At 51.7% G+C, this 95,987-nt stretch carries 100 protein-coding genes, 5 tRNA genes and 7 pseudogenes; 51 read left to right on the plus strand and 61 right to left on the minus strand.

From position 1 onward, the window contains the following. Positions 1–282: 282 nt before the first annotated feature. From cheW to flhD, 6 genes are all read right to left on the minus strand, one after another. Positions 283–786 carry a chemotaxis protein CheW gene (cheW, locus tag AC07UY_RS18450; protein ID WP_203360892.1) on the minus strand — a complete coding sequence of 168 codons (504 nt, stop codon included), beginning with the start codon at positions 784–786 and terminating at the stop codon, positions 283–285. A gap of 22 nt (positions 787–808) precedes the next feature. After that, positions 809–2,839, minus strand: a complete 2,031-nt coding sequence (cheA, locus tag AC07UY_RS18455; RefSeq protein WP_494701718.1) for a chemotaxis protein CheA — start codon at positions 2,837–2,839, stop codon at positions 809–811. A gap of 4 nt (positions 2,840–2,843) precedes the next feature. Then, on the minus strand, positions 2,844–3,773 hold the full coding sequence (motB, locus tag AC07UY_RS18460) for a flagellar motor protein MotB (RefSeq protein WP_494701719.1): 930 nt from the start codon (positions 3,771–3,773) through the stop codon (positions 2,844–2,846). Then, positions 3,770–4,660, minus strand: a complete 891-nt coding sequence (gene motA / locus AC07UY_RS18465) for a flagellar motor stator protein MotA (protein WP_203360889.1) — start codon at positions 4,658–4,660, stop codon at positions 3,770–3,772. Before motA ends, motB begins: the two co-directional genes overlap by 4 nt. Before the next feature lie 124 nt (positions 4,661–4,784). Then, complete coding sequence (gene flhC / locus AC07UY_RS18470; protein WP_203361259.1) at positions 4,785–5,369, minus strand: flagellar transcriptional regulator FlhC; 585 nt, start codon at positions 5,367–5,369, stop codon at positions 4,785–4,787. Continuing rightward, a complete protein-coding gene (flhD, locus tag AC07UY_RS18475) occupies positions 5,366–5,716 on the minus strand; it encodes a flagellar transcriptional regulator FlhD (protein ID WP_494701720.1) in 351 nt (116 codons plus the stop codon). Before flhD ends, flhC begins: the two co-directional genes overlap by 4 nt. Positions 5,717–6,508: 792 nt before the next feature. Here flhD and uspC point away from each other — a divergent pair. Then, positions 6,509–6,937: a universal stress protein UspC gene (gene uspC, locus AC07UY_RS18480; protein ID WP_494701721.1), complete on the plus strand. Its 429-nt coding sequence runs from the start codon at positions 6,509–6,511 to the stop codon at positions 6,935–6,937. A gap of 17 nt (positions 6,938–6,954) precedes the next feature. On the opposite strand, the gene otsA is transcribed toward uspC, so the two are convergent. The 6 genes and pseudogenes from otsA to AC07UY_RS18510 form a co-directional block, all read right to left on the minus strand. After that, positions 6,955–8,373: an alpha,alpha-trehalose-phosphate synthase gene (otsA, locus tag AC07UY_RS18485; protein WP_494701722.1), complete on the minus strand. Its 1,419-nt coding sequence runs from the start codon at positions 8,371–8,373 to the stop codon at positions 6,955–6,957. After that, a complete protein-coding gene (gene otsB / locus AC07UY_RS18490; protein ID WP_494701723.1) occupies positions 8,348–9,151 on the minus strand; it encodes a trehalose-phosphatase in 804 nt (267 codons plus the stop codon). Before otsB ends, otsA begins: the two co-directional genes overlap by 26 nt. A gap of 164 nt (positions 9,152–9,315) precedes the next feature. After that, on the minus strand, positions 9,316–10,302 hold the full coding sequence (gene araH, locus AC07UY_RS18495) for an arabinose ABC transporter permease AraH (protein ID WP_203361258.1): 987 nt from the start codon (positions 10,300–10,302) through the stop codon (positions 9,316–9,318). 14 nt (positions 10,303–10,316) lie between these two features. Beyond that, complete coding sequence (gene araG / locus AC07UY_RS18500) at positions 10,317–11,831, minus strand: L-arabinose ABC transporter ATP-binding protein AraG (protein ID WP_494701724.1); 1,515 nt, start codon at positions 11,829–11,831, stop codon at positions 10,317–10,319. An 81-nt stretch (positions 11,832–11,912) separates the two neighbouring features. Beyond that, positions 11,913–12,902 (minus strand): arabinose ABC transporter substrate-binding protein AraF, encoded by a 990-nt coding sequence (araF, locus tag AC07UY_RS18505; protein WP_494661137.1) that lies wholly within the window; start codon positions 12,900–12,902, stop codon positions 11,913–11,915. A 376-nt stretch (positions 12,903–13,278) separates the two neighbouring features. Then, a pseudogene (locus tag AC07UY_RS18510) lies at positions 13,279–13,365 on the minus strand (DJ-1 family protein); the annotation flags it as partial. 544 nt (positions 13,366–13,909) lie between these two features. Between AC07UY_RS18510 and AC07UY_RS18515 the strand changes: the two are divergent. Continuing rightward, the gene (locus AC07UY_RS18515) at positions 13,910–14,413 is read left to right on the plus strand and encodes a non-heme ferritin-like protein (protein ID WP_494701725.1); all 504 of its coding nucleotides are present in this window, start codon (positions 13,910–13,912) and stop codon (positions 14,411–14,413) included. Between the two features lie 173 nt (positions 14,414–14,586). Here the strand turns inward: AC07UY_RS18515 and AC07UY_RS18520 are convergent, their stop codons facing one another. The 3 genes from AC07UY_RS18520 to AC07UY_RS18530 form a co-directional block, all read right to left on the minus strand. Next, the gene (locus tag AC07UY_RS18520) at positions 14,587–14,838 is read right to left on the minus strand and encodes a DUF2766 family protein (RefSeq protein WP_203360881.1); all 252 of its coding nucleotides are present in this window, start codon (positions 14,836–14,838) and stop codon (positions 14,587–14,589) included. Positions 14,839–14,952: 114 nt separating this feature from the next. Continuing rightward, a complete protein-coding gene (azuC, locus tag AC07UY_RS18525; protein WP_004136622.1) occupies positions 14,953–15,036 on the minus strand; it encodes a stress response protein AzuC in 84 nt (27 codons plus the stop codon). Positions 15,037–15,434: 398 nt separating this feature from the next. Next, positions 15,435–16,073: an RpiB/LacA/LacB family sugar-phosphate isomerase gene (locus tag AC07UY_RS18530; protein ID WP_494701726.1), complete on the minus strand. Its 639-nt coding sequence runs from the start codon at positions 16,071–16,073 to the stop codon at positions 15,435–15,437. A 270-nt stretch (positions 16,074–16,343) separates the two neighbouring features. Here AC07UY_RS18530 and AC07UY_RS18535 point away from each other — a divergent pair, with 270 nt between their 5' ends. Next, entirely contained in the window at positions 16,344–16,679 is a 336-nt protein-coding gene (locus tag AC07UY_RS18535) for a YecR-like family lipoprotein (RefSeq protein WP_203360879.1), read from the plus strand. Positions 16,680–16,881: 202 nt separating this feature from the next. Next, entirely contained in the window at positions 16,882–17,379 is a 498-nt protein-coding gene (ftnA, locus tag AC07UY_RS18540) for a non-heme ferritin (RefSeq protein WP_192612533.1), read from the plus strand. A gap of 46 nt (positions 17,380–17,425) precedes the next feature. Here ftnA and AC07UY_RS18545 read toward each other — a convergent pair whose 3' ends face one another. After that, complete coding sequence (locus AC07UY_RS18545; RefSeq protein WP_276294814.1) at positions 17,426–17,665, minus strand: YecH family metal-binding protein; 240 nt, start codon at positions 17,663–17,665, stop codon at positions 17,426–17,428. A gap of 228 nt (positions 17,666–17,893) precedes the next feature. On the opposite strand from AC07UY_RS18545, the gene tyrP reads away from it, so the two are divergent. Continuing rightward, positions 17,894–19,105, plus strand: a complete 1,212-nt coding sequence (gene tyrP / locus AC07UY_RS18550) for a tyrosine transporter TyrP (protein ID WP_494701727.1) — start codon at positions 17,894–17,896, stop codon at positions 19,103–19,105. A 56-nt stretch (positions 19,106–19,161) separates the two neighbouring features. On the opposite strand, the gene AC07UY_RS18555 is transcribed toward tyrP, so the two are convergent. Beyond that, positions 19,162–19,827 carry a YecA/YgfB family protein gene (locus AC07UY_RS18555; protein ID WP_494701728.1) on the minus strand — a complete coding sequence of 222 codons (666 nt, stop codon included), beginning with the start codon at positions 19,825–19,827 and terminating at the stop codon, positions 19,162–19,164. A gap of 511 nt (positions 19,828–20,338) precedes the next feature. On the opposite strand from AC07UY_RS18555, the gene AC07UY_RS18560 reads away from it, so the two are divergent. The 5 genes from AC07UY_RS18560 to AC07UY_RS18580 all read left to right on the plus strand — a co-directional run bounded on the left by AC07UY_RS18560 (position 20,339) and on the right by AC07UY_RS18580 (position 25,328). Next, positions 20,339–21,412, plus strand: coding sequence for a branched-chain amino acid ABC transporter substrate-binding protein (locus AC07UY_RS18560; RefSeq protein ID WP_494701760.1), 1,074 nt, complete (start codon positions 20,339–20,341; stop codon positions 21,410–21,412). A gap of 110 nt (positions 21,413–21,522) precedes the next feature. Further along, a complete protein-coding gene (locus tag AC07UY_RS18565; RefSeq protein WP_192612538.1) occupies positions 21,523–22,437 on the plus strand; it encodes an ABC transporter permease subunit in 915 nt (304 codons plus the stop codon). A gap of 19 nt (positions 22,438–22,456) precedes the next feature. Further along, positions 22,457–23,743 carry a high-affinity branched-chain amino acid ABC transporter permease LivM gene (livM, locus tag AC07UY_RS18570; RefSeq protein ID WP_494701761.1) on the plus strand — a complete coding sequence of 429 codons (1,287 nt, stop codon included), beginning with the start codon at positions 22,457–22,459 and terminating at the stop codon, positions 23,741–23,743. Continuing rightward, positions 23,740–24,615, plus strand: coding sequence for an ATP-binding cassette domain-containing protein (locus tag AC07UY_RS18575; protein WP_192612539.1), 876 nt, complete (start codon positions 23,740–23,742; stop codon positions 24,613–24,615). Before livM ends, AC07UY_RS18575 begins: the two co-directional genes overlap by 4 nt. Continuing rightward, the gene (locus AC07UY_RS18580; protein WP_203360873.1) at positions 24,612–25,328 is read left to right on the plus strand and encodes an ABC transporter ATP-binding protein; all 717 of its coding nucleotides are present in this window, start codon (positions 24,612–24,614) and stop codon (positions 25,326–25,328) included. Before AC07UY_RS18575 ends, AC07UY_RS18580 begins: the two co-directional genes overlap by 4 nt. 176 nt (positions 25,329–25,504) lie before the next feature. On the opposite strand, the gene AC07UY_RS18585 is transcribed toward AC07UY_RS18580, so the two are convergent. Genes AC07UY_RS18585 through AC07UY_RS18595 form a run of 3 tightly spaced genes read right to left on the minus strand, consistent with a single transcriptional unit; the run spans position 25,505 to position 28,615 of the window. After that, entirely contained in the window at positions 25,505–26,566 is a 1,062-nt protein-coding gene (locus AC07UY_RS18585; protein ID WP_494701729.1) for a mannonate dehydratase, read from the minus strand. Positions 26,567–26,594: 28 nt separating this feature from the next. Continuing rightward, on the minus strand, positions 26,595–27,893 hold the full coding sequence (locus AC07UY_RS18590) for an MFS transporter (protein WP_276294808.1): 1,299 nt from the start codon (positions 27,891–27,893) through the stop codon (positions 26,595–26,597). A 35-nt stretch (positions 27,894–27,928) separates the two neighbouring features. Continuing rightward, positions 27,929–28,615, minus strand: coding sequence for an RraA family protein (locus AC07UY_RS18595; protein WP_494701730.1), 687 nt, complete (start codon positions 28,613–28,615; stop codon positions 27,929–27,931). Between the two features lie 243 nt (positions 28,616–28,858). Here AC07UY_RS18595 and AC07UY_RS18600 point away from each other — a divergent pair, with 243 nt between their 5' ends. The 5 genes from AC07UY_RS18600 (at position 28,859) to AC07UY_RS18620 (ending at position 32,178) form a co-directional block, all read left to right on the plus strand. After that, positions 28,859–29,566, plus strand: a complete 708-nt coding sequence (locus AC07UY_RS18600; protein WP_238929214.1) for a FadR/GntR family transcriptional regulator — start codon at positions 28,859–28,861, stop codon at positions 29,564–29,566. Between the two features lie 231 nt (positions 29,567–29,797). Continuing rightward, on the plus strand, positions 29,798–30,136 hold the full coding sequence (locus AC07UY_RS18605; RefSeq protein WP_203360869.1) for a hypothetical protein: 339 nt from the start codon (positions 29,798–29,800) through the stop codon (positions 30,134–30,136). Continuing rightward, positions 30,136–30,579, plus strand: a complete 444-nt coding sequence (locus tag AC07UY_RS18610; protein ID WP_494661189.1) for a DUF2231 domain-containing protein — start codon at positions 30,136–30,138, stop codon at positions 30,577–30,579. The genes AC07UY_RS18605 and AC07UY_RS18610 overlap by 1 nt, the downstream gene beginning before the upstream one ends. A gap of 102 nt (positions 30,580–30,681) precedes the next feature. After that, positions 30,682–31,407: a ferredoxin--NADP reductase gene (locus AC07UY_RS18615; RefSeq protein ID WP_494661143.1), complete on the plus strand. Its 726-nt coding sequence runs from the start codon at positions 30,682–30,684 to the stop codon at positions 31,405–31,407. A 51-nt stretch (positions 31,408–31,458) separates the two neighbouring features. After that, a complete protein-coding gene (locus AC07UY_RS18620) occupies positions 31,459–32,178 on the plus strand; it encodes an RNA polymerase sigma factor (protein WP_494701731.1) in 720 nt (239 codons plus the stop codon). A 33-nt stretch (positions 32,179–32,211) separates the two neighbouring features. Here AC07UY_RS18620 and AC07UY_RS18625 read toward each other — a convergent pair whose 3' ends face one another. Together AC07UY_RS18625 and AC07UY_RS18630 are read right to left on the minus strand one after the other, a co-directional pair. After that, positions 32,212–32,697 carry an SRPBCC family protein gene (locus AC07UY_RS18625; protein WP_494701732.1) on the minus strand — a complete coding sequence of 162 codons (486 nt, stop codon included), beginning with the start codon at positions 32,695–32,697 and terminating at the stop codon, positions 32,212–32,214. Between the two features lie 15 nt (positions 32,698–32,712). Then, positions 32,713–33,384 (minus strand): LolA family protein, encoded by a 672-nt coding sequence (locus tag AC07UY_RS18630; protein ID WP_494661190.1) that lies wholly within the window; start codon positions 33,382–33,384, stop codon positions 32,713–32,715. A 174-nt stretch (positions 33,385–33,558) separates the two neighbouring features. Between AC07UY_RS18630 and AC07UY_RS18635 the strand changes: the two genes are divergently transcribed. Next, positions 33,559–33,954, plus strand: coding sequence for a hypothetical protein (locus tag AC07UY_RS18635; protein WP_494701733.1), 396 nt, complete (start codon positions 33,559–33,561; stop codon positions 33,952–33,954). 195 nt (positions 33,955–34,149) lie between these two features. Here the strand turns inward: AC07UY_RS18635 and AC07UY_RS18640 are convergent, their stop codons facing one another. The 5 genes from AC07UY_RS18640 to AC07UY_RS18660 form a co-directional block, all read right to left on the minus strand. Then, complete coding sequence (locus AC07UY_RS18640; protein ID WP_494661147.1) at positions 34,150–35,460, minus strand: MFS transporter; 1,311 nt, start codon at positions 35,458–35,460, stop codon at positions 34,150–34,152. Between the two features lie 60 nt (positions 35,461–35,520). After that, complete coding sequence (locus AC07UY_RS18645; RefSeq protein ID WP_494661148.1) at positions 35,521–36,513, minus strand: transketolase family protein; 993 nt, start codon at positions 36,511–36,513, stop codon at positions 35,521–35,523. 1 nt (position 36,514) lies between these two features. Further along, complete coding sequence (locus tag AC07UY_RS18650; RefSeq protein ID WP_203360861.1) at positions 36,515–37,402, minus strand: transketolase; 888 nt, start codon at positions 37,400–37,402, stop codon at positions 36,515–36,517. Between the two features lie 30 nt (positions 37,403–37,432). Next, positions 37,433–38,509, minus strand: a complete 1,077-nt coding sequence (locus tag AC07UY_RS18655) for a glycerol dehydrogenase (RefSeq protein WP_494661150.1) — start codon at positions 38,507–38,509, stop codon at positions 37,433–37,435. Between the two features lie 77 nt (positions 38,510–38,586). Continuing rightward, complete coding sequence (locus tag AC07UY_RS18660) at positions 38,587–39,414, minus strand: shikimate dehydrogenase family protein (protein ID WP_494701734.1); 828 nt, start codon at positions 39,412–39,414, stop codon at positions 38,587–38,589. A 135-nt stretch (positions 39,415–39,549) separates the two neighbouring features. On the opposite strand from AC07UY_RS18660, the gene AC07UY_RS18665 reads away from it, so the two are divergent. Further along, entirely contained in the window at positions 39,550–40,242 is a 693-nt protein-coding gene (locus AC07UY_RS18665) for a GntR family transcriptional regulator (protein WP_494701735.1), read from the plus strand. A gap of 250 nt (positions 40,243–40,492) precedes the next feature. Here AC07UY_RS18665 and AC07UY_RS18670 read toward each other — a convergent pair whose 3' ends face one another. Then, complete coding sequence (locus AC07UY_RS18670) at positions 40,493–41,404, minus strand: LysR family transcriptional regulator (RefSeq protein WP_203360857.1); 912 nt, start codon at positions 41,402–41,404, stop codon at positions 40,493–40,495. Positions 41,405–41,518: 114 nt separating this feature from the next. Here AC07UY_RS18670 and AC07UY_RS18675 point away from each other — a divergent pair, with 114 nt between their 5' ends. The 4 genes from AC07UY_RS18675 (at position 41,519) to AC07UY_RS18690 (ending at position 47,859) form a co-directional block, all read left to right on the plus strand. After that, on the plus strand, positions 41,519–42,667 hold the full coding sequence (locus AC07UY_RS18675; RefSeq protein ID WP_494661153.1) for a M20 family metallopeptidase: 1,149 nt from the start codon (positions 41,519–41,521) through the stop codon (positions 42,665–42,667). Then, positions 42,648–44,045: a YfcC family protein gene (locus tag AC07UY_RS18680; protein WP_494701736.1), complete on the plus strand. Its 1,398-nt coding sequence runs from the start codon at positions 42,648–42,650 to the stop codon at positions 44,043–44,045. Before AC07UY_RS18675 ends, AC07UY_RS18680 begins: the two co-directional genes overlap by 20 nt. Before the next feature lie 397 nt (positions 44,046–44,442). Then, a complete protein-coding gene (locus AC07UY_RS18685; protein ID WP_494701737.1) occupies positions 44,443–44,574 on the plus strand; it encodes a hypothetical protein in 132 nt (43 codons plus the stop codon). A 378-nt stretch (positions 44,575–44,952) separates the two neighbouring features. Next, on the plus strand, positions 44,953–47,859 hold the full coding sequence (locus tag AC07UY_RS18690) for a C1 family peptidase (RefSeq protein ID WP_494701738.1): 2,907 nt from the start codon (positions 44,953–44,955) through the stop codon (positions 47,857–47,859). Between the two features lie 164 nt (positions 47,860–48,023). Here AC07UY_RS18690 and AC07UY_RS18695 read toward each other — a convergent pair. The 6 genes from AC07UY_RS18695 to uvrY all read right to left on the minus strand — a co-directional run bounded on the left by AC07UY_RS18695 (position 48,024) and on the right by uvrY (position 51,566). Next, positions 48,024–48,110 (minus strand) — tRNA-Leu (locus AC07UY_RS18695). A gap of 12 nt (positions 48,111–48,122) precedes the next feature. After that, positions 48,123–48,196 (minus strand) — tRNA-Cys (locus AC07UY_RS18700). Between the two features lie 52 nt (positions 48,197–48,248). Then, a tRNA-Gly gene (locus tag AC07UY_RS18705) sits at positions 48,249–48,324 on the minus strand. Between the two features lie 151 nt (positions 48,325–48,475). After that, the gene (pgsA, locus tag AC07UY_RS18710; RefSeq protein WP_192612565.1) at positions 48,476–49,024 is read right to left on the minus strand and encodes a CDP-diacylglycerol--glycerol-3-phosphate 3-phosphatidyltransferase; all 549 of its coding nucleotides are present in this window, start codon (positions 49,022–49,024) and stop codon (positions 48,476–48,478) included. A 56-nt stretch (positions 49,025–49,080) separates the two neighbouring features. Next, positions 49,081–50,913 (minus strand): excinuclease ABC subunit UvrC, encoded by a 1,833-nt coding sequence (gene uvrC / locus AC07UY_RS18715; protein WP_494701739.1) that lies wholly within the window; start codon positions 50,911–50,913, stop codon positions 49,081–49,083. Beyond that, entirely contained in the window at positions 50,910–51,566 is a 657-nt protein-coding gene (uvrY, locus tag AC07UY_RS18720) for a UvrY/SirA/GacA family response regulator transcription factor (RefSeq protein WP_203360851.1), read from the minus strand. Before uvrY ends, uvrC begins: the two co-directional genes overlap by 4 nt. 355 nt (positions 51,567–51,921) lie before the next feature. Here uvrY and yecU point away from each other — a divergent pair. Next, positions 51,922–52,041 (plus strand): annotated as a pseudogene (gene yecU, locus AC07UY_RS18725) (protein YecU); the annotation flags it as partial. Beyond that, positions 52,028–52,252, plus strand: coding sequence for a DUF2594 family protein (locus AC07UY_RS18730; RefSeq protein ID WP_203360850.1), 225 nt, complete (start codon positions 52,028–52,030; stop codon positions 52,250–52,252). The pseudogene yecU and the gene AC07UY_RS18730, both read left to right, overlap by 14 nt. A gap of 61 nt (positions 52,253–52,313) precedes the next feature. Here the strand turns inward: AC07UY_RS18730 and sdiA are convergent, their stop codons facing one another. The 8 genes from sdiA to AC07UY_RS18770 all read right to left on the minus strand — a co-directional run bounded on the left by sdiA (position 52,314) and on the right by AC07UY_RS18770 (position 59,748). Next, the gene (sdiA, locus tag AC07UY_RS18735) at positions 52,314–53,036 is read right to left on the minus strand and encodes a quorum-sensing transcriptional regulator SdiA (protein ID WP_494701740.1); all 723 of its coding nucleotides are present in this window, start codon (positions 53,034–53,036) and stop codon (positions 52,314–52,316) included. A gap of 234 nt (positions 53,037–53,270) precedes the next feature. Continuing rightward, positions 53,271–54,023 (minus strand): L-cystine ABC transporter ATP-binding protein TcyN, encoded by a 753-nt coding sequence (gene tcyN / locus AC07UY_RS18740; RefSeq protein ID WP_203360848.1) that lies wholly within the window; start codon positions 54,021–54,023, stop codon positions 53,271–53,273. After that, positions 54,020–54,688: a cystine ABC transporter permease gene (gene tcyL / locus AC07UY_RS18745; RefSeq protein WP_192612571.1), complete on the minus strand. Its 669-nt coding sequence runs from the start codon at positions 54,686–54,688 to the stop codon at positions 54,020–54,022. The genes tcyN and tcyL overlap by 4 nt, the downstream gene beginning before the upstream one ends. A gap of 21 nt (positions 54,689–54,709) precedes the next feature. Continuing rightward, positions 54,710–55,696, minus strand: a complete 987-nt coding sequence (gene dcyD, locus AC07UY_RS18750; RefSeq protein ID WP_203360847.1) for a D-cysteine desulfhydrase — start codon at positions 55,694–55,696, stop codon at positions 54,710–54,712. 110 nt (positions 55,697–55,806) lie between these two features. Next, positions 55,807–56,607 carry a cystine ABC transporter substrate-binding protein gene (tcyJ, locus tag AC07UY_RS18755; protein WP_494701741.1) on the minus strand — a complete coding sequence of 267 codons (801 nt, stop codon included), beginning with the start codon at positions 56,605–56,607 and terminating at the stop codon, positions 55,807–55,809. A gap of 87 nt (positions 56,608–56,694) precedes the next feature. Further along, complete coding sequence (gene fliZ, locus AC07UY_RS18760; protein WP_203360846.1) at positions 56,695–57,246, minus strand: flagella biosynthesis regulatory protein FliZ; 552 nt, start codon at positions 57,244–57,246, stop codon at positions 56,695–56,697. Between the two features lie 59 nt (positions 57,247–57,305). After that, complete coding sequence (locus tag AC07UY_RS18765) at positions 57,306–58,025, minus strand: RNA polymerase sigma factor FliA (protein WP_192612575.1); 720 nt, start codon at positions 58,023–58,025, stop codon at positions 57,306–57,308. Between the two features lie 163 nt (positions 58,026–58,188). Then, positions 58,189–59,748, minus strand: coding sequence for a flagellin N-terminal helical domain-containing protein (locus tag AC07UY_RS18770; RefSeq protein ID WP_494701742.1), 1,560 nt, complete (start codon positions 59,746–59,748; stop codon positions 58,189–58,191). A 260-nt stretch (positions 59,749–60,008) separates the two neighbouring features. Between AC07UY_RS18770 and fliD the strand changes: the two genes are divergently transcribed. The 4 genes from fliD (at position 60,009) to amyA (ending at position 63,765) form a co-directional block, all read left to right on the plus strand. Further along, positions 60,009–61,415 carry a flagellar filament capping protein FliD gene (gene fliD, locus AC07UY_RS18775; RefSeq protein ID WP_494701743.1) on the plus strand — a complete coding sequence of 469 codons (1,407 nt, stop codon included), beginning with the start codon at positions 60,009–60,011 and terminating at the stop codon, positions 61,413–61,415. Between the two features lie 15 nt (positions 61,416–61,430). Beyond that, positions 61,431–61,838: a flagellar export chaperone FliS gene (fliS, locus tag AC07UY_RS18780; protein ID WP_162383270.1), complete on the plus strand. Its 408-nt coding sequence runs from the start codon at positions 61,431–61,433 to the stop codon at positions 61,836–61,838. Then, entirely contained in the window at positions 61,838–62,209 is a 372-nt protein-coding gene (fliT, locus tag AC07UY_RS18785) for a flagella biosynthesis regulatory protein FliT (protein ID WP_203360843.1), read from the plus strand. The genes fliS and fliT overlap by 1 nt, the downstream gene beginning before the upstream one ends. A gap of 68 nt (positions 62,210–62,277) precedes the next feature. Continuing rightward, positions 62,278–63,765 (plus strand): alpha-amylase, encoded by a 1,488-nt coding sequence (gene amyA / locus AC07UY_RS18790; RefSeq protein WP_494701744.1) that lies wholly within the window; start codon positions 62,278–62,280, stop codon positions 63,763–63,765. A gap of 40 nt (positions 63,766–63,805) precedes the next feature. On the opposite strand, the gene yedD is transcribed toward amyA, so the two are convergent. Further along, positions 63,806–64,219 carry a lipoprotein YedD gene (yedD, locus tag AC07UY_RS18795; RefSeq protein WP_494701762.1) on the minus strand — a complete coding sequence of 138 codons (414 nt, stop codon included), beginning with the start codon at positions 64,217–64,219 and terminating at the stop codon, positions 63,806–63,808. 184 nt (positions 64,220–64,403) lie between these two features. Here yedD and yedE point away from each other — a divergent pair, with 184 nt between their 5' ends. Together yedE and yedF are read left to right on the plus strand one after the other, a co-directional pair. Beyond that, positions 64,404–65,609, plus strand: a complete 1,206-nt coding sequence (gene yedE / locus AC07UY_RS18800) for a selenium metabolism membrane protein YedE/FdhT (RefSeq protein WP_494701745.1) — start codon at positions 64,404–64,406, stop codon at positions 65,607–65,609. Then, positions 65,606–65,839 (plus strand): sulfurtransferase-like selenium metabolism protein YedF, encoded by a 234-nt coding sequence (gene yedF, locus AC07UY_RS18805; RefSeq protein ID WP_192612583.1) that lies wholly within the window; start codon positions 65,606–65,608, stop codon positions 65,837–65,839. The genes yedE and yedF overlap by 4 nt, the downstream gene beginning before the upstream one ends. Positions 65,840–65,886: 47 nt before the next feature. On the opposite strand, the gene AC07UY_RS18810 is transcribed toward yedF, so the two are convergent. From AC07UY_RS18810 to fliE, 3 genes are all read right to left on the minus strand, one after another. After that, positions 65,887–66,588: a methyltransferase family protein gene (locus AC07UY_RS18810; RefSeq protein WP_494701746.1), complete on the minus strand. Its 702-nt coding sequence runs from the start codon at positions 66,586–66,588 to the stop codon at positions 65,887–65,889. Further along, positions 66,585–67,307: a carboxy-S-adenosyl-L-methionine synthase CmoA gene (gene cmoA / locus AC07UY_RS18815; RefSeq protein ID WP_494701747.1), complete on the minus strand. Its 723-nt coding sequence runs from the start codon at positions 67,305–67,307 to the stop codon at positions 66,585–66,587. Before cmoA ends, AC07UY_RS18810 begins: the two co-directional genes overlap by 4 nt. 512 nt (positions 67,308–67,819) lie before the next feature. Beyond that, positions 67,820–68,134: a flagellar hook-basal body complex protein FliE gene (fliE, locus tag AC07UY_RS18820; protein ID WP_494661171.1), complete on the minus strand. Its 315-nt coding sequence runs from the start codon at positions 68,132–68,134 to the stop codon at positions 67,820–67,822. A gap of 216 nt (positions 68,135–68,350) precedes the next feature. Between fliE and fliF the strand changes: the two genes are divergently transcribed. The 14 genes and pseudogenes from fliF to rcsA all read left to right on the plus strand — a co-directional run bounded on the left by fliF (position 68,351) and on the right by rcsA (position 79,859). Continuing rightward, positions 68,351–70,024 (plus strand): flagellar basal-body MS-ring/collar protein FliF, encoded by a 1,674-nt coding sequence (gene fliF, locus AC07UY_RS18825; protein ID WP_494701748.1) that lies wholly within the window; start codon positions 68,351–68,353, stop codon positions 70,022–70,024. Then, entirely contained in the window at positions 70,017–71,015 is a 999-nt protein-coding gene (gene fliG, locus AC07UY_RS18830; RefSeq protein WP_494701749.1) for a flagellar motor switch protein FliG, read from the plus strand. Before fliF ends, fliG begins: the two co-directional genes overlap by 8 nt. After that, entirely contained in the window at positions 71,008–71,718 is a 711-nt protein-coding gene (gene fliH, locus AC07UY_RS18835; protein WP_203360834.1) for a flagellar assembly protein FliH, read from the plus strand. Before fliG ends, fliH begins: the two co-directional genes overlap by 8 nt. Next, the gene (fliI, locus tag AC07UY_RS18840) at positions 71,718–73,088 is read left to right on the plus strand and encodes a flagellar protein export ATPase FliI (protein WP_494661173.1); all 1,371 of its coding nucleotides are present in this window, start codon (positions 71,718–71,720) and stop codon (positions 73,086–73,088) included. Before fliH ends, fliI begins: the two co-directional genes overlap by 1 nt. A gap of 21 nt (positions 73,089–73,109) precedes the next feature. Then, positions 73,110–73,553: a flagellar export protein FliJ gene (gene fliJ / locus AC07UY_RS18845; protein WP_192612591.1), complete on the plus strand. Its 444-nt coding sequence runs from the start codon at positions 73,110–73,112 to the stop codon at positions 73,551–73,553. Beyond that, entirely contained in the window at positions 73,550–74,767 is a 1,218-nt protein-coding gene (gene fliK, locus AC07UY_RS18850) for a flagellar hook length control protein FliK (protein WP_494701750.1), read from the plus strand. The genes fliJ and fliK overlap by 4 nt, the downstream gene beginning before the upstream one ends. A gap of 104 nt (positions 74,768–74,871) precedes the next feature. After that, on the plus strand, positions 74,872–75,339 hold the full coding sequence (gene fliL / locus AC07UY_RS18855; protein WP_494701751.1) for a flagellar basal body-associated protein FliL: 468 nt from the start codon (positions 74,872–74,874) through the stop codon (positions 75,337–75,339). Between the two features lie 4 nt (positions 75,340–75,343). Next, positions 75,344–76,348: a flagellar motor switch protein FliM gene (gene fliM / locus AC07UY_RS18860; RefSeq protein WP_494661176.1), complete on the plus strand. Its 1,005-nt coding sequence runs from the start codon at positions 75,344–75,346 to the stop codon at positions 76,346–76,348. Continuing rightward, on the plus strand, positions 76,345–76,758 hold the full coding sequence (fliN, locus tag AC07UY_RS18865) for a flagellar motor switch protein FliN (RefSeq protein WP_192612595.1): 414 nt from the start codon (positions 76,345–76,347) through the stop codon (positions 76,756–76,758). Before fliM ends, fliN begins: the two co-directional genes overlap by 4 nt. Then, positions 76,758–77,135, plus strand: coding sequence for a flagellar biosynthetic protein FliO (gene fliO, locus AC07UY_RS18870; RefSeq protein ID WP_494661191.1), 378 nt, complete (start codon positions 76,758–76,760; stop codon positions 77,133–77,135). Before fliN ends, fliO begins: the two co-directional genes overlap by 1 nt. Further along, entirely contained in the window at positions 77,135–77,872 is a 738-nt protein-coding gene (fliP, locus tag AC07UY_RS18875; RefSeq protein ID WP_494701752.1) for a flagellar type III secretion system pore protein FliP, read from the plus strand. Before fliO ends, fliP begins: the two co-directional genes overlap by 1 nt. 8 nt (positions 77,873–77,880) lie before the next feature. Next, positions 77,881–78,150 carry a flagellar biosynthesis protein FliQ gene (gene fliQ, locus AC07UY_RS18880; RefSeq protein ID WP_162383191.1) on the plus strand — a complete coding sequence of 90 codons (270 nt, stop codon included), beginning with the start codon at positions 77,881–77,883 and terminating at the stop codon, positions 78,148–78,150. Between the two features lie 8 nt (positions 78,151–78,158). Further along, positions 78,159–78,935: pseudogene (gene fliR / locus AC07UY_RS18885) on the plus strand (flagellar biosynthetic protein FliR); the annotation flags it as partial. A 300-nt stretch (positions 78,936–79,235) separates the two neighbouring features. Further along, positions 79,236–79,859 (plus strand): transcriptional regulator RcsA, encoded by a 624-nt coding sequence (gene rcsA, locus AC07UY_RS18890; RefSeq protein ID WP_203360828.1) that lies wholly within the window; start codon positions 79,236–79,238, stop codon positions 79,857–79,859. 57 nt (positions 79,860–79,916) lie between these two features. Here the strand turns inward: rcsA and dsrB are convergent, their stop codons facing one another. Then, positions 79,917–80,105, minus strand: a complete 189-nt coding sequence (gene dsrB, locus AC07UY_RS18895) for a protein DsrB (protein WP_176167543.1) — start codon at positions 80,103–80,105, stop codon at positions 79,917–79,919. A gap of 129 nt (positions 80,106–80,234) precedes the next feature. Between dsrB and yodD the strand changes: the two genes are divergently transcribed. Both yodD and AC07UY_RS18905 read left to right on the plus strand, forming a co-directional pair. Further along, entirely contained in the window at positions 80,235–80,462 is a 228-nt protein-coding gene (yodD, locus tag AC07UY_RS18900) for a YodD family peroxide/acid resistance protein (RefSeq protein WP_494661178.1), read from the plus strand. A gap of 311 nt (positions 80,463–80,773) precedes the next feature. Further along, positions 80,774–81,589, plus strand: a complete 816-nt coding sequence (locus tag AC07UY_RS18905) for a mannosyl-3-phosphoglycerate phosphatase-related protein (RefSeq protein ID WP_494701753.1) — start codon at positions 80,774–80,776, stop codon at positions 81,587–81,589. Here AC07UY_RS18905 and dgcQ read toward each other — a convergent pair. The 3 genes from dgcQ to AC07UY_RS18920 form a co-directional block, all read right to left on the minus strand. Further along, entirely contained in the window at positions 81,568–83,280 is a 1,713-nt protein-coding gene (dgcQ, locus tag AC07UY_RS18910; protein WP_494661180.1) for a cellulose biosynthesis regulator diguanylate cyclase DgcQ, read from the minus strand. The genes AC07UY_RS18905 and dgcQ overlap by 22 nt on opposite strands. A 124-nt stretch (positions 83,281–83,404) precedes the next feature. Next, positions 83,405–83,587, minus strand: a complete 183-nt coding sequence (locus tag AC07UY_RS18915) for a YodC family protein (RefSeq protein WP_203360824.1) — start codon at positions 83,585–83,587, stop codon at positions 83,405–83,407. A gap of 76 nt (positions 83,588–83,663) precedes the next feature. Then, the gene (locus AC07UY_RS18920) at positions 83,664–84,581 is read right to left on the minus strand and encodes a DUF808 domain-containing protein (RefSeq protein WP_494701763.1); all 918 of its coding nucleotides are present in this window, start codon (positions 84,579–84,581) and stop codon (positions 83,664–83,666) included. Between the two features lie 171 nt (positions 84,582–84,752). Here AC07UY_RS18920 and yedA point away from each other — a divergent pair, with 171 nt between their 5' ends. Then, complete coding sequence (yedA, locus tag AC07UY_RS18925; protein ID WP_494701754.1) at positions 84,753–85,673, plus strand: drug/metabolite exporter YedA; 921 nt, start codon at positions 84,753–84,755, stop codon at positions 85,671–85,673. On the opposite strand, the gene AC07UY_RS18930 is transcribed toward yedA, so the two are convergent. From AC07UY_RS18930 to drpB, 4 genes are all read right to left on the minus strand, one after another. Further along, a complete protein-coding gene (locus AC07UY_RS18930) occupies positions 85,665–86,132 on the minus strand; it encodes a very short patch repair endonuclease (RefSeq protein WP_494701755.1) in 468 nt (155 codons plus the stop codon). The two genes, yedA and AC07UY_RS18930, sit on opposite strands and share 9 nt — an antisense overlap. Then, the gene (locus AC07UY_RS18935; RefSeq protein ID WP_494701756.1) at positions 86,113–87,543 is read right to left on the minus strand and encodes a DNA cytosine methyltransferase; all 1,431 of its coding nucleotides are present in this window, start codon (positions 87,541–87,543) and stop codon (positions 86,113–86,115) included. The genes AC07UY_RS18930 and AC07UY_RS18935 overlap by 20 nt, the downstream gene beginning before the upstream one ends. A 76-nt stretch (positions 87,544–87,619) precedes the next feature. Beyond that, positions 87,620–88,312 carry a phosphohydrolase gene (locus AC07UY_RS18940; RefSeq protein ID WP_494701757.1) on the minus strand — a complete coding sequence of 231 codons (693 nt, stop codon included), beginning with the start codon at positions 88,310–88,312 and terminating at the stop codon, positions 87,620–87,622. Between the two features lie 29 nt (positions 88,313–88,341). Beyond that, positions 88,342–88,632 (minus strand): cell division protein DrpB, encoded by a 291-nt coding sequence (gene drpB, locus AC07UY_RS18945; protein WP_494661193.1) that lies wholly within the window; start codon positions 88,630–88,632, stop codon positions 88,342–88,344. A gap of 637 nt (positions 88,633–89,269) precedes the next feature. Between drpB and ompC the strand changes: the two genes are divergently transcribed. After that, on the plus strand, positions 89,270–90,448 hold the full coding sequence (gene ompC, locus AC07UY_RS18950; RefSeq protein WP_494661185.1) for a porin OmpC: 1,179 nt from the start codon (positions 89,270–89,272) through the stop codon (positions 90,446–90,448). Positions 90,449–90,653: 205 nt separating this feature from the next. Here ompC and AC07UY_RS18955 read toward each other — a convergent pair. After that, positions 90,654–90,956: pseudogene (locus AC07UY_RS18955) on the minus strand (DNA cytosine methyltransferase); the annotation flags it as partial. A gap of 112 nt (positions 90,957–91,068) precedes the next feature. Here AC07UY_RS18955 and AC07UY_RS18960 point away from each other — a divergent pair. Next, the gene (locus AC07UY_RS18960; protein WP_203360818.1) at positions 91,069–91,329 is read left to right on the plus strand and encodes a YdgH/BhsA/McbA-like domain containing protein; all 261 of its coding nucleotides are present in this window, start codon (positions 91,069–91,071) and stop codon (positions 91,327–91,329) included. 106 nt (positions 91,330–91,435) lie between these two features. On the opposite strand, the gene AC07UY_RS18965 is transcribed toward AC07UY_RS18960, so the two are convergent. Continuing rightward, positions 91,436–91,567 carry a hypothetical protein gene (locus tag AC07UY_RS18965; protein WP_301697522.1) on the minus strand — a complete coding sequence of 44 codons (132 nt, stop codon included), beginning with the start codon at positions 91,565–91,567 and terminating at the stop codon, positions 91,436–91,438. A gap of 86 nt (positions 91,568–91,653) precedes the next feature. Here AC07UY_RS18965 and AC07UY_RS18970 point away from each other — a divergent pair. Further along, positions 91,654–92,112: pseudogene (locus AC07UY_RS18970) on the plus strand (tyrosine-type recombinase/integrase); the annotation flags it as partial. Between the two features lie 66 nt (positions 92,113–92,178). Here the strand turns inward: AC07UY_RS18970 and AC07UY_RS18975 are convergent. Continuing rightward, positions 92,179–92,268 (minus strand) — tRNA-Ser (locus AC07UY_RS18975). Between the two features lie 93 nt (positions 92,269–92,361). Here AC07UY_RS18975 and mtfA point away from each other — a divergent pair. Both mtfA and AC07UY_RS18985 read left to right on the plus strand, forming a co-directional pair. Further along, positions 92,362–93,159, plus strand: coding sequence for a DgsA anti-repressor MtfA (gene mtfA, locus AC07UY_RS18980; RefSeq protein WP_494661186.1), 798 nt, complete (start codon positions 92,362–92,364; stop codon positions 93,157–93,159). Between the two features lie 100 nt (positions 93,160–93,259). Further along, positions 93,260–93,335, plus strand: a tRNA-Asn gene (locus AC07UY_RS18985). A 471-nt stretch (positions 93,336–93,806) separates the two neighbouring features. Here the strand turns inward: AC07UY_RS18985 and AC07UY_RS18990 are convergent. The 4 genes and pseudogenes from AC07UY_RS18990 to AC07UY_RS19005 all read right to left on the minus strand — a co-directional run. Then, positions 93,807–94,080: pseudogene (locus AC07UY_RS18990) on the minus strand (hypothetical protein). Between the two features lie 161 nt (positions 94,081–94,241). Then, the gene (locus AC07UY_RS18995; RefSeq protein WP_494701758.1) at positions 94,242–94,661 is read right to left on the minus strand and encodes an RHS domain-containing protein; all 420 of its coding nucleotides are present in this window, start codon (positions 94,659–94,661) and stop codon (positions 94,242–94,244) included. A gap of 179 nt (positions 94,662–94,840) precedes the next feature. Continuing rightward, a complete protein-coding gene (locus AC07UY_RS19000) occupies positions 94,841–95,326 on the minus strand; it encodes a hypothetical protein (RefSeq protein WP_494701759.1) in 486 nt (161 codons plus the stop codon). Continuing rightward, positions 95,323–95,921 (minus strand): annotated as a pseudogene (locus tag AC07UY_RS19005) (RHS repeat-associated core domain-containing protein); the annotation flags it as partial. The gene AC07UY_RS19000 and the pseudogene AC07UY_RS19005, both read right to left, overlap by 4 nt. Between the last annotated feature and the right edge of the window lie 66 nt (positions 95,922–95,987).

Consider the following 95,987-nt stretch of genomic DNA (forward strand, 5'->3'; position numbering starts at 1 on the left):
CAACGGTGGGTTGACACCCACCGAGATGGAAAGACAAAGAACCTCTGGCTGTGTCCAAATTAAGTAGACCACTTCACCCCGACCCGAAAGGCAGGCGGAATAAGGCGAATGTATCGCGAAGCGACGATTTTCCTTGCCGGGAGCCAGGGTTGCAAGGGAGGCGGCGGCGAGCCTCCCTTGCACGTTCACAGGTAGGGTGATTGCAGAGAAGCAGTGGACATAAGGTGAACGTCACCCTTCACCAGAGTGACAGGTTCTCGATAATTTCTTAACTGAGCAGCATTACGCCACGTGAGACGCCGCGATATCCAACAGCGCCATCTCCTCGCTATTCAACAATTTCTCGATATTCACCAGAATCAGCATACGGTCGTCCAGCGCCCCCAGCCCCGTCAGATATTCCGTCGACAAGGTCACGGCAAACTCCGGCGCCGGGCGAATTTGATCCGCCGTCAGCGATAACACATCAGACACGCCATCAACCACGATACCGACGACGCGTTGTCCCAGATTCAGGACAATCACCACCGTATTGTCGTTATATTCGACGTCGCCCTGGCTAAATTTCACACGCAGATCAACAATCGGCACAATAACGCCGCGCAGATTGGTCACCCCTTTGATAAACGATGGCGTGTTAGCGATGCGTGTCACCTGATCGTAGCCGCGAATTTCCTGCACTTTCAGAATGTCGATGCCGTACTCTTCGTCTCCCAGCGTAAAAACCAGGAACTCCTGGCCTGACGGCTCGCCGGCCAGTTTGGTTACGTTACTCATACCGGTCATATCTCTTTCCTTCCTCACTCAATCAGGCGGCGGTGATCGCCATACGTTGTTCGCGGTTTAAACCCTGTAGCGCAGAAACATCCACAATCAGTGCAACGCTGCCGTCGCCCAGAATGGTGGCGGCGGAAATGCCCGGCACTTTGCGGTAGTTGCTCTCCAGGTTTTTAACCACCACCTGGTGCTGGCCAATAAGCTGGTCGACCAGCAGCGCATAACGTCGTCCGGCGCTTTGCAGGATCACCACAATGCCCTGGGTCGCTTCTGTTTTCGCGCCAACCACATCGAACAGTTTCCACAGTTCCACCAGCGGTAAATATTCCCCGCGCACTTCCAGCACGCGTTCGCCGCCCGCCAGTGGATGCAAGTCTTCTTCGCGCGGCTGGAGCGACTCCATCACCGCATTCAGGGGTAAAATGAAGACTTCATTTGCCACACGAACCGACATGCCGTCGAGGATGGCCAGCGTCAGCGGCAGCAAAATGCGAATCGTGGTGCCGGAACCCTGTTTTGACTGGATCTCAACGTGGCCGCCCATCTCCTGGATGTTACGTTTCACCACGTCCATGCCGACACCCCGGCCAGACACGTCCGTCACCTGTTCCGCCGTCGAGAAACCCGGGGCAAAAATCAACATGCCGACTTCGTCATCGGTCATGTTTTCGTGGATCGCCATCCCTTGCGACATCGCTTTTGCCAGGATGCGTTCACGGTTAAGCCCCGCCCCATCGTCGGTCACTTCAATGCAGATATTCCCGCCCTGATGTTCCGCAGAAAGGATCAGATTCCCGACCGCACTTTTGCCGGATTCTGCGCGTTTTTCCGGTAACTCAATACCGTGGTCGAGACTGTTGCGCACCAGGTGCGTCAGGGGATCGATAATCCGTTCAATCAGGCTCTTGTCCAGTTCCGTCGAGCTACCGATCAGCGTCAGCTCAACCTGCTTGCCCAGCTTGCCTGCCAGATCGCGCACCAGGCGTGGGAAACGGCTGAAAACATACTCCATCGGCATCATACGAATCGACATGACCGACTCTTGCAGGTCGCGGGCGTTACGTTGTAACTGACCCATGCTGGTGATGAGATCGCCGTGATTCACCGGGTCAAGCTCGTTGGAGCGTTGCGCCAACATCGACTGGGTAATCACCAGTTCGCCCACCAGGTTGATCAGTTGATCCACCTTCTCAACCGCCACGCGAATACTGGTCGATTCACTGGCACGGGCCGGTTTTTCACGTTCCGCACGTGCGGGCTGTGGCTCGCGGGTCGCACTCTTCACCGCAGAAACGACCGCCGGACTCTGTGCTGGCGACACCTCGGCCACCGGTGACTCCTCGAGGCTGGCAGGCGTAACAGGCACCTGCTCAAACGCAATCTGGTCGGCTTCAATCACAAAGCAGAGCACCGCGATAATGTCATCTTCCGCAATGCCGCCATCCAGCGTCGCACTGAGGCTATCGGCCTCTTTAACGACATCCGTTAAGGTGGCCAGATTGCTCAGCTCTGCTTCCAGTAAATCGACTTCATTGGCTTTCAGGCGAGACAGCACAATGCGCAGTTGCGTCTCTTCGCTACTCTGCGGCGCTGCGGTCTCTTCCTGAATCGCCATACTGTCGACAACACTCAGTTTGGCGGCGCTCACTACGGCAGGTGCTGTTTCACCTTTTGCTTCAAGCGCTAACTGGCGTAACGCATTGCAGATGTATTCGAAGCTTGCGGTATCCGGCTGTTCAGAGCTTTTATAGGCGTCGAGCTGTTCCTGCATAATATCTTTCGTTTCCAAAAACAGGTTGATAATGTCGGTATTGAGCTGCATCTCACCGCGCCGGGCTTCATCCAGCAGGTTTTCCATTAAGTGGGTGGTTTCCTGCAAAACGGTAAAACCAAACGTGCCTGCGCCCCCTTTTATCGAATGCGCGGCACGAAAAATCGCATTCAGTTGCTCTGAATCCGGCGCCTCAGGCACCAAATCGAGCAGGTGCTGTTCCATGTCAGCCAACAATTCGTCAGCTTCATCAAAAAATGTCTGATAAAAATCGCTAATATCCATGCTCACGCTATCACCTCGAATTGGCTGGTGGCGATGTGGGAACGCTTGCCGACGGCACGGCCGCTGGCTGTTGTAAGACACTTACCGGCTCATTCTGGCTTTCAGCGTTTTCATGCAAAATGGCCTGCTCTGCCTGTCTATTGAGCACCAACAGGCTGATACGGCGGTTGATGGCGTCACCGGGACCGCGATCGCTCAGGCGCATCGTGGCCGCCATGCCGACCACCCGTAACACTTTCCCGTCATCCAGGCCGCCGCTAACCAACTCCCGGCGCGACGCATTGGCGCGGTCAGCAGACAGTTCCCAGTTGCTGTAGCCTTTTTCACCGTTGGCATAAGGGAAGTCATCGGTGTGACCAGAGAGGCTGACGCGATTTGGAATGCCGTTAAGCACGGGCGCGATGGCGCGCAGAATATCGCGCATATACGGTTCAACGTCGGCGCTACCGGTTTTAAACATTGGCCGATTCTGGCTGTCGATAATCTGAATGCGCAGCCCTTCCTGAACCAGATCAATCTTCAAATGCGGGCGTAACGCGCGCAGTTTAGGGTCCGATTCAATCAGCTGATCGAGATCGCCGCGCAACTTACTCAGACGGCTTTGCTCCATGCGTTTTTTCAGCTCATCAATGTTCGGCTGCTTGTTAACTTCCCCCTGTTGCTGGGTGTAGTCATCACCGCCGCCAGGAATGGCACTTTGACTGTTCGAGATTCGGTTGCCGCCCGTCACTGCCGTTGCCAGCGGGGTGCGAAAATATTCCGCAATCTGGATCAACTCTTTCGGGCTGGAGATGGAAATCAGCCACATGACCAGAAAAAACGCCATCATTGCGGTCATAAAGTCGGCATAGGCGATTTTCCACGAGCCATGCGCCCCACCGCCGTGTCCTTTATGTTTTCGTCGTTTTACGACGATGATGGGATGGGCCTGATTTTTCATGCTTCCTCGGTCGTCGTCTGCTGCGGGTTCGGGTTTCTCACCGCGCGCACATGCTCTTCCAGTTCAATAAAGGAAGGACGTTCACTGGAATAGAGCGTTTTACGGCCAAATTCGACGGCGATCGGCGGCGCATAACCGTTCAGGTTTGAGAGCAGAGTGACCTTCACGCACTGCATCATTTTGCTGGTTTCCGCACTCTTCTGGCGCAGGACGCTGGCCAGCGGTGAAATAAACCCATAAGCCAATAAGATCCCGAGGAATGTTCCCACCATTGCATGCGCAATCAGTGCGCCGAGTTCAGCGGCCGGACGGTCAGCGGAAGCCAGTGCATGCACCACCCCCATCACCGCCGCCACGATGCCAAACGCCGGTAATGAATCGCCGACTAATGCCAGACTGTTGGCCGGGACTTCTGACTCACTTTCGTGAGTCTCAATTTCTTCATCCATCAACGCTTCAATTTCGAAGGTATTCATATTGCCGCTGATGATCAGACGCAAATAATCTACAATAAAATCAAGCATTACCGCGTCGGCGAGAATGCGCGGATAGCTGGCGAAAATTTCACTTTCACCTGGATTTTCAATGTCCCGCTCCAGCGAGAACATCCCCTGCTGCCGCGACTTGGCCATCAGGCGATAGAGCAGCGCCAGTAAATCCATATACATTGCTTTCGTGTATTTCGAACGTCGAAACAGTAACGGGATCGCTTTCATCGTCCCTTTGATGGCTTTGCCGTTATTACCGACAATAAACGCCCCTATACCCGCGCCACCGATGATGACCAGTTCAGCTGGTTGATAGAGTGCCCCAAGGTGTCCGCCGGTCATCACATAACCGCCGAAAACTGTACCGATAACCACCAGGTATCCTAATAAGATAAGCACGACATCATCCTTCCGCTGTTGACTATGGCAGGATGCGCAGTCGGGGCATTAACGCGTACGCGAGACAAAAAAAAGCAGCGGTAATCGCTTACCGCTGCTGGAGTGTTTGTCCACACCGTATCGGTTAAACAGCCTGTTCGATCTGTTCATCCAGCAGTTGTGGAATAATATCGGCAGCATTACGGGAAAGTTTACGTCTTTTTACGGCGCGGGAAGGAGGCTGGCATAAACTGCAGGCAAAGCTGCCCGGAGGCTGGTGTGCGTGGGTGATAAAATTACCGTCACAGCAATTGCAGCGCGACAATTCAAGCAAACCACTTTCAACAAAACGCACAAGTGTCCAGGCACGGGTTAGCGCGAGCAGCGGCCCCTCTTCCGGTTGCGGGCACTGCTCCAGGTAAAGTCGATACGCTTTGATCACGGCATCCACGCCGCTGCATAACCCTGTTTTGAGCAAGAACTGCCAGGCGTTACAAAACATGGAAGCATGAATATTCTGCTCCCATGTCATAAACCAGTCGGTGGAAAACGGAAGCATCCCTTTTGGCGGAGGACTGCCGCGTAATTCTTTATACAGCTTGATGAGACGACCACGACTTAACTGTGTTTCGCTTTCCAGCATTTGCAAACGGGCGCCAAGCGTGATCAATTCCATGGCTAACTGGATATCGCGCGCTTCCTGAACAATGCTTTTTTCGCTCATCATCAGGCCCTTTTCTTACGCGTCGCATCTTCAGCCTGATTCACGTCGTTAAGCAGACGCGTCGACAGCATGATGCCGGTATGAATTTGCTGAAGATCGTCGACACGCGAATCCTGCGTCAGACGGGTGATCGTCTGGCAGCTGTCAAAGCGGAAATGACATACTAATTGATTTGTTTCGGCCAGCTTGACCATTTGCGGAAGCGTTAAAGTCCCCAGCGTGTTCGCCATCTCTTCACTGATACCCAGGCGGAACATCGCGGATGCTTTGTCCTGTACGATCAGACGCTGTGCGAGAAGAAAGTATGACAAATTGATGTCATAGATATGTTTCAGCAACTCGGATGTGTGCATTGTTCCCATCCAGAATAACCCATTTTATTTTTATGCGGTAAAACCGCACCCCGTGATGTTGCCGGGAATTCCCGGTAAAAAAATCAAAAAGGTCAAATGCATAGCAGTGTTCAGGTACAAACGCGCACTGGAAAGCACTCCCTCCAGGGAACACTCGCCATTTACACGTTTTAATCAATTCTTACAAATACCTAAGATTTTTCCTAATTCGACGCAACTCTACTCGCCACCACCGACACATACAACGGAGCGGGGCTGCGAATTTGAAAAATATGTGATCTACGTCACAAAATTACCCAAATACTTAACATAAACCCATCAGTTAAGCTTTTATTTTGTGTGTTTATTCACCAACTGAACACACTTTGTATTCCAGAGCTCCGACCAGACGTTCAATAAATAGACAAACGCCACTTGTTTCATAAAGTGAATGTCACTTTATGAAAATATAAAATAATTGGGTATGTTGTTTTATGAGGGGCAATATTTAATTCTAATAAAACAATAACTTAACTATTAAGATGAGTTAATTAATACCCCATAGTTACCATAGGTTATATGTTAATTTTTGTTACATTGCAATTAACATTTCATTTTCATACCCACAAAATTTAATTTAAATTACACAATAATGTCTTGCTGGTGATTTTTGTGACGATTTCAATCATAAGATTATCTAATGAATAATTATGATAACCCTCACACAATTGCCCTCTCAAAGCGTTGCAGTATTGGTTTAAACAGAGTAAAGCTGAACTACCACCTCATATTCTTGCAATTAAGGAGCGAGTTATGAGCTACACCCATATTCTTGTCGCCGTTGCCGTTACGCCAGAAAGCCGCCAACTTTTAGCCAAAGCCGTTTCCATCGCGCGCCCTGTAAACGCCCGCATTAGTTTGATTACTCTTGCCTCCGATCCTGAGATCTATAACCAGTTCGCTGCGCCGATGCTGGAGGATTTACGCGAGGTGATGCAGGAGGAGACACAGGATTTTCTTAATACACTCAGTCGCGACGCGGGTTATCCCATTGAGCAAACCTTTATCACTTATGGGGAGCTTAACGAACATATTCTGGATGTGTGCCGAAAACATGCGGTGGATTTGGTCATTTACGGAAATCATAACCACAGTTTCTTTTCGCGAGCCTCCTGCTCTGCGAAAAGTGTGGTCAGCGCCAGCCAGGTAGATGTTTTGTTGGTTCCGCTGGCGAAAGAATAAGCGCCGATGAGCGAATGTCAGGCCAGTTTGGGAAAGGTCGCGACTTTGTTCCTCTGCTGACTTTCGACGCTACGCGGCGCAACTTCCTTCAGGTCGTGAATAAAGCGTTCCTGCCAGTTATGGATATCATTTTTGATTATCACCGCCAGCATTTCCGCATGGCGCGAAATACGTTCGGCAAGGGGCATGGTTAATGCGCGATCCAACGCGGCGGCGACTTCATCCCGATCATACGGATTAACGATTAACGCGGATGTCAGTTCGTTGGCGGCACCGGCAAACTGTGAAAGCACCAGCACGCCGGGGTTGGCGGGGTCCTGCGCGGCAACATATTCCTTCGCCACCAGGTTCATGCCATCCCGTAGTGGCGTCACCAGCCCCACATCAGAGTAACGAAATACTTTCATCAGCAGCTTGCGATCAAAATGTTGGTTCAGATAGTAGAGCGGCGTCCAGCCCAGTTGACCGTATTTGCTGTTGATCCGCCCTGCTTCCGTCTCCAGTTGGTGGCGAATATCCTGGTAAGCCTGTACATCACCACGCGACGTCGGCGCAATTTGCGTATAGCGGATGTTACCGTGATGCTGAGGATAGTGCTCCAGCAGCGCTTCATAGGCCTGAAAACGCTCGGGCAACCCTTTGGAATAGTCCAGTCGCTCGACAGAAAAAATGTTCTGCACATTCTTCAGTTCCGCCTTCAACTGCGCCAGTTTTGGCGGCAGCGCACCTTTCGCCTGCTGAGCAATCTCTTCCGGCGCAATGCCAATCGGATACACGTCGGTACAAAATGCTTTGCCCCACGCCGTATGACGTCGACTGCGTGTGGTGACTCGGGTCTGACTCGCCAGACAGTCCAGAAATGCCAGTCGGTCGTTTTCGGTCTGGAATCCGAGTAAATCGAAATCACACATCTGCTCCAGCAGCGAATCGTGGGGTGGCAAGGCGTTAAAAATTTCAGGGGTCGGGAACGGAATATGCAGAAAAAAGCCAATACGGTTATTCACGCCACGCTGGCGCAATTCACTGGCAAACGGCAGCAAGTGATAGTCGTGAACCCAGATCATGTCGTCTTCGTTTAACAGCGGCAGCAGTTTGTCCGCCAGCAACGCATTGACCCGCAGATATCCCTCCCAGGCATTGCGCTGAAATTGCACTAAGTCCAGCCGGTAATGAAATGCCGGCCACAGAACAGCGTTAGAAAACTGGCAGTAATACTCTTCGTAATCCTGCTCGCTCAGATTAAAAGACGCCCAGGTCATATTCCCGCGCGTCACTTTTTTCAACGGCTTATCTTCGTCCCCCGTCTCCCCACTCCAGCCGAACCACAGCCCTCCAGTGGCTTTTAGAGCGCCCAGTACACCAACCGCCAGCCCGCCAGCACTGCCTTTATTATCGGGGGGAGCAATTCGATTAGATACTACGACTAAACGACTCATAGCCATCTCTCCTGTCACTCGCTGATTTTTGTTTTTGTTGTGGATTATGGATCTGTTCCAGCCAACGCCAGACGTCAGCCACGCTGGCTAAACGCCAGTTGGCCTGCGTCTCACCGCAACCGACTTTGATCGACATGCCGCCCGCCCGATTCACCGCCGAGAACCCCGCTTCATCAGTCAGATCGTCGCCTATAAACAAAGGAGTACGGCCTGCAAAGGGGGCCTCATGCATAAATGCGGCAATGGCTTCACCTTTGTCACTCCCCCGGGGTTTAATCTCCAGCACACATTTACCCGGTTGCAACGCTAACTGCGGCCAACGGGCGGTAACGCGCTTCGCCAGCATCAGTAACGCCGCTTCATGCTGCGGCGCCTGTCGGTAATGCAGCGCGAATGCCATGTTTTTGCTTTCCAGTTCAGCGCCAGGCAGGTTTTCCAGCGCCGCAGATAACTGGTTGTAGACGTCACGTTTTAACGCCTGTGGAAGCGTCACGATGTGGGTTTGACCATGGATATCACGGCGCTCGGCCCCGTGTACTCCGGCAAGCGGAAAACGAAAAGGAGTTGTCAGCGCGTCAAGTTCAACCATCGAACGCCCTGAAATCAATGCCAGTGCCCCCGCATTCTGCATGGCCAGGCGGTGTAGCATCTGGAGAATGGCGTCCGGTATCGTCACCTGATCGGGGTGCGGTCTGATCTCAGCCAGGGTTCCATCAAGGTCAAAAAACCAGGCATGGTTTGCAGATAATTCAGGGGATACGGTTAACAAGTCTGTCACCCTGTTCTCCTCCTTATCATGGTTTTTGGGAGGCGAAAAACGCCCCCATTAGCATGTAAGTATAGACAGTGTGACAATGCTCGCCATTTTGAAAGACAATCGCCAGCCTTATTAGGGGCTGACGATCAGGGGGGACTATACTGAAAAGTTGGCTGATAAAAACGTTACACAGTACGTTTCGCTTTTTGTTTGTAACGGTCGAAGATCACCGCGGCCAGCAGGATCAAGCCACGAACTACGTACTGCGCGAAAGGAGAAATATTCAGAAGGTTCATGGCATTTTCCACGGTCCCCAGAATCAACACCCCGGCCACCACATATGAGATTTTCCCGATGCCGCCTTTGAGGGAAACGCCCCCAAGTACACAGGCAGAAATCACAATCAGCTCATAACCAATCGAGGTCATCGGCTGGCCGCTGGTCATACGCGATGCCAGAATGATGCCCGCCGCAGCAGAAACCAACCCCGAGAGCACAAAGATGATGATTTTGGTGCGAACAACCGGAACCCCGGCCAGGCGCGCCGCCTCTTCATTACCGCCAATCGCCAGCGTATTACGGCCAAAGGTGGTTTTGTTCAGCAGCAGACCAAAGATTATCAGACAAGCGACCGTTAACCAGATCGGCGCAGGCAGCCCGAACCAGTTAGCATAGCCGAGGGTAAAGAAACGCTCGTCTTCAATACCGACCGCTTTCCCGTCAGAAATGATATAGGCCAGGCCGCGCACAATCTGCATCGTCGCAAGCGTGGTAATCAGGGCGTTGATCTTTAGGCGGGCAATCACGAAACCGTTCACCAGACCACACAGCACGCCGAGCAGCAGTCCTGCCGCCACGCCGATCCACAGGCTTTCGGTCATGTTGATGACCACAGCGGTCGTTACCCCGGCGCAGGCAATGACGGAGGCGACAGAGAGGTCGAAATCGCCGGATGCCAGACAGAACAACATCCCGCAGGCCACCATGCCTGACATGGAGATAGCCAGCCCCAGCCCCTTCATATTAATAAAGGAGGCAAAGTTTGGCACAAAAATAGCGCAGGCCAGGAACAGTACCGCGAACACAACCAACATTCCGTACTGATCCCAAATGCGACCAGGGTTAAACGGCGACTTAGGCGCGCCAGATCCCGATGTAGATACAGAAGACATCATACTCTCCTTACTCAGGCGACTGCCTGGCTGACTTTTGGCATAGCAAGGCTCAAAGCCTGCCGTTCATCCGCCTGTTCGTGAAGCAATTCACCGGCGATCTCACCTTCCCTCATCACCACAATACGGTCGGCGACGCCCAAAACCTCCGGCAAATCACTGGAGGCAAACAACACAGCAACGCCCCGCGCCGCCAGGGCGTAGATAACGTTATAGATTTCGTGTTTTGCGCCCACATCTATGCCGCGTGTTGGTTCATCAAGCAAAATGACTTTCATCTCTTCCGACAGCCAGCGACCCAGAATCGCCTTTTGCTGATTCCCGCCGGAGAGGTTCATGATCAGTTGCTCCGCCCCCGGTGTTTTAATGTTCAGTGAATGAATATGGTGGTCAGCGTTGGTCTCTTCCCAACTGTTGTTGATAAGGCACCCGCCCCGGACATGCTTACGACGCGCGCTGATGTTGATGTTGTCGCGTACAGAATGCACCGGGATGATCCCCTCGGCTTTACGGTCTTCCGGGCAGAGCATCATGCCTGCCGCAATGGCATTGGCTGGTTTGCGGATATCAATCGGTTTTTCATCGATATACACCTGACCTTCAGTGATACGCGTGCCGCCGAACAACCCTTTCATCAGCTCACTGCGTCCGGCGCCGACCAGGCCAAACAGCCCGACAATCTCACCGCTGCGCACCGACAAACTGATCGGTGTTTTTACACCGGGTGCTTTCACCTCATGCAGACGCAAACGCTCTGCGCCATAGGGCCTTGATTCCCAACCGTAAATATCGCCGAGATCGCGCCCCACCATCGCCTGAACTAACGCGTCGTGGTTCACCTGCTGCATGTCGGCAAATGTTTTGACATAGCGGCCATCTTTGAACACGGTAATGGCGTCGCTCAACGCGAAAATTTCTTCCATACGGTGCGAAACGTAGAGAATGATGCGGCCTTCTTTACGCAGTTCACGAATGACGCGGAATAAGTTCTCAATCTCTCTGGCTGAGAGTGAACTGGTCGGTTCATCAAAGGCGATAATTTTGGCATTACGCGCCAGCGCTTTGGCGATCTCCACCATCTGCCACTGCCCGATCGAGAGATATTTCAGCGGGGTATCAGGATCAATATCCATCCCCAGATGTTTTAGCTGCAGCCCAGCCTCATAATTAAGCAGCGAACGGTTTACAATTCCGCCTTTATGCGGCAATTGACCTAGATAGATATTCTCCGCGACGGTCATTTCCGGCACGAGATGTAATTCCTGGTAAATAATAGCGACACCGGCGTTCAATGCGGCAGTGGTGTCAGCAAAGGTGACCTCTTGCCCAAGAATCGCTAAAGAACCCGTGGTAGGCGCGTAATTACCGCTGAGAATTTTTAAGAGTGTTGATTTCCCGGCGCCATTTTCACCCATCAGCGCATGCACCTGACCGGCATAACAGTCAAAACTGATATCCGTTAGCGCTTTGACGCCAGGAAAGGTTTTTCCAATGCCGCGAAATGAGAGATACGGGGTAGATTGTTGCATAACGTCTCCGTGAATCTGGGTCGTTAGTCGTTAATCAAACCCTCTGCCGCCGCAGCGACAGAGGGTGTTTTCTACTGCCGATTACTTACCGCCTAACCCTTTTTTGGCCAGTTCTTCTTTGAAGTTGTCACGCGTAATCAACACTACATCAGTCACTTCAGTGAATTTTGGTGGTTCCGCGCCTTTGGTCACCCAGTTGTAGAGCATTTCGCTGGATTTATAGCCATGTACGTCCGGGCTTGGCAGCAACGAACCGAAGAAGCCGGTCGCTTGCGCCTTCGACAGTTCACTGACCGCGTCCACGCCGTTGATACCGATACCGATCACATCGGCAGCTTTAAAGCCCTGGCCTTCCGTCGCACGCACGCCGCCCAGTACGGTGTTGTCGTTCATACCGACAATCAGCCAGTGTTTCACTTCCGGATGCTGAACCAGCATGGAGTTCGCAGCATCAAATGCACCAGGGATGTCATTGGATTTCGTCGGCACCTGGTAGATCTGTTTTTCCGGGAAGCCAGCGGTTTTCAGCGCGTCCATTGAGCCACCGGTACGGCGACGCGCGGTATCCAGCTCGTTCGCCGTGATCGCCATTACCGCAGTCTCTTTCACATCCCAACCGCGTTTCTGCATCTCTTTGTACAGCTCTTCACCCTGACGCTCGCCAATTTTAGTCGCCGCCATCATGACCAGAGGAACGGTATCCATCGGCTTGCCTTTGGCGTTAACAAACTGGTCGTCCACCGCGATGACTTTCATGTCGTAACCGCGCGCCTTGGCAGCGATTGCCGAGCCGAGTTTCGGATCCGGTGTACAAATAACAAACCCTTTCGCGCCGCTGGCGGCCAGGCTGTCGATGGCATTCAGGGTCTTTTCGCCATCGGGGACGGCAATTTTAATCACTTCAAAACCCAAATCTTTTCCGGCTTTATCAGCAAATTTCCACTCCGTCTGGAACCAGGGTTCTTCTGGCTGTTTCACCAGAAAACCGAGCTTCATGGTTTCAGCAATAGCGGATTGTGACATAACGGCAGCCAGGCCAATAGCCGCCAGCGCTTTAGTGAATTTGTGCATGGTTAACTCCAGCTTTAGCGTTCTTTTATGTAGGGTAAAAACGAACGAGTTTTTGTAATTCAGACGAAAAACAAGGCATTACCATTTATATCAACGATTAATGCCAGTGCTGGAATAAGTTTTAGCGGGAAATTGATTCTCCATAGGAGAGCGGCATCACATCACAGAATTACAGTAATTGCGTGCATAAATTTAGCGGGAAATGACATAAGAAAATGGGAATTTGTCAGACAAATAAAAAGAGGTATAGCAGATTAGTCCATAACCCCAGCCAGCCAATCCTTGTTCCCGAATACGGGTGTATTCGGGAACGTTTTATTTACCCGCGATAGTAAATATGGTCCGCATGATCACGAACCGGAGCGTCGTCACCAGGTTAACGGGCGCTGAGCGTCAGTGCAAAATCAAATATATGGCCTAACCCTTTGCCGCTAATCAGATTGCCATCTTTAACGACCGGCGCAGAGCGGATCGGGAAAATCAAACAGCAGTGACGATAGAGTGATTGGCTTGACGTTTTCACGTTTCTAAAAATGATCTGGCACACACTTCAGCCCTGGTGGGAGACCTGCCAGTACAGCTTTATCTAATAACTGCCGAAACAGCCATAATGGATAATTATCATTGAACATATGATACCCGTTGGAACTATCTCACTCCGTCATTTAAAACAATGCTTCAAACATCTATCGATACTTTAATCAACGTTAAATCATGACGTTGCACTGACGAGACATAATTTCTAAAATTCCTGGTTCACAACCGATATTTAAGAAAAATATGTAAAAAACTTTAAACATTTCATTATAAGGATTTTCTTATATCCATACAGGCGGTATGCTTATTTCGATCATCAACGGAAATGACTACGTGATCACATAAAGGACCGGCAGAACGGATTTATTCTGCTAACAGTATCACTTGTGCGTAGATGTTAAGTGTGGCAGCAGCCTGCTGCGCTGATGCTGGTTACGCACAGCCCCTTTTCTGGAAATAAGGATATTGACATGGCTGCAGTAGAAATGGCTCACAAGCTCAACGCCCAGATGAATCTTGAGTTTTACGCATCCAATCTTTACCTTCGCCTGAGCGAGTGGTGTGCGGATAACAGCTTGACGGGCACAGCGATGTTTCTTCGCACTCAGGCGCAAAGTAACATCACCCAAATGATGCGCATGTTTAATTTTATGAAGAGCGCAGGCGCTAACCCCATCGTTAAAGCGATTGATATTCCAGGCGATGAGTTAACGTCACTTGAAGAGTTATTTCAGAAAACCCTCGACGATTATCAACAGCGCTCCAGCACCCTGTCGAGTTTAACCCGCGAAGCAAAAGCGTTGAATGACGACCTCACGCTTGATTTTCTCCACGACCTGAAAAAAGAACAGCTGCAGGATGGCGTGCTATTACAAACGATCTTCGATGAAGTTTGCAGCGCCAAACGCGCAGGTCTGTGCATGGCGCAAACCGACAAGCACTTACTCAACGTCGTCAACCATCAGCACCACTGATGGCGGTATAGCGTCTGATTAACGCCATACCCCCCAGTCTGGCCTGCAAGAACATCTACCGCAGGCCGGGCAACCGTCGCATTGCCGACTCCCCCGATGATTCAGAAACAATTACGCCCCCTGATGCAGGAGGCGTAATAAACATGCTTCAAAAATCTAATACATTGATTTATTTAGTGAGCTTCGCCCTGCGGCGTGAATTTCAGCTCGATCAAGGCGATAGCTTTCTGGATAGCGCGCATCGTCACGGGATCGGCTGCGGCAGGATGGCTTGAAAAATCGATGTTTTTCAGTTGGGTAGCCATTTTCTCGCGAACTTCGACGGGGGCGATCACGTCAAGAACGTCCAGAATTTGTTTGAGAACCAGTTGGCAGGCAACAACGTCAGAGACCAGTTCCTGATCGGCGTTCAGTGTTTGGGACATAGTGAGCTCCTTATAGAAAGGTCGTCATAGTACCTATTCAGGAACAGAAACGATAGCAGCGTAAACGCAGCAAAAATACAGGTATAAAAAAACCTGCCGTAGCAGGTTTTTTTATCAGAACATACCGCCTGGCGGTACATCTTTGAATGTTTTGCAATAATTTTCGAACATGCTTTTCAGAATTTTGCGCAGTTTCATAGCATTGCTCCGTTTGATTGTTGTTCAGGTTTATTGTCTACGAGCAATATAATATGACATCCGTCACAAAAATCAATATTTATGTGACGCAGATCACACATAAAAATGTGCAAATTCTTTCAATTATTATGTTTTTAGCATAAAAATCATAATGTTATCTCATTGCATGTTTTGGTAAATTTTTATAGATTTTTTTGATAAGAACCATCATCGACAGCAAAAGATGGGGTCTGGCAGGGTGCTTGCTACGCAGAAGTTAGAGTCAGCAATAGAGGAAGTGCGGAATCGAACAAAAACACATTACTGTCGCCCGGTCGCTCAACGCTGGCCGGGCTGACATGCGGCATCTTGCAGGCCGGTAAGCGTTGCGCTGTCCGGCCCTATGCCATCAAAGAACCTTACCCCAGAATTTCACGTACAAATGCTTCGATTGATTTGTCCTGACCATTTTCGAAAAGACACTGCTGGAAACGCGGACCCGACACAGCGGTTTTCACCAGCTCAGGATCGATAGCACGCAAGGTATCCAGATAGTTCTCTTTTACCACGGCCGCTTTCACCTGGTTCAGAATGCCTGCGTTGCGAACCTGCGGCTCTTTACGCTCCGGCGGGTAGCCTTCGCCATTACGACCCGTGAACGCTTTTTCAAAGATGAAGCGAACGTTCAGCTCGGCACCCCAGCCAAAACCTTTCGCGAAAGGTAGAGAAAGCGCATTGCCGTTGTTGATCTGGGCAAACAGAAACGCATCAGCCGGATCGATACAGTATCCGCAAATCACGCCCGGATGGATGTTCAGAGACATCAGCGCCCCTTGACCCGTGCCGCAGCCGGTCACGACAAAATCAACCGCTTTAGCATTGAGCAGAATACTGGCCATAATGCCAAGATGAATATAGGTCAGATGATGGTCATTCTCATCGCTCATGCCCACGTTAAAGACGGGAAATCCCTTCTCATCCGCAACGGCCTTGAGTTCGTTATGAATGATGGCATTTTTGCTTGCCTGGCTGTTTTCCATCATCAGTGCAATTTTCATACTGTATCTCCTGAATGCGTCGCGATAAATCCCGACGTGAGTCTGTGAAATTGACGCCACATTACTATGTGATGAATGTATTTTCAAATTTAATGAAAGATGGTTTTAAAAAACAAAAACAGGCTCACGTTTTATCTGCCTGTGGAGCATTTTTTGTACATTTCGCCCGGTCGTTGCCATTAAACATGGGTGATCCTCAGGCTATTCAAGCCATTGGACCGAGGGTGTATCAGGTAGGATAGCGTATCACCGAATTTTCAGAGCGATATCATGAAGAGCCTTTTTCTTGCCCTCTCGCTGTTAATGTTGGCGGGATGCACCATCACCCGACAAGCAAACGTCAGCGAAGCCAACGCAACCAGTGGGATTGTTCGCCTCACCTGGAATCAGGCGATGCTGCAAACGGCACGTACTGACGACTATGTCGCCAAAGGTACCGCCACGCGTGAATGTCAGCAAATGGGCTATGCGAACGCCGTCGGATTTGGCCAGCCTGTGTCTACCTGTAGTGTTTATGCGGGTTCTCTGTGTCTGAATACGAAAATAACCTTATCGTATCAGTGTCAGGGCGTGGCGATCCCCTCTACGACACCTGGCTATTATTAAACGTTGAGGTCAGTTTATTTATTAGTGACTGGCCTTTTATTATTTCAGCGTGTCTTTATTTTTAATTCAAGAGCGTTAATGCGTTTTATTCCCATTCGCATTTTTAATAATTGATTTTATTATTTTACCTTTTGCAAATAATTAAATAACAAATTATAGTGGCGCCACATCGACATATCATTAACATGTGTGGAGCAGAACAATGCTGAAAACAGAAATGATCGAAAAACTGAATGAACAGATGAACCTCGAGTTATATTCGTCTCTGCTCTATCAGCAAATGAGTGCGTGGTGCAGCTATAACAGCTTTGAAGGTGCCGCCGCGTTCCTGCGCCGTCACGCCCAGGAAGAGATGACGCATATGCAGCGTCTGTTCGATTATCTGACCGATACCGGTAGCCTACCGCGTATTAATACCGTCGCGTCTCCTTTCGCTGAATATGCGTCACTGGATGAACTGTTCCGTGTTACGTACGAACACGAGCAATTGATCACCCAGAAAATTAACGAACTGGCTCACGCGGCGATGACCAACCAGGATTATCCTACCTTTAACTTCCTGCAGTGGTACGTGGCTGAACAGCATGAAGAAGAGAAGTTATTTAAATCGGTCATTGATAAATTAACGCTGGCAGGTAAAAGCGGTGAAGGCCTTTACTTCATCGACAAAGAACTGTCGACGCTGGATACACAGAATTAATTTCGCTTCGGTGAAGCGGGTTTTCTGCCCACTTCACCGGACTCTTTTAATGACGGCAGATCTTGCTTTCGTGCGTCGTAAAACCGTCATCCTTCGCAATAAATTTCCCCTTCGCCGCCAGAAAAGCCACCAGCTCTGCCGCCGTCATCTCTGCTGCTGAACAGGTATGAAAACGTGCCTGCGCACCAAACCGCTTAACGATCGCTGCCTCAAGACTGGCATGGGTGTATTGCTCGCCTGACGCAATCATCATGTTAAGCACGTCGTGGCCGTGAATAGAATCCATACATCCTCCTCAATAAAGCACCTAGCCTAAGATGAAGCCGCATTATCTGCTTTGCGCTAACGCAGGTTTACATCCTTCGGCTACTGGCATGATGCGGGGCCAACCACACTTATAAAAACCGTAAAGAAAACTTCACACTCATTGTAACGACGATTTGACGAAAATCACGTAATGCCTTACCCTGCGCCGCAGATACCACTATTGATTATCTCTGGGACAGAGGAAAGCGTGAAGAATAGAACTCTGGGAAGTGTTTTTATCGTGGCGGGAACCACAATCGGTGCAGGTATGCTGGCCATGCCGCTGGCGGCAGCGGGTGTGGGTTTCAGCGTCACGCTGGCGTTATTGATTGGGCTGTGGGCGCTGATGTGTTACACCGCGCTGTTACTTCTCGAAGTGTATCAACATGTTCCGGCAGATACGGGGCTGGGTACGCTGGCAAAACGGTATCTGGGACGCTACGGTCAGTGGGTGACCGGGTTTAGCATGATGTTTTTAATGTATGCCCTGACAGCGGCCTACATTAGCGGCGCCGGTGAGTTGCTCGCCTCCAGTATCAACGACTGGACTGGCAGCGAAATGTCGCCCACCGCTGGCGTATTGCTGTTCACCTTTGTTGCCGGTGGAGTGGTCTGCGTTGGAACGTCGCTTGTCGATCTGTTCAACCGTTTTCTGTTCAGCGCCAAAATAATCTTCCTCGTGGTGATGCTGGCGCTGCTGATGCCGCACATTCACAAAATCAATCTTCTTACCCTGCCGCTGCAGCAAGGACTGGCGTGGTCCGCCATTCCGGTGATTTTTACCTCGTTTGGTTTTCACGGTAGCGTGCCCAGCATTGTCAGCTATATGGACGGCAATATTCGTAAATTACGCTGGGTGTTTATCACCGGCAGCGCAATTCCGCTGATCGCCTATATTTTCTGGCAGCTTGCGACCCTCGGCAGTATCGACTCCTCAACATTTATGGGGCTGCTGGCCGATCACGCCGGATTAAACGGTCTGCTTCAGGCGTTACGGGAAGTGGTCGCCTCACCTCACGTTGAGCTGGCGGTGCACCTGTTCGCCGATCTGGCGCTGGCGACCTCGTTCCTCGGCGTTGCGCTGGGATTATTTGATTACCAGGCGGATCTGTTCCAGCGTCGCAATACCGCTGGCGGACGCCTGCAAACTGGCGCAATTACCTTTTTGCCACCGCTGGCGTTTGCCCTCTTCTATCCGCGTGGATTTGTCATGGCGCTGGGCTATGCCGGTGTAGCGCTGGCGGTACTGGCGTTGCTGATCCCTTCTTTGCTGACATGGCAAAGCCGAAAGCATAACCCTCAGGCGGGATATCGCGTTAAAGGCGGTTCACTGGCGTTAGGTCTGGTGTTTCTTTGCGGGATCGTGGTGATCGGAGTTCAGTTCTCTATCGCGGCGGGACTGCTGCCCGAACCAGGTTGAGTGCAGAAGATGGCGCGTAAACTGCGGTTTAAGCGCCATCTGAACTTAACGTACTATTAATGCAGACAGCACTGCTTATACTTTTTGCCGCTGCCGCAAGGACAGGGATCGTTACGGCCGGGTTTGGCGTCCACTTTCACCGGTACCTGCAACGGAATTTCTTGCGGATGCGCCATCCACCAGGCGTGAAGATCCAGCGCCGCCATCCGGATAGCCTCTACGCTTTCTTCAAATGCCTCTGGCGTCATCTTCTCTACCACGGCAAAGTTCTCTTCCGTACCGTGCAACGCAATTGCCTCCAGCGCTGGTTTCAGCGAGTCTGGCAACGCTGACCAGTCAGAAAGCGCCACACCGCGCATATAGCCAAAGCACCACTCTTCGACAATCGTCAGCTCATGGCCTTCAATTTCGCGCAGGCCAAATAAAGGTTCAAACTGCTCCGGAAACTCGTTCAGCCTGTCGGCGGTATCAGCCATATGCTGGAACGCAAGATTCATAAAGCGCGTCATCTCTTTTTCCGATGACCAGCGCGGCACATATTGCGGCCCGCCCCATACTGCCACCAGCCACTGCTCCGGCTCAATCTCACGTGGAGAACTGAGTACCGCCGTCAGCAGACCATCCAGCTCTGACACATCCAGAATCGCGTGTTCGGTGTTGTACTTTGTCAGTACATCATCCAGCCACTCCAGTTCGCTTTCGTTCAATGGTCCCGTGTTCATAACGCTCATCCTCAGTGAAATACGCTTGCCAGGGCTCATCTTACAGGGTGGACGGGGATTTTTCTAAACAAAACGGGGAGATCAGAAGCCCTGCCTTCCTGAGCCTTGCGCATCGTTCAAGTGATCCTCTCCGCATTTTTGCACCGACAAGGTGCGCAGCCTGACTTTTCTGCAGCTATGTTTAAGATTCTGGACGGTTTGGATACCACGCATCCCAGTCTGCCACGTGAAGGCAACCACCTCCTTAGATAACGATTGACACTGACCTGATGAAATTGCGACGCCGTATTTCACATCGCATTGCTACGTCTGTCAGAAAACAATGTCGATATTTATCAACCTGGCGGAGTTTTTGCTTAAAAAAAGACAGCCGTACGCGGCCCGCTTGATAACGCAATAAATGACGAAGTTTATGATTTTCCCCGCGCCTCCCGGCGCCTGGTATTGAACAGTACTGAGGAATATCCAAATGTCTATTAAAATGATTAAGTTACCTCTGCAGATTGCCGTTATGGGTTGTTTAAGTACCGCATTTTATGCACAGGCAGATATCACGATTGGCGTGGCAGGGCCGTTTACCGGTCCCAATGCCACGTATGGGGCGCAATACTGGAAAGGAGCATCGCAGGCGGCGGCGGATATCAATGCGGCAGGCGGTATTAAAGGTGAGAAAATCGTGCTGGTGCAGGGCGACGATGCCTGCGAACCAAAGCAGGCCGTCGCGGTGGCAAACCGGCTGGTCGATGAATCCAAAGTCTCTGCCGTGGTCGGTCATTTCTGTTCGTCTTCCACTATGCCATCTTCCGAAGTTTATGATGAAGCGGGAGTATTGACGATAACCCCGGGGTCAACTAACCCACTGATTACCGAACGCGGAATGAAAGGCATGCTCCGCATGTGTGGTCGTGACGATCAGCAAGGCGTCACGGCGGCAAACTACATGCTGGACGTGCTGAAAGCGAAAAAGATCGCCATCATTCACGACAAAGATACCTACGGTCAGGGCTTAGCCGACGCGACGAAAGCCGCGCTGCAAAAACGGGGCACCAAAGAAGTTCTGTATGAGGGACTGTCGCGCGGTGAAAAAGATTTCAATGCCCTGGTGACCAAAATCGGCGCGCTGAAGCCAGACGTTGTCTACTTTGGCGGTTGCCATCCGGAAGCGGGTCCGTTGGTGCGTCAAATGCGGGAGCAAGGTGTACAGGCGAAATTCTTCTCCGGCGACTGTGTGGTGACGGAGGAGATGGTGACGGCTGCCGGTGGCGCGCAGTATACCAATGGCGTGTTGATGACCTTTGGTAAAGACCCTCGCACCATTGCGGAAGGCAAAGCGGTCATTGAGAAATTCCGCGCCAGCGGTTTTGAACCTGAAGGCTACACCCTGTACGCCTATGCCTCAATTCAGGCCCTTGCTGCTGCCTACGGCGCCGCAGGAAAAGACAACGCCAAAGCGGGCGAATGGCTGAAATCACACTCCGTTGACACGGTGATGGGTCCCAAATCCTGGGATGAGAAAGGCGATCTGAAAGTGTCTGATTACGTGGTCTATCAGTGGGATGACAAAGGTAAGTACCACCAACTCTAATACCGTCAGGTCGGTTCTGACTTCTCGCTCCCCTCTCGGGTGAGGCATTGCAACCCTGAAGGCAACCGGATTGTGCTAGCCGGTTGCCTTACCACTGGCGGGAATTTCAAATGGATGCTTTCTTCTTACAACAGATGATCAACGGTCTGACGTTGGGAGCGGTGTATGGCCTGATTGCCATCGGTTACACCATGGTCTACGGCATCATCGGCATGATCAATTTCGCGCATGGCGAAGTTTACATGATCTCCGCGTACCTCTGTGCCATTGGCCTGGGACTGCTCTCCTACTTTGGCATTCACTCTTTCCCCCTGCTGATTTTTGGCACCCTGATCTTCACCATCGTGATAACGGGGGTCTACGGCTGGGTCATCGAACGTATTGCCTATCGACCCCTGCGAAATTCAACCCGTCTGGCGCCACTCATCTCTGCCATCGGTATGTCACTCATTCTGCAAAACTATGTGCAAATCAGTCAGGGACCCAACCAGCAAGGCATCCCAACGCTGATGAGCGGCGTGCTGCGTTTCAATGTCGGCGACGGAATGGTGCAAATCACCTGGACCAAAATCTTTATTCTGCTGGCCGCGTTTGTCGGTATGGCGGTTTTGACCTGGGTTATCCAGTACACGCGACTGGGGCGAATTTGTCGCGCGACGCAGCAGGACAGGCGTATGGCCTCCATTCTGGGCATTAACACTGACCGGGTTATCTCGCTGGTGTTTGTGATGGGCGCATCAATGGCGGGGCTGGCGGGCGTTCTGGTGACCATGAACTACGGTACGTTTGACTTTTATGCTGGCTTTATCATCGGCATCAAGGCGTTTACGGCTGCGGTACTGGGCGGGATCGGTTCGCTTCCCGGCGCCATGCTTGGCGGCCTGCTGCTCGGTATAGCCGAGGCGCAATTCGCCGGGCTTGTGAATTCCGATTATAAGGACGTGTTCTCCTTTGCCTTATTGGTGGTGATCCTGATCTTCCGCCCGCAGGGGCTGTTGGGACGTCCAATGGTCGTGAAGGTGTGAGGGCAAAACGATGACAGAGATGACAGAGGCCGTCGTGAAATCAGAACTTGATCTTAAAAAATGCCTGCTCGACACCGTATTAGCCGGACTGTGCGCGCTGATTGTATTTGGCCCCATCGTGGGGATTGTTTTAAAAGGCTACAGTTTCACGCTTGCCCCCACCCGCGTGGCGTGGTTGGTTGCCGTGGTCATGGCTGGACGTTTTCTCGTCAGCCTGGCGCTGCAAACCCAGATCGGGCAGAAATTCGCCAGCCGGTTTGAAGGCGCTGACGACGGAGTGTACGTCCGCCCGGTGGGTTACGTCTCCCGTATGCGTTGGATAATTCCAGGGTTGATGCTGCTGGCTATCGCCTTCCCCTTTGTGGCGACCAAGTATCTGCTGACGGTGGCGATTCTGGGGCTGATCTACGTGCTGTTGGGACTGGGTCTGAACATTGTGGTCGGGCTCGCTGGATTGCTGGATTTGGGGTACGTGGCCTTTTACGCCATTGGCGCATATGGGCTGGCGCTGGGATATCAGTATCTGGGGCTTGGTTTTTGGGTCATGTTGCCCATTGGCGCTGTTATGGCGGCGCTGGCTGGCGCGCTACTGGGATTTCCGGTATTGCGAATGCACGGGGATTATCTGGCGATTGTCACGCTGGGATTTGGTGAAATTATCCGTCTGATCCTGAACAACTGGCTGAGTTTTACCGGTGGGCCGAATGGGGTGTCCGTACCTGCCCCCACGCTTTTTGGTCTGGAGTTTGGCCGACGGGCGAAAGACGGCGGCGTGCCGTTTCATGAGTTTTTCGGTCTGACGTATAACCCTAACCTGAAGTTTATTTTTATCTATACGGTCCTGGTTCTGGTGGTGTTGCTGGTGCTGTTCATCAAACATCGCTTAACCAAAATGCCGATTGGCCGCGCCTGGGAAGCCCTTCGCGAAGATGAGGTTGCCTGTCGCTCTCTGGGTTTAAACCATGTCTTAGTCAAACTGTCCGCCTTTATGATGGGAGCCTCGACGGCCGGGATTGCCGGTGTCTTTTTCGCAACCTATCAAGGGTTTGTTAATCCGACCTCGTTCACCTTCTTCGAGTCTGCGCTCATTCTTGCCATCGTCGTACTCGGCGGGATGGGCTCCACGCTTGGTGTCGTGCTGGCGGCCTTTGTTCTGACCGTTGCCCCTGAGTTACTCCGGGATTTTGCCGAATACCGGGTACTGCTGTTCGGCGTCTTAATGGTGTTAATGATGATCTGGCGTCCCCGTGGACTGGTCCGCACCAGCCGCGCCGGTTTCGCTATTCGCAAAGGGGTCGCGCCATGACTGACAGCATTTTACGCGTTGAAAATTTGATGATGCACTTTGGCGGAATAAAAGCGCTCAACGATGTCAATCTGGAGGTCGCCCGGGGTTCAATCACGGCGTTGATTGGTCCAAACGGTGCCGGAAAAACCACGGTGTTCAACTGCCTGACCGGATTTTATCAGGCCTCTGGCGGCGCGATTGTGTTTAATACCCGTGCCAAAACTACCGATGTGATTCAGGTATTAGGGCAAAAAATCCACGCCACTGATTTTTTCAATCCTGGCCGTCTGGCTTCACGCATCTACTACAAAATGTTCGGCGGTACGCATCTGGTCAACCGTGCAGGACTGGCGCGAACCTTCCAGAACATCCGCCTGTTTCGCGAAATGTCGGTGATCGAAAATCTGATGGTGGCCCAGCATATGCAGGCGAACCGCAACCTGATTGCCGGAATTTTTAACACACCGGCGTATCAAAAAGCCGAAAATCAGGCGCTCGACCGCGCCTTTTACTGGCTGGAGGTGGTGAACCTTGTGGATTGTGCAAACCGCCTGGCCGGCACCCTCTCCTATGGCCAGCAGCGCAGGCTGGAGATTGCTCGCGCCATGTGTACGGGCCCGGAGATGATTTGCCTCGACGAACCGGCAGCCGGACTCAACCCGGTGGAAACCGAGGCGCTCAGTAGTATTGTGCGTGTCCTGCGTGAACGGCATGGCGTTACCGTGTTGTTGATCGAACATGATATGAGCATGGTCATGGAGATTTCCGACCACGTTATCGTGCTTGATCACGGCGATGTGATTGCCCGGGGGGCACCCGCGGAGATCCAGCACAACGTCAGCGTGATTGCCGCCTATCTGGGGACAGATGAAGAGGAGCTTGCCGGATGAGTCAGCCATTGCTGGAGTTTCGCCATGTGGACGTTTTTTATGGCCCGATTCAGGCGCTGAAAGCGATTTCGCTAACGGTAAATGAAGGAGAAACCGTCTCGTTGATTGGCGCCAACGGTGCCGGAAAATCGACCCTGCTGATGTCCATTTTTGGGCAACCACGTATCGCGCGCGGGCAGATTTTTTACCGTAACGACGATATCAGCCACAAATCCACCCATTTTATTGCCACGAACGGGATAGCCCAGGTCCCGGAAGGACGGCGAATCTTCCCGGACATGACGGTCGAAGAGAATATCCTGATGGGGAGCATCCCTATCGGCAACCGATACCATAAAGAGGATAAAGAAAAGATGTATCACCTGTTTCCCATCCTTGAGGAGCGGCGCAATCAGCGCGCTATGACCCTCTCGGGAGGAGAGCAGCAGATGCTGGCTATTGCCCGCGCACTGATGAGTCGCCCCAAATTACTGCTGTTGGATGAACCGAGTCTGGGGTTAGCGCCGCTGGTGGTGAAACAAATTTTCCAGACGTTGCGCGAGTTAACACGGGCCGGGATGACGCTTTTTTTAGTCGAACAAAACGCAAACCACGCGCTTAAACTTTCGGATCGCGCGTATGTGATGGTCAATGGCGAAATTCGCCTTAGCGGCAGCGGTCAGGAACTGTTGGTCGACCCCGAAGTGCGAAAAGCCTATCTGGGCGGTGCATAGAGATTTCGAAGCGGAATAACCATCGTCGCTGTAAAAAATAGCCGCTGTAAAAAGCGGCTATTTTTTTATTAAAAAGGGTCTGACTGTACGACGCCTAAAAATTCATGTTTCCACGGTTTTATGTTGAATGTCAGTCATCCCCTCTTATCGACATTTTATTCTTTACGCAAAGGTCATCATAAAACTTGCATTAAGGCTTTCATGTATCCCATGGCGTAGGCCATTCCTGAATGCCATGGCGCAGGACAGGTCATTTGTGGCGAATGATCCGGAATTAAGACACCATCAAAGTTATTTTCTTTCAGTATCCGTAATACTTTCGCCATATCAATGTCACCTTCGTCGATAAAGGTTTCGTGATAGTGAGGAACTTTCCCTTTTACGTTACGGAAATGCATATACGCAATCGCGTCCTGACGAGAATACTGTTCTACCGCCTCGTAGACATCCCCCTCTGACATTTCGGCAATGGTGCCCAGACAAAACTCAAGCGCATTAGAGGAGCTGGGAACCAGATCCAGCAAATCTTGATAGAGATGCGGTTGGTTAACCAGTCTCGGTTGTCCACGCACGAATTCAAGCGGCGGATCATCTGGATGCGCGGCCAGCCTTACTCCAGCTTCTTCTGCCACCGGCACAATCTCTTTCAGGAATGCTTCCAGCCGCTGCCAGAGTTGCTCTTTAGTCACCGGTGCTCTTATACCCTCAGCATCTTCATCCACCACCATATTCCATGCCATGCTGGCAGGTAACGGACTTTCGGTCTGCTCGTTTACACCATTTAAACCCACTGTTTTTGCGCCACCGCGCGCCTTATTTTCCTGAATTCTTCCGGCGACGCCCGCCAGACTAAAGTTATAACCAAAAACAGGGATACCTGCAGCGCCGACATTACGGATGACTTGTTTCACGGTCTCGATTTGTTCTGCTTTCCGGGGACCGTCAAATAAGATGTCATCCCAGTGGCAAGGGTCGAAATTTTCAATTGCAAAAAAGGTTAAATCGTATTTTGCCATTCTGGCGCGAATATCTAACAATTCTTCTATTGTCCAGACATCTGCCTGCGCCGTACCCCAACCGCCGGTATCGCCGACCGGCTGATCGCTACGGGAAAAACGCGCATTCTGATGAAAATAATCAACCATATGAACGACAATATGCGTCGCACCACATTGTCTGGCAAAGGCGAAATGCTCGTCATCCAGCATGTGGCGGTACAGTCCAAAGCCTAATTTCATGTTCTGAATCTCCGGTGGAAAGAAATTATCATTCTTGTCTGATTACATCGGCAACATTTTCGCGCTGCATCGGAATGGGTTTAACAAAGACAGCCACGGCAAGTGCGCCAAGTACGGCAATACCCCCCGCAATAAAGAACGCCGCATTATAAGCCCCTGTCCATTGAATAATGTAACCCGTCACAATAGGTCCTAATATTCCGGCAATATTCGCCGTTGCATGAACCATACCTCCCACTGCCCCCATATTCTGGCGTGCGACGGTATCTTGCAAAATAGCCCAATACGTTGTTGCGGATAAATAGAGGAAGAAAATGCCGCATGCCATCAGGGATACTGCCCCTGCGGCACTGGATACATTTCCAACGCACATTACAAAAATCGCCGAAGCCCCCAGACACGTAACGAGCACTATTTTACGGGAAAACAGAGGACGCCCGGTTTTACGCAGTACGTAATCACACAGGAACCCGCCAGCCGCCATCCCGACAGAACCCAGCAGCCACGGAATAACACTCACAATACTCATGTCCTTCAGGCTGAGATGTTGTGAGTTTGACAAATAGCTTGGGAACCATGAGAGAAAGAAAAAGAGAATGTAGTTCAGGCCAAAAAATGCAAATGCCGTTGCCAGTATCGTAGGCTGCTTGATATAAAAAGAGAGCGGCATGGATACTTTTTCAGTCTCTTGATTATTGTCGCTTTGCTCCTGCTGTCCTTCCTGAATTAAGGCTAATTCCTCACGGCTGATGGTTTTGTGTTCTTCCGGCTTGTCCTTTGCGATTTTTATCCAAAACAGCAGCCAAACGATACCTAAACAGGCAATGGCAACAAACGCCATTCGCCAGCCGATAATCAGCACCAGCGAACCCATGATAGGTCCTGCCAGCGCGCCGCCAAGCGGGTTTCCGGCAGTGGCGACGCCGATGGCGCTGGCGACTTCACGGCGAGGGAACCAGTTACTGACGATTTTATTTAAGGTCGACGCAAACGGCCCTTCCCCGGCACCAAACAATACCCTGATGATGAGCATTGAGGTAAATCCGACAGCGACGCCAATCAAACCGCAGAAGAATGACCAAAAGGCCATACTGACTGCAAAGACCATTTTGGGTCCGAAACGGTCAGAAGCATAACCGCCAACAAAGTTAAAAAGCGCATAGCCGATAGAGAAACTACTAAAAATAATGCCTAATTCACCTGGCGTTAATTGCAAGTCGTTAGCAAACATGGGGGCTGCGATAGCAAAGGCAGAGCGATCCATGTAATTGATCGCCCCACCTAGCGAGAGTAGGAAAACAATACTCCAGCGTTTACTTTTGAGCATACTGATGTCCTCATATCATCAAGACTGAAGGGGATTTACATCACACCAAAGCGATTCCATGCTTCAACAGCACCCATGCCACCACGAATGGCATCGCGAACTTTGTTTTCCGTCACGCCTTTTTCTAACGCCAGACCAATAACCTCTTGTTCGACCCGCTTCGGGATCACCAGAACGCCCTCTTCATCTGCCACAATAAGATCGCCTGGCGTTATCATCACGCCATCAATCGTTACCGGAACCCCATAATCGAGAACTTTTCCGCGAACCTTCTGATCCTGAGAATAAGAACCCATGGAAAACACAGGGAAATTGAGCTCAAGGATCTCGTGCTTATCCCGTGAATAGCCGTTAAGAACCGCCCCTGCCGCGTTAAGGTGAGCAGCACGAGTCGACATCAATCCCCCCCATAATGCATACGTCGGGGACGAACCGCTGGCAATATACACCTCGTTTTCTTGCAGGCTGTCCAGCGCCTCAAACATCACGCCAAACGCTTTATCGCCGAGGGGGCCGTTGGAATGCGAACCGGGGAAAGTCGCGTAGTCCGCTTCCAGCACCGGCATTGCTCGCCCGGCGATGCGCATCTGTTTTTCCAGTGGCTGCAGGCGTGGATTGAGGAATTGATTCTGTAAGCCAATGGCGTCCATGACATCACCCAGCAGAGCGGTACTGAGATTATTCTTTATCTTTTCAAAAAATTGCCTTTCTTCTGAGTGCATAATTCATTCCTGTGTGGTTAAATTAAAACAACCTTACTGTCTACCTGTAGGACAGGTTAGCCAGGATTAAGTGATCAGAAAACACCCAAATCGCCATGATGTGACAGACTCAGCAAAAATTTACGCTGGCATGTTGTTGGTAATAGTGAAGATGAGTCGATAACATATGCAGAATTTCAGCCCGAACATCCTGTCCTGGATGGATACGGAACGACCGCTTACGAAGAGAGGGAGAGTTGTCGCATGAACATGAGTAAACCCATCATTGAGAAAAGCACGCTCTCCGAACAGGTCCGTAACTACATCCTCAATGTCATTACCACGCAAAAACTTGAACCCGGCGCCAGAGTGCCCAGTGAAAAACAGTTGACCGAAACGCTGGGGGTCAGTCGGGGTGTGGTGCGGGAGGCATTCCAGGCGTTGTCGATTCTTGGCATTCTGGACATCAGCAGCGGTAAATATCCGCGCGTGCAATCACTGAACTCTGCGGCGCTGGAAACGATTTTCAACTATTCGGTCGTGACGCAACAGATTTCAGCACGCCAGATACTTTCACTGCGCAGTACCCTTGAAGTTCACTGTGTCGTGCTGGCGGCGCAAAATGGTACTGAAGACGATTTTTCTCGCTTACGCGTGGAGATGGATAAGATAAGTGAAGTCTTCGGCGATCATCAGTCATTTATTTATCATGATGCACGCTTTCACATGATTTTAGCCGAGGCATCCGGCAACCCTCTCTACGCCCTGCTCTTGCAGGCACTTCGGGTCCCTCTGGAAAAATCGATCTCCGCAGGTCTGCATGCTCACGATACCCATGACCGTCGTCAGCAAATTATCGATGCACATCAGGCCATTCTGGAAAAAGTGTGCCAAAGAGATGCAGAAGGCGCGGCCCAGGCCATGCAAAAACATTTCTCCTCAGCGATTAACGCATTGATTATTGAAGAGTAATCCTGACTATCACGTTATGGCGTTCTGACAGCACAGTTCAGCCCGCCATACACGTGCTCACCACATCCTGTTTTCGGGAACGTCACCGCATCTCACACCATCTAATGGTAAGAAGTGAAGCAAATCTGTCTGCCTGACAGATGAAAAAACGATCCGTCAATACCGGAGAGATTGCCTTACGCCCCGGGCAATGACGAGCAGCACTACCCTCAGCTTCTCTGGAGAAAACACATGCTCAATTACGCCATCCTCGTTTTTGCCATCGGCGCTCTCGGCGGGCTGGTGCTGGCCGCACATGTACTGCGCAACAAATTCGCCCCCTGGTTTCTGTCGCTTTTACATGCCGGGTTAGGCGCGACAGGGTTGATTTTGCTGATCCTGATGCTTGCTCAGGGCAATGCGCCACAGCAGGTATTGATCGCCTTCATCTTGCTGCTGGCGGCTGCGTTGGGCGGGTTCTTTCTGGCTTCGTTCCATTTGCGCAAAAAGTTACCCCCGAAAGCCATTGTGGCCGTTCATGCCAGCGTTGCCGTCGTCGGCTTTCTCACGCTGGTTAGCGTGTTCCTGTGATGTCCCGTCATCCGCTGCACCCGGCGCTGGTCCATTTTCCCATCGCCTGCTGGTCACTGGCCGTTGCCGCCGATGTTGTCGGGCTGTGGTTTGGTGAGACGGCCTGGCGTTGGTCTGGCGGACTGCTCGCCGTTGGCTGTTTTATGGCGTTAATCGCCATGATTGCGGGCATGTTCGAGCTGTCTCATGTGCCAGAAGGTGCGCCGATGCGGATGGTCTGGTGGCACATGGGCCTGATGTGCGTTGCTTTCGCGCTGTTTTGTACCCGTCTGGTGACGGGCCTTGAGAATATGCGCCTGCAGGCGCCGGACACGCTATCTTTACTGTTAGATGCCGCAGGATTTATTTGCCTGATGGCAGGAGGCTGGCTTGGCGGAACGCTCGTCTATCATCATGGCGTAGGGCGTTCCCGTGACCAGAATCCTCCCCCATCCGTAAAATAATAATGAGGTCATTATCCCTAAGTTCGACGCTGACGTGCTACGAGACGGTGTTTTATTCAAGGTAAGAAAACACCGGCCTCAGTTTAATACCGGAGTTTCATCATGGCCGAGTATAACGTTCATCTGACTGCATGCCGCCAGATTGCCAAAGGCACGATGGCTTTCCACTTCGAAAAACCCGTCGGGTTCAGCCACAAACCGGGGCAAGCCATCAATCTCATTTTGCCGGGACATGAAACTGACACCCGGTCATCGGATACCCGCCACACCTTTTCCATTGTCACTGCGCCCGAGGAGGACGAACTGGTGGTCGCGACTCGCATCGGCGAGAGCGTTTTTAAACGTGCGTTGTGTGCCTTGCCCATTGGGACTGAAGTTCAGATCAATGGCCCTTTTGGATCATTCACCTTACCCAAAAATACAGAACGCACGGCTGTTCTCATCGCCGGGGGGATCGGGATCACCCCCTTCATGAGCATGTTGCGCCACGCAGCCCAACAGCAGACGTCGCAGCAATTGATCCTGCTGTATAGCAATCATCACCCCGAAGATGCGGCCTTTCTGGAGGAATTACAGCAGCTGGAGCAGCAGAATCAGCGATTTCAGTTAATGGCGACCATGACGGATATGGCGCATTCGACCCAATCCTGGGATGGCGCAACGCAGATCATCGACAGTGACTGGATAAAACGAGTTGTGGCAGGGCTGGATAACCCGGCCTTCTACGTTTCCGGCCCGCCCGCCCTGGTTGAGGCAATGTGTCAAACGCTCACGATGACTGGTATCGATGAGGACAGCGTGCGCAGTGAAACGTTTTACGGTTACTAACACGGTATCCACTGTCGCTGTGAAAAACAGGTTCCGCACACAGGAGACGCTATGCAGAATACACAACCTCTGTCCTCTGGACTGCCCTCGGCCCATCTCCCCGATGCTGATCTCGTCTCACAAGCCGCGTTGGGGGATGCGTCGGCATTTACGGAAATCATGCGCCACCATAACCGGCTCCTGTTTCGGACCGCGCGCAGCATTTTGAAGAACGATGCGGAGGCCGAAGATGCGCTTCAGGAGGCCTATCTGAGCGCCTGGCGCGCACTGAAGGGGTTTCGTTCTGAGGCCACGCTTTCAACCTGGCTGGTGCGTATTGTGGTGAATGAATCATTGGGACGTCTGAGGCGAAAAACCGCTTCCGTTATTCCCCTGGATGCTGCCATGAATGCCATTGACTCTGACATCCAGGCATCGTTAAGCGATAATCCTGAACATCACCCGGACTATGCCGTGATGCAAACCCAAATGCGCCAACTTCTGGAAGCCCGTATCGACTTGCTGCCCGAGGCTTTTCGTACGGTCTTCATGCTCCGGGCGGTTGAGGAACTGAGCGTGGAACAGATTTCTCACGCGCTGGATATCCCCGAAGCGACGGTACGAACCCGTTTCTTTCGCGCCCGCAGTCTGCTCCGTGAGGGGCTAGCCAGCCAAATGGATATCGCACTGAACGACACCTTCGCGTTTGATGGCGCACGGTGCGATCGGATCGTTGCGGGTGTGCTGGACAGAGCAAAAGCCGAAGGGCTCTCAAACCCAAAAACAGAGTAACGTGATGTCAAAAACGGGTAATACGAACGTGTATTACCCGTTGTCGACGCCATACATTTCGACATTTGTGCCTAATTTACGGGCCAGGCCCTTTGCGCCATTACGCATCACGGTATGGTGATTCCAGCGAAAAACAGGTGCCGCCAGAGGCGCGAGATAATTCATCCACCGGGTATTGGTTCGTATATTCCAGTCATACCTGACTATCGTTTCCATCCCATTATCTGAAATTGACCACACTCCGCGCCCTTCAACTTCACCACTGGCTTCCCCTTCCAGCAGATAAAAAGGGGTGATGTTCAGGACATGGATGTCGAAGGTTATTCGATAAGGTAAAGCCCCCTTCCAGGTGTAACGATGCAACGCCCCGATCCCCTGGATATCCCCTTTTTCGATTTCAGTGATCTGCTCCAGGCTTGCCCACCACTCAGGCCAGTGGTCAGGATGAGAGAGCACTTCCCATACCTCCTGTACAGAGGCTTCAACCCGCCAGGTGGTGGTAAACTGGTATTCAGCCATAAACCTAAACTCCCATTACGGTGTGAAAAAATCAGCGGGGAACTGAATGTTGATCACCATGGCATCCATCAGGACGGTTTCCAGCAGGCTTCCCTGCCGGTCGTAGCTGATGACTTTGGCCGGGAGTCCATGAGATTTATCTAACCAAATCTCATACCGATTAACGCCGTCGACACTCACACCTTTTGGTCCCGTCACGGACAGATGTAATGTGGCGCGTCCCGCCAGCGTCTCTTCACCGACAGTCACGGTTGTCCCATCGTTCTGTAACCGGCGAATATTGCTCAGCAAGACGCCGATGTCGGATTGATCCACCCGATGACCGTGATCGTCTTGTATCAATGAATCTGTCGGGGAAAGGTTCAACACCGGAAATGTCCCCAACCCAAAGGGCCATAACTTCACTTTACGGCTGACCGGGCTATAGATCAGAAGCGCGCCGGGGTGTGGCCGGGTGAAATCCATCCTCACAAATCCCGGTTTGCGATAGCTATAGCGAATGATTTTGCTTTCATCCTGAGGTGACGAGGAGCGCAACAGCACCTGATAAGAGTGAATATGCTGAAACTGTTGCTGGGAGAGGCCGATCGGATTAGTCGTCTTTTCGCTTTGCGAAAAAGCCGATGCCACAGCGACATTTTCCGCCGCAGGCGTCATACCGCTAAAGAGGAGTAATGTCGCACACATTACCGCCAAAGAGATGAAGTCGCTAATGATCGTCTCCGGCCTTAAGAGGGTCAGCAAACAGGAACCATCACCTGCTGTCATTTGTCAGTATAGTGCTTATTTGGACCGCCCAAACGGGTGTCGCGCCTGCAAAAAGCTATACTTTAGTAACCATACTTTATATGAGGATTAATCATGAAACTGCTACGGGCGTCTTCATCCATCGCCCTTGCGCTACTTCTGATGGCCTCCTCGTATGCCGCAGCCAGCGCCCTGCAGCACCAGGTCGACAGGGAACGAGAATTACGCATCGCGGTGATTGCCGGTAATAATCTAAACAGTTTCGGTGGGGACATCGGTTTTACGCTTAACGCACAAAACAGGAAGATCCGCCCCTTTGGTTCTCACCACGTCGTCATCGTTGATCCCGTCATCATTGATAGCTTTGGCATGCGCGGCGGAAATCCTGCCCGCGATGGCTTCATCGGCAACCCGGCACGCGATGGATTTATGAATAATCCTGCCCGAAACGGATTCAGGAATAATCCCGCCCGCGGAGGGTTCATGACAACTATGCCTATTCGCAGATGACCGCAACGTCGTGGTTTATTGTGTTGGTGAACAAAGGAGCTGCGCAGGGAATGTCAGCGTCTGATGACTATCTGGAAATGTCTTTTTATCGGATTGCTCAATACCATTATTTGAGTACTTTATGAGTGTCTCACTTGCCGGGGCATCGACAGTGCCCCGGCTCATGTTATCCACCGAAATCATACCTGCGACGGTTTATTCGATCTCTTCCATCGGGCGACCGGTGTTGTTTTTCCACATCAGAACCACGATGCAGGAAATAAGGCAGACGGCAATCAGATAGACGTTAAAGATCCACCCGATGCCACTTGAATACAACCATGTGCTGAGATAAGACGCGGTGCCACCAAAGATTGCGATACCCAGAGAGATGCAGATGCCAAACATCCGGGTCCGATACTGGGTCGGGATCTGTTCGGAAATCGCCGCCGGTTTGCTTCCGGTAATAAAGGCAATCAGCAGTAAACCACACGTCTGAGCGACAGCAAGCGTCCATGGCTCCGCCGACATGAGTTGCCAGAGCGGAAGCACCGTGGCTGCAATACCCACCAGCGAAATCAGGGTACACGTTTTACGTCCCCAGCGGTCAGACAACCAACCCGCAACGGGAAGGAACATGAGGTAAATGACCTGAGCAATACAGCTGACAACGAAGGCTTTATTCGCAGGCATCCCCTGAATACTGATGGCGTAAATAGCTGCCGATGAGACCCAGGTGTAGTAGGTTAAGGTCGCGCCAGCCTCGTACAGGAAAAGACGAAAACCGACTTTAAAGATTTTCGCTTTGCTCCATGGCGTAATCGTTGCCTGCTTTGATGCCGCACCGACATGTTCGCTTTCCATCATGTTACGACGGACCCACAATGCGAACAGTGCTAAAACACTGCCTGTCGCAAAGGGAATACGCCAACCCCATTCCTTCATCGCCTCATCCGGTAACCAGGATGTCAACAATGCGAGGTAGAGCGTCGCGATCAGCGCACCGCTACCGACGGCAAAAAAAACGCTGCTTGACCACAAACCACGGCGCGCGGGGGGAGCGATCTCAGCAATGTAGGCATAAGAGGTGGTCGTTTCGCCGCCATGCGCAAACCCCTGAACAAGTCGGGCTGCCAGTAGCGCCGCAGACGACCAGGCCCCCCACTGTTCATAAGAAGGAATTAATGCAATCGCAAGGCTCGCGCCCGCCATCAACATCATGGTGGTCAGGAGAACCCGGCGCCGGCCCAGTTTGTCAGCCAGATTGCCGAACACGATCCCCCCCAGAGGTCGGAACAAGAACCCCGCCGCAAACACCGCCAGGGTGCTGAGCAATGCCGACGTAGGGTTCGATTTATCGAACATCGCGGCGGCAATGTAGATGGATGCAACGGTGTAAACGGTCCAGTCGAACCATTCCAGCAGGTTGCCGACACCTGTTGCGAATAGCGACTTTTTCCGCAGGCTAAGGTGTGGTTTGGAAGCGATGTCTGACAGGCTCGATAATGTCTCAGTATTATTATTCATAGCGTTTTCCAGGATTATACGTGCGTTGGATAAATGCATGCTGAAGACCAGGACCTGGGATTACGCGGTCAGGAATTCCCGGGCAACATCCCGAATACCGGGGCCGTCGAGTTGGTAATGCGCGTACAGATGCGTGGGTGGCGCAATCAGACTGTATTCGTCATAGATACCATGGCGTCTGAGTTTCTTACCGACCCCCTCATCGCAGAGCACTTCTGCAACAGCGGCTCCTAAGCCGCCGAGAACGTTGTGCTCTTCAACGGTCATCAGCTTCTTGCTCCTGGCCGCGGCTTCCAGAATCGCGTCACGATCCAGAGGCTTAATACTCGCCATGTCGATAACCCCAACGGAATGCCCCATCGCGTTGAGTTCCCGTGCGGCTTCCAGTGCGCCATGAACAGTGATGCCGCAGGCAAATATCGTTAATTCTTCACCGATACTGTGGATAATTGCCTTACCGAACTGGAACGTAGTATCGCTGCTGTACACCACCGGATCCCGACCACGGCCAATGCGAAAGTAGATAGGCCGATCGTAATCCGCTGAGGCTCTGATAGCTGCTTCCAGTTGGGCGCCATCCGCAGGCGAGACAATCGACAGGTCGGCGATGGATCGCATCGTGCCAATATCCTCGGTCGCATGATGGGAAGTGCCGTAAAATCCAAGCGAGATACCGGTATGGTGGCCCACAAGACGCACCGGAAGCGCTGAATAGGCAATATCCATACGGATTTGCTCGCAACACAACAACCCGAGGAACGACGCAAACGTCGCCACCCAGGGAACCAGGCCGCAGCTTGCCATTCCCGCCGCCGCCGTCACCATGTTCTGCTCACTGATGCCGAAAGGGTAATACCGGTCAGGATACTCGCTCGCAAAACGGTTCAGGCCGTTCGAATACTGTAGGTCAGCAGAGCCTGCCACGACAGGATGGCCGTTTCTGACTAACTCCATTAATCCATTGGAAAGATGATCGAGTCCCGGATTGATCATGTTCAAACCACGGTACTGCCAGGAGTTCGGATTGAGAGGTGCGGTATTCGTCGTGGTCATTTCAGATCTCCTTAGATTCAATTTCAGCAATAGCGCGGGCAGCATCATCAGGGGCGAGATAGCCCAAATGCCATCCCGGTTCAGTTTCCATGTACGAAACGCCTTTCCCCTTCACCGTCCTGGCAATGATGCACACCGGTTGTTGACGTTTGCGGTCACATTTCACTTTACGCAGTACCGTGGTGAGGGCAGCGAGATCGTGACCATCAACCACATGCACTTCCCAGCCAAAGGCGCGCCACTTCTCATCCAGAGGTTCAACACCCAGAACATCATCCACTTTGCCGTCGAGCTGATAGCCGTTCCGGTCAATGATGGCGATCAGGCGATTGGCTTTGTGATGCGCTGCGCCCAGCGCCGCCTCCCACACCTGACCTTCCTGCATTTCGCCGTCGCCGAGCAGTGCGAAAACATCGAACTCCTCGTCCATATTGCGCTGTGCCAGACACATGCCCAGAGCGCCAGACAGCGCGTGACCAATAGAGCCGGAGGAGAAATCAATGCCTGGAACTTTACGCATGTCCGGGTGATCGCCCAATGGGCTGCCCAGCCGCGTATAGTCGTCAAGCCATTCGGTCGGGATGATGCCGAGATCCGCTAGAATGGGAAACTGCCCTACTGCCGCATGCCCCTTACCCATTAAAAATCGGTCACGTCCTCGCCATTTAGGTTCATCCGGACGGATCGTCATGACGTCGTAATAGAGCGCAGAGAAAATTTCGGCCGCTGAGAAAACAGAGGTGTAATGCCCCGTTTTTGCAATCTCAATCAGTCGAATTGTTTCGAGTCGAACAAAACGCGCCCGGTTGCGAAGAAAGGCCAGCTTTTCCGGGGTCGGTATATAATCAGTGGCTTGCCACTCTTCAAACCGGGATTGGGGTAGCGACATACAATATCCTCTTCGTGCGTTTGGCCAGGATTAGGTGTTTTCGAGGCATTGCATTGCCTCGGTCAGGTTGGTGCGATTTAGCGCGGGGCTAAAATTTCGGGCATGGGGTGCGCCGAGTGTCGGTGCCACGATCTGCTCAAGCAGTTCGGGAGTGACCGCGTTCACGCCAAGGTCAGCCAGACGAACGGGCAGTCCGAGTTGGGCATAAAAGGCGCGTAAATCGGCGATGAAAGCCTCGCTCCGATTTTCCGCCGTGAGTTGCACCATCAGTCCATAGGCAACCTGCAATCCGTGTGGTTGGCTGTTGGCATTGGCTATCGCAGAAAGACCACGGGTCATCGCGTGCGCCAAAGACAAACCGCCGCTCTCAAAGCCCAGACCGCTCATCAGAATGACGGCTTCGATAACACGTTCAAAGGCGGCGTCAGGCGTACCACTTCCCGCGACAGACAGTGCGGCGGCGGCATCTTCGCGCAGGATGTCGTAGCAACAACGCGCCAGCGCCAGCGCTGACAGTGCCGGACGCGCACCAAACATATTGATGCCATCCGCCTTCTGGCACTGTTCTGCTTCAAACCGTTTAGTCAGCGCATCAGCGATCCCGGCAATCAGGAACGAACGTGGCGCTTGCGCAAGCAACTGAGTATCCACCAGCACATACGCCGCACTACGAGGCAGATGCCCCACCTCGCTGAGTCGATGGTTTTCGTCGTAGATGACATAGTTTTTTGAACAGGGTGCATCATTCGACGCAACCGTCGGGATGGTGACCAGTGGCAATCCGAATGTGTGCGCCATGGCTTTTCCAGCATCAATGCACTTGCCACCGCCCATCCCTATCAGGCCATCTATCCGGTGAACGCTGGCTTCTGCGCGAAGCGCCACCAGTGCTGCATGGGTAACTTCGCCATCAAATCGAAGCCACTGCACCTCAACGTTGGCGCGGCGACAACTGGCCACCAGCCGTTCTCCGGCTATTTTCCAGACGGCACTGTCGGTAATCACCGCCAGCCGATTACCTACCCGCGCCAGATGTTCACCACTGCTATCCAGCAAACCGGGGCCCTGGATGTAACGACCAGGAGCACCAAAGATCAACGCATTCATACCCACTCTCCTTCACTGTTATTTGATGCATGATATATCTTGATTTTTGACGTGCTGAGGGCAATCAATAGAGACGATCAGCGCAGCGTGTCACCCCTACCTTTACCGATTGGCGGTTTTCCAAACAGGAAATCAGCAATCAGTGACAACTGCCCGACAATCATGTGAGAACCTTTGTGAATCACACATCCACGGCTCTGTGCCGCCTGAAGAAGTGGCGTGACATCAGGGTTCATGACGACCTCACCAACAAGGGTACCCGGCACCAGAGTTTCAGGATCGACAGGCAATGGGTCATCACTTTTCAGCCCAAGAGACGTCGCATTCACCACCAGGTCGTACCCCTGGCCATTTGCGTCGGCAACCCGGATCTCCCGCTGTGGAAACAGAGCACGAAGCTGATTAACGCGGGAATGTGCTCTCGCTTCGGTACGGTTGTGAATACCGAGCGTTGACACGCCCGCAGCGAGTAACGCCTGAGCAATACCGGTTGCCGCCCCACCCGCGCCGAGAAGCAACGCGTTGCGTCCTGCAAGGTGATGCCCCTGATTCCGCAAGCCGAGCACAAAACCCTCACCATCGAAAAACTGACCGGAGAAGGTTCCATCCGCGTTTCGCCGCGCAACGTTGCACACCTGAAGCAGTTCCGCTGCGCCACTGAGATCGTGACAAAGTTGCGCAACCGCCTCTTTGTGAGGGATCGTCACAATGACGCCCGCGACGTTCTCAACCTGCCGTAGCCCCTCCCACACTCGCGCTAACTCTGATGGCTGTACTTGCCAGGGGACGAGAACAGCGTCATGCCCCAATTGCTGAAGGAGCGGATTAAAGAACGTCGGAGTCCGCAAATGCCGGGCGGGATAAGCGAGATGCACTACCACGCGGGTGGTTCCACTGATATTCATCGTTGTATCCTTTTCAGTAACATTAATACATAATACATGATATATCTTAGTCATCACCAAACTGTAAAATCAATGTTGCAATACTGTGACGAACCTGACACGTTATGAGCGTCAGTCCCTGGAAGGAGGTGTTTCGTGTATCAACCGATTGAAAAAATAAATCTGAGTGAGCGCGTCTATGGACGCATTCGGTTGGCATTAATGGATGGGCAGTACCAGCCTGGAGAACGACTGAGAATATCTCAACTGGCCAGCGAATTTGCCGTTTCTATCACCCCCGTTCGGGAGGCCATTTTCCGGCTCGTCAGTGAACAGGCGCTGGAGATGAAGGCAGCAACCGCCATCTTTGTCCCAGAAATGACAGTGGAACAACTTAAAGAGATTCAACTGATACGCCATCTTCTGGAAGGTGAAGCCGCCGCCCTTGCGGCTGAGCGCATTACGCCGGCAGAACTGGACGCACTGGAAGAGTTGCAACAGCGTTTTCTCGAGGTATTTGTCAGCGATGCTAAAAAAGCCTCGATGCTTAACTGGGAATTTCATTTCAGGCTCATTAGCGCAGCCAGGATGCCCGTAATGCTTAAAACGCTCGAAAACATGTGGGTCAGTATGGGGCCAATTTTGCGGACGTTTCATATTGAGGTGCCGCAGCGCGATTTGGATCTGGAAACACACAAGCATCATGAAATCATCCAGGCACTCCGCGCGCATGATCCGAACAAGGCGAAGGCCGCACTGCAAGCGGACATCAGTTGGGGCTCCATCTTGATCGAATGGCTGGAAAACCGTGAACGTTGCAGAGAGGCTGAAGCAGGTATGCTTTCATAAAGACCTGCGGTACTGAATTAAAGCACCGTACTTAAGCAGTGATTGACCAGAGCAAACATGACGCTGCAACGAATCATTGAACTAAACGTATTACATTTAGGTAATCATTTAAAAGTGCCAGGGAAGGCTTTATAGAGGGGTGCAGGAATTACCCCGCCCGCGAAGGATTGATGGCAAATGCCCCATTCGCAGATAACCGCAACGTCGCGGTTTATTGTGTTGGTGAGCGTTATCCCCACCAATATGACCGTTAGGGTAACCCGGCAAAATAACTATTTAATAAACGCCACAGATAATTCGCTGCTGGCGTCATACGATGGTCATTAGAGCGCAACAAATGACACAGACTTTCACGAGCAATACGATGATCAATAGGGACAGCCACCAATTGCTCGCGAAATTGAATACTTTTCAATGTTTGCGGCGTCATAAATGCGACGCCTTGTCCGGTCTGGCATAAGGCGATCGCGCTGGTAAACAGATTACAACGGTATGCGGGCGTAAAAATAAGGCCTTCATTTTTAAAAATGGCGTTCAAATAACGCTGTATACCAAAATCTTCGCTCATGACAATTAAGCGGTGGCGCGTTAATTCTTCGGCGGTGACAGCAGGTAAAGCGGCGACAGGATGATCGGGCGGTACAATGGCGCAAATCGGCCCACGCCGAAAACTGTTACACTTCAAACCCGGTGGCGCGGACGGTCCAAAACTCACCGACATATCCACTTCCCCTTTAGCCAGTAGCGTAAGGGTGGTTTGCATATCGCCAGACTGAATGTTGACGAAGACCGCAGGATACGCCAGGGAAAATTCACTGATGACATGCCTGACCACCTCTTCCACCATGCCCTGACCGACGCGCAAGTTCACCGACCCACCGCGCATATGGCGCAAATCCTGCAACTGACGTTCGAGTTGTTTGCGCCGTTGCACCGTCAGCGCATAGTCTTCTGCCAGCAGTTTCCCGACATCCGTTAATACCACGTTGCGGCCACGCCGTTCGAGTAACGGCAGTTGTAACGTTCTTTCCAGTTCGGATAACTGACGGCTCACTACCGACGGATTAATGCCCAACGCATCGGCTGCACGTCGAATACCGCCATGTACGCCAACTTCATACAAATACCCGATGGATTTTTCTGGATAGGTGGAGAACGTCATATTTTTGGCTTATTCGTTGCTCACAGGGCAACAATAATAATCATCACTCCTCATTTTTTACAATACCAATTCTGCGCATACTGCCTGTGACAACCAAGACAGACGGAAAAAAACATGAAAAGAATAAAAACGTACCTGCAACAACACGCATCTGACATCCTGAATGATATTAAACGGTTAGTACTGGCAGAATCGCCATCACATGATAAAACGGCGGTTGATGCATGTGGCCGGGTGCTGGAGGACATTTTCCAGCAACGTTTAGGCGTGCAGGCGGAAATCGATGAACAAGTACACTACGGCAACCACCGCAAATTCACTCTCGGTAGCAATGGGCCGCAAACGACGCTGATAGGTCACTTCGATACGGTATGGGACAAGGGTGTTCTGTCTCTTCGGGAGGAAGACGGTAAATTATACGGGCCGGGTATTCTGGATATGAAATCCGGGCTGGTGCAGGCCATCTGGGCAGTGCGCGCGTTGCAACAGCTCAACTTGCTCGGACACCAACGTATCGTTTTCCTGTGTAACAGTGACGAAGAGCTGGGCAGCCCGAGTTCGCGTGAATGGATTGAAACACATGCGCGCGGTTCCGCGCAGGTGTTAGTCGTTGAACCAGCCGTCGCGGGCAGCGGCGCGCTTAAAGTCGCGCGAAAAGGCACGGGCCACTATGAAATAACTATCCACGGGCTGGCGGCACATGCCGGTAATAATCCAGAAGAAGGCGCCAGCGCAATACAAGAGATGGCGCAGCACATTCTCTACCTGAATAGCCTCAATGCGCCTGAGCGTGGCACTACCGTCAACGTAGGGATCGCCAACGGCGGCAGCCGCTTCAATGTGGTGGCCGATCGCGCGTATCTCGGTATAGATACCCGAGTCACTTCGCAGGAAGAAGCTGCGAGTATTCATGAAGCAATTTCTCAATTGCGCCCCTACGATCCGCGTATCACGCTGCAGGTCAGCGGTGGGCAGGGTCGTCCACCGATGCGCCATACGCCCGCATCACTCACGTTATTGACACGGGCGCAGCATGTGGCGGAAGCACTAGGCTTCACCGTGGCTGGCGAAAGCGTTGGCGGTGGCAGCGACGGCAATTTTACTGCCGCGCTCGGTTTACCCACGCTGGATGGCCTTGGTGCGACCGGTTCCGGAATTCATGCTAAGCATGAACATATCAACATCGCCGATGTGCCACTACGCGCGGCATTAGTGGCGGGGATCATTGCTGAAGGGGGAAATCATGACGCAATCCCACGTTGATTCTTACTCACCTCCGGTCTCCTTGCAGGATAAAGGGCAAAGTCCCTATCTGTTGCTGTTTATTATCCTGGTTCTCGCCGCCGTCGCGACCTGGATTATTCCCGCTGGCGTTTATGATTATGAAACGCGCGACGGTATCAAGTTTGCGGTGAAAGGCAGCCTGCATGCCGTTGCACAAAGTGGCGTCTATCCGCTGGAAATCTTCACAGCGATTGCCAAAGGCATGGTAAAACAAGCGTCGATTATTTTTCTGATTCTGTTTACGGGTGGCGTGCTAGCCGTTATCGAAAAAACCGGCGCCATCGCTACCGCGCTTAATTCTTTATCGCACAGCACGAAACTCAGCGACAAATGGCTCGTGTTGATTTTTGCCGCCATCTTTGGTCTTCTCGGTACCACTGGCGTCGTGGTGAATGCCGTGGTCGCGTTTGTGCCTATTGGGTTGTTGATCGCGCGTTCGATGGGATTACCGCCAATACTGGGGGCATCGTTGGTCTATCTGACCTGCGCGGCGGGCTTTAATGTGGCGATCCTCAATCCTGCGACGACAGGGCTCACACAACATCTGGCGCAGTTACCGCTCTTTTCCGGCATGCTGCTGCGTGGCATCACCTGCCTGTTATTTATCATTACCGCTGCCGCCTATTTGATCTGGTCAATTCGCCGTAGCCGACAGCAGGGTTCTGTGCGCCCCACTATGGATACTTCAGGCAATGAAGTGTTGAACGTTACGGGGCGCCATAAATGGATCTTAGCCATCACCGTGCTGGCACTGATTCTGTTTATAGCCGGTACGATACAATTCCATTGGGGCACCAATGAGATGTCGGCGATGTTTATCCTGCTGACGATAATCGTAGGACTCATTGGCCGCCTGTCCGGATCGGAAATTGCAAATACCTTTCTCGCGGGCTGTTCGAAGCTGGTAAAAGGCGCATTTATCGTCGGTATGGCCGCAGCTATCTCGCTGGTGTTGCAGCAAGGCAATGTGCTGGATCCGATTGTCGGGAGCTTATCCAATTTGCTGGAGCCGGTACCGATACATGCGGCGACCCTCGGGATGTTTATCAGCGCCGCGTTGATTCATTTTGGGATATCGTCGGGTTCCGGTGAATCAGCACTGTTGATCCCTATCTTCTCTCCCCTTGGCGATAACCTTGGTCTGACTCGTCAAGTGATGGTTCAGGCGGTATTGCTCGGTGAAGGTATCGTCAACTGTATGAACCCGACCTCCGGGGTTCTGATGGCCGTATTAGCCACTGCCGGTGTGCCTTATGGCAAATGGTTGCGTTTTGTGGCACCGGTGATCGCCATTTGGTTTGTCATTTGCGTCATCATGCTGCTGATTGGTGTGGCGATTAACTGGGGACCGTTTTAAACCGATAGCTGAGAGTCAGAAGCAGACAGTAAATACCCGGTAGCATCGTCTACCGGGGTATTGTCAGCATCACAGGCTAATGTGAAATGTCTGGATTATCCGTGGCGATTCGCTGTTGAGCGCCCAAATATAAAAATAATAGTCTTTTTATTTCGACATGCTATTAGCAATGCAAATCACGTATTAGGTGTTTATCATCACGGATATACTCACACCTGCAACTGTTTTATATTTTTAAACAATTCGCAAATACCGGCATCCAAACGCGCCGCCAGGTTCATCCATAATCAATATGGTTGATATTAAAATAATAAACCATACGCCACACTTACCTTTCAGACATTTTTTATCTATCAAAATGATTAACAACATTTGATTTTACTGAGAGGTAAAAAACATGACGGATAAATCAGATAACGCCGAACAACACAATTTACGCTTTGGTATTCCCCCGGTTAAATGGCTACTCACTAATATTCAACACCAGGACGCACGATTGGGACTGGTGATTTCGGTCTTTCTCCAATAGACGTTTCAACAACGCTTGAAAACCGTCACTGGAATATTCAGGGGGCCGCGCGCGGAGGTGAACGTACAGCCCAGGCGGTTGGAATCAATCAGGTACGTTATTTTCATAAAGAAGATGCGGAGCTCGCCAAACAATTAGCCACAGAGTACAACGCAACTGCGAAATGGCCAGGCTTCATTAAGCTGAGTGTCGCCTTTGTCGATGGATATACCTCCAGAGTTTCACCGGGTGTTCTTGAAGTCTGGACCAGCGTCAATTGACGTCAGCATTTAACGTCATTTGGCTGAAAGTGATGCGCTGCACTACAGTCGATATCAACATCACGGTTCCACGACGTTGATATCGACGCAACGTACTCACTTTATTGAGGGGAAAGTCATGGTTAAATTGCTGTTGCAAGGCTCATCCGGGCCTGAGGTTGTTCAACTCCGCAAGTGTCTGGCTGCGACATTGGGGGCGGATGCACAAATGTTCGACCTGCAGGCGAAGAATGACCAGTTTGATGAGACGCTAGTAGCAGCAGTACGCCACTGGCAGTCGAATATCGGTATCCTTGCCGATGGTATTGTTGGCCCCTACTGCCAGAGCCTGCTGGGTTTGATAACGCTCCCCTCCCTCGGGCTGCGGGCAGATGATGTGCAAAACTTGTTCCCGGCCACCAAGCCATCTAACGTGTTGCGGTATCTGCCGTACGTAGCAGCGGCGCTCGCCATTGAAGGACTCACGACAGCCCCGTTAATTCTCGCAGCGCTGGGGACCATCCGCGCGGAAACCGAAGGCTTCGTCCCTATTTCCGAATACCCCTCTCAGTTCAACACCACGCCAGGGTTACCGGCATTCAGCGCCTACGACGCAGGGACAAAACCAGGTAAGAGTCTTGGCAATACCAAACCGGGGGATGGCGCCAGGTTTCGCGGACGCGGTTTCGTGCAGCTCACCGGGCGCGGGAACTACGAAGAATACGCTCCACGCATCGGCGTGGACATCGCGACCTCCCCTGACCTCGCCAATGCGCCAGAAGTGGCGGCCGTATTGTTGGCCATGTTCCTCGCCGATCGCAAAAAGGAGTTAACGACCGCACTGACAGCCTCGCCACCGGACTACAGGAAGGCTCGCAGGCTGGTGAATGGCGGCTCGCATGGATTGGATCGTTTCAAAAGCGTTTTCACACTTGCCGCTGCCATGCCAGCCGTCATGCTAAACGCTGGCGAAACCAGGAAGGCGATGACAAGTAGCGAGCCTCCGAAAGCGGGCAAGCGCAAGAGCGCCACGGCGGCGATCCCCGTCTCCGCACTCGACTCAGGACCCGTACTCAATGCGTCAAAAGATCCGGTCGATCTACGCGATCGTACCTACACACCACCACCGGTGAGCTTACCGGATCTGTTTCCGAGCGATGCGGACATCGCAACGCGACTGACCGTCTACACGAAGGCAAAGCTGATCCTCGATCAGGGTCAGGAGGGAGCCTGTACGGGCTTTGGTCTGGCCTGTGTCGTGAATTATCTACGCTGGCGCAAAGCCGGTTTCCCAACGGCGCTCGATTCAGTGAGCCCCCGCATGCTTTACAACTTTGCCCGACGATACGACGAATATGCGGGTGAGGATTACGACGGCTCTAGCTGCCGTGGCGCGCTCAAAGGGTGGTTTCACCACGGTGTGTGTCTGGAGCCTGACTGGCCCTATCTGGCGCAGGAGAATGAGCCACCACAGTACGGCTATGCGGAGCGTGCAGCTAATACGACACTGGGTGTCTACTATCGCATAGACATCAAAAACATCACCGACATGCAGGCCGCCATCCATGAGGTCGGTGCGATATACGTTTCCGCATTCACGCACGAAGGCTGGCAGACTGTGCCGCAAGTGAAAAAACCCATCACGGGTCATGCCTCGCTTTCCGTCATCGACTTCAATGGCAAGCCCTCAAAAACCGATGGTCATGCCTTTGCACTGGTGGGTTTCAACCGCGAAGGCTTTATCGTGCAAAACTCCTGGGGAGAAAACTGGGGTTGCGGTGGTTTTGCGGTGTTGAGTTATGCCGACTGGCTGACCAATGCGATGGATGCCTGGGTTGCCGCGCTGGGCGTACCCGGCGTGGTGCCAGGGCAACTCGCCACTGGCAAGCGGTCTTCTGCCACGCTTGCAGGAACGGCCAATAAAACGCTGTGGTGGGATGAAACGACCGCTTACGAGCACAGCATCGTAATAGGCAACAATGGACGTGTGACTCGCTACCTCACACAAGACGAGATGACGCGCACGCTGATGTACCAGGGTTGCGTGTTGCCCGATCGCTGGTTCCGAACCCATAACACGGAAACTAAGCGTCTGGTTATCTATGCACATGGTGGGCTCAACGACGAAGCCGGTTCCATTGAGCGGGCGCGGGCGATGGGACGCTACTTCGTTGGCAACGACTGCTACCCGTTATTCCTCGTGTGGAAAACAGGGATTCTGGAATCTATTGGCGACATTTTCTCTGACCACTTCCGTCGTGAACCGTCGCGAGCGGGAGGCGTTCGCGAGGCGTTGACCGATGCCTCCGACATGCTACTTGAGCAGACCATAGGCAGGCCGGTCGCCAAACCCGTCTGGAGCGAAATGAAAGAGAACGCAGAATTTAGCTGCTTCTCAGGCCGCGCAGGCGACCTGCTGGTGACAGCACTGCAAACGCTTGCTGCGACCTGGGGCAACACCCTGGAACTCCACATCATCGGTCACTCGGCGGGCAGCATCATCCTCGGCCATTTCGTCGATCTGTTGTCGGCACGTGGTCTGGGCGAGCAACTTAAGTCTGTGCATCTCTATGCGCCAGCATGCACAGTGCAATTTGCCAACCGCCACTATGCACCGCATGCTTCGCTGATGAAACGTATGTATTTGCACCTTCTCTCCGATCGCAATGAGCGCGATGACAATGTGGCGGCAATTTATCGCAAGTCGCTACTCTACTTCGTTTCAAATGCCCTGGAAGGCGACCAGCGCACACCGCTGCTGGGAATGGGCAATATACGCGACAAAAACTACAAAGGCTGGGACGGTTCGTCGAGCACGGGCGAAGCACTGCGCAACTGGCACCGTGCAGTCTTTGAGGCTGGACTGGAAAGGAGCGGACGCACAAATGTCATTGAGGCTGACAAGGTGCCCACCGGTCCGAAAGTAATGATTGATGCTTCGCACGGCAGTTTCGACAACAATATCGAAGTGCTCAACCTGACACTGCAACGAATCGTTGAAAAGAGCAGCCTGAACATGCCCGTAGACGACCTGAGAGGCTTTTAACTGGCGCTCGCACCGAAACTTATTACATTAAGTTAATCATCCATATACAGGAATAATGGTGCCAGGGAAGGCTGCTGTGAAAAGGTGAATTTCAGGCACAAAAAAACCACCCGTAGGTGGTTTCACGACACTGCTTATTGCTTTGATTATACTTGTCTTTCCCATGGTGCCCGGAGCGAGACTTGAACTCGCACAGCGCGTACGCCGAGGGATTTTAAATCCCTTGTGTCTACCGATTCCACCATCCGGGCTCGGGAAGAAAGTGGAGGCGCGTTCCGGAGTCGAACCGGACTAGACGGATTTGCAATCCGCTACATAACCGCTTTGCTAACGCGCCAAATTCTTCAGGCTTTTCAGCCAGACACCCGCAATTGCCGATGTCTTTAAACTGGAGCGGGAAACGAGACTCGAACTCGCGACCCCGACCTTGGCAAGGTCGTGCTCTACCAACTGAGCTATTCCCGCATCACCAAGTAACTTTGTTAATCACTTGATTTTGTTATCGTCTGGCAATCTGTGCTGCCGTTCGATGCGTTGCATTCTACTTACCTGACGCACTGAGTCAACGATATTTTTCGTCACTCACGATCGTTTGCTGAAATTTGCGGCGAAACGATCACTGATCAAGCAAATCCCCGCGTGCAGCGCTCAAATACTGCAGCATCGACCACAGCGTCAGTATGGCTGCGACAAAGAATAACGCGATCCCGGCATACTCCACCCAAATGTTTGGACGCCATAATAACCATGCCAGTGCCGCCATTTGTGATGTTGTTTTGACTTTCCCGATCCAGGAGACGGCCACGCTGCTGCGTTTACCGAGTTCCGCCATCCATTCGCGCAATGCGGAAATAATGATTTCACGGGCGATCATCGTTGCGGCGGGTAATGTCACCCACCAGCTATGGTAGTGTTCTGTCACCAGGACCATTGCGATAGCGACCAGCACTTTATCTGCCACCGGGTCAAGAAACGCGCCAAAGCGGGTACTTTGATTCCAGCGACGCGCCAGATAACCATCAAACCAGTCAGTTACGGCTGCAATACAGAAGATGAGCGCACACACAAACGGTGCCCAACTGAATGGCAGATAAAACGCCAGTACAAAGAAGGGAATCAGTATGACGCGAAACAGCGTGAGCAATGTAGGAATATTAAATTGCATAGTGACGGGTAACTATCTGTTGTCAGAGAATTTACCCCTATGTTGCTACAGAGACCTCAATGTTTCAACGAGTAGAAGATCTTTTCTGCCAGACCTTGCGAAATACCCGGCACTTTTGCAATTTCCTCTACGCTGGCGTTACGTAATCCTTGCAAACCACCCATATATTTCAACAGCATTTGCCGACGTTTAGGGCCAACACCTTCGATGGTTTCCAGCGTGCTGGTGTTTTTGACTTTCGCCCGTTTTTTACGATGCCCGCCGATCGCATGGTCGTGAGACTCATCGCGAATATGCTGAATAACGTGTAACGCCGGAGAGTCAGAGGGCAAACTAAACCCCTCACCTTCCGGTTCGAAGAACAGCGTTTCCAGACCCGCCTTACGATCGGCGCCCTTCGCCACCCCGAGTAACAATGGATGCTGTTTGTCCCAGGGAACATCCAGTTCAGCAAAGACTGCTTTCGCCTGCCCAAGCTGCCCTTTTCCGCCATCTATCAGAATAACGTCCGGGATCTTACTTTCTTCAATCGCTTTGCCATAACGTCGACGCAGCACCTGATTCATCGCAGCATAATCATCGCCAGGCGTAATGCCGGTAATGTTGTAACGACGATATTCAGCACGCAGCGGCCCGTTGGCGTCAAAGACCACACAGGAGGCGACCGTCTGCTCGCCCATGGTGTGACTAATATCGAAACATTCCATGCGTTTTACCGCCGGCAGTTTCAACACTGTCGCCAGCGCCGTCAAACGCTGGGTAATGGTGGACTGCTGAGAAAGTTTTGTCGTCAGCGCTGTCGCGGCATTGGTACGCGCCAGCTTGAGATACCTTGCGCGATCGCCGCGCGGTTTCGTCTGCACATTGACCCGACGTCCGGCCAGTTCCGACAGAGAGTCCGCCAACAACGTTTTGTCACTCAGATTAAAATCCAGCAGGATTTCACCCGGCAGCGTTCGCATCTGACTGCCTTGCAGATAGAACTGCCCGACAAACGTCTCCACGACTTCGCCCATTTCGGTCCCGCCAGGTACTTTAGGGAAATAGCTGCGGCTGCCCAACACTTTGCCCTGGCGTATAAAGAGCACATGCAGGCAGGCCATTCCCGCGTCGAAAGCTACCCCGATAACATCAAGATCGTCGCCTGTATTCGACACAAACTGTTTTTCGGTGACACGACGCACAGCCTGTATTTGATCGCGAATGCGCGCGGCTTCTTCAAATTCCAGATTGCGGCTAGCGTTTTCCATCCGCGCGATCAGTTGGGTTAAAACCTGATCGTCTTTGCCGGATAAAAACAGACGGACATATTCGACCTGCTGGGCGTATTCTTCCTCGCTGACCAGGCCAGCCACGCAGGGACCAAGGCAACGTCCAATCTGATATTGCAGACAGGGGCGCGAGCGGTTGCGGTAAACGCTGTTTTCACACTGGCGAATCGGAAAGATTTTTTGCAGTAGCGCCAGTGTTTCACGCACGGCATAGCCGTTTGGGAACGGGCCGAAATACTCGCCTTTGGCATGTTTGGCGCCACGGTGCATCGCCAGACGCGGATGCGTATCGCCACTCAGAAAAATAAAGGGATAGGATTTGTCGTCACGCAACAGCACGTTATAGCGGGGCTGATACAACTTGATGTAGTTATGCTCAAGCAGTAACGCTTCGGTTTCCGTATGGGTGACCGTCACATCAATTTGCTGAATTTGCGCGACCAACGCTTCGGTCTTCCGCGAAGCAAGGTTGCTGCGGAAATAGCTGGAAAGCCGTTTTTTCAGGTCCTTCGCTTTACCGACATAAATAACCGTACCACCAGCATCATACATACGATAAACGCCGGGCTGGCTGGTAACGGTTTTTAAAAACGCTTTCGCGTCAAACTGAAGGCTCACTGACTTGTTAACGTCTCCGCATTACACAGGCCATGACGAATTGCCAGGTGAGTCAGCTCTACATCACCATGAATGTTTAGTTTACTGAACATTCGATAGCGATAACTGTTCACCGTTTTAGGACTGAGATTCAGCTGTTCTGAGATCTCATTCACCTTCTGGCCTTTGGTGATCATCAGCATAATCTGCAACTCGCGTTCAGACAAACTGGCAAACGGGGTTTCCGTTTTTTCCGGCTCGATCTGGCTAAGGGCCATCTGCTGTGCAATGTCGGAAGCAATATAACGTTGCCCGGAGAACACGGAACGAATCGCACTCACCACTTCCTGCGGAGCCGCACCTTTGCTCAGATACCCTGCTGCACCCGCCTGCATGACTTTGGCGGGCAACGGATTTTCCGTATGGACCGTCAACATGATCACTTTAATGTCAGCCGTTGAACGCGCAATTTTACGCGTCGCTTCAAGACCGCCAATTCCGGGCATGTTCATGTCCATCAACACGACGTCAGCGGTATTTGTGCGACACCATTTAACAGCATCCTCACCGCAACATGCTTCGCCGACGACTTTTATGCCCTTTATATCTTCCAGAATGCGTCGTATCCCTGCGCGCACCAGTTCGTGGTCATCAACAAGAAGAACGTTGATCAAAGGAATATCTCCAGAATAGGGATAACGCTACTGATAGTTACTCGGCCATATATTAGCGGGTTTTATCTCAACTTTGAAACGCAAAAAACACCGCCCCTTAGATTTTGTTCTCGTTTTTGGAAATTAGATTGTACGGAATGTGGAAACTTTCCCCGAAAAACAGCCATTCCCATCGACTATATCTCTCTTGAAGTTTCAGAATAGTGACAAAAAATTCACGCCCTTCGGCTTAAATGATAAATAGGAAGCAACTTTGTAACAATAATTAACGAGTAAAATACGCGTCATAAACAATGGGTGAAGAAAATATATCCACTGCAAGACGTTGTTTATTTTAATGGCTCAGGCTGAAGTTTCGACGAAAAAACAACCACTGCTATTTTTAGCGCGGCTTATGGTATACTCCGCCGCCTTAACATTTGCCATCGCACTTTTTCACTGTAACAGAACGAGGAAAATAAATGAGTACGCCTGATTTTTCCACTGCCGAGAATAATCAAGAACTGGCTAACGAAGTCACCTGCCTGAAAGCCATGTTAACGCTGATGCTGCAGGCAGTGGGACAAGCCGACGCAGGGCGCGTGATTCTTAAAATGGAAAAACAGATCGCGCTGATTGAAGACAAATCACAAGCAGCGGTATTTTCCAACACTGTTAAGCAAATTAAACAAGCTTACCGTCAATAAGATGAAACCGGCTGAGAGCAGCGCTTTCGGCCGGTTTTGCGCCAGAACACAAAAATTACATTCAAATCAAACCGATAGCCGCAGCATAGCAGGCAATCTGCGTCTTATTCGGCGCGTTAAACTTCTTTTGCATATTCTTCTGATGAAAATTGACGGTGTTCTCCGAAATCGACAGGATCATGGCGATTTCAGACGACGTTTTCCCTTCAGCCGTCCACTTTAAGATTTCCTTTTCTCGCTTGCTAAAACGCATCTCCGGCGTCGTGACCATGTCATTTTCCAGCCGCGAAAGCACGGAGAGGCTCTCACGCACCAGTAGCTGCAGTTTTAGCTCAACTTCATCTGAGGCAAAGGACACATTGCGAACGTTCGACCGTGAGACGGACAGGAACCCCAGCGCACGATTTGGCAGCATACAGCACTGGGTGATCCCCTTTCGTAAACCGTGGGAGCGTGCCGCATCCCACAATGTCTGGGTATCACTGAATAATGCGTCATTCCAGGGTAAATGACCCTGTTTGAAGTTTTCCGGTTTCAGCACCGGGTCAATAGCAAAATAGTTTTCAGACTGATAGTGGGTAATCCACGCCTGAGGATATGTCGTTTGAAGAGAGATTTTTGGTCGTGTAAACGGGACCGGATGACGAACGCATAATGCGTAATAATCGAACTCCAGTTGACACGTCTGGTGCTGTAATTCCCGATAAACATCTTCTGCCGTCGCCATTTCCTGAAAGCGTATCAGCATACTCCGTCGCCAGGTGAAGAAATCATTTTCCTGCATATCAGGGGATACCACCTCTGAGATTGATTATCATTTTAAATGAGTAAACACGCTACCACATAAATGGAGTTTATATGAATAAAATATCGGTCAGGAAGAGGATTACTTGAATTTTATTTCAATACACTTATCAATATCAGGGTGAAAATGCATTAACCAGGCGGGATGGCGTCATATTTATTCAAATATACTCGCCCAGAAGAGGATTATTTCGGGCGAGTATCGCAAGACCATTTATTTCATCAGAAACTTCTCAAGAAACTGGCGAGTGCGTGGGTGCTGCGGATGGCTAAATAACGATTTTGCAGGACCCTGTTCCACAATTCGTCCCTGATCCATGAATATCGCCCGGTCAGCCACATCACGGGCGAAACTCATCTCGTGCGTCACAATCACCATGGTCCGTTTTTCCTGTGCCAGCTGGCGGATAGTATTGAGTACCTCCCCCACCAGCTCAGGATCGAGCGCAGAGGTCGGTTCATCAAACAAAATGACCTCCGGGCGCATGGCCAGCGCACGCGCGATCGCCACACGTTGCTGCTGCCCGCCGGATAAGCGCCGCGGGTAGCTGGTCTCCTTCCCGGTCAGCCCTACCTTTGCCAGCAGCTCATGCGCACGGGCCGTTGCTTCCGCTTTTGATTCACCTTTGACAATCACCGGACCTTCAATGATGTTCTCCACCACCGTACGATGCGGAAACAAATTGAAGTTCTGGAATACAAAACCCACATGTTGACGCAACTGGCGAATCAATCCCTTCTGCTGATTTAAGGAGCGGGCGGTATCAATGGTGATATCCCCCACTTTGATCGTGCCGGCTTCCGGCACTTCCAGAAGATTGATGCTGCGCAGTAAGGTGGTTTTGCCCGAACCGCTCGGCCCAATAATGGCGACAACCTCACCCGGTTTGACCTCGAGATCGATGCCGTGCAGCACCGTCTGCCCATGGAATTTTTTCACCAGGTTTTTGACTTCGATGGCACTCATTTCGGATCTTTCTCCTGGCGGTTAAGCTGGTCTTCAAAGTAGTTCTGCAATGCCGATAGCACCGTCGCCATCACCCAGTAGATCAACGAGGCGGCCAGATACATGGTGAAGACTTCCAGCGTACGCGACGTGATCAACTGCGCCTGACGGAACAGTTCTGGCACCTGAATCGTCGCCGCCAGCGAGGTATCTTTCACCAGGCTGATAAAACTGTTGCTCAGCGGCGGCAAAGCCACACGGGCAGCCTGTGGTAAGATGGCGCGGCGCAGCGTTTGCCACGGCGTCATGCCGATACTCGCCGCCGCCTCCCACTGACCTTTGTCAATGGAGGAGATCGCCGCACGCAGCGTTTCAGAGGTGTACGCAGCCGTATTGAGCGACAAACCGATCATCGCCGCCGGGATGGGGTCCAGCTCAATACCAAACTGCGGCAGACCGTAGTAGATCATAAACAGTTGGGCGATCAGCGGCGTCCCCCGGAAAATAGAGATATAAAAGCGTGCCAGCCACCGGACAGGCAACAGCGGCGACATACGCATCAGCGCCAGAATAAATCCCAGCAGCAGACCAAAAAACATCCCGCCAATACTCAGTTGCAGCGTGAACACCGCCCCTTTGAGCAGATACGGCAGAGAATCAATCACCAGTTGGATACTTTCTTGCATTCGCGTTTTTCGACCTGGTTGTTATACGTGAGGATGGTAGGCAAACAACGCAGGTGCGCCACCGGTATGAATAAACAGAATTGGCCCTTCGTCTTTGAAGCGTTTCTGGCTGATGCCATCAATCAGACCCGCCATCGCTTTCCCCGTATAAACAGGATCCAGCAAAATGCCTTCCAGACGCGCCAGCAGTTTTACCGCCTCCATCCCCTCATCATTCGGCATACCGTAGCCCGGCGCAAAATAGTCATCCCACAGCAGGATCTCCGCCGACGCGGTCAGCTCTAATTCTTTGGCAATCGCCTGTTGCAGGGCGACCACTTTAGGCTGCTGGTCGGCAACTTTACGCGAAACGGTCACCCCTACCAGGTCAACCTCCGGCATCAGTTGTTCCAGCCCCACCGCCAGCCCCGCATGCGTCCCGGCGCTGCCTGACGCCACCACCACGGAAGAAAGTTGTACCGCGCCTTCACACTGCTGGGCAATTTCCAGTGCGCTTTCCACATAACCCAATGCGCCCAGGGCGTTGGAGCCGCCAACCGGTATCACATAAGGGCGAAATCCTTGTGCTTCAACGCGGGTTGCCAGCTCATGGAGTTGTGCTTCCGGGTCGTTCAAGGCGGCGCACATTTCGATTTGAACATTGAACAGATCGAGCAGCAGGCGGTTACCGTTAGTCAGATAATTTTCCGCCGTGGTGCCAATGGGATTTTCCAGCAACGCAATGCAGTGCAATCCCAGTTTTGCCGCCACCGCCGCCGTCTGGCGGACATGGTTAGACTGAATCGCACCTGCCGTGATCAGCGTATCCGCCCCTTCGCGAAGCGCATCCGCCGCCAGGAACTCCAGCTTACGCAGTTTATTGCCGCCCATCGCCATTGGCGTGACGTCATCCCGTTTGATGAAAATATCGCGACCCAGATAGTCAGAAAAACGCGGCAGGTATTCGAGCGGCGTTGGCGCGCCGATAAATTCCAGGCGAGGAAAGCGCGTTAAATTATGCAGTGGCATGTAGCCTCCGATGTTTATTGTGTTGTGATGTTCTTTTTATTATGCACGTTCATTCGGATGAAATAAAAAAGGCGCCCGTGAAAGCGCCTTTTTTTTTGCATTGTTGACGATTATTTCGTCACATCTGCACCAAACCATTTTTCAGACAGCGCTTTCAGCGAACCATCTTTCTGCATATCGGCAATCGCCGCGTCCACCGCTTTCAGCAAATCCTCGTTACCTTTACGCAGCGCAACGCCCGATTCCTGACGGGAGAACGCTTCACCGGTCACCGCCAGCGTGTCTTTGGTTTTCTTCACCAGATCCAGCGCCGCCAGGCGATCCACCAGGATAGCGTCGATACGCCCCACGCGCAGATCCTGATATTTGGTCGGGTCATCATCGTAAGTGCGGATGTCGACACCTTCAACGTTCTGGCGCAACCACTCTTCGTAGTTGGTTCCCAGACCCACACCCACTTTCTTACCTTTCAGGTCAGCCGCAGTTTTAATGCTGCCTTCATTGCCTTTTTTCACCAGCGCCTGGATACCCGAAACGGTATACGGGGTAGAGAAGTCGTATTTCTTCTTACGTTCGTCGGAGATGGTCACCTGATTAATGACGACATCAATACGTTTGGAATCCAGCGATGCCAGCATACCGTCCCATTTGGTCGGTTTCAGCTCGGCTTTAACCCCCAGATGTTTCGCCAACTCCTGCGCAAACTCCACTTCAAAACCGGTCAACTTACCGTCATCGCCCTGAAAACTGAACGGAGGATATGTCCCTTCCAGTCCCACCAGCAACGTACCGCGCTCTTTCACTTTATTTAACAGACCTTCATCTGCAAAAGTCTTCACGCTCATTCCGGCAACGAGTGCAACAGCCATCACACCCATCAGAGCCTGACGTCCCAGAAGTGCTAAATTCATAGTTACCCCGAAAGTTGTTATTTATCACGGTAGTGTAGAGGGTTTGCCGTTAATCACAAAAACGACTCCGCTACATCTTATGCTTTTTTAATATATATCAGAAGTCGCGGAACAGCAGGAATTCTGCATCTGTCCAGGGACGGCATGCGCTTTGTATTGTTCATACTTGCGCAGCGCGATCCGATAGTTATTGGTGCTAGTTTCGGGTAACCAGGGAGACAGGCTTTCATCAAGAAAACCGTCCTGCACCACATCGTGGGTAATGTTTTGTTCCGTGAGATGATTGCCGAGTCGGCGCAGGCGGACGACGTATTCGCGCACCGTGCCATGACTCATTTCGGTCTGCTCAAACAAAAATTGTTTAAAGCCGATGATGTCGAAAAAGTCGCTCTGCTCTTTGCAGTGCAGATCACCGCAAAAACGGCACAGGGCGACCCACTCTTTTTGCTCCTGCTGCCAGGCGGCGTCATCAAACAGCGAATCCAGTCTGGAAATGGCAATTTTGTTCACAATCTGCCCACGACGAACCAGCGTGATCCTGTCGAGCAGTTTGTGGCAATGCGCGCAATGCGTCTGGCTGTGTTTAAAATCCTTGAGGTAGCGGCTTAGTGGCCGTCTTTTAGATTGCTGCACCGTCATGAGAACTCCTGGTAGTCAATTCGTTGTGCGGCATTTTTCGGCGGCGCGATAACCGCCGCCTATAACTTACCCAGCTTGGTGCGTAGACGTTTGATCGCCTGACTGTGCAACTGACTCACCCGTGACTCGCCAACCTCCAGGACAGCGCCAATCTCTTTGAGATTGAGCTCTTCCTGGTAATAGAGCGTCAACACCAGTTGTTCACGTTCCGGCAGTGCCTCAATGGCATCCATCACGCGCTGGCGTAAATTGCTTTCAAGAAGTTGTTGTAACGGGTTTTCCTGCTGATGTTCTTCAGTCACCAGCTCAACGCTATCGCCATGCTCTTCCCGCCACTCGTCATAGGAGAAGAGCTGGCTGTTATTGGTATCGAGCAACATCTGACGATACTCTTGCACAGGAATTGCCAGACGCTCCGCCACTTCAGTTTCCGTCGCGTTACGCCCTAATTCCTGTTCCAGTTGCCCCATCGCCTGCGCCACTTCGCGAGCATTGCGTCGGACGCTACGCGGCACCCAATCCCGGCTGCGTAGTTCATCCAGCATCGCTCCACGAATACGCTGCACTGCGTAAGTGGTAAATGCCGTTCCTTGCAGAGCATCATATCGGTCAACTGCATTTAATAACCCGATGCCGCCCGCCTGTAGCAGGTCGTCCAGTTCCACGCTCGCGGGCAATCGCACCTGAAGGCGCAATGCTTCGTGACGCACCAGCGGTACATAACGCTGCCACAGCGAGTGTTTATCCATTACACCTTCAGCGGTATACAGTGAATTCACGATAAACAGCCCTGCGTTAAATGAGTTATCGGCATGATTATCCGTTTCTGCAGGGGTTTTAATCGGATGAATAGTGGGTGAAATGAGGGGTTATTTGGGGGTTACGGGTAAATGACGGGCGTAAAAAACCCCGCCGAAGCGGGGTTTGCGCGAAAAGTGTGAATTAACGCAGCAGAGACAGAACGTTCTGCGGAACCTGGTTGGCCTGTGCCAGAACAGAGGTACCCGCCTGTTGCAGGATCTGTGCTTTGGACATGTTGGACACTTCAGTCGCGTAGTCAGCATCTTCGATACGGCTACGAGCAGAAGTCAGGTTGTTAACGGTGTTGCCGAGGTTGGTGATGGTAGAATCGAAACGGTTCTGTACCGCACCGAGGTCAGAACGCAGTGCGTCAACCTGTGCCAGCGCGCTGTCAATAACGGCCAGCGGATCTTCAGTGCTGGTGCTTGCTTTTGCAACGTCTTCGTTAACCAGTTTCGGGCTACCGTTGGTGCCGGTAGTGATGTACATGGTTTTCTTGTCAGTACCTGTACCATTGGTTACGTTGCCATCAACATCAACATCATAGGTAGCGCCGCTTGCTTTCAGGGTGCTGCCGGTTTTGGTTGCATTCGCGTTCTGCAGATCAGTGACCGTAGCGGCTTTGTTTGCGGTAGTTGCATTCGTCGTTAAAGCACCAGACTGGGAGGTATACAAATCAACGTCTGTTTTAACTACAGCATCTTTACCTGTTGCGTCAGTAGAAGAATCGACTGTGAAGGTAACCGTTTTGCCATCAACTTTCGCAGTAAATGTACCATTACCATTTTCTGGGTTAGTACCATCAACCGTTTTGGTAAATTCCATACCATCAAAGCTGAATTTGTCACCAACTTTAGCGCTGGCACCCAATGCAGCAAGACCAGATGCCTTCGCATCAGGAGCCGTGGAACCGGCCTTAATATATGAAGCAGACTTCGTGTTATCAACAGTAGCGGTATCGATCAGGCTTCCATCTGTAGCGCTTACATACAGTGCCTTACCATTATCCATAACATTCTGAGTTTTAACATCTACAGTAATGTTTTTAGATTCAGCAGAATAGTCTGCATCACCAGGTTTTTTGGTACCATCGCTAACCATTGCAGTGTAGTTATCAGTACCGGTCGCACCAAATTTGGAGATCAGGTCGCTGCCGGTCGCTTTCTGCGCGCCGTTCACACGGAAGTCAGCAACACCCAGGCTCTGGGTATCGATTTTTTTCAGATCGATATCGATGGTTTCGCCGTCGTTTGCGCCAACCTGGATTTTCAGGGTGTTGTCCTGAGCCAGGACTTTCACGCCGTTGAACTGAGTCTGACCGGATACGCGGTCGATTTCGCTCAAGCGCTGGGTGATTTCGTTCTGGATGGAGGTCAGGTCGCTGTCGGAGTTAGTACCGTTAGTTGCCTGAACTGTCAGTTCACGTACACGCTGCAGGTTGTTGTTGATTTCGTTCAGCGCGCCTTCGGTGGTCTGCGCAATGGAGATACCGTCGTTAGCGTTACGGGAAGCCTGAGTCAGACCTTTGATGTTAGAGGTGAAACGGTTAGCGATCGCCTGGCCAGCCGCATCGTCTTTCGCGCTGTTGATACGCAGACCGGAAGACAGACGCTCAATAGCGGAGCTCAGAGTAGACTGAGATTTGTTCAGGTTATTCTGGGTCAACAGCGACAGGCTGTTTGTATTAATGACTTGTGCCATGATCTTTTCCTTATCAATTACAACTTGATGTTTATTGGGCTGTTCTGTTGCCCACGGTTTCTTACCGTAACCCTTGTATCGGCACCTTAAATTCGAACTTTAGAAAATTTTTAATTTCTGCCCTCTTTTTTTTAGTCCACGAAATACCCTCTTTATTCACCATTATTCCGCGCATTATTTTCCTAAAACTATTATTAAACTTTGCCAACAGATTGCCGATAACGCGGTTAACTACTGTTTGCAATCACAAGGAATAAGGCATGGCTTCGATTTCATCACTGGGCGTCGGCTCAAATTTACCGCTGGATGCATTGTTGACGAACCTGACCACTGCAGAAAAAGGACGTTTAACGCCGATCACGCAACAGCAGAGCGCGAACACTGCGCGCCTGACGGCGTATGGCACGCTGAAAAGCGCGCTGGAAAAATTCCAGACCGCCAATACCACGCTGAATAATGCCGATCTGTTTAAGAGCACCACCGTGACCAGTAGCACCGAAGACCTGACCGCCACCACCACCGCAGGCGCAGCACCTGGCATCTACACCATCAGCGTCAATAAGCTGGCGCAGGCGCAATCGTTAAGTACCAGTATTGATATCAGTTCAACTAAAGATGCGCTGGGCGATACTTCCGCAGAAAGCCGCACCCTCAAAATTGAACAAAAAGGCCGCAAAGAGCCGCTGGAAATTAAACTCACGAAAGACCAGACCTCTTTGGAAGGTATTCGTGATGCGATTAACGATGCCGACAGCGGTGTTTCCGCGAGCATCGTTAAAGTAAAAGAAGGCGATTATCAACTGGTGCTGACGTCCGACACCGGTACCGAGAATCAAATGACCGTTTCCGTGGAAGGCGACAGCAAGCTTAACGATTTGCTGGCCTACGACAGCACAACGGGCACCGGCAATATGAAACAGCTGGTCAGCGCGCAGAATGCGCAATTGACCGTTAACGGTATTGATATTGAACGCCCGAGCAACACCATCACCGATGCGCCGCAGGGCGTCACGCTCAATCTGACCAAAGAGGTGACTGACGCACGCCTTACCGTCACTAAAAGTAATGATAAAGCGACAGAAGCGATTAAAGGTTGGGTGGATGCGTACAACTCGCTGATGGATACCTTTACCTCCCTGACGAAATACACCGAAGTGGACCCGGGCACGGAAGCGCAGGATCAGAGCAACGGTGCGCTGATTGGCGACAGCGTGGTACGTACAATCCAGACCGGTATTCGCGCGCAGTTTACCAACAGCGGCAGCGACGGCCCGTTCAAAACCCTAAGTGAAATCGGCATTACCACTGACGGGACAACCGGCAAGCTGAAGATTGACGACGAGAAGCTGGATAAAGCGCTAAAAGAGAATACGACGGCAACGCGCCAGTTGCTGGTCGGTGACGGTAAAGAAACCGGTATTACCACCAAAATTGCCACCGAAGTGAAAGCCTACCTCGCCGATGACGGCATTATCGACAGCGCCGAGGACAGTATTAATGCGACATTGAAAAAGCTGACCAAACAGTATCTTGCGGTAAGCGCCAGTATCGACGACACCGTCGCCCGCTATAAGGCGCAGTTTACGCAGCTGGATACCATGATGAGCAAACTCAATGGCACAAGTAACTACCTGGGCCAGCAGTTTTCTGCCATGAGCAGCTCCTGATAACACGAGGTAACCATGTATACCGCCAGCGGTACAAAAGCCTATGCACAAATCGGCGTGGAAAGCGCCGTAATGAGTGCCAGCCCGCATCAGCTGATCGAAATGTTGTTTGACGGCGCCAACAGCGCCCTGGTGCGTGCGCGCTTGTTTATGCAACAGGGCGACACTGTCGCCAAAGGCGAAGCATTAAGCAAAGCCATCAACATTATCGATAATGGGCTTAAAGCCGGGCTGGATGAGGAGAACGGCGGTGACGTCGCCACCAATTTGTCGTCACTGTACGACTATATGATCCGCCGTTTGCTGCAAGCAAACTTACGTAATGACAGTCAGGCCATTGAAGAAGTGGAAGGGTTACTCGGCAATATTGCAGAAGCCTGGAAGCAGATCTCACCGAAAGTATCTTCCCAGGAGTCTCGTTAATGACCTTAGCCGTGGAGTTTATCAACCGTTGGCAGCGCATTGCGCTGCTCAGTCAATCGCTGCTGGAACTTGCGCAGCGGGGTGAATGGGATCTGTTACTGGAACAGGAAGTTTCCTATCTACAAAGCATTGAAACGGTTGTGGAAACACAAACTCCACCGGGGATTACGCGAAGTGTGCAGGAGCTGATTGCGGGCTATATCAAACAGACGCTGGATAACGAACAGCGTCTGAAAGTCCTGCTGCAACAGCGCCTGGATGAGCTGAGCAACCTGATCGGCCAGTCGACGCGCCAGCAATCGCTCAACCATGCCTATGGTCGTCTCTCAGGCATGCTGCTGGTTCCCGACGCCCCTGCCGCGCCACAATAAAATCCCGCTTAGTATCAATTATCTTCCATACTCCAGAAGTCGGCTAAACGACTTCTGGAGCACGGAAGATGAAAAACCCCACGTTATTGCAGTACTTCCACTGGTATTACCCTGAGGGCGGCAAGCTCTGGCTTGAACTGGCTGAACGCGCGGGCGGACTCAACGATATCGGGATCAATATGGTCTGGCTGCCCCCGGCCTACAAAGGCGCTTCTGGCGGTTATTCCGTGGGTTATGACTCCTACGACATGTTCGATCTCGGTGAGTTTGATCAAAAAGGTACTATTGCCACCAAATACGGCGACAAAGCCCAGCTTTTGGGCGCGATTGATGCGCTCAAGCACAATGACATTGCCGTCCTGCTGGATGTGGTGGTCAACCACAAAATGGGGGCGGATGAGAAAGAAGCCATCCGCGTACAGCGCGTCAACGAGCAGGACCGCACGCAGATTGATGACGAGATCATCGAATGTGAAGGCTGGACGCGCTACACCTTCCCTGCCCGCGCCGGTCAGTATTCGCAGTTCATCTGGGACTTCAAATGTTTTAGCGGCATCGACCATATCGAAAACCCCACCGAAGACGGCATTTTTAAAATCGTCAACGACTACACCGGCGAAGGCTGGAACGACCAGGTCGATGACGAACTGGGTAACTTCGACTATCTGATGGGCGAAAATATCGACTTTCGCAATCACGCGGTAACAGAAGAGATCAAATACTGGGCGCGCTGGGTGATGGAACAAACCCATTGCGATGGCTTCCGCCTGGACGCCGTCAAACACATTCCCGCCTGGTTTTACAAAGAGTGGATCGAGCACGTCCAGGAAGTAGCGCCAAAACCACTTTTTATCGTCGCGGAATACTGGTCCCATGAGGTGGACAAACTGCAAACCTATATCAACCAGGTTGACGGGAAAACCATGCTGTTCGACGCCCCTTTGCAGATGAAGTTTCACGAAGCGTCGCGTCAGGGGCGCGAGTACGACATGAGCCAGATTTTTACCGGAACGCTGGTCGAAGCCGATCCGTTTCACGCCGTGACGCTGGTCGCCAACCACGACACTCAGCCCTTACAGGCGCTGGAAGCCCCCGTCGAACCGTGGTTTAAGCCGCTGGCCTATGCGCTGATCCTGCTACGGGAAAACGGCGTACCGTCTGTTTTCTATCCCGACTTATACGGTGCCCACTATGAAGACGAGGGCGGCGACGGGGAAATTTACCCCATTGATATGCCGGTCATTGAACAACTCGATGAGCTGATTCTCGCCCGTCAGCGTTTCGCCCACGGCATCCAGACGCTCTGGTTTGATCACCCTAACTGTATCGCGTTCAGCCGTAGCGGAACCCAGGAAGACCCGGGATGTGTGGTGGTGCTCTCGAATGGCGACGATGGCGAGAAGACGATCACCTTAGGCGCGAATTACGGCAATAAAACCTGGCGTGATTTTCTTGGAAACCGCGAGGAAAGAGTGCTCACCGATGAAAACGGTGAAGCGACGTTTTACTGCAACGGGGGAAGCGTCAGCGTGTGGGTGATTGAAGAGGCCTTATAAAACACCACCCCGGCAGCACGATACCGCCGGGGTTTGCCTGTCAGGGCAACGGCGTCGCCAGGGGCGATTTTTGTAATTCCTCGGCGCACTCAGCGGTCGGACGATCCACGCGTTGCAGCGTCATGCCATCATACGTCAGCGTGCTCCCGGTACGTTCAATCGGGTAGATCTCACGTTTGCTCGTCACGTTGGTCAGCTCGCCCGAAAACATAGTCAGTTTACCCGGCACGGCAATCACACGCTGCCACTGGCGGCAATCCAGCGTATCGCCCTCTTTTGTCACCACCAGGCTGGCAATGGCTTCCGGGCTCATCATCTTGCGCTGCGGTCCCTTCGACTGCCAGTAGCCTTCCAGACCGGCTGGCGCTGGCGTCTTCACCACATCGTTATAATTTTCCACCTCGGCACACCCGGCAAGAACCAGTAGTGCACCAACGATTGCTAATTTTTTCATCATTCATCCTGCATGCGAAGAAAATGGGATTGTGGCATTAAAGCCCTGATGTCGCCAGCCTTTCCGGGAACACGGTGTACTTTGATCCCATCGGTATTACTTCTTTTTAGTCGTGGGAAAAAAATCTGTTCGGTGTACTATCCGCACTTCTTTATATTCCTTCTGAGTTCAGAGGCTAAAAAGTATGTCCTGGCACCACTTCAAACACACTTATCTGATTAAATTCTGGGCCCCGGCCCCTGCGGTCATCGCAGCAGGTATTCTCTCCACCTATTATTTCGGCATCACCGGCACCTTCTGGGCGGTGACGGGAGAATTTACCCGTTGGGGCGGTCAAGTCCTGCAACTGTTTGGCGTTCACGCCGAAGAGTGGGGTTACTACAAAATCATTCATCTGGAAGGCTCTCCCCTGACCCGCATCGACGGCATGATGATCCTCGGCATGTTCGGCGGCTGTTTTGCCGCAGCGCTGTGGGCCAACAACGTCAAATTGCGCATGCCCCGCAGCCGTATTCGCATCATGCAAGCAATTATAGGCGGAATCATCGCCGGCTTCGGTGCCCGCCTGGCAATGGGCTGTAACCTGGCCGCATTCTTCACCGGCATTCCGCAGTTTTCCCTGCACGCCTGGTTCTTTGCACTGGCCACGGCGATAGGTTCCTGGTTCGGTGCCCGATTCACCCTGCTGCCCATTTTTCGTATCCCGGTGAAAATGCAGAAAGTCTCTGCGGCTTCTCCGTTGACGCAAAAGCCGGATCAGGCGCGTCGCCGCTTCCGTCTGGGCATGCTGGTCTTTATCGGGATGATCGGATGGGCGCTGCTGACGGCAATGGATAAACCGAAACTGGGGCTGGCGATGCTGTTCGGCGTCGGATTCGGTCTGTTGATTGAACGCGCGCAAATCTGTTTCACCTCGGCGTTTCGCGATCTGTGGATCACCGGACGTACCCATATGGCGAAAGCGATCATCTTCGGTATGGCGGTCAGCGCCATCGGCATCTTCAGCTACGTGCAGTTAGGCGTAGAGGCGAAGATCATGTGGGCGGGTCCGAACGCAGTTATCGGTGGTCTACTGTTTGGCTTTGGCATCGTACTGGCAGGCGGTTGCGAAACCGGCTGGATGTACCGTGCGGTCGAAGGCCAGGTCCACTACTGGTGGGTCGGGTTAGGCAACGTGATAGGCTCTACCCTGCTGGCATATTACTGGGATGACTTCGCTCCCGCGCTGGCTACCAGCTGGGATAAAGTGAACTTACTCAACACCTTTGGTCCGTTGGGCGGATTGTTGGTCACTTACCTGCTGCTGTTTGCCGCCCTGATGCTGATCATTGGCTGGGAAAAACGTTTCTTCCGTCGTGCCGGGCTGACGCCTGCTAAGGAATCTGTATGAAAGAGATCGTACCGGATTATCGCCTCGATATGGTCGGCGAACCGTGTCCTTATCCGGCAGTTGCCACGCTGGAAGCCATGCCGCAACTGAAAAAAGGGGAAATACTGGAAGTGGTCAGCGATTGCCCGCAATCCATTAATAACATTCCATTAGATGCGCAAAATCACGGCTATACGGTGCTGGATATTCAGCAGGATGGCCCAACGATTCGTTATTTGATTCAGAAGTAACAACATTCTCCCGTTGCGCCGTGCAACGGGAGTCTCTCTATCGCCCGTCAGCGTGCAGAACTCGCACTGAGTTTCCCGGATTTTTTCAGCATGCGAACCCCTAAGCAGGCCAACAGCACGGTCAGCGCAAGCGCCCCTGAAATCATCCAGTCCTGCGGATCCGTGTTCAGCCCCCTGGCGCTCAGAGCCACCAGCATCAACAGGGTAATGCACAGCGTGCTGTATTCTTTCACGACCACCCGACGCCAGTGAAAAGAAAAGGTGCGCAGCGTCTGGGGCAACCCTGTCAGACGTGGCAACAAGCGCGGCGTCCGGGCGCAATACTGCCGATATGTTTCACCGAAACGCCCCTCAAGGTAGCGTTCTTCCGCAGCAATAATACAGGTGTACGCCAGGAAGAGGACTGGCATCGTGATAGTCAGATACCACAGGTTATTGGCCATCACGCCAAACCCAATGATTAACAAAAGATTACCCAGGTACAATGGATTGCGACAGTGCGCAAATAATCCGCTCTGCACCAGATTATCGGCATACACCTGGCGATTACGCCCCCCGCGCACAATGTAATCCAGCCCCACGGTCAGAATGCGTATTCCTTGTCCGGCCAACACAATCAGTCCGCCGATAACCAGCATCGCGGTGGGTGCGTCAACAGCGCGCGTATGACCCAGAAACAACGTTAAATATAAAAATGGAAACAACGTATTGCGGGTGCGAAATAGAAAATTACCAACCGATACCCTCATTTAATGGCCACCATTCCGCAGAAGTTATACCAGCGGAAAAATACCTCGACGCTACTAAATCCGGCATCGTACAACATTTGTCGATTTTCAGCTTCAGTAAAGGGGATGAGGACATTTTCCAGCGCTTCGCGTTTCTGGCTAATTTCCAGTTCGCTGTAGCCGTGGCGACGTTTCATGTTGTAGTAATAATTGATGTACTGACGATTAAGCTCCGGTGATTCACAAACCACTTTTTCGACCAGAATTAATGCGCCACCTGAATTCATTCCCTGACAAATTGAGGAGAGCAGCATTTTGCGGTGCAGAGGACGGACAAACATCAACGTCAAAAGCAGGGTCACCACGGAGGCGTTATTCAGCGCCGACATCTCTCTGAGGTCATGACAGAGAAAGCGCGCATCGCGGGAAGATCCCAGCTGCTCAAATTTATCCCGGCATTTGTCCAGCATCTCTGGCGAGTTATCAATCCCGGTAAAGGAGACGCTGTTCGGCAGCAGATTGTCCAGCAACGCCAGCGTAGTGCCAGTCGCACAGCCCAGGTCATACAGTTGGGTTCCCGGCACGGCATAGCTTGCCGCCATCTCCCCGGTCATTCGCTGGATCTCCTGATAAAATGGCACAGAGCGATCGACCATATTGTCAAACACACCCGCCACCTGGCCATCAAAGCAAAAATCGCCGGCCACTTTTTCTTCCGAAAACAATTTATCCAAATTCATAGTTATTCCGCTAAACAGAGGTATAGCCGCCCCGAAACAGACAGGGATGTAAATTCGTTTAGGATATGTTTAACGCGCTTATATTAAGATAACATTAGGAAGTAGGACTAAATCGAAAGTTCTAATTAATTTGAAAATAATAAACTTTACTTTGGCGTATTCCACAACATCACTAATACACGCCTCAAACTCACCTTTATCATTTTGTCTCTTTAGTAGCAAAATCATCACGCTTTACTCCATTGAGCTCATAAAAGAGACTTTACTTATTTTGATAATATTTCACCAAAGCATAACCTTAATGAATATTAAATAATAAAAGCATACGCTATACACGGGGAAAATTAATGCGGTGAATGCGAAATATCAAATTAAAGAATGACGTGGCATGACATCTCTGCAACCTGAAGAGGCGGAAGCGTCGGCATCAGTCCATCAAGACCGAACGACGCTACCGTTAGTGCGCTTAAAAACAATGTCACTGTAAAGAGAGGGATAATAGCGTCGCTGCGCTACACCTGCATACTCATCACTTCCTGATACGCCGACACCAGTTTGTTGCGCACCTGGATCCCCATCTGCATAGAGACGGATGCTTTTTGCATATCGGCCATCACATCGTTCAGCGCAATCCCGGGTTCACCCAGCGTGAATTTTTCTGCCTGCGTGCGGGCAGCTGTCGATGTATCACTGATACGATCCAACGCCGCATGTAACTGACCGGCAAAACTCACAGTCGACTGTGGGAGCGCATCTTGCGCTTTCGCGGACATCGCCGTTGCCTGTAACTGGCTAATGACCCCTTCAATCCCCTGTATTGCTGACATTCTGTTCCCCTGGATGATTTTTTACGCAGCAGAGATTAACAGCTTGTCAATAAGATAAAGGCGTTAAATAACGATAAAAAACCTCGGTTTTTGAGGCATAGAAAAATTCGAAACCGCAAATAATGAGACCGTCAATTTTTCGAGTTTGCTGACCCGGGAGTGAGTCTTGTTCCACTTTGCAAAAAACGCCGTCCACGATCAGTCACGAGGTGCGAGATGAGTGCGACTGCATCGACTGCAACCCTACCTAAACCTCTCGAGTGGCTTAACCGTCTACGCGCGAATCCCAGAATCCCCCTGATTGTGGCGGGAGCTGCCGCTATTGCCATTGTGGTTGCGATGGTGTTGTGGGCAAAAGCGCCCGATTACCGCACGCTGTTCAGCAATCTGTCCGATCAGGATGGCGGCGCTATCGTCACGCAACTGACCCAGATGAACATCCCCTACCGTTTTACGGAAGGCAGCGGTGCGATTGAAGTTCCCGCCGATAAAGTGCATGAACTGCGTCTGCGCCTGGCTCAGCAAGGATTACCGAAAGGTGGTTCTGTCGGCTTCGAGCTGCTGGACCAGGAGAAGTTCGGTATCAGCCAGTTTAGCGAGCAGGTCAACTATCAACGTGCTCTGGAGGGCGAACTGGCCCGGACCATCGAAACGCTGGGACCGGTGAAACACGCGCGCGTTCATCTTGCGATGCCTAAGCCATCGCTGTTTGTGCGCGAACAGAAATCCCCGTCGGCCTCCGTCACGGTAAATCTGGAGCCGGGACGCGCGCTGGATGAAGGGCAAATTAGCGCCGTGGTGCATCTGGTTTCCAGTGCCGTCGCTGGTCTGCCGCCAGGGAATGTCACGCTGGTCGATCAGGCGGGTCATCTGTTAACCCAGTCAAATACCAGCAGCCGCGATCTCAACGACGCACAGCTGAAATACGCCAGCGATGTGGAAGGCCGCGTGCAGCGCCGTATCGAATCGATCCTCGCGCCTATCGTCGGTAACGGCAACGTACATGCGCAGGTCACGGCACAACTGGACTTCGCCAACAAAGAGCAGACGGAAGAACAGTACCGTCCGAATGGCGATGATTCGCAAGCGGTGCTGCGTTCGCGCCAGCTTAACCTCAGTGAGCAGGTCGGTTCCGGGTATCCCGGCGGCGTTCCAGGCGCACTGTCTAATCAGCCGGCGCCAGCCAACTCAGGGCCGATCAGCACACCACCTGCCAATCCGCAAAATGGTCAAAACGCCCAGCAGACCAGCAATAGCAGCTCGGCAGGGCCGCGCAGTACGCAGCGTAACGAAACCAGCAACTATGAAGTAGACCGTACCATTCGCCACACGAAGATGAACGTCGGTGATGTCCAGCGTCTCTCAGTGGCGGTGGTGGTCAACTATAAAACGTTGCCCGACGGTAAGCCGTTACCGCTGACAGCCGATCAGATGAAACAGATTGAGGCGTTAACCCGTGAAGCGATGGGATTCTCCGACAAGCGCGGCGATACGCTGAATGTAGTGAACTCGCCGTTTAGCGCGACGGATGAAAACGCGGGTGAACTGCCATTCTGGAAACAGCAGGCCTTTATCGAACAACTGATCTCTGGCGGTCGCTGGCTGTTGGTGCTGTTGGTTGCCTGGATCCTGTGGCGTAAAGCGGTGCGTCCGCAACTGACCCGCCGTGCTGAAGAAGCGAAAGCGGCGCAGGAACAGGCGCAAGTTCGTCAGGAAACCGAAGAAGCGGTCGAGGTTCGCCTCAGCAAAGACGAGCAAACGCAGCAGCGTCGGGCGAATCAACGTCTGGGCGCCGAAGTGATGAGCCAGCGTATTCGCGAAATGTCAGACAACGATCCGCGCGTCGTGGCGCTGGTCATTCGCCAGTGGATGAATAACGATCATGAGTAATACCCTTTCCGGCACCGATAAAAGCGTCATTTTGCTGATGACCATTGGCGAGGATCGCGCGGCGGAGGTGTTCAAACACCTCTCCCAACGCGAGGTACAAACCCTGAGTGCGGCAATGGCGAATGTCCGCCAGATCTCCAACAAACAGCTGGCGGACGTACTGGCGGAGTTTGAGCAGGAAGCCGAACAGTTTGCGGCGCTGAATATCAATGCCAACGAATATCTGCGTTCGGTGCTGGTGAAAGCGCTGGGCGAAGAGCGTGCCGCCAGCCTGCTGGAAGACATTCTCGAAACCCGCGATACCGCCAGCGGCATTGAAACGCTCAACTTTATGGAGCCGCAAAGCGCCGCCGACCTCATCCGCGACGAACACCCGCAAATTATCGCTACCATTCTGGTGCACCTCAAACGCGGTCAGGCGGCGGACATTCTGGCGTTGTTCGACGAACGTCTGCGCCACGATGTGATGCTGCGTATCGCCACCTTCGGCGGCGTACAGCCTGCGGCATTAGCGGAGCTGACGGAAGTACTGAACGGCCTGCTCGACGGTCAGAATCTCAAGCGCAGCAAAATGGGCGGCGTGAGAACGGCGGCAGAAATCATCAACCTGATGAAAACCCAGCAGGAAGAAGCGGTTATTACTGCGGTACGCGAATTCGACGGCGAACTGGCGCAGAAAATTATCGACGAAATGTTCCTGTTCGAAAATCTGGTGGATGTCGACGACCGCAGCATCCAGCGTTTGCTGCAGGAAGTGGATTCCGAGTCGTTGCTGATCGCGCTGAAAGGTGCGGAGCAGCCGCTGCGCGAGAAGTTCCTGCGCAATATGTCGCAACGTGCGGCAGACATCCTGCGCGACGACCTCGCCAACCGTGGTCCGGTACGCCTGTCTCAGGTCGAGAACGAACAAAAAGCGATTCTGCTGATTGTGCGCCGTCTGGCGGAAACCGGCGAGATGGTAATTGGCAGCGGCGAGGATACCTATGTCTAACGAACTGCCGTGGAAGATCTGGACCCCGGACGATCTCGCCCCGCCGCTTGCAGAGTTTGTCCCTGCACAACAGGACGACGATGCGCTCTCTGCCGATGTCGAGGACGAACCCGCGCTGAGCGCCGAACAGCAGCTTGAGCAACAGCTGGCGCAGTTGAAAATCCAGGCCCATGAGCAGGGTTATAATGCCGGTCTGGCGGAAGGTCGAACGTCCGGCCACCAGCAGGGATATCAGGAAGGCATGGCGCAGGGTCTGGAACAGGGCCAGGCGCAGGCGCGTTCCCAGCAGGCGCCGATTCACGCCCGTATGCAGCAACTGGTCAGCGAGTTTCAGAACACGCTGGATGCGCTGGACAGCGTTATAGCTTCACGCCTGATGCAGATGGCGCTGGAAGCGGCGCGTCAGGTGATTGGTCAGACGCCGGTGGTGGATAATGCCGCGTTGATTAAGCAGATCCAACAGCTGTTACAACAGGAGCCGCTGTTCAGCGGTAAGCCTCAGTTGCGCGTTCATCCCGATGATTTACAACGCGTGGAAGAGATGCTCGGCGCAACTCTCAGTCTGCACGGCTGGCGTCTGCGCGGCGATCCCACTCTGCATCATGGCGGATGTAAAGTCTCTGCGGATGAAGGCGATCTTGACGCCAGCGTCGCCACGCGCTGGCAAGAACTCTGCCGTCTGGCAGCGCCCGGAGTCGTCTGATGACCACCCGCCTGACCCGCTGGCTGAACACGCTGGACAACTTCGAAGCCAAAATGACGCAACTGCCTGCGGTGCGTCGCTACGGTCGGCTGACCCGCGCCACCGGACTGGTGCTGGAGGCAACCGGACTGCAACTCCCGCTCGGCGCAACCTGCATTATTGAGCGCCAGGATGGGGCTGAAACCAACGAAGTCGAGTGCGAAGTTGTCGGCTTTAACGGCCAGCGTCTGTTTTTAATGCCGCTGGAAGAAGTCGAAGGCATTCTGCCGGGCGCCCGCGTTTATGCCAGAAATGGTCACGGCGACGGACTGCAAAGTGGTAAGCAATTGCCGCTGGGCCCGGCGCTGCTTGGGCGCGTACTGGACGGTGCTGGTAAGCCGCTGGACGGCCTCCCCTCCCCGGAAACCACCGAAACGGGCGCGCTCATTACCCCGCCATTTAACCCACTCCAGCGTACAGCGATTGAGCATGTGCTGGACACCGGCGTGCGTCCGATCAACGCCCTGTTAACCGTCGGCCGCGGTCAACGTATGGGACTATTTGCCGGTTCCGGGGTCGGGAAAAGCGTCCTGCTCGGCATGATGGCGCGCTATACCCGCGCAGACGTGATCGTCGTGGGTCTGATTGGCGAACGTGGCCGCGAAGTAAAAGATTTTATCGAAAATATTCTTGGCACCGACGGACGAGCGCGCTCAGTGGTGATCGCCGCGCCTGCGGATGTGTCGCCGCTGCTGCGGATGCAAGGGGCTGCCTACGCCACCCGTATCGCAGAGGATTTTCGCGATCGCGGACAGCACGTGCTGCTGATTATGGATTCATTAACCCGCTATGCGATGGCGCAGCGTGAAATCGCGCTGGCGATCGGTGAACCGCCCGCGACAAAAGGCTATCCCCCTTCCGTCTTTGCCAAATTGCCCGCGCTGGTCGAACGCGCCGGCAACGGTATTCACGGCGGTGGTTCCATCACCGCCTTTTATACCGTACTGACCGAAGGCGACGACCAGCAGGATCCGATTGCCGACTCCGCGCGCGCGATCCTTGATGGCCACATCGTGTTATCCCGCCGTCTTGCCGAGGCCGGGCACTATCCGGCCATTGATATAGAGGCGTCGATCAGTCGTGCAATGACTGCGCTCATTACCGAGAAACACTACGCGCGGGTACGCAATTTCAAACAGCTGCTGTCCAGCTTTCAGCGTAACCGCGACCTGGTCAGCGTTGGCGCCTATGCCAAAGGCAGCGATCCGATGCTGGATAAAGCCATTGCGTTGTGGCCCCAGCTCGAGGCGTTTCTGCAACAAGGTATTTTTGAACGGGCGGACTGGGAAGACTCCCTTCAGGCTCTGGATCTGATTTTCCCGACGGTGTGATAAAGCAGGAGGGCAAACGTCATGGCACAACACGGCGCACTGGCAACGCTGAAAGATTTGGCTGAAAAGGAGGTGGATGATGCCGCACTCCTGTTGGGTGAAATGCGGCGCGGATTTCAGCAGGCAGAAGAACAGCTGAAGATGCTGATCGATTATCAGCATGAATACCGCACCAACCTCAATACCGATATGGGACAAGGGATTGCCAGCAACCGTTGGATCAATTACCAGCAATTTATCCAGACCCTGGAAAAGGCCATAGAGCAGCATCGCCATCAACTCAACCAGTGGACGCAAAAAGTCGACGTTGCGTTGAATAGCTGGCGTGAAAAGCGACAGCGGCTACAGGCCTGGCAAACCTTACAAGACCGACAAACCGCGGCAGCCTTACTGGCTGAAAACCGCCTGGATCAGAAAAAGATGGATGAATTTGCTCAGCGTGCAGCCATGAGGAAACCTGAATGATCACATTGCCCCCACTGGTAACGACGGAGACAGACGTGACCGGCGGCTCAAAAGCCGGAACAACAGGCGACGCCGCGCAGGATTTCCTGGCGCTGCTGGCAGGCGCGTTAGGCGCGGACGACACGCCGGGGAAAGCTGTTTCGTTGCCGTTTGCCGACATACAAACTGCGGGTAACCCGCTGCAAAAAGGCGTGTTGTCTCAACATGGCGAGGTGTCTCCTGCCGAAAAACTGGCCGACCTGTTGGCGCGCCCGGATCTGGCAGCAGACGAAACCTTGACCACCTTGAGCGACGCGCAGCAGTGGCTTTCCACGCTCACGCCGACGATGAAAAACAGCGCGCTGACGGCACTGAACAAATCCGCGCAAGCGGACGAGAAAACTCCGCACCTCAGCGACGAAGACCTCGCCAATCTGAGCGCCTTGTTTGCCATGCTGCCCGGACAACAGAGCGTAACGCCAGTAGTCAGCAGCGCTGCGACCCAAAGCGGTGCCTCGCTGACCGCAACGTTGCGTGGCGAGACGCGTCAGACAGCTCAGGAGCTCGCCTTTACGTTCCCCTCTGACGAGGGGAAAAAAGGGAAGACGGATACCGCAATCCACAGCGCTGGCGCAGAGACCGGTCAGCCTCAGCCGTTGACGCCGCTGGTCGCCGCAGCCACCGCTAAAGCCGATCTCGAAAGCAGTCCTTCCCCGGTGACGCCGGGCCTGGCAATGACGGCGGTCAGCAGTCCGGCAGCACAGCCGCAGCCGCTTCCGACGGTTGCCGCGCCGGTGCTCAGCGCGCCGTTGGGCAGCCATGAATGGCAGCAATCGCTTAGCCAGCACATTACGTTGTTCACCCGTCAGGGGCAGCAGAGTGCCGAACTGCGCCTGCACCCGGAAGATCTGGGTCAGGTGCAAATCTCGCTGAAGCTTGATGACAACCAGGCGCACTTGCAGATGGTGTCGGCGCATAGCCACGTCCGCGCCGCGCTGGAGGCGGCATTACCGGTCTTACGTACACAGCTGGCGGAAAGCGGAATCCAACTGGGTCAAAGCAGTATCAGTAGCGAAAGCTTTAGCGGGCAGCAGCAGGCACCGTCCCAGCAACAACAGACCGCCCGGTCGCAGGGGCAAGAGTCCCCGCTCGCCGACGATGACGGCAATCTGGCCGTACCGGCCTCATTGCAGAACGCGTCCCGCGGCAATGGCGCGGTGGATATCTTCGCCTAACGCCAGAGGTAGCATGATTATCCGTGTCTTTTCCACGCTTTGACGGGAACAGGACACGGGATAATCAGCCAATAAGCTGTACCGAAACAGGAAGCCCGTATCAGATGACTGACTCCGCGATGAACAGAAAGAGCAAACGCTCTATTTGGATCCCTTTGCTGGTGCTAATTACCCTCGCCGCCTGCGCGACCGCGGGCTATAGCTACTGGCGTATGCAGACGCATCCGTCTGTCAGCGCAGCCGCACAACCGACTCCGCCAGCCGCCCCCGTGTTTTTCGCGCTGGATACGTTTACCGTCAATCTGGGCGATGCGGATCGCGTGCTGTATATCGGCGTGACGCTACGACTGAAAGATGAAGTGACCCGCTCGCGCCTCAGTGAATATCTGCCTGAAGTGCGCAGCCGTTTGCTGTTGCTGTTTTCCCGTCAGGATGCCTCCGCGCTCTCTACGGAAGACGGCAAACAAAAACTGATTGACGCCATTAAAGAGACGCTCTCTACTCCGCTCGTTGCTGGACAACCGAAACAGGAAGTCACCGACGTTCTTTATACAGCTTTTATTCTGCGGTAAAGACATGGGCGATAGTATTCTTTCTCAGGCTGAAATCGATGCGCTGCTCAACGGCGACAGCGAGACCAAAGACGAACCGACGACGGGCATCGTAAGCGAAAACGATATTCGTCCCTATGATCCCAACACTCAGCGCCGCGTGGTACGTGAGCGTCTGCAAGCGCTGGAGATCATTAACGAACGTTTCGCACGCCAGTTCCGTATGGGGCTGTTTAACCTGCTGCGTCGCAGCCCGGATATCACCGTTGGCGCTATCCGTATTCAGCCGTACCACGAATTTGCGCGCAACTTACCGGTGCCGACGAACCTGAACCTGATCCACCTGAAACCGCTGCGCGGTACGGGTCTGGTGGTGTTCTCCCCGAGCCTGGTGTTTATTGCCGTGGATAACCTGTTCGGCGGCGACGGTCGTTTCCCGACCAAAGTTGAAGGTCGGGAATTTACGCACACCGAGCAGCGCGTCATCAACCGCATGCTGAAACTGGCGCTGGAAGGCTATAGCGACGCCTGGAAAGCCATTAATCCACTGGAAGTGGAGTATGTGCGTTCTGAGATGCAGGTGAAATTTACCAATATCACCACCTCTCCGAACGACATTGTGGTCAATACCCCTTTCCACGTTGAGATTGGCAACCTGACCGGCGAGTTCAATATCTGTCTCCCCTTCAGCATGATTGAACCGCTGCGGGAACTGCTGGTTAACCCACCGCTGGAAAACTCACGCCATGAGGATCAGAACTGGCGCGACAATCTTGTGCGTCAGGTTCAGCACTCAGAACTGGAGCTGGTAGCGAACTTTGCCGACGTTCCGCTGCGTCTTTCCCAGATATTGAAACTCAAACCCGGCGACGTACTGCCGATTGAAAAACCCGACCGCATTATTGCTCATGTGGACGGCGTACCTGTGCTGACCAGTCAATATGGCACCGTGAACGGTCAGTATGCGTTACGTGTAGAACATCTGATCAACCCGATTTTGAATTCGCTGAATGAGGAACAGCCCAAATGAGTGACATGAATAATCCGTCCGATGACAACAATGGCGCATTGGACGATCTGTGGGCTGACGCGTTAAACGAGCAAAAAACACCGACAGGCAAAAGTGCAGCCGATGCCGTGTTCCAGCAACTGGGCGGCGGCGATGTGAGCGGTACATTGCAGGATATCGACCTGATCATGGATATTCCGGTCAAACTGACGGTTGAACTGGGCCGTACCCGCATGACGATCAAAGAGCTGCTGCGTCTGACGCAAGGCTCCGTTGTCGCACTTGACGGTTTGGCCGGAGAGCCGCTGGATATTCTGATCAACGGCTATCTGATCGCGCAAGGTGAAGTCGTGGTGGTCGCCGACAAATACGGTGTACGCATCACTGACATCATTACGCCGTCTGAGCGTATGCGTCGCCTGAGCCGTTAATCATGAAAACCCAGGCCATTGTCTCACAACCTGCGGCCGTTCCCGGTTCGCCGCTTGCTCAGGTCAGCGGCGCATTGCTGGGGATTATTGTGCTGATACTGGCCGCCGCCTGGGTGATTAAACGCCTGGGGTTCGCGCCCAGGGGAAACAAGGCCCGCGGGCTTAACGTGTCTGCCAGCGCCTCGCTCGGCCCACGTGAACGGGTGGTGATTGTGGAGGTTGACGATGCGCGTTTAGTGCTTGGCGTCACGGCGTCCTCTGTCAATTTACTCCACACCCTGCCTGCCGCCGTAGGGTGTGCAGACGAAGAACCGGCCTCTCCTGCTGATTTTCAGGCCATGATGAAGAACTTGCTAAAGCGTCCCGGGAGATCCTGATGCGTCGTTTGTTATCCCTCACGCTCATGGGTGTATGGCTTTTCTCCCCCGCTGCACTTGCTCAGTTACCGGGCCTGGTCAGTCAGCCATTACCCGGCGGCGGACAAAGCTGGACGCTTCCCGTGCAAACGCTGGTGTTCATCACCTCGCTGACCTTCCTGCCCGCGATCCTGCTGATGATGACCAGTTTTACCCGCATCATCATTGTGTTTGGCCTGCTGCGTAACGCGCTGGGAACACCGTCTGCGCCGCCAAACCAGGTATTGCTAGGACTGGCGCTGTTCTTAACGTTTTTCATCATGTCGCCGGTGATTGATAAGATCTACGTCGATGCGTATCAGCCGTTCAGCGAAGAGAAGATTTCCATGCAGGAGGCGATGGAGAAAGGCGCGCAGCCGCTGCGCGAATTTATGCTACGCCAGACCCGCGAGGCTGACCTGGCGCTGTTTGCGCGTCTGGCAAATAGCGGGCCGCTACAAGGGCCGGAAGCGGTTCCGATGCGCATCCTGCTCCCGGCTTACGTCACCAGCGAGCTGAAAACCGCATTCCAGATCGGCTTTACCATATTCATTCCTTTTTTGATCATCGACCTGGTGATCGCCAGCGTGTTGATGGCGCTCGGGATGATGATGGTTCCCCCTGCCACCATTGCGTTGCCGTTCAAGCTGATGCTCTTTGTTCTGGTTGACGGTTGGCAACTGCTGGTTGGCTCACTCGCACAAAGCTTTTACAGCTAGGGGACGAAATGACGCCTGAATCGGTCATGATGATGGGCACCGAGGCGATGAAAGTCGCCCTCGCGCTCGCCGCCCCCCTCCTGCTTGTCGCTCTGGTCACGGGTCTGATTATCAGCATTTTGCAGGCAGCAACCCAGATCAACGAAATGACGCTGTCTTTCATTCCGAAAATTGTGGCGGTATTTATTGCCATTATCGTTGCCGGTCCGTGGATGCTTAACCTGTTGCTGGATTACGTGCGCACGTTATTCAACAATTTACCCTACATCATCGGGTAACACGCGCGATGTTGCAGGTAACGAGCGAACAGTGGCTATACTGGCTTAATCTGTATTTCTGGCCGCTGCTGCGCGTGCTGGCGCTCATTTCGACGGCACCGATACTCAGTGAGCGCGCGGTACCTAAACGGGTAAAGCTGGGACTGGGGATGATGATCACCTTTGTGATTGCCCCTTCGCTTCCCGCCACCGAGGTGCCAATTTTCTCCGCCAGCGCATTGTGGCTGGCGATGCAGCAAATCATGGTAGGCATAGCTCTGGGATTTACCATGCAATTTGCCTTTGCCGCCGTGCGTACCGCCGGTGAACTGATGGGATTACAGATGGGGCTTTCTTTCGCCACCTTTGTTGACCCTGCCAGCCACCTCAATATGCCCGTGCTTGCACGAATCATCGACATGCTCGCGATGCTGCTTTTCCTGACCTTTAACGGGCATTTATGGCTGATTTCGCTGCTGGTCGATACTTTTCATACCCTTCCTGTCGGCGACAACCCGGTTAACAGTAATGCGTTTCTGGCGCTCGCCCGGGCAGGCGGCATGATCTTCATCAACGGGCTTATGCTGGCCTTGCCGGTGATCACCGTGCTATTGACGCTCAACCTGGCGCTGGGGCTGTTAAATCGTATGGCACCGCAGTTGTCGATCTTTGTGATTGGTTTCCCATTAACATTAACCATCGGTATTTCGTTAATGGCTGCCCTCATGCCATTAATTGCGCCTTTTTGCGAACACTTATTCAGCGAAGTTTTCAATTTATTGGCTGATGTGGTGAGCGAACTTCCGCGAAATAAATAACCCACAGTATTTATCCTGTTTTGCTAAGGATTATCCGAAATTTAAATTTCAAAAACATCTACCAGGATATATCTGCCGCCTGTTATTTGTTTTTATCTCACTCACATAACGCAACATTTACTTTACTTTAAGATAATTCCAGGCAAATTATACGTAACTTTACGGGATAGTAAGTCCGCCTGAAAAATCGCAGAACTGTCATATTGAACCACTATTATTGTTCAGTTGGGTTACTAAAAGATATTCAGGTAAGGGGAATTATCGTTACGCATTGAGTGAGGGTATGCCATGTCAACGATTATTATGGATCTATGCAGTTACACCCGGCTAGGGTTAACCGGGTATCTGGTAAGCAGAGGGGTGAAGAAAAGGGAAATCAACGACATTGAAACCGTTGACGAACTCGCCATCGCTTGTGATTCACACCAGCCATCTGTGGTGTTTATTAATGAGGACTGTTTTATCCATGATCCATCTAACAGTCAGCAAATAAAGCAAATCATTAATCAACATCCCAATACGTTATTTATCGTTTTTATGGCAATTGCCAATGTGCATTTCGATGAGTATTTGGTAGTCAGAAAAAATTTATTGATCAGTTCTAAATCAATCAAGCCAGATTCACTGGATGATATCCTTGGCGATATTCTTAAAAAAGAGACAGATATTTCCGAAGGTGTTAATTTACCGACGTTATCTTTAAGCCGGACTGAATCCAGTATGTTACGCATGTGGATGGCCGGTCAGGGAACCATTCAGATTTCAGATCAAATGAATATCAAAGCGAAGACCGTGTCATCCCATAAGGGGAATATTAAACGAAAGATAAAAACGCATAATAAGCAGGTTATCTATCACGTGGTACGTCTGACAGATAATGTCACAAACGGTATTTTTGTTAACATGCGCTGAAGCATCCGGACTGGTGGGGTTGCCACCAGTCCGGGTAAAACGTGCTGACGTTACGCGTTACTCTGCTTTTTCCACAAAGATGCCATCCTGATGGCCCGATTCATTAAAGAACCAGATACCGAGCGGGTAGTCTTCCAGCGAAACCAGGTACATTGTGCCTTCACTAAACTCTTCTACCGCCAGTACCACGCCAGGCCGGCGAGGACCGCCGTCCGTTTTGACTGTCACCCGATCATTCACCTTCATCGTAATCCTCCTGTGGCTTTGTGCCAGTGTAGAACAATTTCGTTTTACTGGCAGTGTCTGCTCCGCGCGATTGCTGGTTTTCTCTACGGTCTATACTTATAAGTGCCACGGTTGAATGAGGTATCGAAGATGAAAACCGCGAAAGAGTTCAGCGATATGGCCAATCGCGATGTCACTATCGATGTTGACGCCCTGCTGGCGGCAATTAATGAAATCAGCGAGAGCGAAATTCATCGAAGCGAGAACGACCCTGATAGAGCCAGCGTCGATGGCCGTGATGACCATACATGGCATGAATTAGCCGACGCCTTCGAGCTCGATATTCATGACTTCAGCGTAACGGAAGTCAATCGCTGACTTTAGGCGAAAAAAATCCCGGTCCTGAGGACCGGGATCAAGCTTGCTTATGCAAGAAGCACTTGAAAATTCGTTACACCAGGAAATCTGATGTGCTCCAAACCTTATCTGCAATTTTTTTGCAAGACAAGCAAATATTTTTATCATGAATGATTATTCTTATTAATGATTGTGGCTGAATTGAGAAATCCCCTACGTACCGTCAGGGTATGCCGGGAGCGTTCCCTGTCTGGTAGTCTCTACAAAGGTATTGAGTTTTAAGATTTATCCTGGTCGTAAGGCTGTGGTCTTACAGGTGTCGAGGTATAAAAATGCTATCACTCCATAATCCCCTGCTGATTTTTACCGATCTGGATGGCACCTTACTGGATAGTCATACTTATGAATGGCAGCCTGCAGCGGACTGGCTGACCGCCCTGCGCGAACATCATATTCCGGTGATCCTGTGTAGCAGCAAAACCGCCGCAGAGATGTTGTATCTCCAAAAAACGCTGGATCTGCAAGGGTTACCGTTCATCGCGGAAAATGGCGCCGTCATTCAGTTAGACACCCACTGGCAGACCCACCCTGATTATCCTCGTCAAATCGCCGGTACATCCCATGCAGACATCAGCATCGTGCTGAACAAACTTCGCGACAAAGGGCGCTATAAATTTACGACATTCGACGATGTTGATGAGCTGGTCATTGCCGAATGGACCGGGCTTAGCCGCACCCAGTCGGCACTGACACGACTGCATGAAGCTTCCGTTTCGCTTATCTGGCGTGACAGTGACGAACGAATGGCGCAGTTTGCCGCAAAGCTCAACGAGCTTGGCCTGCAATTTCTTCACGGCGCGCGCTTTTGGCATGTACTGGATACTTCCGTTGGCAAAGATCTGGCGGCAAACTGGCTGACAGGTGAGTATCAGCGGCAATGGAAGAAACACCCTATCACCCTGGGTCTGGGAGATGGGCCGAATGATGCCCCGCTTCTGGATGTTATGGACTATGCGGTGATCGTAAAAGGACTAAACCGCGAAGGCGTCAGGTTAAAGGCGGATACCCCGCAACGGGTATACCATACGCAACAGGAAGGCCCGGAGGGCTGGCGCGAAGGGATGGATTATTTCATCGCCATGCTCTGATCGGCATCACTGGCGCACACGCGGTTACGTCCGGTCTGTTTGGCCCAGTAAAGCCGCTGGTCTGCCAGCGACTGTAGCTGTTCAATGTCATAATCGCCCGTTTCCTGCGAACTGCTGACGCCAAACGAGGCGCTAATCCAGATAGTGGTGCTGTTCGCGACCAGGATCTCTTTGCCATTGATCCGACGGCGAATACGCTCCGCAATCCGCTCAGCCTGGGAGAGTGTTGCCCCCGGCAGAATAATGCAGAACTCCTCACCACCGACACGCCCGGCAAGATCATGTGCGCGCAGCGTTCCGCTGATTAATCCTGCCGCATGCGAAAGCACCCGATCGCCAGCCTGATGCCCAAAACGGTCATTCACACTCTTAAAGTGATCCAGATCGAGCTGAATCACCGAGAAAGGCTGTCTCCCCTCCAGGCTGCGTTTAGCCTGGATGCGCGCCTTTTCAAACAGTCCACCCCGGTTATACAGCCGGGTCAGGGTGTCATGCCAGGCCTGCCATTGCAGCGAGTTTTGCATCACAAACATGTTGCTGACCATATGCCGGATAACACCCCACGAAATCAGTAACATGCCCGTAAAAAGCACCCACAACAGGCCCAATGCGATACTGATACTGCCAAAGTCCCCTCTCAGCCCTTCCTTTAAGGTATGCACACGCACCAGCACGCCATCGAAATTGTCCAGTCGTTCCCAACTGATGTAGCGACTTCCTACATGCTTACCGCCTACGGTGTCTTTCGCAATGTCTTCGACGAGCATGGCTTGTTCACGCTCATCAAACACATTGACCTTGCGCTTCTCGGAGGTTGAGGTGGTCAGCAAACGGAGTTGGCTGTCGTAGAGTTGGTACTCACCTTCCACGTCTTTTACGATGGCGTCTTCCAGAAAACGCTTTATGGATAAAACAGGGATGTCCATGGCCAGCACGCCATACCAGTAGTTTTCATGATCCAACGGCACACTGACCGTGACCATTTGCTGCCCTTCACGGGCCGGGTTCGCCGGGGACGTAAACCAGCGGACGCCGCGCTGCGGATTCAGTCGTTGAGTCTGTTCCTTAAACCACGGCTGGGTCACATAGTCATAATAGCGGGTAAGAATATCCGCGCCGTGCGTGGTGGGTTGTGTTGCGACATAGAATCCAGAGCGCGAGACATACATCGCCTGATGTGCCATTGGGGCAGTTGAATGGGCCAGACGCATCAGATAACCGGCCTCCAGTGCGGCCGTCAGCTCATTCGCCAGATTCGCGTTATCACGGGTGAGCAGAATGCCCTGCTCGACAAGCGCATCAGAAACACCATTAAGCGACAGGGTGCGACGACGGTCGAGCTCTAACTGCCAGAAACGCTGCTTTCGCAGTTGCTCAAATTGGGTGACGGCGCCATGTAATATCGCAAAATCGAGCGGCGTAAGCAGCGCGTCATGCATACCGTTTCGCAAAAAAATCAGTTTATCGACATTGAATTGCAGTTGTCGGTCGAGGACGTTCGCGACGCTATCCAGGTGATTTTGCTGGCTGGAAATATAGGCGTCTTCAAGTACAACGACTTCACGCCAGGTGAGCAAGGTAGAGAAGATCATCACCGCCACAAAACAGAGATTTACGACGTGTCCTGGCCTGAAACGTCGAAGGGACCTTTTCAGCCAGCTCCTGCTTTCCATCGTTGTCTCGTGCGGCACTCTGACGACTCCCTGGTAGTTGAATGTCCTTATCCTGACATAACCCGGCCGCCATGTGTTGCATTACAACCGTATTTTTGTTTACTAAAAATAAAACGCCCGGCATTCACCGGGCGTTTCTTCATCAGGCTTCTTCCCGAATTCGCCTTCCGTCACCGGGAACGAGTTCATTCTCATGGAATGCTTCCCGTTTTACGCCAAAACCGTCATACCAACGGCACTCGACCATTCCACTGGAATAACCGGTGACAATCATACGAGGTCCGCCATCTTTCATGGTCACTTCCTCGCTGACAACAAACACCATACCTGCCTCCTCTTCAGGTGAAACTGTTTCACCTTAGACGACGATGGCCTTTTTTGCGTACTTTGCCAGGGTGCAATTAGTGCGATACGCCCCGAACGCGCGCAACCACTTTTACCAGGGCAACAACAATGGCACCCACGATAAAGCCCAGCACGAGGTTAAGCAGCGTCGGCAGGATGAGAGCAATAAACGCGGTTTGCTGCTGGGCAAAATGTTCTATGGCATGGTGTAACGGCGCGATACCGTGTACCACAATTCCGCCCCCTACCAAAAACATCGCTAGCGTCCCGACAACGGACAATGCTTTCATCAGCCAGGGGGCAACGACTAACAAGCCTTTCCCCACGAACTGCGCCAACAAACTGGTTTTTTCCACCAGCCAGAACCCCATATCGTCCAGTTTTACGATGATCCCTACCAGTCCGTAAACGCCGACGGTGACGACCAGAGCAACCCCCCACAACACCAGCACCTGATTCAGCAATGGCGACTGCGCAACAATCCCCAGGGTAATGGCCACAATTTCGGCGGAGAGAATAAAATCAGTCCGAATTGCCCCTTTAATTTTGTCTTTTTCGAAGGTGAGAGGATCCTGCGCGGCGATGGCCTCCAGACGTTGCTGACGGTCTGCCGGACTTTCTTTGTGTTTTCGCGCCTCTAGAGTGTGGAGCACTTTTTCCACGCCTTCGAAGCAGAGAAATGCCCCGCCAATCATCAGTAACGGGGTGATAGCCCAGGGAATAAAAGCGCTGATGAGCAGCGCCAGAGGCACCAGGATCACTTTGTTTACCAGCGAGCCTTTGGCCACACTCCAGACCACAGGAAGCTCACGGTTAGCCCGCACCCCAGAGACCTGCTGCGCGTTAAGCGATAAATCATCGCCCAACACACCGGCCGTTTTTTTCGCAGCCAGTTTTCCCATCATAGAGACATCGTCCAACAACGTGGCGATATCGTCGAGCAACGTTAATAAGCTACTTCCTGCCAAGATAATTCCCTCTGTGTTTTTCTTTTTGACACAGCAAGTATGAAGTAAAACCGGTAAAGCTGAAACCGACCACAATGGCAACATTTTTCTAACAATACAGAGTAATTATAAATCTCGCCAGACACATAGTTTTGCAGTTTACTATGTTGCTCCTTTTTATTTCCACCGTGAGGATTTATGCGCTTCAGGCAGTTGTTACCACTTTTTAGCGCGCTTTTCGCGCTGTACATTATTTGGGGTTCCACGTACTTCGTGATTCGTATTGGGGTGGAAAGTTGGCCGCCGTTGATGATGGCTGGTGTGCGTTTCCTGTCTGCGGGGATTCTCCTGACGGCATTTTTACTCCTTCGCGGGCACAAACTCCCTCCCCTGCGCCCACTACTGAACGCGGCGCTGATTGGCATCCTGCTGCTGGCGGTCGGGAACGGACTTGTCACCGTCGCGGAACATCAGAACGTGCCTTCCGGTATCGCCGCCGTCGTGGTCGCTACCGTTCCGCTCTTTACCCTCTGCTTTAGCTGTTTTTTTGGTATTCAAACGCGAAAATTAGAGTGGGCAGGAATCGCTATAGGCCTTGCGGGGATCATCATGCTTAACAGCGGTGGCAACTTAAGCGGAAATCCCTGGGGTGCAGTATTGATTCTGATTGGTTCAATGAGTTGGGCATTTGGTTCGGTATACGGTTCACGTATTGCGTTACCTGTCGGGATGATGGCGGGCGCCATTGAGATGCTTGCCGCAGGGGTTGTGCTTATGTGCGCCTCTTTTATCTCGGGCGAGAAACTCACCGCCACACCGACGCTTTCCGGCTTTTTAGCCGTGGGCTATCTTGCGCTCTTTGGATCCATCATCGCGATCAACGCATACATGTATTTGATACGTAATGTCAGTCCCGCTCTGGCAACCAGTTATGCCTACGTGAACCCGGTTGTCGCGGTATTGCTGGGAACGGGGCTTGGCGGTGAAAGCCTCGCGTTTATTGAATGGCTGGCGCTGGGAGTGATTGTTTTTGCGGTAGTACTGGTCACGCTAGGGAAATATCTGTTTCCGGCAAAACCGGTTATCGTCGCGGCTGAATCCGCGAAGTCATTACAGTAAGTGAATACCCTGAGTGTCGATCTGCGCTGTGGCACCGCCCCCGCAGATCCACTCTTCAATCCGCTCAGATAACGCCGCGTCGTCGAGTTTCTCCCGCCCGCGCAAGGCGCATTCCCACAGAACCAATACCCGCCACCCCAGCGCCTGGAGTTGCAGAAGATCCCGACTGTCCCGTTCGACGTTTTTGCCAATTTTCTCCAGCCAGAATTCGGTACGGGTGGCAGGCACTTTGAACAGGTAGCAATCGTGGTGATGCCAGAAACACCCGTGGGTGAAGATGACGCAGCGGTACTCGTCGACGACAAAATCCGGACGTCCGGGAAGAGTGGCATCCTGCACGCGAAATGCAATTCCCTGTTCAGTCAGCAGGCTGGCGAGGCGCCGTTCGATCGCTGTATCACGGGTCGCTATCGCCCGCATATTTTTACTGCGCGTCGCCTTATCGTGTACGTCCGCCATGCTGACTCTCTTGCTGGCGCAGTGCAACGACCTGTTTAATTTTCGGTTCCAGTAATTTGGCCACGGCGGCAAATGCGGGAACCACAACAGAGTTGCCAAACTGACGATACGCCTGGGTGTCTGACACAGGAATACGGAACTGATAACCCTGCGGCGTCTCAAAACCCATTAACCGGGCGCACTCTCTGGGCGTTAATCTGCGTGGACGATACTGTTGGTTCTGCGGATCGTCAAAATCACACTCGCCCAGGGCCATATCCCAGCCGCGATCGATCAAGATTTCTGCGCCATCTTTGTAATAACGCGCAGACAGCGTTCTCGTCACGCTATCAGGGTTTGAGGGATAGACCATCCCGTAACCAAATCCATTTCCCCGCGCCTGGTGTTTTTTCGCATAGCGGTACAGATACTTCCACAGGACCGGCGTCAGAACGTATTTTGCTTCAACGGCGGGTTCCAGCAGTTCAGCAAGCGTGACACGACGCTGCGGATAGCGCGTCACAATATCCCGCAATGTAAAATCGGCTTTCAGGTTCAGATCTCGCCGAAACCCTACCAGGACGATACGTTCGCGATGCTGGGGCAAGAAATGCCGCCCATCGATGATCTTCGGATCATCAGGACCATTATCGGCGGCATCCGCCACGTCGTAGCCCAGTTCATCAAGCGTCTGCATAATAATACGGAACGTTTTGCCCTGATCGTGACTCTTCAGGTTCTTCACGTTCTCAAGCACGAAAATCGCGGGACGACAGGCATCAATGATCCGCACCACATCAAAGAACAGCGTGCCCTGCGTATCACAGGCAAAACCATGCGCACGGCCCATCGCATTTTTCTTTGATACCCCGGCGAGTGAAAACGGCTGACAAGGAAACCCCGCCAACAGAACATCGTGCTGCGGTATATGCTGGCGAATATGTTCGGCGGCCTGCTGATCCGTCACGCCGTCACGATGACTCAGGGTAATGTCGCGAATATCTTCATTGAAGTGATGTGTCTGGGGATCGCAGTAACAGTTTGCTTTATACGTTCGTACTGCGTGTTTATTCCATTCGCTGGTAAACACGCATTGCCCGCCTATCGCTTCAAATCCACGACGTATTCCGCCTATTCCGGCGAAAAGATCGATAAAGCGAAAAGCATAATGGGGATGATGCGCCGGCGGCGTCGGCAGCAACGTTTTAAGATGGGCAAATTCGTTATCACTTAACCGATGCCATGCGGAATTCGCCACGACGCGTTTTAAAATGGCCGGGCTCCAGTGATTCTCCCCAACGCTATTAAGGTGCGCCACCAGCGTTTTCACATCGTAGATTTCCAGCAATTTATCCAGCATCGCCTGAACCGCGATGCTGGTATTGTCTGTCATCAGATCCTGAACACCTGTAACTGAAAGATTATCCTGCATACATTTGACCGGCCAAAATTGATATTCGACAGGTTAACATAAAATGAAGGTATTTACGTTTCGGGTGTGAACGCTATCAGTCAGCGCTAAAAGACTGAATAACGGTGTGATCCAGCGATTCATACTCACCGTTCAGCTCTGCGCTCAGTTTCGCCATATACGCCACCAGGAAATCGGCGTTGTGCTTCGCCAGCGCTTTTCCTTTGGCTGTTTGCATGGTTTTCGGCAGCACCAGTAATTTGCTCTGGAAATGGTCGAGCGCAAACTGTTTATCGTCGAGGGAACGGTTCTGGGCAAAAGGATCCTCTGCATCAAACAATGCCACGCCCAGCGCGCCCGATACCGCAAATACGCGAGCCAGGCCAATGGCGCCGAGGGCTTCCAGTCGGTCGGCATCCTGCACGATTTTCGCCTCAAGCGTAGCTGGTGTAATTTTTGCGCTAAAACTGTGGGCCTCGATCGCGTGAACGACCGCAGGTATGCGTGTTTGGGGGAATGATGGGAAATCATTCATTAATATACGACTGGCCTCTTTCGCCGCTAACACGGACGAACGGTGGCGTTCAGGATGGTTTTTAGGGAGGCTGATAATGTCATGAAAGTAACATGCCGCCAGCACCACTAATCCGTCTACCGTTTCATGAGCAGACAGTTTTTGCGCTGTCGCCCAGACACGACGAAAATGAAAAATATCATGGGCAGCATCCTGCTCCCGATGATGATCGCTAAGCCAACTCTCAAACTCTCGTTGCCACTGTTGCAGACTCATGTCGCCTCTCCTCGTGTAAAGGCTTCACGTTAGCAACTTTCTCTGCCACCTTCACGCCGAATATCACGAGGTCTTGTGTACCATGCAATTCCCCCCAGGATGACGCCCACCAGGCTCAACACAACAAATCCCAGCAAAGCTCCCAGCCACTTGCCTGCCGTTGACCCCAGATCACTCTCCATGCCAGGAACAGGCACTGACTGAAGGTTGCTCATCACCCAGATATACCGCGCCATGGCCCAGACAAAATAGCTGCAAAAAGCATAAAAAACCCACAACGCCAGTTTTCCGCCCAGACTGCGGTTTGCTTTTTCTTCCATATTGGTCAATTTATACTCCGCTTTCGTGATGTAACTAAAACGACGAAATTTACACAACTTTGTGATTATAATCACATTCAACTGTGAAGTAAGGCGCTATACGAGCTTTGGTTATTTATTTTACATATACATTGATCTCAGGCAATTTTAGTTAAGGCTTCGAAAGCCTTGTCAGTCCAGACAAGAAACAAAAAGTGTCAACAGCAGAGATTTAAATTATTAATCTCATGAATGAAATTAACAACAGCGCATCATTTTAATTTTATGCCAGAATAGCCCGTTATTATCCATTTACTATTCACTTTAGCAATACTTCATTGCCGGCATCTCTGCCGTTTTTTCCTGAACCAAATACCACAGACAAACATTATTAATACACTCAATATTATTAATTCAGATAATTTTAGTGAGACAAATCATAACCAAATGAAAGTTAAACATAATTACAGACAATAAAAACAAACTGAGCCATATTTAATTATTTATAATAAAGTCTTCAGAAACAATTTGAATTATTTTAAATAGATTTGTTACATGTTATTTTTAAAAAACAATGAACTTCATAGAATAGTATCTCAATGTACTCCCCCGGATAGAGTACATATTCATACGAATTATTATCATAAGGATATATATAATGAAAAGAAAAGTTCTGGCATTGCTTGTCCCGGCATTATTAGCGGCAGGCGCAGCAAATGCGGCTGAAGTATATAATAAAGACGGCAATAAACTCGATCTATACGGAAAGGTTGATGGTCTGCACTACTTCTCTGACGATACCGGCAGTGACGGTGACATGACTTATGTCCGTTTCGGTTTCAAAGGTGAAACGCAGATCGCAGATCAGTTCACTGGTTACGGTCAGTGGGAATATAACATTCAGGCAAATGGTACTGAAGGTGACAAAGGCGACTCCTGGACTCGTCTGGGCTTTGCGGGTTTAGGTTTTGGCCAGAATGGCACCTTTGATTATGGTCGTAATTATGGCGTAGTTTACGACGTAGAGGCATGGACTGATATGCTGCCAGAGTATGGTGGCGATACCTACACTCAGACTGATGTGTTCATGTTAGGTCGTGCTAACGGCGTTGCTACTTATCGTAATAATGGGTTCTTCGGCCAGGTAGACGGTTTGAACTTTGCATTACAGTATCAGGGTAATAATGAAGGCAGCAGTGCTGGCCAGGAAGGTTCTGGTAACAGCCAGGGCCGTAAATTAGCCAAAGAAAACGGTGATGGTTTCGGTATGTCTACCTCCTATGACTTTGACTTTGGTTTAAGTCTGGGTGCTGCATATTCTGCCTCAGACCGTACTGATGATCAGGTGACTCGTGGTTACGGGGATCGTTCTCATGCTAACAGCTATGCCGGTGGCGAAACGGCAGAAGCCTGGACCGTTGGCGCTAAATATGATGCTAATAACATTTATCTGGCAACAATGTATGCAGAAACTCGCAACATGACGTACTACGGCAGTGGTGATGGTAGTGAAGGTGGCATCGCCAATAAAACAAAGAACTTTGAAGCCGTTGCACAGTACCAGTTCGACTTTGGTCTGCGTCCTTCTCTGGCCTACCTGCAATCTAAAGGCTCAGATTTAGGTGGTTGGGATCACGATAGTAAAGGCAACCCTCGTTACACCGACAAAGATTTGGTCAAATACGTTGAAGTTGGTGCGACCTACTACTTCAACAAAAACATGTCCACCTATGTTGATTATAAAATCAACCTGTTGGATGAAGATGACGAGTTTTATGCTGACAACGGCATCGCAACAGATGACATCGTTGCTGTTGGTCTGGTTTACCAGTTCTAACTTCCCGTCTTCCCAGGCCCGCGTTGCGCGGGCTTTTTTATCCCCCCGCCTTTCACCTATCACCGTGATAAATAATCACCACCGATATCGTCCAGTGAATAAAGTCATTATCCAGACTACGCTCTGTCTTAAGCACAAACTGTTAGTTCATGTCAGCATTGATGAAAAATAACCCGCCGTAGCGGGTTGAATTAACTGTGTTTTATTAAGCGGCAATCTCTTTATGCTGACAAAGCTCAGGTAAATTAGCTCGCACTAATGCCTCTGCAAATGGCGGCGGAACAGCGTTACCACATCGCGCTACCTGCTTGTCCTTCGCGTATTTCTGACCCCGATAATCCTGATCGATGATGTACCACTCCAGGAAGCCTTGAGCGCGGTAGAGTTCATGCGGCTGCAACATGCGCATGCCAATATCTACAATGCGCTTCATAACGCTATCTACTTCCACAAATTCGAAAGCATCTTCACCACAATATTCACGAAGAAAATCACGTACTGACTCGGCGTGTGGGGAGTAGAGAAGAATTATCCCATTTAATCTTGACATTTTTCTGTGTCATTTCACCTATAATTTATGAGGTGATTATGTTTAATCACTCATAAGCTAGGAGGATGTAATGATGAAAAATTTACTTCACTTTTCAATAGCTGTGATCCTGATAGCTCTTCCGATAACGACTTTTGCTGTTGATTCTCTTACCAATGGGAACTCTGCCAGTCACATGAGCGGCACCCTCACTGCAAAGGGAAACAGTGTTGAAGATGTTGAAAGCACCCTTAAATCGGAAGCAATTAACAGCGGTGCATCAGCATATACGATTACTACTGAGAGTAATGATGCTGGGCAGGTCTACGGTGAAGCAACCCTCTATAAATAAATGTTGATCAACAGGAAGAATGTATCATCCGAAAAATTAACGGCTCCCTCAATAGAGCCGCTATACCCAGATAAAACTAAGCCCCGTATTAGTGGAGCTGATTGAGTTACACCTTAAACCGGTGCGTGGTGGTGCGCGCACCTGGCGCCATTTCTTGCTTGATGGCTTCACGCTTGCGTTCGAACTCATCCGGCACCGTCACAGCCTGTAATGGTGGTGCTGCGTAGAGTGCCTGCATTTCATGCCCCTTTGCTATATCCCATTGAAGGCCTGCATCAACATAACCCCAGCCACCAACGCAATTTTCAGAGCGGTATCGAGCACGCCAGGCTATCCGATGTTCTTTCTCTCAAATGGTCGCAAATAAGCGAGGAAGGCATTTTTATCCAGCAAGGGAAGACAGGGACAAAACAAATTAAAGTCTGGACTGAGAGGCTTCATAACGCCATAGAACTTGCAAAGACTCTGGGCGGACGGGAAATCGTTATCAGTAGCAGTAAGAAAACTAAGTATTTGAAAAGTGGGTTTAACGATCTGTGGTAAACGGCAAGAGAAGCGGCAGGAAAAAAACTTGATAGAAAACTGCCATGTACTTTTCACGATCTTAAAGCCAAGGGAATCTCTGACTACGAAGGTTCGAGTAAAGACAAGCAATTATTCTCAGGTCACAAAACTGAAAGCCAGGTTGTGGTTTATGACAGAAAAGTGAAAATTTCTCCCACATTGGATCTTCCAGTATTAGGCAAATCAGAAGATGATGATGGCGAGTTTTATACCAAGTGAATATACCAACACTATACCAAGTGTGACATGAGTCGTTGAATGGGATTGAACTAAGTGCTTGAATAGTGGCGGAGAGAGGGGGATTTGAACCCCCGGTAGAGTTGCCCCTACTCTAGTTTTCGAGACTAGTCCGTTCAGCCGCTCCGGCATCTCTCCGTTCTGGTGGTTGCAATGATGCCAGGTAATTTGGCATTTTAACAGACCCTGCCCGTTCAATTTTGTTCAAGTGACGAGTTTGCGAGCAAAACGATGATTAAGTGGCCCTGGAAAGTACAAGAAACAGCGCAGAATGAAGTCCTGCCGTGGGAAAACGCCCTTGCCATTCCTCTGCTGGTGACGCTCTCTGCACAAGAACAAGCCAGATTGATTGCGCTGGCAGAGCGTTTTTTACAGCAAAAAAGGCTGGTCGCGCTTCAGGGTTTTGAGCTGGACTCGCTAAAAAGTGCCCGCATCGCGCTCCTTTTTTGTCTACCGGTTCTCGAGTTAGGCATCGAATGGCTGGACGGTTTTCATGAAGTGCTAATCTACCCTGCCCCGTTTGTGGTGGATGATGAATGGGAAGACGACATTGGGTTAGTACATAACCAACGTGTCGTTCAGTCCGGACAAAGCTGGCAGCAAGGGCCTATTATTCTCAACTGGCTCGACATCCATGACTCCTTCGATGCCTCCGGATTTAATCTGATCATTCACGAAGTGGCGCATAAACTGGATATGCGTAATGGCGATCGCGCAAGCGGCATTCCTTTAATCCCGTTGCGGGATGTTGCCAGCTGGGAGCATGACCTGCACGCTGCCATGAACAATATTCAGGACGAGATTGATTTAGTGGGAGAAACGGCATCCAGTATTGATGCCTATGCCGCTGTCGACCCTGCTGAATGTTTTGCCGTCTTGTCAGAATACTTTTTCAGTGCGCCAGAACTGTTTGCACCACGATTCCCGGCACTGTGGCAACGCTTTTGCCAGTTCTACCGCCAGGATCCGTTACAGCGTTTACGCGATAGCGACAATGACGACGAGCAGCGGGCTTCATATGTACATTAATTCTCTGATTTGAGGATTAATTAACCAATTGAAATAGCGTGCGAATTTTACTGTTGACACCGTGTGGTGTGGTCAGTATTATTCGCCTCGTTCAAACGATTCCTCTGTAGTTCAGTCGGTAGAACGGCGGACTGTTAATCCGTATGTCACTGGTTCGAGTCCAGTCAGAGGAGCCAAATTCTAGTTTTGAGACATTCCTATGAGTCTTGAGATTAAAAAAAGAACTTATTTTTACCCGGTTGACTCGAGAGAGGCTACCGGTTTTTTTGATCCCCAATTTTGAGTATTTAATCTGGGCCACAAGGTTCAGTGAGCAAATGAAGCCCCCGCTATAGCGTTGACAGATGCCGCTATCCGCAAGATGTAATCCTCAGACAAACTCAGAATACGCCACAAAAACCACAAGACTATTGCCGCTACGTACTATCAGCAGCATCCCAGCCTGCACCTTCAAATAACTTACGCGAAGCCGTATTTGAGACCGGACTGGGCGAGACCGTGAAAGATTCGCAGGGGAGTATTGTGCTAATGGCCGATAATAACAAGGTGCGGAAATTACTGAAGGGGCTTTATCAAGCAGAAAGGTGGGTTAAAGGAATGCGGCGGGAGGTGGCTGAGGTGATGAAAGGCAATTAATTAAAAACACTTTACCTTAATCCGTCTGGTTTTATTTCAGGATGTTTTTCATATAACGTATTCATTATTTTAATAAGCATCACACCCATTATCAACCCAACAACTCCCCGATATGCCTCAAATTCACTTTCGTCACAATGAGATTCAACGACAGCAACAGATTCATCAAGCTCCTTACCGAATCTCAACATTAATTCACTAATTAATATGGCTGTATTTTTATCGCTTACCATACACTCTCCCGTAATAAATAACATCATTGATTTTCTTTACATTCATCAACATAATTCAAGAAATCGAATTCGTTGTTTTTGTAGGTAACTAAGTAAATAAACATTTACTAATTCAGTTATTTTCAATCATTTTTCACCTTAACCACTCACCAGGTTCATCTATATCAACACCACAAGCAATAAGGTCAAGAGAATCAATATCTGTACTAGGATTCAGTGGATACGTGTACGGACTCCATCCCTCCTCAGTACAATAGGATCCTGCGTGATATATCTCCCCTGCACCGGATCATAATACCGGTGCAGGTTGTTATAGTGCAGCCCTGATTCCTCGTCATACCACTGTCCCGGTAGTCTCAGCGACTGCTCCATCTTCTTCGGATTGTCTTCGGACAGAAAATTTCCCCACGGGTCAAGTTCCGCTTTCCAGTCTATCTGTCCTTCCTTGTTTATCAGTGCCGACGGTGTCCCCAAATGGTCGCACTGATACAGGTGAACACGGCGGATATTCACCACCGGCAGCCGGTCAAGCTGTGCCGCCATCAGTTGTGCTGGTATGGTCGAAAATGCCAGCCATTCACGACTTCGTTCTGATAGTTCTCCCGCCCGCAGGTCCTCCTCTAACCGCGCCATGTCTGCATACTCCTACGCCGTCAACGGTATCTAGCTATACTCTCTGTACAGTTTTCGCCCAGGCATTTCAGAGATAGCAGTTATTGTCTCACCTATCATAACCGTTTTTGTGCCCATCCCATCAGGGCTGAAGCCTCCAGAACTATCTTCGTTAAGATCAAATAGGCTGTTGTTCTCCTCTATAAATAACTGTCCCAAAAATCCCTACAAGCTTTGCTTGCATAAGAAAATTTTAGTATATCTGCTTCGTAAGCAATGAATTGAGCCAAAATTAATAATTGGGCATCAGAAAATCTAAGTATAAAATTTAAAAAATCATCATAATCTCGGTATTCAGGGCATAGATATTGTTGAACAAAATCGGATTCAAAAACCCAAAATTCATTTTTATTGTGTAAGGAAGCATAGATGTATAGAGGTATATAATAAAAAAAATCACACTCAGAAATAAATGAAAGGCCAAGTTCCAGAGCATAAGAATCTTCTTTTAAATTCAAATTATCTGCAATTTCACCCCATTGCCTCCCCGAAAAAAAAGCATGCACTAGTTCAAGATCACTTAATCCTCTCATATCTTCTGAAAAGACTGGAATTGGTTGCATCGGGAAAATACTCAGAAGTTCATCGTATACTTCTTTTCCATTTAGAAAATTTATTTTTTTCATTTTATCAATCCACTGCAATCAGAAGCTGTTTTATATGCTTTATTTTCTTCTTCCATATGAGATTTATCACCTCCACCAAAGCATTGATTATTAATTTGCTTTCTAACCGAAGCGCATGCCAAATTAACTTCATATCTCCTCAAAAGCTCATTTTTTGGCATTTGCGGGGAACAAGCTCTAGATTGATTACATAATCTATTTTTCTCACTTTGCAAGTCATTAAGATCTTGAGGTGTACAATTCCCACCGGAATTCAATCCAGACTTATGCTCGCTTGTTAATTTATCCGCCTCTGGGCTAACTTTGCGTCCATATTGATCGGTATTGACCTGTTGAGCTTTTTGAGTCTGAACCGTTGAGCCAGCACTTAAGAGGAAAGATAAAAATATTCCACCCTCAATTATACATAAGTCCTCCACACACAAGCCCAACGGATCTACAAATTGCTGCGGATTGAGCGCATATCCATATAAATTCCATCCCCCCCTCAGCCCTATCGGATCCTGAGTGATATATCTTCCCTGCTGCGGATCATAGTACCGGTGCTGGTTATAGTGCACCCCGACTCCTCGTCATACCTCTGACCAGGTAGTCTCTTGTCAGAAAAAGATCCGCCCGTGCTTGCATCGGGGAGGTGTCCATATAAGCTATTTAGCCGCAA

The organism is Citrobacter sp. GW821-FHT02E08 (assembly GCF_059421685.1).

Excerpts from the sequence above, each read along its gene's own strand:
- tcyL (WP_192612571.1), bottom strand. The coding sequence starts at position 54,688 with ATGCAAGAAAGTATCCAACTGGTGATTGATTCTCTGCCGTATCTGCTC.
- fliD (WP_494701743.1), top strand. The coding sequence starts at position 60,009 with ATGGCTTCGATTTCATCACTGGGCGTCGGCTCAAATTTACCGCTGGAT.
- motB (WP_494701719.1), bottom strand. The coding sequence starts at position 3,773 with ATGAAAAATCAGGCCCATCCCATCATCGTCGTAAAACGACGAAAACAT.
- fliM (WP_494661176.1), top strand. The coding sequence starts at position 75,344 with ATGGGCGATAGTATTCTTTCTCAGGCTGAAATCGATGCGCTGCTCAAC.
- AC07UY_RS18635 (WP_494701733.1), top strand. The coding sequence starts at position 33,559 with ATGAAACTGCTACGGGCGTCTTCATCCATCGCCCTTGCGCTACTTCTG.
- AC07UY_RS18630 (WP_494661190.1), bottom strand. The coding sequence starts at position 33,384 with ATGTGTGCGACATTACTCCTCTTTAGCGGTATGACGCCTGCGGCGGAA.
- AC07UY_RS18585 (WP_494701729.1), bottom strand. The coding sequence starts at position 26,566 with ATGAAATTAGGCTTTGGACTGTACCGCCACATGCTGGATGACGAGCAT.
- AC07UY_RS18770 (WP_494701742.1), bottom strand. The coding sequence starts at position 59,748 with ATGGCACAAGTCATTAATACAAACAGCCTGTCGCTGTTGACCCAGAAT.
- AC07UY_RS19000 (WP_494701759.1), bottom strand. The coding sequence starts at position 95,326 with ATGAAAAAAATAAATTTTCTAAATGGAAAAGAAGTATACGATGAACTT.
- drpB (WP_494661193.1), bottom strand. The coding sequence starts at position 88,632 with ATGGAAGAAAAAGCAAACCGCAGTCTGGGCGGAAAACTGGCGTTGTGG.
- fliF (WP_494701748.1), top strand. The coding sequence starts at position 68,351 with ATGAGTGCGACTGCATCGACTGCAACCCTACCTAAACCTCTCGAGTGG.
- fliP (WP_494701752.1), top strand. The coding sequence starts at position 77,135 with ATGCGTCGTTTGTTATCCCTCACGCTCATGGGTGTATGGCTTTTCTCC.
- fliE (WP_494661171.1), bottom strand. The coding sequence starts at position 68,134 with ATGTCAGCAATACAGGGGATTGAAGGGGTCATTAGCCAGTTACAGGCA.
- AC07UY_RS18650 (WP_203360861.1), bottom strand. The coding sequence starts at position 37,402 with ATGTCGCTACCCCAATCCCGGTTTGAAGAGTGGCAAGCCACTGATTAT.
- fliT (WP_203360843.1), top strand. The coding sequence starts at position 61,838 with ATGACCTTAGCCGTGGAGTTTATCAACCGTTGGCAGCGCATTGCGCTG.
- AC07UY_RS18675 (WP_494661153.1), top strand. The coding sequence starts at position 41,519 with ATGAAAAGAATAAAAACGTACCTGCAACAACACGCATCTGACATCCTG.
- otsA (WP_494701722.1), bottom strand. The coding sequence starts at position 8,373 with ATGAGTCGTTTAGTCGTAGTATCTAATCGAATTGCTCCCCCCGATAAT.
- fliH (WP_203360834.1), top strand. The coding sequence starts at position 71,008 with ATGTCTAACGAACTGCCGTGGAAGATCTGGACCCCGGACGATCTCGCC.
- araF (WP_494661137.1), bottom strand. The coding sequence starts at position 12,902 with ATGCACAAATTCACTAAAGCGCTGGCGGCTATTGGCCTGGCTGCCGTT.
- AC07UY_RS18730 (WP_203360850.1), top strand. The coding sequence starts at position 52,028 with ATGAGTACGCCTGATTTTTCCACTGCCGAGAATAATCAAGAACTGGCT.
- fliI (WP_494661173.1), top strand. The coding sequence starts at position 71,718 with ATGACCACCCGCCTGACCCGCTGGCTGAACACGCTGGACAACTTCGAA.
- mtfA (WP_494661186.1), top strand. The coding sequence starts at position 92,362 with ATGATTAAGTGGCCCTGGAAAGTACAAGAAACAGCGCAGAATGAAGTC.
- AC07UY_RS18930 (WP_494701755.1), bottom strand. The coding sequence starts at position 86,132 with ATGGCGGACGTACACGATAAGGCGACGCGCAGTAAAAATATGCGGGCG.
- AC07UY_RS18940 (WP_494701757.1), bottom strand. The coding sequence starts at position 88,312 with ATGAGTCTGCAACAGTGGCAACGAGAGTTTGAGAGTTGGCTTAGCGAT.
- yedE (WP_494701745.1), top strand. The coding sequence starts at position 64,404 with ATGTCCTGGCACCACTTCAAACACACTTATCTGATTAAATTCTGGGCC.
- ftnA (WP_192612533.1), top strand. The coding sequence starts at position 16,882 with ATGCTGAAAACAGAAATGATCGAAAAACTGAATGAACAGATGAACCTC.
- AC07UY_RS18640 (WP_494661147.1), bottom strand. The coding sequence starts at position 35,460 with ATGAATAATAATACTGAGACATTATCGAGCCTGTCAGACATCGCTTCC.
- AC07UY_RS18810 (WP_494701746.1), bottom strand. The coding sequence starts at position 66,588 with ATGAGGGTATCGGTTGGTAATTTTCTATTTCGCACCCGCAATACGTTG.
- AC07UY_RS18590 (WP_276294808.1), bottom strand. The coding sequence starts at position 27,893 with ATGCTCAAAAGTAAACGCTGGAGTATTGTTTTCCTACTCTCGCTAGGT.
- AC07UY_RS18670 (WP_203360857.1), bottom strand. The coding sequence starts at position 41,404 with ATGACGTTCTCCACCTATCCAGAAAAATCCATCGGGTATTTGTATGAA.
- fliL (WP_494701751.1), top strand. The coding sequence starts at position 74,872 with ATGACTGACTCCGCGATGAACAGAAAGAGCAAACGCTCTATTTGGATC.
- fliQ (WP_162383191.1), top strand. The coding sequence starts at position 77,881 with ATGACGCCTGAATCGGTCATGATGATGGGCACCGAGGCGATGAAAGTC.
- AC07UY_RS18555 (WP_494701728.1), bottom strand. The coding sequence starts at position 19,827 with ATGAACACGGGACCATTGAACGAAAGCGAACTGGAGTGGCTGGATGAT.
- AC07UY_RS18645 (WP_494661148.1), bottom strand. The coding sequence starts at position 36,513 with ATGACCACGACGAATACCGCACCTCTCAATCCGAACTCCTGGCAGTAC.
- AC07UY_RS18545 (WP_276294814.1), bottom strand. The coding sequence starts at position 17,665 with ATGGATTCTATTCACGGCCACGACGTGCTTAACATGATGATTGCGTCA.
- AC07UY_RS18680 (WP_494701736.1), top strand. The coding sequence starts at position 42,648 with ATGACGCAATCCCACGTTGATTCTTACTCACCTCCGGTCTCCTTGCAG.
- fliG (WP_494701749.1), top strand. The coding sequence starts at position 70,017 with ATGAGTAATACCCTTTCCGGCACCGATAAAAGCGTCATTTTGCTGATG.
- AC07UY_RS18560 (WP_494701760.1), top strand. The coding sequence starts at position 20,339 with ATGGGTTGTTTAAGTACCGCATTTTATGCACAGGCAGATATCACGATT.
- AC07UY_RS18600 (WP_238929214.1), top strand. The coding sequence starts at position 28,859 with ATGAACATGAGTAAACCCATCATTGAGAAAAGCACGCTCTCCGAACAG.
- AC07UY_RS18685 (WP_494701737.1), top strand. The coding sequence starts at position 44,443 with ATGACGGATAAATCAGATAACGCCGAACAACACAATTTACGCTTTGGT.
- AC07UY_RS18690 (WP_494701738.1), top strand. The coding sequence starts at position 44,953 with ATGGTTAAATTGCTGTTGCAAGGCTCATCCGGGCCTGAGGTTGTTCAA.
- ompC (WP_494661185.1), top strand. The coding sequence starts at position 89,270 with ATGAAAAGAAAAGTTCTGGCATTGCTTGTCCCGGCATTATTAGCGGCA.
- fliZ (WP_203360846.1), bottom strand. The coding sequence starts at position 57,246 with ATGACGGTGCAGCAATCTAAAAGACGGCCACTAAGCCGCTACCTCAAG.
- AC07UY_RS18655 (WP_494661150.1), bottom strand. The coding sequence starts at position 38,509 with ATGAATGCGTTGATCTTTGGTGCTCCTGGTCGTTACATCCAGGGCCCC.
- tcyJ (WP_494701741.1), bottom strand. The coding sequence starts at position 56,607 with ATGAATTTAGCACTTCTGGGACGTCAGGCTCTGATGGGTGTGATGGCT.
- uspC (WP_494701721.1), top strand. The coding sequence starts at position 6,509 with ATGAGCTACACCCATATTCTTGTCGCCGTTGCCGTTACGCCAGAAAGC.
- araG (WP_494701724.1), bottom strand. The coding sequence starts at position 11,831 with ATGCAACAATCTACCCCGTATCTCTCATTTCGCGGCATTGGAAAAACC.
- AC07UY_RS18905 (WP_494701753.1), top strand. The coding sequence starts at position 80,774 with ATGCTATCACTCCATAATCCCCTGCTGATTTTTACCGATCTGGATGGC.
- AC07UY_RS18915 (WP_203360824.1), bottom strand. The coding sequence starts at position 83,587 with ATGGTGTTTGTTGTCAGCGAGGAAGTGACCATGAAAGATGGCGGACCT.
- AC07UY_RS18580 (WP_203360873.1), top strand. The coding sequence starts at position 24,612 with ATGAGTCAGCCATTGCTGGAGTTTCGCCATGTGGACGTTTTTTATGGC.
- AC07UY_RS18520 (WP_203360881.1), bottom strand. The coding sequence starts at position 14,838 with ATGTCCCAAACACTGAACGCCGATCAGGAACTGGTCTCTGACGTTGTT.
- dcyD (WP_203360847.1), bottom strand. The coding sequence starts at position 55,696 with ATGCCACTGCATAATTTAACGCGCTTTCCTCGCCTGGAATTTATCGGC.
- AC07UY_RS18615 (WP_494661143.1), top strand. The coding sequence starts at position 30,682 with ATGGCCGAGTATAACGTTCATCTGACTGCATGCCGCCAGATTGCCAAA.
- sdiA (WP_494701740.1), bottom strand. The coding sequence starts at position 53,036 with ATGCAGGAAAATGATTTCTTCACCTGGCGACGGAGTATGCTGATACGC.
- fliJ (WP_192612591.1), top strand. The coding sequence starts at position 73,110 with ATGGCACAACACGGCGCACTGGCAACGCTGAAAGATTTGGCTGAAAAG.
- AC07UY_RS18595 (WP_494701730.1), bottom strand. The coding sequence starts at position 28,615 with ATGCACTCAGAAGAAAGGCAATTTTTTGAAAAGATAAAGAATAATCTC.
- flhD (WP_494701720.1), bottom strand. The coding sequence starts at position 5,716 with ATGCACACATCCGAGTTGCTGAAACATATCTATGACATCAATTTGTCA.
- yodD (WP_494661178.1), top strand. The coding sequence starts at position 80,235 with ATGAAAACCGCGAAAGAGTTCAGCGATATGGCCAATCGCGATGTCACT.
- AC07UY_RS18575 (WP_192612539.1), top strand. The coding sequence starts at position 23,740 with ATGACTGACAGCATTTTACGCGTTGAAAATTTGATGATGCACTTTGGC.
- yedF (WP_192612583.1), top strand. The coding sequence starts at position 65,606 with ATGAAAGAGATCGTACCGGATTATCGCCTCGATATGGTCGGCGAACCG.
- tcyN (WP_203360848.1), bottom strand. The coding sequence starts at position 54,023 with ATGAGTGCCATCGAAGTCAAAAACCTGGTGAAAAAATTCCATGGGCAG.
- AC07UY_RS18620 (WP_494701731.1), top strand. The coding sequence starts at position 31,459 with ATGCAGAATACACAACCTCTGTCCTCTGGACTGCCCTCGGCCCATCTC.
- rcsA (WP_203360828.1), top strand. The coding sequence starts at position 79,236 with ATGTCAACGATTATTATGGATCTATGCAGTTACACCCGGCTAGGGTTA.
- AC07UY_RS18625 (WP_494701732.1), bottom strand. The coding sequence starts at position 32,697 with ATGGCTGAATACCAGTTTACCACCACCTGGCGGGTTGAAGCCTCTGTA.
- amyA (WP_494701744.1), top strand. The coding sequence starts at position 62,278 with ATGAAAAACCCCACGTTATTGCAGTACTTCCACTGGTATTACCCTGAG.
- AC07UY_RS18610 (WP_494661189.1), top strand. The coding sequence starts at position 30,136 with ATGTCCCGTCATCCGCTGCACCCGGCGCTGGTCCATTTTCCCATCGCC.
- fliS (WP_162383270.1), top strand. The coding sequence starts at position 61,431 with ATGTATACCGCCAGCGGTACAAAAGCCTATGCACAAATCGGCGTGGAA.
- AC07UY_RS18530 (WP_494701726.1), bottom strand. The coding sequence starts at position 16,073 with ATGAAAATTGCACTGATGATGGAAAACAGCCAGGCAAGCAAAAATGCC.
- araH (WP_203361258.1), bottom strand. The coding sequence starts at position 10,302 with ATGTCTTCTGTATCTACATCGGGATCTGGCGCGCCTAAGTCGCCGTTT.
- azuC (WP_004136622.1), bottom strand. The coding sequence starts at position 15,036 with ATGAAACTGCGCAAAATTCTGAAAAGCATGTTCGAAAATTATTGCAAA.
- dsrB (WP_176167543.1), bottom strand. The coding sequence starts at position 80,105 with ATGAAGGTGAATGATCGGGTGACAGTCAAAACGGACGGCGGTCCTCGC.
- AC07UY_RS18995 (WP_494701758.1), bottom strand. The coding sequence starts at position 94,661 with ATGGCGCGGTTAGAGGAGGACCTGCGGGCGGGAGAACTATCAGAACGA.
- cmoA (WP_494701747.1), bottom strand. The coding sequence starts at position 67,307 with ATGAATTTGGATAAATTGTTTTCGGAAGAAAAAGTGGCCGGCGATTTT.
- AC07UY_RS18565 (WP_192612538.1), top strand. The coding sequence starts at position 21,523 with ATGGATGCTTTCTTCTTACAACAGATGATCAACGGTCTGACGTTGGGA.
- yedA (WP_494701754.1), top strand. The coding sequence starts at position 84,753 with ATGCGCTTCAGGCAGTTGTTACCACTTTTTAGCGCGCTTTTCGCGCTG.
- livM (WP_494701761.1), top strand. The coding sequence starts at position 22,457 with ATGACAGAGGCCGTCGTGAAATCAGAACTTGATCTTAAAAAATGCCTG.
- AC07UY_RS18935 (WP_494701756.1), bottom strand. The coding sequence starts at position 87,543 with ATGCAGGATAATCTTTCAGTTACAGGTGTTCAGGATCTGATGACAGAC.
- yedD (WP_494701762.1), bottom strand. The coding sequence starts at position 64,219 with ATGAAAAAATTAGCAATCGTTGGTGCACTACTGGTTCTTGCCGGGTGT.
- AC07UY_RS18960 (WP_203360818.1), top strand. The coding sequence starts at position 91,069 with ATGATGAAAAATTTACTTCACTTTTCAATAGCTGTGATCCTGATAGCT.
- pgsA (WP_192612565.1), bottom strand. The coding sequence starts at position 49,024 with ATGCAATTTAATATTCCTACATTGCTCACGCTGTTTCGCGTCATACTG.
- AC07UY_RS18965 (WP_301697522.1), bottom strand. The coding sequence starts at position 91,567 with ATGCAGGCACTCTACGCAGCACCACCATTACAGGCTGTGACGGTGCCG.
- AC07UY_RS18535 (WP_203360879.1), top strand. The coding sequence starts at position 16,344 with ATGAAGAGCCTTTTTCTTGCCCTCTCGCTGTTAATGTTGGCGGGATGC.
- cheW (WP_203360892.1), bottom strand. The coding sequence starts at position 786 with ATGACCGGTATGAGTAACGTAACCAAACTGGCCGGCGAGCCGTCAGGC.
- fliK (WP_494701750.1), top strand. The coding sequence starts at position 73,550 with ATGATCACATTGCCCCCACTGGTAACGACGGAGACAGACGTGACCGGC.
- AC07UY_RS18660 (WP_494701734.1), bottom strand. The coding sequence starts at position 39,414 with ATGAATATCAGTGGAACCACCCGCGTGGTAGTGCATCTCGCTTATCCC.
- AC07UY_RS18515 (WP_494701725.1), top strand. The coding sequence starts at position 13,910 with ATGGCTGCAGTAGAAATGGCTCACAAGCTCAACGCCCAGATGAATCTT.
- AC07UY_RS18605 (WP_203360869.1), top strand. The coding sequence starts at position 29,798 with ATGCTCAATTACGCCATCCTCGTTTTTGCCATCGGCGCTCTCGGCGGG.
- fliN (WP_192612595.1), top strand. The coding sequence starts at position 76,345 with ATGAGTGACATGAATAATCCGTCCGATGACAACAATGGCGCATTGGAC.